This window comes from Paenarthrobacter sp. NPDC057981, from assembly GCF_042886835.1.
GTDB lineage: Bacteria > Actinomycetota > Actinomycetes > Actinomycetales > Micrococcaceae > Arthrobacter.
This window is the reverse complement of the sequence record NZ_JBHVQI010000002.1, coordinates 112,143-226,427: the sequence shown is the minus strand read 5'-3', so window position 1 is coordinate 226,427 and position 114,285 is coordinate 112,143. Positions and strand designations below refer to the sequence as shown.

At 62.5% G+C, this 114,285-nt stretch carries 102 protein-coding genes, 4 tRNA genes and 1 pseudogene (2 of these 107 running past the window's edge); 41 read left to right on the top strand and 66 right to left on the bottom strand.

Going from position 1 to position 114,285, the window contains the following annotated elements; translation table 11 throughout:
• Window positions 1-423 carry the 5' portion of a single-stranded DNA-binding protein gene (locus ACFVSI_RS04140; RefSeq protein ID WP_387820031.1) on the bottom strand. 150 nt of this gene lie to the left of the window's left edge, so the window shows 423 of its 573 coding nt (coding positions 1-423); its start codon is at window positions 421-423; its stop codon lies beyond the left edge, outside the window.
• Between the two features lie 50 nt (window positions 424-473).
• On the bottom strand, window positions 474-779 hold the full coding sequence (gene rpsF / locus ACFVSI_RS04135; RefSeq protein ID WP_377546624.1) for a 30S ribosomal protein S6: 306 nt from the start codon (window positions 777-779) through the stop codon (window positions 474-476).
• Between the two features lie 239 nt (window positions 780-1,018).
• On the opposite strand from rpsF, the gene ACFVSI_RS04130 reads away from it, so the two are divergent.
• On the top strand, window positions 1,019-1,357 hold the full coding sequence (locus tag ACFVSI_RS04130; RefSeq protein WP_387820028.1) for a YnfA family protein: 339 nt from the start codon (window positions 1,019-1,021) through the stop codon (window positions 1,355-1,357).
• 98 nt (window positions 1,358-1,455) lie between these two features.
• On the opposite strand, the gene ACFVSI_RS04125 is transcribed toward ACFVSI_RS04130, so the two are convergent.
• Window positions 1,456-1,538, bottom strand: a tRNA-Leu gene (locus ACFVSI_RS04125).
• Between the two features lie 116 nt (window positions 1,539-1,654).
• Between ACFVSI_RS04125 and ACFVSI_RS04120 the strand changes: the two genes are divergently transcribed.
• Both ACFVSI_RS04120 and ACFVSI_RS04115 read left to right on the top strand, forming a co-directional pair.
• The gene (locus ACFVSI_RS04120; protein WP_387820027.1) at window positions 1,655-1,816 is read left to right on the top strand and encodes a hypothetical protein; all 162 of its coding nucleotides are present in this window, start codon (window positions 1,655-1,657) and stop codon (window positions 1,814-1,816) included.
• Window positions 1,809-2,480, top strand: coding sequence for a DUF1345 domain-containing protein (locus ACFVSI_RS04115; protein WP_387820025.1), 672 nt, complete (start codon window positions 1,809-1,811; stop codon window positions 2,478-2,480). Before ACFVSI_RS04120 ends, ACFVSI_RS04115 begins: the two co-directional genes overlap by 8 nt.
• A 92-nt stretch (window positions 2,481-2,572) precedes the next feature.
• Here ACFVSI_RS04115 and ACFVSI_RS04110 read toward each other — a convergent pair whose 3' ends face one another.
• The 3 genes from ACFVSI_RS04110 to ACFVSI_RS04100 all read right to left on the bottom strand — a co-directional run bounded on the left by ACFVSI_RS04110 (window position 2,573) and on the right by ACFVSI_RS04100 (window position 5,663).
• Window positions 2,573-3,988, bottom strand: coding sequence for an amino acid permease (locus tag ACFVSI_RS04110; protein WP_387820023.1), 1,416 nt, complete (start codon window positions 3,986-3,988; stop codon window positions 2,573-2,575).
• A 237-nt stretch (window positions 3,989-4,225) separates the two neighbouring features.
• The gene (locus ACFVSI_RS04105; RefSeq protein ID WP_387820022.1) at window positions 4,226-5,530 is read right to left on the bottom strand and encodes a M18 family aminopeptidase; all 1,305 of its coding nucleotides are present in this window, start codon (window positions 5,528-5,530) and stop codon (window positions 4,226-4,228) included.
• 10 nt (window positions 5,531-5,540) lie between these two features.
• Window positions 5,541-5,663 (bottom strand): hypothetical protein, encoded by a 123-nt coding sequence (locus ACFVSI_RS04100; protein WP_387820020.1) that lies wholly within the window; start codon window positions 5,661-5,663, stop codon window positions 5,541-5,543.
• Between the two features lie 51 nt (window positions 5,664-5,714).
• Between ACFVSI_RS04100 and ACFVSI_RS04095 the strand changes: the two genes are divergently transcribed.
• Together ACFVSI_RS04095 and ACFVSI_RS04090 are read left to right on the top strand one after the other, a co-directional pair.
• Window positions 5,715-6,437 (top strand): FadR/GntR family transcriptional regulator, encoded by a 723-nt coding sequence (locus tag ACFVSI_RS04095; protein ID WP_387820018.1) that lies wholly within the window; start codon window positions 5,715-5,717, stop codon window positions 6,435-6,437.
• Between the two features lie 3 nt (window positions 6,438-6,440).
• Window positions 6,441-6,944, top strand: coding sequence for a hypothetical protein (locus ACFVSI_RS04090; RefSeq protein WP_387820016.1), 504 nt, complete (start codon window positions 6,441-6,443; stop codon window positions 6,942-6,944).
• 16 nt (window positions 6,945-6,960) lie between these two features.
• On the opposite strand, the gene ACFVSI_RS04085 is transcribed toward ACFVSI_RS04090, so the two are convergent.
• The 6 genes from ACFVSI_RS04085 to ACFVSI_RS04060 form a co-directional block, all read right to left on the bottom strand.
• Window positions 6,961-7,848: an intradiol ring-cleavage dioxygenase gene (locus ACFVSI_RS04085; protein WP_387820014.1), complete on the bottom strand. Its 888-nt coding sequence runs from the start codon at window positions 7,846-7,848 to the stop codon at window positions 6,961-6,963.
• A 65-nt stretch (window positions 7,849-7,913) separates the two neighbouring features.
• A complete protein-coding gene (locus ACFVSI_RS04080) occupies window positions 7,914-8,603 on the bottom strand; it encodes a response regulator (RefSeq protein WP_387820012.1) in 690 nt (229 codons plus the stop codon).
• A complete protein-coding gene (locus ACFVSI_RS04075) occupies window positions 8,600-9,889 on the bottom strand; it encodes a sensor histidine kinase (protein ID WP_387820011.1) in 1,290 nt (429 codons plus the stop codon). Before ACFVSI_RS04075 ends, ACFVSI_RS04080 begins: the two co-directional genes overlap by 4 nt.
• 26 nt (window positions 9,890-9,915) lie before the next feature.
• The gene (locus tag ACFVSI_RS04070; RefSeq protein WP_387820010.1) at window positions 9,916-10,815 is read right to left on the bottom strand and encodes an ABC transporter permease; all 900 of its coding nucleotides are present in this window, start codon (window positions 10,813-10,815) and stop codon (window positions 9,916-9,918) included.
• 5 nt (window positions 10,816-10,820) lie between these two features.
• A complete protein-coding gene (locus ACFVSI_RS04065; protein WP_387820008.1) occupies window positions 10,821-11,762 on the bottom strand; it encodes an ABC transporter ATP-binding protein in 942 nt (313 codons plus the stop codon).
• 150 nt (window positions 11,763-11,912) lie between these two features.
• Entirely contained in the window at window positions 11,913-13,418 is a 1,506-nt protein-coding gene (locus ACFVSI_RS04060) for a bifunctional phosphatase PAP2/diacylglycerol kinase family protein (protein ID WP_387820006.1), read from the bottom strand.
• Between the two features lie 55 nt (window positions 13,419-13,473).
• On the opposite strand from ACFVSI_RS04060, the gene ACFVSI_RS04055 reads away from it, so the two are divergent.
• Window positions 13,474-14,178: a phosphatase PAP2 family protein gene (locus tag ACFVSI_RS04055; RefSeq protein ID WP_387820004.1), complete on the top strand. Its 705-nt coding sequence runs from the start codon at window positions 13,474-13,476 to the stop codon at window positions 14,176-14,178.
• Here ACFVSI_RS04055 and ACFVSI_RS04050 read toward each other — a convergent pair.
• From ACFVSI_RS04050 to ACFVSI_RS04020, 7 genes are all read right to left on the bottom strand, one after another.
• Window positions 14,123-15,304, bottom strand: a complete 1,182-nt coding sequence (locus ACFVSI_RS04050; RefSeq protein WP_387820003.1) for an MFS transporter — start codon at window positions 15,302-15,304, stop codon at window positions 14,123-14,125. The genes ACFVSI_RS04055 and ACFVSI_RS04050 overlap by 56 nt on opposite strands.
• Window positions 15,301-16,068 carry a DeoR/GlpR family DNA-binding transcription regulator gene (locus ACFVSI_RS04045; RefSeq protein ID WP_387820001.1) on the bottom strand — a complete coding sequence of 256 codons (768 nt, stop codon included), beginning with the start codon at window positions 16,066-16,068 and terminating at the stop codon, window positions 15,301-15,303. The genes ACFVSI_RS04050 and ACFVSI_RS04045 overlap by 4 nt, the downstream gene beginning before the upstream one ends.
• Window positions 16,069-16,244: 176 nt before the next feature.
• Window positions 16,245-17,927: an ABC-F family ATP-binding cassette domain-containing protein gene (locus ACFVSI_RS04040; RefSeq protein ID WP_274258723.1), complete on the bottom strand. Its 1,683-nt coding sequence runs from the start codon at window positions 17,925-17,927 to the stop codon at window positions 16,245-16,247.
• 95 nt (window positions 17,928-18,022) lie between these two features.
• On the bottom strand, window positions 18,023-20,017 hold the full coding sequence (locus tag ACFVSI_RS04035) for a penicillin-binding transpeptidase domain-containing protein (protein ID WP_387819999.1): 1,995 nt from the start codon (window positions 20,015-20,017) through the stop codon (window positions 18,023-18,025).
• A 114-nt stretch (window positions 20,018-20,131) separates the two neighbouring features.
• Window positions 20,132-23,980 (bottom strand): NPCBM/NEW2 domain-containing protein, encoded by a 3,849-nt coding sequence (locus ACFVSI_RS04030; protein WP_387819997.1) that lies wholly within the window; start codon window positions 23,978-23,980, stop codon window positions 20,132-20,134.
• 191 nt (window positions 23,981-24,171) lie between these two features.
• The gene (locus ACFVSI_RS04025; protein ID WP_387819995.1) at window positions 24,172-24,828 is read right to left on the bottom strand and encodes a response regulator; all 657 of its coding nucleotides are present in this window, start codon (window positions 24,826-24,828) and stop codon (window positions 24,172-24,174) included.
• Window positions 24,825-26,105: a sensor histidine kinase gene (locus tag ACFVSI_RS04020; RefSeq protein WP_387819994.1), complete on the bottom strand. Its 1,281-nt coding sequence runs from the start codon at window positions 26,103-26,105 to the stop codon at window positions 24,825-24,827. The genes ACFVSI_RS04025 and ACFVSI_RS04020 overlap by 4 nt, the downstream gene beginning before the upstream one ends.
• A gap of 194 nt (window positions 26,106-26,299) precedes the next feature.
• Between ACFVSI_RS04020 and ACFVSI_RS04015 the strand changes: the two genes are divergently transcribed.
• The gene (locus ACFVSI_RS04015; RefSeq protein ID WP_387819992.1) at window positions 26,300-27,379 is read left to right on the top strand and encodes an ABC transporter permease; all 1,080 of its coding nucleotides are present in this window, start codon (window positions 26,300-26,302) and stop codon (window positions 27,377-27,379) included.
• 24 nt (window positions 27,380-27,403) lie between these two features.
• A complete protein-coding gene (locus ACFVSI_RS04010; protein ID WP_387819990.1) occupies window positions 27,404-28,105 on the top strand; it encodes an ABC transporter ATP-binding protein in 702 nt (233 codons plus the stop codon).
• A 48-nt stretch (window positions 28,106-28,153) separates the two neighbouring features.
• Here the strand turns inward: ACFVSI_RS04010 and ACFVSI_RS04005 are convergent, their stop codons facing one another.
• Window positions 28,154-28,552, bottom strand: a complete 399-nt coding sequence (locus tag ACFVSI_RS04005; RefSeq protein ID WP_274258735.1) for a helix-turn-helix domain-containing protein — start codon at window positions 28,550-28,552, stop codon at window positions 28,154-28,156.
• An 83-nt stretch (window positions 28,553-28,635) separates the two neighbouring features.
• On the opposite strand from ACFVSI_RS04005, the gene ACFVSI_RS04000 reads away from it, so the two are divergent.
• Complete coding sequence (locus ACFVSI_RS04000) at window positions 28,636-29,241, top strand: NAD(P)-dependent oxidoreductase (protein WP_262276670.1); 606 nt, start codon at window positions 28,636-28,638, stop codon at window positions 29,239-29,241.
• Window positions 29,242-29,273: 32 nt separating this feature from the next.
• Here ACFVSI_RS04000 and ACFVSI_RS03995 read toward each other — a convergent pair whose 3' ends face one another.
• The 5 genes from ACFVSI_RS03995 to ACFVSI_RS03975 form a co-directional block, all read right to left on the bottom strand.
• On the bottom strand, window positions 29,274-30,719 hold the full coding sequence (locus ACFVSI_RS03995) for a phytoene desaturase family protein (protein WP_387819988.1): 1,446 nt from the start codon (window positions 30,717-30,719) through the stop codon (window positions 29,274-29,276).
• Window positions 30,712-32,229: a glycosyltransferase family 87 protein gene (locus tag ACFVSI_RS03990; RefSeq protein WP_387819987.1), complete on the bottom strand. Its 1,518-nt coding sequence runs from the start codon at window positions 32,227-32,229 to the stop codon at window positions 30,712-30,714. The genes ACFVSI_RS03995 and ACFVSI_RS03990 overlap by 8 nt, the downstream gene beginning before the upstream one ends.
• Window positions 32,230-32,358: 129 nt before the next feature.
• The gene (locus tag ACFVSI_RS03985) at window positions 32,359-32,499 is read right to left on the bottom strand and encodes a hypothetical protein (RefSeq protein WP_363932317.1); all 141 of its coding nucleotides are present in this window, start codon (window positions 32,497-32,499) and stop codon (window positions 32,359-32,361) included.
• 604 nt (window positions 32,500-33,103) lie between these two features.
• On the bottom strand, window positions 33,104-33,685 hold the full coding sequence (locus ACFVSI_RS03980) for a histidine phosphatase family protein (protein ID WP_387819985.1): 582 nt from the start codon (window positions 33,683-33,685) through the stop codon (window positions 33,104-33,106).
• Complete coding sequence (locus ACFVSI_RS03975) at window positions 33,682-35,151, bottom strand: CCA tRNA nucleotidyltransferase (protein ID WP_387819983.1); 1,470 nt, start codon at window positions 35,149-35,151, stop codon at window positions 33,682-33,684. The genes ACFVSI_RS03980 and ACFVSI_RS03975 overlap by 4 nt, the downstream gene beginning before the upstream one ends.
• A gap of 196 nt (window positions 35,152-35,347) precedes the next feature.
• On the opposite strand from ACFVSI_RS03975, the gene ACFVSI_RS03970 reads away from it, so the two are divergent.
• From ACFVSI_RS03970 to trxA, 5 genes are all read left to right on the top strand, one after another.
• Window positions 35,348-35,851 (top strand): NUDIX hydrolase, encoded by a 504-nt coding sequence (locus ACFVSI_RS03970; RefSeq protein ID WP_274258994.1) that lies wholly within the window; start codon window positions 35,348-35,350, stop codon window positions 35,849-35,851.
• A 26-nt stretch (window positions 35,852-35,877) separates the two neighbouring features.
• Window positions 35,878-37,890, top strand: coding sequence for a murein biosynthesis integral membrane protein MurJ (murJ, locus tag ACFVSI_RS03965; protein ID WP_387819981.1), 2,013 nt, complete (start codon window positions 35,878-35,880; stop codon window positions 37,888-37,890).
• 140 nt (window positions 37,891-38,030) lie between these two features.
• Window positions 38,031-39,695 carry an ABC transporter substrate-binding protein gene (locus tag ACFVSI_RS03960; RefSeq protein WP_387819979.1) on the top strand — a complete coding sequence of 555 codons (1,665 nt, stop codon included), beginning with the start codon at window positions 38,031-38,033 and terminating at the stop codon, window positions 39,693-39,695.
• A gap of 229 nt (window positions 39,696-39,924) precedes the next feature.
• A complete protein-coding gene (gene trxB, locus ACFVSI_RS03955) occupies window positions 39,925-40,881 on the top strand; it encodes a thioredoxin-disulfide reductase (RefSeq protein WP_274258750.1) in 957 nt (318 codons plus the stop codon).
• Between the two features lie 33 nt (window positions 40,882-40,914).
• Window positions 40,915-41,241, top strand: coding sequence for a thioredoxin (gene trxA / locus ACFVSI_RS03950; protein WP_144660274.1), 327 nt, complete (start codon window positions 40,915-40,917; stop codon window positions 41,239-41,241).
• 5,719 nt (window positions 41,242-46,960) lie between these two features.
• On the opposite strand, the gene ACFVSI_RS03945 is transcribed toward trxA, so the two are convergent.
• The 8 genes from ACFVSI_RS03945 to rpmH all read right to left on the bottom strand — a co-directional run bounded on the left by ACFVSI_RS03945 (window position 46,961) and on the right by rpmH (window position 52,605).
• Entirely contained in the window at window positions 46,961-48,196 is a 1,236-nt protein-coding gene (locus ACFVSI_RS03945; protein WP_387819976.1) for a ParB/RepB/Spo0J family partition protein, read from the bottom strand.
• Window positions 48,197-48,262: 66 nt separating this feature from the next.
• Entirely contained in the window at window positions 48,263-49,276 is a 1,014-nt protein-coding gene (locus ACFVSI_RS03940; protein WP_387819974.1) for an AAA family ATPase, read from the bottom strand.
• Between the two features lie 126 nt (window positions 49,277-49,402).
• Complete coding sequence (gene rsmG, locus ACFVSI_RS03935; RefSeq protein WP_144660268.1) at window positions 49,403-50,053, bottom strand: 16S rRNA (guanine(527)-N(7))-methyltransferase RsmG; 651 nt, start codon at window positions 50,051-50,053, stop codon at window positions 49,403-49,405.
• A gap of 5 nt (window positions 50,054-50,058) precedes the next feature.
• Window positions 50,059-50,610: a protein jag gene (locus ACFVSI_RS03930; RefSeq protein WP_387819972.1), complete on the bottom strand. Its 552-nt coding sequence runs from the start codon at window positions 50,608-50,610 to the stop codon at window positions 50,059-50,061.
• Window positions 50,610-51,584, bottom strand: coding sequence for a membrane protein insertase YidC (gene yidC, locus ACFVSI_RS03925; RefSeq protein ID WP_387819970.1), 975 nt, complete (start codon window positions 51,582-51,584; stop codon window positions 50,610-50,612). Before yidC ends, ACFVSI_RS03930 begins: the two co-directional genes overlap by 1 nt.
• A 16-nt stretch (window positions 51,585-51,600) precedes the next feature.
• The gene (yidD, locus tag ACFVSI_RS03920; RefSeq protein WP_387820219.1) at window positions 51,601-52,014 is read right to left on the bottom strand and encodes a membrane protein insertion efficiency factor YidD; all 414 of its coding nucleotides are present in this window, start codon (window positions 52,012-52,014) and stop codon (window positions 51,601-51,603) included.
• 1 nt (window position 52,015) lies between these two features.
• Window positions 52,016-52,426 carry a ribonuclease P protein component gene (gene rnpA, locus ACFVSI_RS03915; protein WP_387819968.1) on the bottom strand — a complete coding sequence of 137 codons (411 nt, stop codon included), beginning with the start codon at window positions 52,424-52,426 and terminating at the stop codon, window positions 52,016-52,018.
• A 41-nt stretch (window positions 52,427-52,467) separates the two neighbouring features.
• Entirely contained in the window at window positions 52,468-52,605 is a 138-nt protein-coding gene (gene rpmH, locus ACFVSI_RS03910; protein ID WP_011776797.1) for a 50S ribosomal protein L34, read from the bottom strand.
• Between the two features lie 465 nt (window positions 52,606-53,070).
• On the opposite strand from rpmH, the gene dnaA reads away from it, so the two are divergent.
• From dnaA to ACFVSI_RS03850, 12 genes and pseudogenes are all read left to right on the top strand, one after another.
• Window positions 53,071-54,492 carry a chromosomal replication initiator protein DnaA gene (dnaA, locus tag ACFVSI_RS03905; protein WP_387819966.1) on the top strand — a complete coding sequence of 474 codons (1,422 nt, stop codon included), beginning with the start codon at window positions 53,071-53,073 and terminating at the stop codon, window positions 54,490-54,492.
• A 566-nt stretch (window positions 54,493-55,058) separates the two neighbouring features.
• On the top strand, window positions 55,059-56,183 hold the full coding sequence (dnaN, locus tag ACFVSI_RS03900) for a DNA polymerase III subunit beta (RefSeq protein WP_262276683.1): 1,125 nt from the start codon (window positions 55,059-55,061) through the stop codon (window positions 56,181-56,183).
• 15 nt (window positions 56,184-56,198) lie between these two features.
• Window positions 56,199-57,110 (top strand): annotated as a pseudogene (gene gnd / locus ACFVSI_RS03895) (phosphogluconate dehydrogenase (NAD(+)-dependent, decarboxylating)); the annotation flags it as partial.
• Window positions 57,111-57,133: 23 nt separating this feature from the next.
• Entirely contained in the window at window positions 57,134-58,327 is a 1,194-nt protein-coding gene (gene recF, locus ACFVSI_RS03890) for a DNA replication/repair protein RecF (RefSeq protein WP_387819964.1), read from the top strand.
• A complete protein-coding gene (locus tag ACFVSI_RS03885) occupies window positions 58,314-58,868 on the top strand; it encodes a DUF721 domain-containing protein (protein ID WP_387819962.1) in 555 nt (184 codons plus the stop codon). Before recF ends, ACFVSI_RS03885 begins: the two co-directional genes overlap by 14 nt.
• 337 nt (window positions 58,869-59,205) lie before the next feature.
• Window positions 59,206-61,284 carry a DNA topoisomerase (ATP-hydrolyzing) subunit B gene (gyrB, locus tag ACFVSI_RS03880; protein ID WP_387819961.1) on the top strand — a complete coding sequence of 693 codons (2,079 nt, stop codon included), beginning with the start codon at window positions 59,206-59,208 and terminating at the stop codon, window positions 61,282-61,284.
• A gap of 62 nt (window positions 61,285-61,346) precedes the next feature.
• Window positions 61,347-64,007 (top strand): DNA gyrase subunit A, encoded by a 2,661-nt coding sequence (gene gyrA / locus ACFVSI_RS03875; RefSeq protein ID WP_387819960.1) that lies wholly within the window; start codon window positions 61,347-61,349, stop codon window positions 64,005-64,007.
• Window positions 64,004-64,729 carry a DUF3566 domain-containing protein gene (locus tag ACFVSI_RS03870; RefSeq protein WP_387819958.1) on the top strand — a complete coding sequence of 242 codons (726 nt, stop codon included), beginning with the start codon at window positions 64,004-64,006 and terminating at the stop codon, window positions 64,727-64,729. Before gyrA ends, ACFVSI_RS03870 begins: the two co-directional genes overlap by 4 nt.
• Before the next feature lie 113 nt (window positions 64,730-64,842).
• A tRNA-Ile gene (locus ACFVSI_RS03865) sits at window positions 64,843-64,916 on the top strand.
• 47 nt (window positions 64,917-64,963) lie between these two features.
• Window positions 64,964-65,083, top strand: a complete 120-nt coding sequence (locus ACFVSI_RS03860) for a DLW-39 family protein (protein WP_222120623.1) — start codon at window positions 64,964-64,966, stop codon at window positions 65,081-65,083.
• A 71-nt stretch (window positions 65,084-65,154) separates the two neighbouring features.
• A tRNA-Ala gene (locus tag ACFVSI_RS03855) sits at window positions 65,155-65,230 on the top strand.
• Between the two features lie 110 nt (window positions 65,231-65,340).
• Window positions 65,341-66,264: a DMT family transporter gene (locus ACFVSI_RS03850; protein WP_387819957.1), complete on the top strand. Its 924-nt coding sequence runs from the start codon at window positions 65,341-65,343 to the stop codon at window positions 66,262-66,264.
• Window positions 66,265-66,297: 33 nt separating this feature from the next.
• Here ACFVSI_RS03850 and ACFVSI_RS03845 read toward each other — a convergent pair whose 3' ends face one another.
• Window positions 66,298-67,173 (bottom strand): glycosyltransferase, encoded by an 876-nt coding sequence (locus ACFVSI_RS03845; RefSeq protein WP_387819956.1) that lies wholly within the window; start codon window positions 67,171-67,173, stop codon window positions 66,298-66,300.
• 128 nt (window positions 67,174-67,301) lie between these two features.
• Entirely contained in the window at window positions 67,302-68,291 is a 990-nt protein-coding gene (locus ACFVSI_RS03840; protein WP_387819954.1) for a hypothetical protein, read from the bottom strand.
• A gap of 153 nt (window positions 68,292-68,444) precedes the next feature.
• On the opposite strand from ACFVSI_RS03840, the gene ACFVSI_RS03835 reads away from it, so the two are divergent.
• Together ACFVSI_RS03835 and ACFVSI_RS03830 are read left to right on the top strand one after the other, a co-directional pair.
• Window positions 68,445-68,987, top strand: coding sequence for a peptidylprolyl isomerase (locus ACFVSI_RS03835; RefSeq protein WP_018778468.1), 543 nt, complete (start codon window positions 68,445-68,447; stop codon window positions 68,985-68,987).
• A 21-nt stretch (window positions 68,988-69,008) separates the two neighbouring features.
• Window positions 69,009-69,863: a rhomboid family intramembrane serine protease gene (locus ACFVSI_RS03830; RefSeq protein ID WP_387819952.1), complete on the top strand. Its 855-nt coding sequence runs from the start codon at window positions 69,009-69,011 to the stop codon at window positions 69,861-69,863.
• Window positions 69,864-69,891: 28 nt separating this feature from the next.
• Here the strand turns inward: ACFVSI_RS03830 and ACFVSI_RS03825 are convergent, their stop codons facing one another.
• The 7 genes from ACFVSI_RS03825 to ACFVSI_RS03795 form a co-directional block, all read right to left on the bottom strand.
• Window positions 69,892-70,512, bottom strand: a complete 621-nt coding sequence (locus ACFVSI_RS03825) for a GyrI-like domain-containing protein (RefSeq protein ID WP_387819951.1) — start codon at window positions 70,510-70,512, stop codon at window positions 69,892-69,894.
• 760 nt (window positions 70,513-71,272) lie between these two features.
• Window positions 71,273-71,872: a DNA-3-methyladenine glycosylase I gene (locus ACFVSI_RS03820; RefSeq protein ID WP_387819949.1), complete on the bottom strand. Its 600-nt coding sequence runs from the start codon at window positions 71,870-71,872 to the stop codon at window positions 71,273-71,275.
• 102 nt (window positions 71,873-71,974) lie between these two features.
• On the bottom strand, window positions 71,975-72,691 hold the full coding sequence (locus ACFVSI_RS03815; RefSeq protein ID WP_387819947.1) for an alpha-ketoglutarate-dependent dioxygenase AlkB family protein: 717 nt from the start codon (window positions 72,689-72,691) through the stop codon (window positions 71,975-71,977).
• A complete protein-coding gene (locus ACFVSI_RS03810; RefSeq protein ID WP_387819945.1) occupies window positions 72,688-73,317 on the bottom strand; it encodes a methylated-DNA--[protein]-cysteine S-methyltransferase in 630 nt (209 codons plus the stop codon). Before ACFVSI_RS03810 ends, ACFVSI_RS03815 begins: the two co-directional genes overlap by 4 nt.
• Entirely contained in the window at window positions 73,314-73,841 is a 528-nt protein-coding gene (locus ACFVSI_RS03805; RefSeq protein WP_387819944.1) for an RNA polymerase sigma factor, read from the bottom strand. Before ACFVSI_RS03805 ends, ACFVSI_RS03810 begins: the two co-directional genes overlap by 4 nt.
• Window positions 73,841-74,350 (bottom strand): methylated-DNA--[protein]-cysteine S-methyltransferase, encoded by a 510-nt coding sequence (locus tag ACFVSI_RS03800; RefSeq protein WP_387819942.1) that lies wholly within the window; start codon window positions 74,348-74,350, stop codon window positions 73,841-73,843. Before ACFVSI_RS03800 ends, ACFVSI_RS03805 begins: the two co-directional genes overlap by 1 nt.
• 45 nt (window positions 74,351-74,395) lie before the next feature.
• Window positions 74,396-74,650, bottom strand: coding sequence for a cell division protein CrgA (locus ACFVSI_RS03795; RefSeq protein WP_144660210.1), 255 nt, complete (start codon window positions 74,648-74,650; stop codon window positions 74,396-74,398).
• 157 nt (window positions 74,651-74,807) lie between these two features.
• Here ACFVSI_RS03795 and ACFVSI_RS03790 point away from each other — a divergent pair, with 157 nt between their 5' ends.
• From ACFVSI_RS03790 to ACFVSI_RS03780, 3 genes are read left to right on the top strand one after another with little or no spacing between them, the layout of a single operon-like run.
• On the top strand, window positions 74,808-75,635 hold the full coding sequence (locus ACFVSI_RS03790; protein WP_387820217.1) for a class E sortase: 828 nt from the start codon (window positions 74,808-74,810) through the stop codon (window positions 75,633-75,635).
• Between the two features lie 3 nt (window positions 75,636-75,638).
• A complete protein-coding gene (locus ACFVSI_RS03785) occupies window positions 75,639-75,809 on the top strand; it encodes a hypothetical protein (RefSeq protein WP_017199770.1) in 171 nt (56 codons plus the stop codon).
• Window positions 75,806-76,447: an aminodeoxychorismate/anthranilate synthase component II gene (locus ACFVSI_RS03780; RefSeq protein WP_144660206.1), complete on the top strand. Its 642-nt coding sequence runs from the start codon at window positions 75,806-75,808 to the stop codon at window positions 76,445-76,447. Before ACFVSI_RS03785 ends, ACFVSI_RS03780 begins: the two co-directional genes overlap by 4 nt.
• 17 nt (window positions 76,448-76,464) lie before the next feature.
• Here the strand turns inward: ACFVSI_RS03780 and pknB are convergent, their stop codons facing one another.
• Genes pknB through ACFVSI_RS03745 form a run of 7 tightly spaced genes read right to left on the bottom strand, consistent with a single transcriptional unit; the run spans window position 76,465 to window position 86,057 of the window.
• Window positions 76,465-78,363, bottom strand: coding sequence for a Stk1 family PASTA domain-containing Ser/Thr kinase (gene pknB / locus ACFVSI_RS03775; RefSeq protein ID WP_387819939.1), 1,899 nt, complete (start codon window positions 78,361-78,363; stop codon window positions 76,465-76,467).
• Between the two features lie 6 nt (window positions 78,364-78,369).
• Window positions 78,370-80,214: a protein kinase gene (locus ACFVSI_RS03770; RefSeq protein WP_144660200.1), complete on the bottom strand. Its 1,845-nt coding sequence runs from the start codon at window positions 80,212-80,214 to the stop codon at window positions 78,370-78,372.
• Entirely contained in the window at window positions 80,211-81,668 is a 1,458-nt protein-coding gene (locus ACFVSI_RS03765; protein ID WP_144660197.1) for a penicillin-binding protein 2, read from the bottom strand. The genes ACFVSI_RS03770 and ACFVSI_RS03765 overlap by 4 nt, the downstream gene beginning before the upstream one ends.
• Window positions 81,665-83,092: an FtsW/RodA/SpoVE family cell cycle protein gene (locus tag ACFVSI_RS03760; protein WP_387819937.1), complete on the bottom strand. Its 1,428-nt coding sequence runs from the start codon at window positions 83,090-83,092 to the stop codon at window positions 81,665-81,667. The genes ACFVSI_RS03765 and ACFVSI_RS03760 overlap by 4 nt, the downstream gene beginning before the upstream one ends.
• The gene (locus ACFVSI_RS03755; protein WP_387819936.1) at window positions 83,089-84,819 is read right to left on the bottom strand and encodes a PP2C family protein-serine/threonine phosphatase; all 1,731 of its coding nucleotides are present in this window, start codon (window positions 84,817-84,819) and stop codon (window positions 83,089-83,091) included. The genes ACFVSI_RS03760 and ACFVSI_RS03755 overlap by 4 nt, the downstream gene beginning before the upstream one ends.
• A 3-nt stretch (window positions 84,820-84,822) precedes the next feature.
• Window positions 84,823-85,311 carry an FHA domain-containing protein gene (locus tag ACFVSI_RS03750; protein WP_363932387.1) on the bottom strand — a complete coding sequence of 163 codons (489 nt, stop codon included), beginning with the start codon at window positions 85,309-85,311 and terminating at the stop codon, window positions 84,823-84,825.
• Window positions 85,308-86,057 (bottom strand): FhaA domain-containing protein, encoded by a 750-nt coding sequence (locus ACFVSI_RS03745; protein ID WP_387819934.1) that lies wholly within the window; start codon window positions 86,055-86,057, stop codon window positions 85,308-85,310. Before ACFVSI_RS03745 ends, ACFVSI_RS03750 begins: the two co-directional genes overlap by 4 nt.
• Window positions 86,058-86,431: 374 nt before the next feature.
• On the opposite strand from ACFVSI_RS03745, the gene ACFVSI_RS03740 reads away from it, so the two are divergent.
• Window positions 86,432-86,514 (top strand) — tRNA-Leu (locus ACFVSI_RS03740).
• 125 nt (window positions 86,515-86,639) lie between these two features.
• On the opposite strand, the gene ACFVSI_RS03735 is transcribed toward ACFVSI_RS03740, so the two are convergent.
• From ACFVSI_RS03735 to ACFVSI_RS03675, 13 genes are all read right to left on the bottom strand, one after another.
• Window positions 86,640-87,839 carry a PLP-dependent aminotransferase family protein gene (locus ACFVSI_RS03735; RefSeq protein WP_387819932.1) on the bottom strand — a complete coding sequence of 400 codons (1,200 nt, stop codon included), beginning with the start codon at window positions 87,837-87,839 and terminating at the stop codon, window positions 86,640-86,642.
• Window positions 87,836-89,500, bottom strand: a complete 1,665-nt coding sequence (locus ACFVSI_RS03730) for an ABC transporter ATP-binding protein (RefSeq protein ID WP_387819930.1) — start codon at window positions 89,498-89,500, stop codon at window positions 87,836-87,838. Before ACFVSI_RS03730 ends, ACFVSI_RS03735 begins: the two co-directional genes overlap by 4 nt.
• Before the next feature lies 1 nt (window position 89,501).
• Window positions 89,502-90,356: an ABC transporter permease gene (locus tag ACFVSI_RS03725; RefSeq protein ID WP_274258811.1), complete on the bottom strand. Its 855-nt coding sequence runs from the start codon at window positions 90,354-90,356 to the stop codon at window positions 89,502-89,504.
• The gene (locus ACFVSI_RS03720) at window positions 90,353-91,306 is read right to left on the bottom strand and encodes an ABC transporter permease (protein ID WP_387819928.1); all 954 of its coding nucleotides are present in this window, start codon (window positions 91,304-91,306) and stop codon (window positions 90,353-90,355) included. The genes ACFVSI_RS03725 and ACFVSI_RS03720 overlap by 4 nt, the downstream gene beginning before the upstream one ends.
• A complete protein-coding gene (locus tag ACFVSI_RS03715; protein ID WP_387819927.1) occupies window positions 91,303-92,955 on the bottom strand; it encodes an ABC transporter substrate-binding protein in 1,653 nt (550 codons plus the stop codon). Before ACFVSI_RS03715 ends, ACFVSI_RS03720 begins: the two co-directional genes overlap by 4 nt.
• A gap of 58 nt (window positions 92,956-93,013) precedes the next feature.
• A complete protein-coding gene (locus tag ACFVSI_RS03710) occupies window positions 93,014-94,411 on the bottom strand; it encodes an FAD-binding oxidoreductase (RefSeq protein ID WP_387819925.1) in 1,398 nt (465 codons plus the stop codon).
• Window positions 94,412-94,689: 278 nt separating this feature from the next.
• Entirely contained in the window at window positions 94,690-95,388 is a 699-nt protein-coding gene (locus tag ACFVSI_RS03705; RefSeq protein WP_387819923.1) for a FadR/GntR family transcriptional regulator, read from the bottom strand.
• A 10-nt stretch (window positions 95,389-95,398) separates the two neighbouring features.
• Entirely contained in the window at window positions 95,399-96,526 is a 1,128-nt protein-coding gene (locus tag ACFVSI_RS03700) for a mandelate racemase/muconate lactonizing enzyme family protein (RefSeq protein WP_387819921.1), read from the bottom strand.
• A 114-nt stretch (window positions 96,527-96,640) separates the two neighbouring features.
• Window positions 96,641-97,507, bottom strand: coding sequence for a GyrI-like domain-containing protein (locus ACFVSI_RS03695; RefSeq protein WP_387819919.1), 867 nt, complete (start codon window positions 97,505-97,507; stop codon window positions 96,641-96,643).
• Between the two features lie 102 nt (window positions 97,508-97,609).
• Window positions 97,610-98,545 (bottom strand): DMT family transporter, encoded by a 936-nt coding sequence (locus ACFVSI_RS03690; protein ID WP_387819917.1) that lies wholly within the window; start codon window positions 98,543-98,545, stop codon window positions 97,610-97,612.
• Complete coding sequence (locus ACFVSI_RS03685) at window positions 98,538-99,146, bottom strand: helix-turn-helix domain-containing protein (protein WP_387819916.1); 609 nt, start codon at window positions 99,144-99,146, stop codon at window positions 98,538-98,540. The genes ACFVSI_RS03690 and ACFVSI_RS03685 overlap by 8 nt, the downstream gene beginning before the upstream one ends.
• A gap of 48 nt (window positions 99,147-99,194) precedes the next feature.
• On the bottom strand, window positions 99,195-99,617 hold the full coding sequence (arr, locus tag ACFVSI_RS03680; protein ID WP_387819915.1) for an NAD(+)--rifampin ADP-ribosyltransferase: 423 nt from the start codon (window positions 99,615-99,617) through the stop codon (window positions 99,195-99,197).
• An 18-nt stretch (window positions 99,618-99,635) separates the two neighbouring features.
• Entirely contained in the window at window positions 99,636-100,340 is a 705-nt protein-coding gene (locus tag ACFVSI_RS03675) for a TetR/AcrR family transcriptional regulator (protein ID WP_387819913.1), read from the bottom strand.
• Between the two features lie 107 nt (window positions 100,341-100,447).
• Here ACFVSI_RS03675 and ACFVSI_RS03670 point away from each other — a divergent pair, with 107 nt between their 5' ends.
• The 3 genes from ACFVSI_RS03670 to ACFVSI_RS03660 all read left to right on the top strand — a co-directional run bounded on the left by ACFVSI_RS03670 (window position 100,448) and on the right by ACFVSI_RS03660 (window position 104,301).
• Entirely contained in the window at window positions 100,448-101,821 is a 1,374-nt protein-coding gene (locus ACFVSI_RS03670; protein ID WP_387819912.1) for a flavin monoamine oxidase family protein, read from the top strand.
• A 75-nt stretch (window positions 101,822-101,896) separates the two neighbouring features.
• The gene (locus ACFVSI_RS03665) at window positions 101,897-102,763 is read left to right on the top strand and encodes a universal stress protein (RefSeq protein ID WP_387819911.1); all 867 of its coding nucleotides are present in this window, start codon (window positions 101,897-101,899) and stop codon (window positions 102,761-102,763) included.
• Between the two features lie 23 nt (window positions 102,764-102,786).
• The gene (locus ACFVSI_RS03660; RefSeq protein ID WP_387819909.1) at window positions 102,787-104,301 is read left to right on the top strand and encodes an APC family permease; all 1,515 of its coding nucleotides are present in this window, start codon (window positions 102,787-102,789) and stop codon (window positions 104,299-104,301) included.
• A 34-nt stretch (window positions 104,302-104,335) separates the two neighbouring features.
• Here the strand turns inward: ACFVSI_RS03660 and ACFVSI_RS03655 are convergent, their stop codons facing one another.
• Window positions 104,336-104,890, bottom strand: a complete 555-nt coding sequence (locus ACFVSI_RS03655; RefSeq protein ID WP_387819907.1) for a hypothetical protein — start codon at window positions 104,888-104,890, stop codon at window positions 104,336-104,338.
• A 322-nt stretch (window positions 104,891-105,212) separates the two neighbouring features.
• On the opposite strand from ACFVSI_RS03655, the gene ACFVSI_RS03650 reads away from it, so the two are divergent.
• Entirely contained in the window at window positions 105,213-105,593 is a 381-nt protein-coding gene (locus tag ACFVSI_RS03650) for a VOC family protein (RefSeq protein ID WP_387819906.1), read from the top strand.
• Between the two features lie 50 nt (window positions 105,594-105,643).
• On the opposite strand, the gene ACFVSI_RS03645 is transcribed toward ACFVSI_RS03650, so the two are convergent.
• On the bottom strand, window positions 105,644-106,093 hold the full coding sequence (locus ACFVSI_RS03645; RefSeq protein ID WP_387819905.1) for a DUF5997 family protein: 450 nt from the start codon (window positions 106,091-106,093) through the stop codon (window positions 105,644-105,646).
• A gap of 33 nt (window positions 106,094-106,126) precedes the next feature.
• On the opposite strand from ACFVSI_RS03645, the gene ACFVSI_RS03640 reads away from it, so the two are divergent.
• Entirely contained in the window at window positions 106,127-106,852 is a 726-nt protein-coding gene (locus ACFVSI_RS03640) for a LysR family transcriptional regulator substrate-binding protein (protein ID WP_387819903.1), read from the top strand.
• Here ACFVSI_RS03640 and ACFVSI_RS03635 read toward each other — a convergent pair whose 3' ends face one another.
• Window positions 106,853-107,551, bottom strand: coding sequence for a GntR family transcriptional regulator (locus ACFVSI_RS03635; RefSeq protein ID WP_144660141.1), 699 nt, complete (start codon window positions 107,549-107,551; stop codon window positions 106,853-106,855).
• Window positions 107,552-107,660: 109 nt separating this feature from the next.
• Here ACFVSI_RS03635 and ACFVSI_RS03630 point away from each other — a divergent pair, with 109 nt between their 5' ends.
• Genes ACFVSI_RS03630 through ACFVSI_RS03615 form a run of 4 tightly spaced genes read left to right on the top strand, consistent with a single transcriptional unit; the run spans window position 107,661 to window position 113,237 of the window.
• Window positions 107,661-108,419 (top strand): LamB/YcsF family protein, encoded by a 759-nt coding sequence (locus ACFVSI_RS03630; protein ID WP_387819902.1) that lies wholly within the window; start codon window positions 107,661-107,663, stop codon window positions 108,417-108,419.
• Between the two features lie 50 nt (window positions 108,420-108,469).
• Window positions 108,470-109,819, top strand: coding sequence for an MFS transporter (locus ACFVSI_RS03625; protein ID WP_387819901.1), 1,350 nt, complete (start codon window positions 108,470-108,472; stop codon window positions 109,817-109,819).
• Between the two features lie 6 nt (window positions 109,820-109,825).
• Entirely contained in the window at window positions 109,826-111,472 is a 1,647-nt protein-coding gene (locus tag ACFVSI_RS03620) for a 5-oxoprolinase/urea amidolyase family protein (protein ID WP_387819899.1), read from the top strand.
• Between the two features lie 7 nt (window positions 111,473-111,479).
• Window positions 111,480-113,237 carry an acetyl/propionyl/methylcrotonyl-CoA carboxylase subunit alpha gene (locus tag ACFVSI_RS03615; RefSeq protein ID WP_387819897.1) on the top strand — a complete coding sequence of 586 codons (1,758 nt, stop codon included), beginning with the start codon at window positions 111,480-111,482 and terminating at the stop codon, window positions 113,235-113,237.
• 68 nt (window positions 113,238-113,305) lie between these two features.
• Here the strand turns inward: ACFVSI_RS03615 and ACFVSI_RS03610 are convergent, their stop codons facing one another.
• Window positions 113,306-114,285, bottom strand: the 3' portion of a protein-coding gene (locus ACFVSI_RS03610) for an ROK family protein (RefSeq protein WP_387819896.1). 205 nt of this gene lie beyond the right edge of the window; only the last 980 of its 1,185 coding nucleotides appear in the window; its start codon lies beyond the right edge, outside the window — the gene reads right to left on this strand; its stop codon occupies window positions 113,306-113,308.

Sequence of the window (114,285 nt, the reverse complement as noted above, 5' to 3'; positions counted from 1 at the left end):
GCCGCCTCCAAAGCCACCGGAGTTGCCTCCGCCAAAGCCACCCTGTCCACCGCCGGAGCGCTGGGTACGGTTGACCTTGGCGTTTGCGTAACGCAAGCTGGGGCCGATTTCGTCGACCTCAAGCTCGATAACGGTGCGCTTTTCGCCTTCTTTGGTTTCGTAGGAACGGCTCTTCAAACGGCCGGAAACGATGACGCGCATACCCTTTGTGAGGGACTCGGCCACGTTCTCGGCTGCTTCGCGCCATACCGATGCGCGAAGGAACAGGGTTTCCCCGTCCTTCCATTCATTGGACTGGCGGTCAAAGGTCCGGGGAGTAGAAGCGATGGTGAAGTTCGCTACTGCCGAGCCAGACGGGGTGAACCGCAGCTCCGGGTCGTTGGTGAGGTTACCAATGACCGTAATAGTGGTTTCGCCTGCCATCTACTGCCTCCTTGTTCGTTCCTGCGGGGTAAAGATCTGAAAGGGGCTGATTACTCAGCAACAACCTTCTGGTCTTCGGGGCGGATGATCTTGGTGCGCATGATCGTCTCGTTCAGAGACAGCTGGCGGTCAAGTTCCTTGGCGGTAGCCGGCTCAGCGGTGAAGTTCACCACGGCGTAGATACCTTCGGACTTCTTCTTGATGTCGTATGCCAGGCGACGACGGCCCCAGATGTCAACCTTCTCGATGGTTCCACCATCGGTGGTGATGACATTAAGGAACTTCTGAAGCGACGACTCTACGGTACGCTCTTCGACCTCGGGGTCGATGATTACCATCAATTCGTAAGGACGCATATGTGAACCCACCTCCTTTGGGCTAAGCGGTTACGGTATTTCCGTAACAGGAGGTTCATTTGCGATGCTGTGCACCGCTCCCCGCCGAAGATTCGGAAGGAGGGCGTAACACAGACTTCAACATCTTAGTGCATCTCCTGCACTCAAAGCTATTCGAGCGGATCCACGGCGGAAACGGGCTACTTGCCCTATGTGGATAACCCCCGCAGGCAGGCGTCGCGGCAGGGAATACTGGAGCCATGACCATCGTGAAGTCCATCGTCCTCTTCGTCCTGGCCGCAACCGCCGAGATCGGCGGGGCCTGGCTGATCTGGCAGGCCGTCCGCGAAGGCAAGGCGTGGTGGTGGGCCGGACTTGGCGTGGTGGCCTTGGGAATCTACGGCTTCTTCGCCGCCTTCCAGCCGGAGGCACACTTCGGACGGGTCCTGGCTGCGTACGGCGGGGTCTTCATCGCCGGATCGCTGGCCTGGGGAATGCTGATGGACGGCTTCCGGCCGGACCGCTGGGATGTCATTGGAGCAGCGATCTGCATTTTGGGCGTCGGCGTCATCATGTTCGCGCCGCGGCCAGGTGCGTGAGGCCGGAGGTCGGTTCGGGCGGGCGTCCCACGCCGACGGGCGTCACACAAAACGACGAAAGCCCTGGAAGATCAACGACCTTCCAGGGCTTTCCTGTGTGCGCGGAGGGGGACTTGAACCCCCACCCCCTTTCGAGGACTAGCACCTCAAGCTAGCGCGTCTGCCATTCCGCCACCCGCGCAAGGTGATCAGGAGAAGCGCTTTCGTTTTCTCCTTGACAGCGACAAAGACAGTAACACGAACAGGGCCGATTCGCAGATTCCTGTCCAAAGGAAGGCACCCCGTTAGAGTGGCTGGATGGACGCCACCCCGTTGAACAACCTGGTCCTGACCATTGTTTTCGCCGCGATTGCCCTCTACACCCTGTACTTCGTGGTTCGTGCCGGGGTGCGGGATGGCATCCTGCAGGCATCGAAACTGACCGACAAGGCAGCCTCGCCCCGGACCCCCAATGACTAAGGCTGTGGAGAACACCAGGGTCCGGCGCAGCAGGCTGCGCTTTGTCGCCATGCTGGTGGCCGGCACCGCGACATTCCTCTACACCGGTATGACGGGGAGCTGGGTGGATGCCCCCGCGGTGGGCTGGGCGACTGCGGCGTTGATTTACGTGGCGTGGGTCTGGCTGGTGATCGCCCGAATGGATCCCGCCGAAACAGAGCAGCATGCCACCTCCGAGGACCCCTCGCGCGGGGTCACCGACCTCCTGATTCTCATCGCGAACCTGGCCAGTATTGCCGCTGCGGCGGCGGTGATCGTCAACTCCCACACTGAAGACAACGGGTCCCGGCTGTCTTCGGGAGCGCTGGCGCTGGTGTGCGTGGCACTGTCCTGGATGCTGGTGCAAACGCTTTTCACGCTGCGCTACGCCGAGCTCTACTACAGCCCTGCAAAAGACGCAGGAGGAGAAGTAGGCGGCATCAGCTTCAACCAGGAAAGACGTCCCCAGTACACGGACTTCGCCTACTTGGCCACCAGTCTGGGAATGACCTACCAGGTATCCGACACCAACCTGGAAAATCACCGGATCCGCGCCGAAGCACTGAAGCACAGTCTGCTCTCATACCTGTTTGGCACAGTCGTTCTGGCAGTCACGATCAACCTGGTGATTGGGCTGGCCCAGTAACCAGGAAGCCCCAATTCCCAGGCGGCCCGGAATGCACAACGGGACAGCCGCCGCCGGACGTTGACGGCAGCTGCCCCGCAGTAGAAGGACTCTTACGACGCCGGTCCGGAACCGATCTCCTCGCGCTCGGCTTCCGCGCTGGTCGCCACAGCGGGGCTGCCGCCATTTCTGCGGTACCGGAACACTCCGATGGCTACCACAACAGCGGCCAGGGCAAGCGACAGGAAAAGCGACTCGCGCGTGGATTCAATGATGACCATGCCGATAATGAGAGCCACGATCGCGCCAATGGCAATCCAGGTGAGGTACGGGAAGAACCACATTTTGAGCTCCATGTCCTTGGCGGCTGCACCCATGCTCTTGCGAAGGATGAGCTGGGAAGTCGCGATGACAAGCCACACGAACAGGGCTATGGCACCGGAGGTGTTCACGAGGAACAGGAAGACAGTGTCCGGGGCAATGTAGTTCAAACCGACCGTAATGAACCCCACCACGGTGGAAGCAAGCACTGCTGCGGCCGGAACTCCACGCTTGGAAATTTTCATCCAGGATCTGGGAGCATCACCGCGCTGGGAGAGGGAGAAAAGCATGCGGCTTGCGGTGTAGAGCCCTGAGTTGAGGCACGAAAGCACCGAGGTAAGCACCACGATGTCCATGATGGTTCCGGCACCCGGAATTCCGTAAAGCTCGATGACCGCGACGTACGGGCTCTTGGCAACCGATGCGTCGTTCCACGGCAGGAGGGTCACCACGATGGCGATGGATCCGATGTAGAAGATCAGGATGCGCCACACAGTGGACTTCACAGCCTTCTTGACGGCATCTACCGGATTCTCGGATTCGCCCGCGGCGATGGTGGCGATTTCAGCCCCGAAGAAGGAGAAGACCACCACCAGAATGCCCGCGAGCACGGCACCGGGGCCGTTGGGCATGAAGCCGCCCTGGTCCAGGAGGTTCGCGACGCCAGGTGCCGACACACCCGGCATCAGCCCCAGAATGGCTGCAATACCCGCGAGCAGGAAGATGACGATCGCGGCGACCTTGATGGAGGCAAACCAGAATTCGAACTCGCCGTAGGACTTCACGGATCCGAGGTTGGTCAGAGTCAGGAGCACCATGAGAACCAGCGCCCAGATCCACTGATCGACGCCGGGAACCCAGCGGTGCATGATGGCGGCTCCCGCCGTTGCCTCAATACCGAGGACGATGATCCAAAACCAGGCATAAAGCCAGCCAATACTGAACCCCGCCCAGCGGCCAAGGGCCTTATCGGCGTATGTGGAAAAGGATCCCGTTTCCGGGTTGGCAGCAGCCATCTCCCCCAGCATGCGCATGACAAGGATGACAACCAGTCCTGCGGCCAGGTAGGCGAGCAGGATACCGGGGCCTGCCTGCTGGATGGCCGCGCCGGAGCCAACGAACAACCCGGCTCCAATGACGCCGGCAATCGCGATCATGGAGAGGTGGCGCGGCTTCAGGGATTTTGAAAGCTGTTGGTCAGCGTGCATCGAACGTCGCCGTCCTTAGTGTTCTTGGAAAGGCCCCCAATGGATGTGCGGTGGGCCAGTTGGCTTTCCCACACTAGCCAGCACCCATCGTCAGCATCCTGTGCAAACTTACATTTTGAGCCACAGCAAAACGGCGCAATGCACAAAAAGTATGATTTTAAGCATCAGATGTTTACCAGGGAGCACAATCGAAACGAGCCTGAAACGACCCCTTGAGGCTTATGGCCGTGTCTCAGCTCACAGAGCGGTAGCGAAGAACCGCTCCACCACCCGCGCCAAGGAGTACGGGTCCTGCACGCCGCACAGCTCCCGCGCTGAGTGCATGGACAGCAGCGGGATGCCCACGTCAACGGTCCGAATGCCCAGCCGCGTCGCGGTCAGCGGCCCGATGGTTGAACCGCACGGGATGTCATTGTTGGACACGAACTCTTGGTAAGCGACTCCCGAGTCATCACACAGGCGAGCCCAGAATGCGGCCCCCGTGGCGTCCGTGGCGTAGCGCTGGTTTGCATTGATCTTCAACAAGGGTCCGCCGTTGAGCAGCGGACGGTTGGCGGGATCGTGCCGCTCCGCGTAATTCGGGTGGACCGCGTGGCCGGCGTCCGCGGAAACACAGAACGACGCCGAGAGGGCCTGCCGCCGTTGGCTCACCGAAGCGCCGTGGCCGTCGGAAATCCGGGTCAGGATGTCCTCCAGGATCGGCCCGCAGGCGCCGGAACGCGAGTTCGAGCCGATCTCCTCGTGATCAAAGGCGGCAAGAACGGCAATGGGACCGTCGGCAGGGGCGGAGGCGGCATGCCCCAGCAATGCCGCCAACCCAGCGTGCGTCGACGAAAGGTTGTCCAAGCGACCCGAAGCGAAGAACTCACTGTTGGCCCCGAAAACCGCCGGTGCCTGCGTATCTGCCACCACGACGTCGTACCCGCCTATTTCTGAAGCATCCACGGAGGCGCCCTGGACGCGCGAGGCGAGGAGGCCGAGCAGGTCTTCCCCGGCCGGGTCGCCCAAGCCAAAAATCGGGTTCATATGCTGCTGCTTGGAAAGGGTGAGGCCGTCGTTGACCGCACGATCCAAGTGAATAGCCAACTGGGGAAAGCGCAGGAGGGGCCCGGTGGATGTGAGGTACTGGGTTCCGTCCCGCATCACCAAACGGCCGGCGAGCTGCAGTTCACGGTCCAGCCATGAATTCAGGAGAGGCCCACCGTAAACCTCCACCCCTGCCTGGAGCCAGCCGAATTTGCCTGTGGTGGGCTTCGGCTTCAATTTGAACGACGGCGAGTCTGTGTGCGCGCCAAGGATGTTGAAAGCCGTGGTCGGACCGGCGTTTTCCGGCGTCACCCAGGCAATGAGGGCGCCGTCGCGGATCACGTAGTAGCTGCCGGAACCGCCTTTCCAAGCTTGCGCTTCATCGAGGCCCACAAAGCCGGCAGCTTCGAGGCGACGCGCGGCCTCGTGTACTGCGTGAAAACTCGACGGCGAGGCCGACACATACGCGGCGAGATCCTGGACATGGTCAACTGCTGCGGAAGCGTTTGAAGGCATGTTCCCGAGTCTAGCCGGAGGGGTTCGCTGTCAGGCCCCGACCGAGGTATCCGCCGTGGCAGGAGCGGGCTTCGGCCCAACCCATGACCACCCCCGGGGAGCCGGTGGTCTTAAGGAAACCTCCCCGTGACATGTTTCCGGATCACTCTTGACCGTTGGACGGGCGTCGTGTCATGGTCAGGTCATGAACAACCTGTTGGACAGCTGGACAGCTGGTCAGGGTCCCTTGGTGCGAGTTGGTGCGGCTGAAGGCGTTCTGGCCGCGTTGCGGGAGGCAATCCAAAACGGACAAATTCCAGTCGGAACCAAACTGGAGTCGGAATCGATGCTGGCCCAGCGCTTCGGAGTGTCCCGGACGATGGTCCGTGAAGCCCTGCGGTCGCTGGCTTCGCTTGGACTCACGTCAACAAAAACCGGCAAGGGCACCTTTGTGGTGTCAGACCAAGTGATCAATGACTTGCGGCTCGGTAAATACTCGGCCCGGCAGCTGCTGGAAGCGCGGCCCCATATTGAAATCCCGGCTGCGGGCCTGGCCGCACAGCGGCGCACCGAAGAGGATCTTCAAGGCCTGCGGGAGATTCTGGACGCTATGGCCGTTGAGGACGAACTCCCGCAGTGGGTGGCCTTGAATTCCGAATTCCACGCCAGGATCGCCAGAGCCAGCGGCAACGGAGTGTTTGCGACCATGCAGGCGGACATCGATGACGCGATGGCGAAGCAGTCCCAGACCCTGAACCAGGTGATAGACCGCCGCGAGGAATCCGGCGTCGAGCACGCGGCGATCCTTGCAGCCATTGAGCGCGGCTCAGCAGATGAAGCAACTTTGGCCATGATGCTGCACCTCCAGGGCGTGGAACACACCCTGGAATCAGTCACCGCCCCACAAAGCGCCCCAATCAGGGCCTGAGACATGAAAGCCAGCACCATGCCACAAAGCGGCCCGCCAGCGGAACCCGAACCTCAATCGACGGGCCCGTCTGCAGCTGTCCGCGACCGACGCACACGCCTTCACGCCCAGATCATCAGCTATCTGGCCCGCAACGGAGCCAGCAAGTTGAAGGACATCCTGGCTGAGGTCGACGTCTGCAGGGATACCCTCATCGTTAACCTCGGGATCCTCGAAGAGTCCAGCATTATCCAGTGCGACCTTCCCAAAGGGGCCCGCTACAGGGCCACGCCCTTCTACTCACTCTGCAGGCCCACGACCCTGCGTCAACGGGAAAAGAACCAGGTGCAGCTGACGGCACGGATCCAGGAAGCCGCCGACGGGAAAATCGTGGTGTCCATCGACGAGGTTCCAGGCTCGGTGGTTCAGGTCCCCGCCTTTGACCAGATTCCCCGTGCAGCTGCCGCAGCCGCCGCGTTAAGCCTTCAGGAAGACGAAGACGCTTTCGCCGTCCAGGTGGTCTACTAGTTCCGGCCGCCGCCCATTAAACGGTGACGTTCAGGGCCGCCGTGTATCCGCCCTGCACTGAGCCTGAAATAGTCGCCAGCTGGTATATGCCTCCGTCGTCACCGAAGACGTTGTCAGAGGTCAGTGTGGTTTTCGGGAAACTGCGGGCGCTGTTCTCATAGCCGGCAGTCGCATACACGGCTTTGCAGGCGCTCTCCGTCAGTGCGATCTGCGAGACAGCAAGTACCTGGCCTGCGGCGCTGGCGTTGCTCATGGATTCAAATACCTCGAAGTGAATATGCGGCCAGCGGCCCATATACGCGCCCGGGAAGATGGTGCTGAACGTCAGCTGTCCGTTGGCATCCGCCTCCTGCACACCCCGGAGGTAGTTCTCGTTTTCCAGTCCGGAATCATAGAGCGAATATTTGCCGTTCTGGTCGCAGTGCCAGACGTACACTGCGGCGCCCGCCAGCGGAGAGCACCCGTTCGCATTGTCCAGCAGCGTCAAAGTGACAGTCAGGGGTACACCCGCCGCCTTGGTACTGGACGTTCCGAAGCTGGACCTGATGTCGCGCCGGACAACCCCCGAAGCCTCCAGCACGTTGGGCCCGTTCGATCCGTCGCCCGGATAGGGGCCCAGCGTTTCCTCCGGGATCTCCACCCCGCATTCGGCAAACGCACGCGTAACGGTACTGCTCGCCTGCGACGACGGTGAGGCGGCCGCCGTCGTACTTTCCGATGGGGTGACGGTAGCGCTGGAGGTGCCCGACGGCGTTGCGCTGCCACCTTCCGTGCCCGGCGTGCAGGCCGCAAGTGCGGCAGCGGCCCCGCTGCCGAGAAGGACGCCAAGGGTGCGGCGCCGGCTAAGCAACGTGGAGAGGTCGAACTCCAATCCTTTGTCGTGGTGGGGATGGGGCTTGGTCATGCTTCCATCAAACCCGCAGCCCCTGTGCCTTGTACATGGTCAGACTGTGGCCGGGCTGTGAAAGGTCAGTAGTCCGGGTTGCTCGGAACAACCAGCCCGGTCTCGTAGGCATACACCACCACTTGCACGCGGTCCCGAAGCTGCAGCTTGCTCAGGATCCGGCGGACATGCGTCTTCACTGTGGCCTCGGAAAGGAAGAACTTGTGTGCGATCTCCGCGTTCGACAGGCCCTCGGCGATGGTCGTCAGGATTTCGGTTTCCCGGGGGGTGAGTTCGTCCAGCAACGGATCCCGGTGCGGGGAGGGTGCGTTCCCAGGCACGGCACCGCCGCGGACATACGTTTCCAGGAGTCGTTGGGTCACCCGCGGAGCAACGACGGCGTCACCGCTGGCAACCAGGCGCACGGCGTGCACGAGCTCCGCCGGGGCAACGTCCTTAAGCAGGAAAGCAGAAGCCCCGGCCTGCAAACCGGTAAACGCGTACTCATCCAGATCGAACGTCGTGAGGATGATGACCCGCGCGTCGGAACCGGAATCGGAGATACGCCGGGTCGCTTCGATCCCGTCCATGGAGGGCATGCGCACGTCCATCAGCACCACATCCGGCTGCAGGTCTTCGACTTGGCGGACGGCTTCAGCACCGTCGGATGCCTCGCCCACAACGTGGAAGTCTTCTTCGCCTTCCAGGATGAGCCGGAAGCCCATCCTGAGCAGCGGCTGGTCATCTACGAGCAGCACTTTGATGTCATCGGTCATGATTCCCCCTTTTCGCCGTTCCAGTGGAGATCGGCGTGCACCGCCCAACCCCCTCTTTTTCCTGGACCGGCGGTAACAATTCCAGCATAGATTCCAGCGCGTTCGTTCATCCCCGCGATGCCCAGGCCCGCGCCCAGGCTGCCTATCGATTCGCTGCCGCCGTCCCGGGTTCCGCGGCCGTCGTCGAGCACGTCAATGGTGACCACATCGCCGTCGCGCGTCACCAGCACGTCCACCCGGCTCAGCGAGCGACCATAGCGCAAAACGTTCGTCAGCGACTCCTGCACGATTCTGTAGACAGTGAGCTCGAAGGCCGGATCGGTCGGCAAGGCCGGGCCGGTATGGGCATAGTGGAGCGGGAGGCCAGCCGTGCGGAACCCCTCAAGAAGCTTCGCGAGGTTGTAGCCGGACTCAAGCGGCGTAAGCGGGGCAGGCCGTCCGGAATCATCGCGCAAAACCCCGAGCACGCGGCGCATATCCGCCAAGGCAGTCCGCCCGGTACGCGAAAGTTCACCAAGGACCTCACCGGCACGTTCGGGATCCTTCTTGACCACCACGGCCGCACCGTCCGAGAGACTGATCATCACCGTCAAGGAGTGGGCCACGACGTCGTGCATTTCGCGGGCGATGCGGTTGCGCTCGGTCACTTTGCCGAGCCGTGTAGTCCTGGCAGCCCATTCCGCGATCTCCGCTTCATGTTCGCGACGCTGCCGAACGGAGATGCCGATGCCCGTGGCCAGGAGGTTCGACAACATAATGGTCACCGCTGTGGCGATGTTGTTGATGAGGTGGAAATTCTCAGGGAGCTCCTGCAGCGTGTCCGCCTGGGCCGGGCTTGTCCACATGAACAGGTACAGAAGGCTCAGGGGCAGGCTGGCTGCGACGAACACAAAGAAAGTGAGGCCGCGCTTGCGGAGGGACGCTACGGCGTAGAGCGCGAACCAGAGGCCCGCAGAAACGTTGGAACCCCACGGGTTAAGGATGGTGGCAGAGACTTCCAAAAACGCGACGGCGAGCACCACCTGGAGCGGGAACTGTCGCCGGAAGACCAACGCGAGGGCAATCAGAAGGAGTATGGCCACGACGAGCCACTTGCCCTCCCCGATCGAGGAAATGATGGTGGGCAACGCCAGGAGTACGTAGCAGAGCACCACCACCGCATCCATGGCACGGGGACGCCTGAAGAAAAAGCGCCGGATCCTGCCTCTGCGGCGCTGGGCAATTTCGGCAAAGGACGCGTCGGCCACGATGGCCGGCGCGTCCTTCACCTGTGGAGCTTCAGTCATGGATTGAGCCTAGACGGCTGGGCGTCTTAGACGTCCCGTTTCTTGATGGCGAACATCGCGGGAATCAGGAAGAGCAGCACGTAGCCCAGGAAGATCAAGCCGCCCTGCCACGGATCGATGACGCCGTCTGTGTGTCCGATGGCGAGGAACCTGCCTCCTGCCTCACTGGGGATGTACTGGGGTACGTACTTCCAGAAGTCGCCCGGCACCAGTGAAAGGAATCCGGAAGCAATGGACAGGACGAAGAACAGGGCCACCAGGACGGTGACGCCACCGGCGGAGTTACGGAGAAGGGTTCCCAACGACAGGCCGATCAGCGCGACGCCGGCGACATACAGGCCACCGGTGAAGATGCTGTACATGACGCCGTCAGTGGACCAGGTGAGATCGATGTCCAAGCCTTGAAAAACGGGCATGGCGATCAGGAAGGTGAGCACCGCAGCGACGGTGGTGATGACGTAGGAGATGACCACAAGAAGCAGGGCCTTGGCCGCGAACGCGGGGATGCGCTTGGGTACGGCGTTCATGGTTGAACGGATCATGCCCGTGGCGTACTCGGAAGAGATGAACAACACGGCCAGAGAGCCAAGGACCAAGGTGCCGATCTGGATGCCGGCGTTCGGCAGGTTGTAGAGGTCAAAGCCGGAACCCGGAGGGAAAGATTTGGTAAGCATCTCCCCGGTGACAGGCTGGCCGGCGTCCTTGGCCTGCTTGATCATCTGGTCCAGAAACGTAAAGCGGATCAAAACGGCAAGAGCGCCAACCCCTACCGTGGCAATCAGCGTGACAGCAAGCAGGATCACGGTGGACGTCAACGAACGGAGCTTGATCCACTCCGACCTGACTACTCCCCCAAAAGTAACGCCGCGGACGCCAGCCGAAGCGTGGGCTGGTGCATTGGTGCGGTTTTCAGTCATGGTGCTCATTGTCCTTACTTTCCTTCCTGCGCAGCAGTGACAGGCTGACCGGACATATGGGATTGGTATTCCACTTCGTCCTTGGTGAGATTGAAGTAGGCATCTTCCAGCGAGGAAACCTGCGGAGTCAGTTCATAGACCAGAACATTGTTGTCCAGGGCCACTTGCGCGATCTCGCGAGGCTGCAGGCCCACCACCTCAAGGGTTTCCGTCTGGCTCTGGTCCACCCGCACGCCATCACCGACGAGAAGGGCCGACAACTGGCTTGCAGCCGAGGTACGAACCAGGGTCTTGGCTTGTTGGGCGCCCGCGATGATGTCCTGCACAGGAGCATCCGCGATGATCCGGCCCCGGCCAATCACGATCAGGTGGTCTGCAGTCTGCGCCATTTCACTCATCAGGTGCGAGGAAAGGAAAACCGTCTTCCCCTGGCTGGCGAGGTACTTCACCAGGTTGCGCACCCACAGAACGCCTTCAGGGTCGAGGCCGTTGACGGGCTCGTCCAGGATCAGGGTCTGCGGGTCCCCCAAAAGCGCAGCGGCGATGCCCAGCCGCTGGCCCATGCCAAGGGAGAACCCTCCGGCTTTCTTCTTCGCCACAGCACCGAGCCCGGTCATTTCAATGACCTCGTGGACGCGGGCGGTGGGGATGCTGTGGGTGGCGGCCATGGCCAACAGGTGGTTGTACGCGCTGCGGCTCGTATGCACAGCCTTGGCGTCCAAGAGCGCCCCAACCTGGTGCAGCGGAGCTTTGTGCTGCGCGTAGTGCAGGCCGTTGACAGTCACGTCGCCGGACGTGGGCGAGTCCAGTCCCATGATCATGCGCATCGTGGTGGACTTGCCAGCGCCGTTCGGGCCCAGGAAGCCCGTCACACGTCCAGCCTGAACAGTGAAACTGACACCGCCGACGGCAGTCTTGTCACCGTAGACCTTGGTCAGGCCTTTTGCTTCGATCATGGAAGCGTTCCCCTCCTCGGAGCACATGAGCGTGCAGATGAGTTTTGAATGTACTCACAACGCTACTCAGAGAGGGCTGGTAAATCGCCTGTCTCAGGGATGATTCAGGGTTCAGTCAGGGTAGTCCTCCCGGATGACCCCGGGATGGTCCTACTCAACTACGGGCAGTGGCGAATAGACACGGAGGACCCGAGGCTTCACGGAGAAGGTCGCTTTTCGGACACCGGGCTTGGGTTCGCCGTCCACGGCAAGCACCAACGGTTGGCCGATTGCCTCCACGGTAATCTCCGTGGCCTCGGTCAGGTGGGTCACCTTGGATGCTGATACGGTGCCCGTGATGACTGCCCACAGCAAGCGGGCCCGTGCGAAGGGCTCATCCGCTGTGATCATGCGGAGGTCGAACACGCCATCGTCCAGAACTGGGCGGCGCAGCGGGGCGTGATCCCTGGGATAGAACCTTCCTCGGCCCATGTAGAGGATCCACAGCTTGTGCCGCTGCCCGTTCACCAAAAGGGTGGTGGGTGAATTCACGCCAAAGGTCCGCAGTGATGCGACCACCCCTGCCAGCGGCTTGCCCATGGCGGGCTGGAGCCGCTCGCGGCGTCGAACAAGGTTGGGGTACACGCCCACGCTGGCGGTATTCAGCATGGCCAGTTCGGAGATCTCCGGCATGTCAGGCAGACCACGCTCCACCACCACATGCCCCAGGTCAACGGATGCAGCTTGGCCATTGCCCAAGGCATCCAGGACATCTTCGATGGAGCCGGCACCAAGATCGCGGGCGAAGTGGTTCAGGGTCCCGCCCGGCAGGACTGCCAGTGGCAGTGAATGTTCGACGGCGGCAGCAGCCGCCGCTCCCACCGTTCCGTCACCGCCCCACACACCCAGCGCCACGGTTCCCGGCCGGGTTGCTGCGGCCTTGATTTCCTCAGCGACGTCCTCACCTTCTGAAATCTCGCGTATATAAGATTTGGGGAATATACGCCGCAGGAGTTCCCCGGTTTCGGGGGAGTAGGACCCACCCAGGACGTTGACCGCGATACTGAGCCCTTCGCCGTCGTGAATTGCCGGCACGTCAGCCGGGGTTCGGCGGGGAGTAGGCTCCGCCGGCCGGGCAGGCCACCACTTGCGGGTGAGGAGGGCTGCACCGGCACCCAGAGCGGAACCGAAGACGACGTCCGAAGGCCAGTGTGCGCCGGTATGCACGCGGGAGTAAGCCACCCCGGCCGCAATGGGCGCCAAGGCCACACCAATCGCAGGTGAGACTATTCCTGCCCCCGTCGCAAATGCCACTGCCGATGCTGAGTGGCCGGACGGCATGGAGGAACTGGTGGGCTGCGGGTTCACGAAGCGGAACAACGGCAGGTGCTCCGGCAGCGGACGCCGCCGGGGCAGGGCACGCTTGAAAATCACATTGGTGACGCCTGACGCGACGCCCAACGCAAGAAGTCCATGAAGGGCGGCGCGGCGGGGTCGGCCGGGCATAGTCGCCATGATGCCCGCAATTCCGAACCAGAGCTTTCCCTTGGTTGCCGCGGCGGAGAGCCGACGGAAGAAGACGTCATGGTCGCCCTGCGGCTGCCTGGAAACAGCCCGCACCAGGAACTGGTCGAGCCGCTCAACACGTTTGGGGCCCTTGGCCACGAAGCCTCGCATCCCCTCACAGTATCGCCTGCCACTCCCCGGGGACCGTCATGGCTACGATGAATTGATGATTCGCGTCCTGACCCCACGGCCGCAGACGGACTGGCAGCTCCTCGTCCCAGGGGTACTGCTCTTGTGCGGCTTCCTGGTCCCGGCTGCCATGCTGCTGCTCGGGCAAGGAGAGCCCGCCTTCAACAGCGCTGACACGTGGTGGCAGGCTTTCGCGTTTACCTTGCACACGCCTTTTTGGGATGGTGTGAACGCAGTCCTGAACCTGGTGGGCTACGTGGGAATGCTCGTGTGCCACGGGCTGCTGGCCATCGCACTGCTGATCTCGAAGCGGCCCGTAACGGCAACATTCGTGGGAGCAACCGGTGTCACCGCCTTGGCCCTTACGCAGCTGGCCAAAGCAGTGGTAGGCAGGGCACGTCCAGAAGGCGCGAAAGTCCTCACGGACACCGGTTCATACCCGTCTGGGCATGTATCCGCCACTACCGCGTTGTTGGTGGTGTTGGCCCTGCTGGTGGGGCGCTGGTGGATGACTGCGTTGGCGGCTTTCGGAGTCCTGGCGATGATGATCAGCCGGACTTACCTGTCTGCCCACTGGTTGAGCGATGTGCTGGGCGGGGCATGTCTCTCGGCGGGTATTGCGCTCTTGATGTGGTGGCGCTTTCGGAATATATGCGTTCACGAGAATGCATCCGCCCGCAGCAGGACTACTTGGCGGGCAGGGGCTTCGCGACGCCGGCAAGCAGGAGAGCGATCAAGATAGGTGCCCCAATGGCCAGCAGTGCCAGGTGGATCCCGGTTTGATCACCGAGGTAGCCCAACAACGGCGGGCCCGCAAGGAACGCGACGTATCCGATTGTGGAGACTACCGAAACCCGTGCTGCGGCATGCTGGGGATCATCGGCGGCTGCTGACATGCCCATGGGGAAGGCCAGCGCCGCGCCAACGCCCCACAGCGCTGCCCCAACTCCGGCGAGGATCACGTTGCCGGCGAAGACGAACAGTGCCAGGCCTACCGCCGCTGCTGCCATGCTGGCGCGAAGAACTGCCACCCGGCCGAACTTGTCGATCGCCTTGCCGCCCAGGAAGCGCATGACGGTCATCGCGAGGACAAAGAGGGCGAAAAGCAACGCACCAGTGGATTCCGAGGAACCCAATCCATCCACGGCCGCCTTGGCAATCCAGTCATTGCCCGCACCTTCGGTGAGGGTCGCACCCAAGACGACGACGCCGATGAGCAGCGTCCTGCCGTCCCGCCACGCCGTCGTGCCCTTGGGAGCCGGGGCGCCGTCGTGAATTTCCACTGCCTCGTGCGGGAGGAAGAACCTGGGGACAGTCAGCGCGAGGGTGACGGCGATCGCGGCGATAACCAGCAAGTGCTCAGGCAGACCCACCCCCAGTTGGGAGAGCCCGGCACCAATGAGTGCACCCAGGAAGGCACCACCGCTGAAAGCGGCGTGGAATTGCGGCATGATGGTCCGCTCAAGCCGGTGTTCGACGTCGGCGCCTTCGATGTTCTGGGCGACGTCCCAGAGACCGATGCCGATGCCGAAGAAGAACAGTGCAATCGCCGTCGCAGGTACCGACGCGGCGATGAGGGAAAAGGCAATGGCCGCACCGGCCGCACCCGCCACGATGCCGGCAACGCGGACAGTGTTCGCAGTGCCGATCCTGCCCACCACCCAGCCTGCCGACGGCAGCGCCAACAACGATCCAACTGCCGTGCAGAGCAGAAGCGTGCCCATCTGCCCCGATGTCAGGCTGAGTGCCTCGGTGACCGCGGGGATTCGGGCCGCCCAGCTGGCGAAGACCAAGCCGTTCATGCCGAAGATCAGGAACGTCGCCACGGCTGCGGCGTTGACGTTGGTGCTTCTGGTATTGGTGGTCATGCAATCACAACTTCCACAGAGAGTTTGTTGAGTCGGGCAAAGTCTTCGGGGGATGGTACGCGGTCTGTCACGATGACGTCCACGAACTCCATGGCGGCAACCAGGGCCCTCGCATTGCCACCCCATTTGCTGCCGGAGGCCGCCACGATCACCCGCGCGGCGGACTCGAGACCGGCGCGCTTAATAGCGGCGTCGTCGAGGTCGTGGGCAAGGATTCCGTCCTTCAGGTTGAGCGCACAGGGGGTCACGACGGCGGTGTCGAACCTCAGGGAGCGAACGTTGGCTTCCGCCATGGGTCCCCTGAATGACTGCTCACCTGCGGTGAGCGTGCCGCCGGGGAGGATGAGTTCCGGGGCGCGGCCGTCCTTGTTTTGTGTCAGCGCCTCGACGCTGTGGAGGGACATGGGCATCAGGGTCAGCTCGCGGTTGCTGAGCCGGCGTGCGATCTCCGTTGCTGTTGACCCGCTGTCCAGCCAGACGTGTTCGCGGTCCTGGATCAGTCTGTCGATGGCCGCGGCGATGCGCTTCTTGGCCTCATGGTCTTCGAGTTCTCGTTGCCCATACCCCGGATTCTCGCCGCGGGCCAGGAGACTGCGCGCACCTCCGTGCACGCGCTTGAGCACTCCATTGGACGCGAGGATCTCAAGGTCCCGGCGGATAGTGGCGCCTGAAGCCCCGGTCGCGGAGACCAATTGGTCAACAGTTACTTCTTCTTGCCCGCGCAGCAACTCGCCGATAAGCCGGTGGCGGTCAGTAGTTCCCATGGTTCTACCGTAGCAGGATTGTGATCATTTAATCATCGTGTGTGATCAAATGCGCACCCACCCTGTCTCGCATCCCCCTGCCTTCCCGCGAACGCTCCTGCATTGCGCGACGGTTTCCACTCTGGCGGTGAGCGAGCGTCCGGCCCAAACGTGGGGGATGTGAACGAGCGTCCGGGTTACCGGGCTCGCTCCACGCGCTTCTCGTCCCACACCGGCTCTTCGGATTCGTAGACCTTGCCGTCGGAACCAAAGATCAGGAAGCGGTCGAAGGACTTGGCGAACCAGCGGTCGTGCGTGACGGCCAAGACCGTGCCCTCGAAAGCATCGATGGCCCGCTCCAAGGCCTCGCCCGAATGGAGATCCAGGTTGTCGGTAGGCTCATCGAGCAGCAGAAGCGTGGCACCTGAAAGCTGGAGCAGCAGGATCTGGAACCGGGCTTGCTGGCCACCGGACAAGGACTCGTATTTCTGCTCCGATTGCCCCGCCAGACCATAGGAATCCAGGGCTCCGGCAGCGGCCTCCCGCGGAAGACCTGAGCGGTGTTCGTCGCCGCGGTGGAGGATCTCCAACAGCGTGCGGCCCAGGAGGTCGGGACGGACGTGGGTCTGCGCGAAGAACCCGGGCCTGATGCGGGCACCCAGCTTCACCGTCCCCTCGTGCGGAACTTCAGCGATAACGACGTCGGACACCGGCAGGTGCTCGCGCTCCGGGTCGGTGCCGCCGGTGGCGAGCAGACGCAGGAAGTGGCTCTTGCCGGAACCGTTGGAACCCAGCACGCCCACGCGGTCCCCGAACCAGATCTCGGTGGAGAAAGGCTTCATGAGACCCGTAAGCTCCAGCTTTTCGGCCACCACGGCACGCTTGGCGGTCCTGCCACCCTTAAGGCGCATCTTCACGTTCTGCTCGATGGGCAGCGCCTCGGGCGGCCCGGCCTCCAGGAATTTGGCCAGACGGGTCTGGGCTGCCTGGTAGCGGTTGGCCATGTCGGAACGGAAGGCGGCCTTGTTCTTGTACATGTTGACGAGTTCTTTGAGCTTGATGTGCTCCTCGTCCCAACGTTTGCGAAGCTCTTCGAACCGCGCGTTCCGGTCGGCCCGGGCTTCCACATAGGAGCCAAAACCGCCACCGTGGATCCACGCGCCGGCACCGTTGATTCCCGGCTCAAGAGTCACGATGCGGCCGGCCGCGTTGTTGAGGAGCTCCCGGTCGTGGCTGATGAACAGAACGGTCTTCTTGGACTCGTTGAGCTTGGATTCGAGCCAGCGCTTGCCCGGGACATCGAGGTAGTTATCCGGTTCATCCAGCAGCAGCAGCTCATCCGGACCAGCGAAGAGCGCTTCCAGCACCAGGCGCTTCTGCTCGCCACCGGACAGGGTGGAAGCACGGCGGAACTGCGCCTTGTCGAAGGAGATGCCGAGCGCTGCCATGCAGACCTCGTCCCACACGGTCTCGACGTCGTACCCACCGGCATCGCCCCAGTCCACGATGGCCTGCGCATACTTCATCTGCGTGGGCTCGTCGTCGTGCTCCATCATGGCCAGTTCGGCTTCTTCCACGGCCTTGGCAGCTGCCGCGAGTCCGGCCTGCGCCGTGGAGACAAGGAGGTCGCGGACGGTCGATTCGTCGCGGACCTGCCCGACGAACTGCCTCATGATGCCCATGTTCCCCGAGCGGCCGACGGCGCCTTCATCAGGGGTGAGATCTCCGGCAATGATCTTGAAGAGGGTGGTCTTGCCGGTTCCGTTGGGTCCGATCAGCGCCGTCTTTGTGCCGTCGGGGACCTTGAAGGTCACGCCGTTGAGCAGCTGGGTGCCGTCGGAGAGGAAGTAGTCGATGCCGGAAACGTCAATATGGGCCACGTTTCAATCCTCCCACGCCAAGCAATTAACGCCCGACGGCGGCAGTCGGCTTGAGCAGCGACGCCCGGTCAGGGCTGGAGCCGGGCAGAGCCGGGTCAGCCTGCTGCAGTAAGGAACGATTTCAACAGCGGGCCACTGGTGGTGGCGCCCAATCCGCCGTCTTCAACGAACACTGCGACCGCCAAATCGCCGTGAGTGGCCACAATCCACGCATGGGTCTTGGGCGGGTTGTCGTTGCCGAATTCAGCCGTTCCAGTCTTCGCACCGACTGGGGCGCCCGGCACCGAGGCCAGGAATCCGGCATGTCCGGACGTCACTACCGCCCGCATCATGTCGGCCAGCGAGGCGGCCTCTGCCTTGGTGATCGGTTTGGTTGAGGCCGGCGAAGCGGGGAGTGCACTGGCCGTGGAAGAGTCCGACGACGGCGTGGCGGAGCCACTGTTGGTGGGCGTTGCACTTGGGGTTGCGCCGCCGGATGCCGTAGCCGGCACTGCGTCCGCGTTGAGGACAAGCTGGGGCGAAACAGGGGCACCGTTGGCAACGGACGCTGCCATGACGGCGGCCGAGAGCGGGGAGAAGAGCACTTTGCCCTGGCCAATCATGGAGGCGGCGTGTTCTGTGCCCTCGGCAGCACCGGGGACGGAGCCAAGGAAGGCATCTGCACCCAGTTTGGGAGCCTCGACGGCTACACCGAGGGCTTGGGCCGCCGACTCCAACTGGTCCTGGCTGACGGTGTCGCGGGCATTAATGAATGCCGTGTTGCAGGAGTGCGCAAAGGCATCCCGCAGGGCCACGGATCCCAGCGAACTCTCGGGGTAGCCCTCGGCGTTCTTGAAGGTACGTCCGTCAACGGTCACCGTGGGTGGGCACTCGACCTTCGTGTCGGGAGTGGCCCCGTTCCGGAACATTGCCAGGGAATCGACCATTTTGAAGGTGGAACCCGGAGCGTATTGTCCCAGCATTGCCGTGTTGTAGCCGTTGCTGCCGGGCCCGGACGCGGCGGCAAGAACAGCACCCGTGGAGGGCCTCAGTGCGACGATGGCCGATGCCGGTCCCACTCCGGCCAGTGTCTCCTCGGCCAGCTGCTGCAGTTTCAGGTCGAGAGTGGTTTTGAGGGTGGTGCCGGCTGCTGGGAGGGATGAGAAGAACACCTTGGTCCCTGGCGTCTCGCCTTCGGTCTTGGCCTTGGCGCTGGCAATGACCTCTACACCGTCTTTGCCGCGCAGGAGGTTGTCGTACTTCTGCTGCAAGCCGCCCGTTCCAGTGGTGTCACCGGCGCGGAGTGCGCCGTTGGACTTCTCGATCTGCTCGGCACTGGCCTGCCCGACGCTTCCGAGGAGCGCCCGCGCAAAGGTCCGTGTTGGTGCGAGGGCCATGGAGTCCAGGATGCTCGAACCGCCGGGTATGGCCTCAATCTTTGCCTCGGTAATCTCCGGCGTATAGGCGCGGAGAACCAGGCCTTCCACAAACGCCTGCGCGCCGGAAGCGGCCACCTGCTTGGCGTATTCTTCGACGTCCAGTCCAAGCAGGGTGGCCATGGCACGCGCGGAGGCGTCGGCCTGTTCTGCAGGAACCTTGGTCTTGTCGATGCCCACCCGGAACACCGGACGGTCCTCGACTATCGGGGCATCGCCGGCGCCGAGGATCTGGCCGCGCTGGGCGGGAACGGTTTTGACGGAGAGCGTCTCGCCGTCGGAAAGTTCAGGGGCGAGCAAGGCCGGGCTCCACTGCACGGCCCACTTATCGCCGGACTTCTTCAAGGTGGCCTGCGAGCTGTACTCCCACTTGGCCGCCCCGATGTTCCAGCTGTACTTAAGGGGGAAAGTGGCGGTGCCGCCGTCGAGCTTCACCTCACCGGATTCAACCGAGGGCTTCGCATCGAGGCCTTCAAACACGGCTTTCAGTTCATCGTTGGCCGCGGCAGCGTCCTTGCCGTCAACGGCGAGCTGACCGACGTCGAGCGCTGCCAGGGAGGATGCAAGCTGCTTGGCCGCACCTTCCGCGCCGGAACGGCCGTCGTCGCAAGCGGCCAGTGAGCCTGCCATGACGATAGCGGCCAGGCCAATAACAAAAGTACGTGTTTTCCCCATTTGCCACATTATGCCCGGTTCCCCTGACAGTTTCTTGTTGCGCCCGGAAAGCGGACGGCCGCCGCCTGCCACCCCGGAAGGAGGCGGCAAGCGGCGGCCGTCGTCACAATCGCTTTAGGGCGCGCAGGTGAACTTCGCATCACCCCAGACACCGTGTGCGCCATTGATGGAACCGGACGGATCCACCACCAACTCCACATATGCCGCACCGGTCAAGTCAACGGACACGGACTCCGGAGCGAATCCCGGCGTGTACGTCCGCGACTGGTACTTGTTCACGCCGTCGGCGTTGACCTTGAAGATGATGTTGCCGCCAAAGCCGCTCTCCAGGCCAACTTGTGAGGTGAACGAGGTGCACTTGCCGCCCAGGTAGTACGTGATTTTGGAGGCAGCGTGGACACCGAGTCCCTTGGCGAAAACTGGCTGCTGGCCGGTCGCAGGATCGGTGTAGTTGATGGCCAACGGCTTGTCCGGGGAGGATGCCGAGTCCTTGTTGGCCACGTTCTTGCCAATCACGCCGTAGCCGTTCAATGCCTGGACCCACGGTGTTTCCGAGGCATAAACGGTCCCGTGCGGAACATCCGGCAACGGCTGCGAAGTGACTTTCCAGTCGAAGAACTTCACCCGGGTGTCAGTGGGCAGCGTGACCGAAGCCAATTCCTTGGTGGGGTTCAGCCGGACCGTGTTCGAAAACGCCTGGTACTTGTATTGCGTGTATTCCGGGGACGGTCCGTTGGCGTTGTTTCGGCCTTGCCCGGACACCGCGAGCGTGGCGCCGTTCAGGACCGAGGGCTGCAACCAGTTGGGAAAGAAGATGGACTGCTTCTCTATGCTTCCATCGGAATATGTCAGCGTCAGCACTGGGCTTGTGCCGTTGCCAACAGCAGCCGAACCCAACACGGCCAGGTGCGTGCCCTTACCCTTCACTGCGATGGTCTGCGCGGACAGTGCCACGGAATTGGGGACATCCGGTCCCACCGCCGGCCACGTGTAATCGACCTGCGTTGGCTTCCCGGCGTCGACGGTCACTGTGCTGCCCGGCCTGACGCCGCCCGCCGGTACCGTAGCGGCAGCCAACTGCTCGGCAGCGAAGGTAGCCCCTCCGCCGTCGAAGTTTCCAAGCGGCTTGCCCGCCACCGTGGTGACGGAAACGGTGTTGTACGCCGCGGCAAGTGAACCGTAGGCAACGTAGATCTGGTTGCCGCCGGTCACCGACTGGTTCGAGCCGGACGCACTGTACGACGCCGACACCCGCACAGTCTGCTGGCCCGCCTTCGCGCTGGAGCCGGGTTTGATGACGAAAGTGGCACTGGTTGTGGCTCCGCCTTCCACCTTGGCCGCCGTTGCGCCGGAGGACGAGACGACCGTCCAGCCCTCGGGAAGAACCGGTGTGAGGACCACATTGCTCTTGGCTTTGGTTCCGGTGTTCACGAATGCCGCGGTGACCGTTGTTTCCTGATCCTGGAAGACTTGCTGGCCGGTGGTTACGCGTACCTCGGCCGCGGTGTCTTCCTGGCTCTTGCCGCCCAGCGGACCGGCCTGCTGGAGTTGGACTGTGGCGGACTGGTTGGACGCGATCGATCCGGTCTTCACCCAAATGGTGCCGTTGTTGGCCTCATCGAAGAACCAGCCGGTGGTTGCAGCCGCGTAGTCAGCCCGGGTGGCGTACTGGGCGAGTTTGGTACCGCCAATCTTCACGTCCTTGGGTGCGGCGCCGGCGTGGACCTTCAGCTCGTAGGGGCGGGCTGCGGCCTTGCCCGTGTACTCGCCCTTCCTTTCACCGATGGACACTTTGACGCTGCTGTTGCCGGTGCCGGGAGCGTCAACGGAGAAGAGCTGGCTTGAGGATTTGCCGTCCTTGAACTCGCGGGTGACCTTGTCATCCTCATAGAGGGTGAAGGTGTCTTGGCCCTTGGCGTAGACGTCCAGGGTGATCATGGAGTCTTCCGGGACCAAGGACGCATTCCGTGCCACGATGCCTTGCGGAATCACCGCACCCGCGCGAACGAACACCGGCAGCTTGTCCAGGGGTGCGTTGTAGCCGTTGAGGATCTGGCCGCCCTGGTAGAGCTTGCCGGTCCAGTAATCCACCCACTCCTGACCGGCGGGGAGGAAAATGCCGTTGCGGACGTCGGTCTGGGTAAAGACGGGAGCCACCAGGAAGTCCGAGCCGAGCATGAACTGGTTGTTGGCTTCGGCGCCGTAGGACCATTCCTGATCGGGGAACTCAAGGGCCATGGAGCGCATCATCGAGACGCCCGACGTGGAGGCTTCCTGCGCCAGCGTATAGATGAAAGGCATAAGCTGCTGGCGCAGTTGCAGGTAGTGGCGGTTGATGGCCGTAGCTTCGTCACCGTAGAGCCATGGACGCTTGTCCGTAGCAGCCCAGCCGGACATGGAGTACAGGGCCGGAGCGAAGGCCTTCCACTGGAGATCGCGGACGTAGGATTCCGGGGACCCTCCAAAGATCCCGTCGACATCACCCGTGGTGAACGCCAGACCCGAGTTGCCGGCTCCGGTGAGGGCCGAAACCTGCCAGCGAACGGCGTCGAGATTTCCTGAATGGTCGCCCGTCCACTGCATGCCGCACCGCTGGGAGCCAGCCCAGCCTTCCACCATCAGCGAGGTGCCGCGGGCATTCGAGTACTGCTCGATGCCGCCGTGCGCCGCCTCGCAACCTGTGAGCGCCTGGCGGTAACCTTGGCCGACCCATGCGACGTCCAGCTTGCGAAGCCGGACACCGGCCTCGCCCACTTCGTATTCCTGGTTGGTCAGGGAACGCTGCGTCCAGAGGCCAACTTTGAGATCGGTTTCGTCCTCAATGTTGCTCACGGTTTCCGGGAGCTGTTGGTACTCACAGCCGTAGCCGTCGTTGACCAGCATCCAACCGGCGGGCATGTCGTTCTCCACGAACTTCCGCGCGGTCTTGATCGCGTCCGGGGTGCGCTGCTTGGCCCCATCCGGATCTCCGAAGCCGGAGGATGAGTAGCCCGGGTTTGAGCGGTTGTAGCAGTCCGCATCACCGTATTCCAGGGCGTACACCGGGGGCATCATCGGTTTGCCGGTCAGCGTGGTGTACGCCCCCAGGGACTGCTTGTAGTCACCCACGAAGTAGTAGGCGTCAAAGCGCTTTTCTTCATGCGTAGTAGTCGGCTGGTCCTTGAAGTCGTAGGAACCGCGGGCGAAGGTGTTGCGCAGGACGCCATAGCCCAGGGAGGACATGTAGTACGGCACGGCATTGGGGTACCCGTCGTCGTCCCAATCGAAGTTCCTGGCGATGTTGATCAGGGCGCCGGTGTGGACGGAGCGGCCGTTCTGCATGCCGCCGCCGATGAATTGCTCGCCGTCGTGCTGCTTGAGGTGTTGCGTGGCCGAGTTCGCGCCAAAGGTGATGGGGGTTGACTCCTCCAGGACCACGGAGCCGTCAGTCCGGGCGACGCGGAACTGGGTGGTGGCCTTGTTGATCTGCAGGCTGATCTTCGCGGTTTTCAGCGTAAGGGTTTCGCCGTCTGTGACTGTGGGCGCGGTGCCGGGGAACCTGTCCTTGCCCACCACGATGTTGGCCGTCCTGGCCGGGTCGCCTTGATCCCTATTGGCCGGGTCCGTGAATTTTCCGCTGGGATCGGCTTCCACCCGGAAGTTGGCATCGTCCAGGAACGTCACGCGGATGGCGCCTTTTTCGGTAGCGAGGTCGACGGCGCTGCCGGACTGGGTAAAGCCGGTCACCGCCCCGAGGGGTACTCCAGCAGCGTCGACGGGTACTTCCGGGGTGACGGCCTTGATGACCGCGGGGTCGCCGGGAGCGGCATTGGCAGCGGCGGCGAAGGTGAGGGCCGGGATGGTTCCTGCGAGGAGCAGCGAGGCGAGGCCGAGTGAGGCTGCCTTCCTGGTGAGCGAGCCTATTCTGGCGCGCCTGGAGCTGTTGGGGGCAGCTCCGGGCAGACCCAAGGAGGGTGCGGACATGTGAGCCAACTTTCGAAGAGTGACAGTTTGTGATCTAACTCATAGCGAAACGTGCACTAATCGTCACTGCTTGGAAGTCAAAGGTCAACCGTTTCACCAAAATTGGCGCCCAACTAGGGGACAGCAAACGCTCTAAAAGGGGCTCATTGGGACGTTTACTGTCCCCTACTTGGGTGAGCAGGGTGCGGGCGCTAGTGCCCGCGGATGATCCGGCGCTGGGTTGCGGCAGCGATGGCCGCAGTACGGTTGTCCACCCCGAGCTTGGAGTAAATGTGGACCAGATGTGTCTTCACGGTGGCTTCGGAAATGAAGAGCTGCTTGGCCATGGCCCGGTTGCTCATCCCCGTGGCTAGCAGCTCCAACAGCTGGACTTCCCTGGCGCTGAGAACCGGCGAAGGGTTCCTGATCCGCCCCATCAATCTAGCCGCTACTTCGGGCGCCAAAGCCGTCTGGCCCGCAGCGGCGGACAGGACAGCCTGCCGGATCTGTTCCGGGGGCGCATCCTTGAGCATGTACCCACTGGCGCCAGCTTCCACGGCGGCGAGGATGTCGGCGTCGGTATCGTACGTGGTCAGAATCAGGACCGGCGGCGGGGGAGTTCCAGCCTCCCCGGCTTTGATTTTTTCAGTTGCTGTCACTCCGTCCATGCCACCGCCCATCTGCAGATCCATCAGCACCAGATCCACGGGCTCCCCAAGCGTATGGAGCCTGCTCAACTCGTCCAGCGCGGCGTCACCGTCTGCAGCCTCAGCCACCACGAGCACACCTGGAAAATCGCCCAACATGGCACGCAGCCCAGCCCTGACCACCGGATGATCATCAACCAGCAGAACCCGAATGTCGCTCATTCCGCCCCCTCCCCGCTCGGCAGCGGCACGCGGATGGCCACCACCGTCCCCTCACCTGGCGCCGACTCGAGGTCCAGCGTGCCATCCAGTGCCGCCAGTCGTTCGCGCAGGCTCAGAAGCCCGACGCCGGTGCCGTCGCCGCGTGCTGGACCGTCCGCCGTCGTCGGTTCAAACCCGACGCCGTCATCGAAAACGTCCAACGTCACCTCAGTGCCAAGGAAAGACAGGGTCACGACGGCGGCACGCGCCTTGGCGTGCGCCCACACGTTCGCGAGGGAGGCCTGGGCAGCCCGAAGCAGGGTGGTCTGGTAAGTGTTCGGAAGTTCCACAGGGGTGCCCACTACCTCAAACCGGCATCGCAACGCCGTTCCACGGGCGGCCGCCTCGGTTTCGGTCTTCTCACAAAGCCGCCGCAACGTATCCACAAGCCCGGACTGTTCAAGATCGGGCGACCGCAGCCCCCGTACGAAACTGCGGGCCTCCGACAGGTTGGCAGATGCCGTCTCCTGGACAATCCGGAGCCGCTCCTTCGCCGTCTCCACATCGCCGCTGTCCAGTGCTTTCTCCGCTGACCGGCCCATGAGGACGATGCTGGAAAACCCTTGCGCCAAGGTGTCGTGGATTTCGCGGGCGAGGCGTTCGCGCTCGGCGAGCATGCCGGCGTCGTGCTGTGTTTTGGCGAGTTCGTCGCGCGTACGGCGCAGTTCCTCTGCAACCAGGCGCTGGTTCTCGGCTTCCAGGAACAGGGCGCGGTAAGCGAGCCCGGTGACCACCGCGAATGCCGCCCCGAACACGGGTCCCAGCACCATCGCGAGCTGCAATCCGCCGTCGGCAGTTCCCCTGCTGTGGAACCACAGGGCACCCACCAACAAGGCGGTGCTCACCGAGATGGCCGGCAGTGCAAGGCGCCGCGGAAGCAGATGCAGCTGCAGGAAGAACAGAGGAAAGGCCACCCAGGCGAAGTCACCACTGACCAAGAGCAGCAGCAGCCAGAGCGCCATGACGGCAGCCAGCCACCAAAGCGCGTAGGGCGCAGGGTTGAACCTGGAGGGATCGCTGGCGTGCCGCTTCTCCAGCACGGTTCCTGCGAGGTACACCAAGGCCAGCAATGCGGAAAGGCCCAAACCGGCGGTCACGGCCACCGGGGAAGGCGCACCTGTGGGGCCGGCGCCCGCCAGCAGCCGCACGATCGCCACCAGCAACAGCACCGCGAAACCGACGTGCAGGCTCACGCGCAGGACGCGGAGGATCGTGGCGGAACCGGTGGGGGACTGCATGCCTTCCAGCGTATCCCCGGCCCTCCGCCCAAAGGCCCGAAATCCCTGTCGCAGGGCCCGAATCAACCATTCGGTTGATTCCCCTTTCAACCACTCGACTCCAGTGAATCCATCCGCCTCCCGATGTCCGGGAGGCGCTTCGCCGGAAGAGTTGGAAGCACGGGACCAAGCCCGAATTCAACAGAAGGAATCCGATGTTTCTCGCCATCCGCGACATCCGCTTCGCCAAGGGCCGATTCGCCCTCATGGGCAGCGTGGTCGCACTCATCACGTTGCTGCTCGTCATGCTGTCCGGGCTGACTGCCGGATTGGGCAACCAGTCCACCTCAGCCATTGCTGCCCTCCCCGTACAGCAGATCGCCTTCGGAGCGCCCGCGGGCGGTGAAGCGAAAGCGTCGTACACGGAATCGGAAGTCTCGGCCACCCAGCTTCAGACATGGTTTGAGCAGTCAGGCGTGAGCTCGGTGGAGGCCCTCGGCATCAGCCAATCCCGTGTCCAGTCTCTGGGCGACGGCGGCACCCCGAAAGGCACCGCCAACGTCGCGGTCTTCGGTGGAGCTAACGCTCCAGTGGCTGTGGAGGACGGAACCGTGGTCGTAGGCGCAACAGTGGCCAAGGACCTCGGCCTGACGAAGGGCAGCCGGCTCCGCCTGGGCGGTACTGACCTGACGGTCGCAGATGTTGTGGAGGACCAGTGGTACTCGCACACCGGCGTCGTGTGGACCACCCTGGACACGTGGCGTTCAGTCGCCCACGCCGCGCCGGGTACGGCCACCGTCCTCGCAATTACTTACGACGCCGGGACTTCCGTCGACGTCGACGCCGCCAACGCTGCGGCCGGCACAGTCAGCACGGACCGCACCGGTTCCTTCCAGGCGTTGGCGTCCTACAAGAGCGAGAACGGTTCCCTGCTCCTGATGCAGGCGTTCCTCTATGGAATCTCGGCCTTGGTGATCCTGGCCTTCCTTACGGTGTGGACGGTTCAGCGAACCCGCGACATCGCCGTTCTCAAAGCCTTGGGCGCGTCCTCCGGTTACGTCCTGCGGGATGCCTTGGCCCAGGCGGCACTCGTGTTGCTCGCGGGCGCGGCGCTGGGGGGACTAGTGGGGCTGGCCGGGGGAGTCCTTGCGGCCAAAGCGGCACCGTTCCTGGTCACGCCGCTTACCACTCTGCTGCCCGTGGCCGGGATCGTCATCCTTGGCCTGGGCGGAGCAGTACTGGCGGTCCGCAAGGTTGCCACGGTTGATCCACTGCTGGCTCTCGGCGGCAACTAAAACATTCCTCGAAAGGCATATCCCATGAACACTGCACTTGGTCTTATCAACGTTTCCCTCGAATACCCCGATGGCGGCTCCACGCTCAAGGCGCTGGACTCCGTGGACCTGGGCGTTGCCCGCGGAGAATTCCTCTCACTGGTTGGCCCCTCCGGCTCCGGCAAATCCTCGCTGCTTGCCGTCGCTGCCACGCTCATCAAGCCCACGGCCGGGCTGGTCATCATCGATGGACAGGATGTCGCTGCCCTAAAGGAGGCCGAACGCACAGCCCTGCGCCGGGACAAGGTGGGCATCATCTTCCAGCAACCCAACCTGCTGCCGTCACTGACCGCCGTCGAACAGTTGATGGTCCGCGAGCATCTGCGCGGCAACCGCGCGAAGGAGGCCCGGCGCGAGGCGGAGCAGCTGCTCGACGTCGTGGGGCTGTCCGCGGCCCTGCATAAGCGGCCGCACCAATTGTCCGGTGGGCAGCGGCAACGCGTGAACATCGCCCGGGCCCTCATGGGCAAGCCGACGGTATTGCTGGTGGATGAACCCACGGCCGCCCTGGATCACGAACGGAGCGAGTCCATTGTCCGGCTCCTTCGCCAGGTGACAGACGAGTTTCAGACAGCGACGGTCATGGTCACCCACGACACGGAGTTCCTGCCCCTCACGGACGCAGTCGCGACCATGCGGGACGGACGGATCAGCCGCGCATCAGTCCCGTCGGCCCTGCCCAACTAGGGGACAGCAAACGTCGCTACGGAGCCTCATTGGAGCAAGAGCTGTCCCCTAGTTGGGTGTGGCGAGGAGGGCTTGGTCCTGCGCATCGTCGTAGGCATCCCGGGCCTCCATGATGGTGGGGACGTGGCTCTCGGCCCATTCACGCAGCAGGGAAAGAGGTTGCAGCAGCGACTCACCCATGGGCGTGAGCTGGTAGTCCACGCGGGGCGGCACCTGTGCGAAGACAGTCCTTGTGATGAGGCCATCGCGCTCCAAAGTACGCAGCGTTTGGGTGAGGACTTTGGGAGTCACCACATTGACCATTTTGCGCAGCTCGGAGAAACGGACCGGCCCGTCGCCAAGCACCTGAATCACCAGCGAGGCCCACTTGTCGCCGATGCGCTGGAAGATCACGCGCGACGGGCAGTTGGGGTCCAGGATGTTGGCGGGGAGGTCTTTAGTATCCATGAGGTAACTGAGTTCCTTTGAAGCTATCGGTATCCAATGGATACCTTTGTTGCATTGCAAGGATAGCAACCCCAAGGAGAGCAATGAAAATCGCAGTCTACGGCGCAACGGGCATGGTCGGTAGCCAGATCGTCAACGAGTCCATCAACCGGGGCCACGAGGTCACCGCCATCTCCCGCAAGGGCGCCGATGTTCCCGGCGCCGCAGCCCAGGCTGCGGACCAGGCCGACGCTCAGACCTTCGCTTCCGTCGCAAAGGACCACGACGTCGTCGTGCTGGCTACGGGTCCCAGCCGCACCGGCGGGGACCATGCAGAATGGCTCGATGCCATGGCTACCGCTTTCAGCAACGCCGAAGGCACGCGCCTGATGATCGTGGGCGGTGCCGGAACCCTGGAAATCGACGGCGTCCGACTCCTCGACTCCCCGGACTTCCCCGAGGCCTACAAAGCCGAGGCCACCACTGCAGCCAAGGCACTGGAAGCCGTGAAGCAGACTCCCGAATCCCTCGACTGGACCGTTCTGGCGCCTGCGCCCGTCATCCAGCCCGGCGAACGTACCGGTGCATACAACGTTGCCAAGGATTCACCGGCAGGCAGCACCATCTCCACGCAGGACTACGCGGTAGCCATGCTGGACGAGATCGAAAGCCCGGCCCACCGCCGCGCCCGCTTCACTGCGGCAAACTGACGGCGGCCAACGCAAAGTCAGACTGGCCAACGCTAAAGCCCCAGGCCAAGCCCGGGTACCTTTGCCTTGAATATGTCCTTGAGGGCATGTTTCGCGGCATGGTACCCGGGCATGCCTGTAACTCCGGGTCCGGGCGGCGTTGACGACGAACACAGGTAGACGCCGGGCAGGGGAGTCCTCCAGGGGACATTGGACACCACGGGACGCTGTACCAAGCCGCGCAGATCCAACATCCCAGCGCTGAAGTCTCCGCCCACGTAGTTTTCGTTGTACGCGGACAGTTCCGCCGCCGTCGTGGTTTTTGAAGCCACCACAACGTCGCGGAAGCCCGGGGCGTACCGTTCAATCCGGGCAGTGACGGCCTCGGACATGTCTACCGTGGAATTCTTCGGAACGTGGCAGTAGGTCCACAGGACGTGCCGCCCTTGAGGCGCGCGGGAATGGTCCAGCATTGTCGGCTGGGAAACCAGGACATAGGGCTCAGAGGGGTATTTGCCCATGTCCACGAGGTTTTCCGACTCGGCCATGGCCCTCCGCGAACCGCCCACGTGCACCGTCCCGGCCTTGGCCAAGCCAGCGTCCCGCCAGGGCACTGGACCGGAAAGGATGAAATCGACCTTGCAGGCTGCATTCCCGAAGCGGAATGTTTCAAGGGATCGCCTGTACTTGTCAGGGATTTCGGCCCCACCGAGGCGGGCCAAGGTGGGCGGAGCCACATCCAGCAGGACGGCCTTCGCTGGACGGACCTGGTCCAGCGAATCAACCCGTTCACCCACTTGGATGGTCCCACCGTGCGCGCTCAGATCATCCGCCATGGCCCTCGCAATTGAGATCGACCCGCCAACGGGCACGGGCCAACCGCCCGCGTGGGCAAGGACACTTAGCAACAACCCGGCGCCGGTGGAACTGAGCGATGGTTGCGAGCCGAGCGCATGCGACATCACGCCCGTGAGGAGAGCTGGAGCTGCATCCTCGCGGAATCGGCGGCCCCAAAAAGGAGTGCCCTGGTCGAGTGTGGCCAACCCGAACAAGACTGCCGCAATGGGGTCTCTCGGCAGGCGCAACAGTTGGTTCGACGTGAACTCCACAACGCCGTCCACTCGGGCCAGCAGGGGACCCAGCAACCGGCCATAAGCGGGACCGTCCACTCCCAATTCCTCAACGGTCCGCTCCAGGGACTGGTAGGCCAACGCAGCTCCGCCGCTGTCCAGGGGAGTGCCGTGCTGGACTTCGGGGACGCGAAGCTCCACGCGGCGGGACAGTTCGAACGCACGGAAGAACGGTGAGGCCAAGGCCATCGGATGCACCGCAGAGCATACGTCGTACAGGTACCCGGGCTCCAGCAATTCGCTGGTCCTCGATCCGCCGCCAATGTCCGAAGCGGCCTCGTAGACCTTCACCTCCAGTCCGGCACGGGCCATGACCACTGCCGCGGCGAGCCCATTCGGGCCGGCTCCGACGACGGCGACATCAACCATCGCTCTTTACCTCCGAACGCCGGGCTTCTGCAGTTCCGGCGGCTGCTGTGGCCCGCTCGGCTACCCAAGGGAATACGGAACGCGAAGGACGGAAAAGGTCGATACGGAACCAGTCCCGTGCGCCGTCAAAGGGTCCGCCGTGGGGGTCGTCCTGACCTGCCGCCCGGAGGGGATCTTGGGCGGGGTCCCATATATCCAGGACCACGCGTGCCATCAAATAGGCAGTGGCAACCATGTGAAGACCCACGGCCAGAACGTAGTAGGACATGTCGATGTTGTGCTGGACGGATCCGCCGCTGGTGGCCTGTCCGAGGTACATCCAGATGGCAGCCCAGTGCAGCCCTTCGGCGGCTTGCCAGATGAGGAAGTCGCGCCATCGCGGGCGCGCCAAGGCCAGGAGCGGGATCAGCCAGATGACGAACTGCGGGGAGTAGACCTTGTTGGTGAGAATGAAGGCGGCCACGATGAGGAAGGCAAGCTGGGCGAGACGCGGCCGTCGCGGGGCGCAAACAGCCAGGACTCCGATGAGCGCGCAGGCAGCAATGAACAGGTAGAGCGCCAGCGTGTTGATGGTTGCCGCGTTCATCTGTGTCCAGTGGAGCCGGTCTGCCACCAGGTTGTAAGCGAACCAGGGCGAGCTGTAACCGGCGGGACGTGATTGCGTAAATTCGAAGAAGTAGCGCCACCCCGAAGGATTCAACGCCGCGAGGGGCAGGTTCACAGCCAACCACGAAGCCGCGGCCGCTCCGGCCGTGACGAAGAAGACCCGCAGCTTTCCACTTCGCAGGGCAAGCACCAGGACCGCGCCGAGGATCAAGATGGGGTAGAGCTTGGTGGCTGTACCAAGTCCGATGCACACACCGGCAAGGATCAACTTGTCGCGCGAGAAGAAGTACAGGCCCAGGGCCAGCAAGCCTACTGCCCACATGTCCCAGTTGATGAAGCCGGCCAGAATGATGCCTGGGGCCACGGCCACCATGGCGGCGTCCCAAGGCCGACGTTTGTTGATCCGGGCTGTCAGCAGGACCGTGACGATCCAGACAGCTACTATCAGGGTGGCGTTGACGTCGAAGTAGCCCAGAATCCGCTCATTTCCCACGCCGGTGCCGGGAACCATGAGCGCAGTCAGCCCGGCGATAATCCCCATGAGGACCGGGTACTCAAACAGGCTGCCCGGGGTGAAGAACGGAAACACACCATCGCCCAGGCCGCGGTTCTTAAACAGCTCGGGGAAGTCGGAATAGCAGGTGGCGTAGAACTGGCCGGGGGTTTCCCAACCGTTGACGCGGCAGTAGTCCTTTGCCAGCACTGCCAAGAGCGCAGCTATGACGGTAAGGATGATGAGCACCCGCTCAACCGTGAACGGGTGGGGGGAGACTTCCCCGGGAGACGAGTGCTTGCCCAAGGGGCCACCCACGAGCTCCGTGAAGTTACGAAGCAAAGAGTCATTGCGGCTGGGAACAACAAAGCGGCCACGTTTCAGTTGCCGGTGCGGCATTGTCTCCTGCATGAACCGAGCTTACAGTCAGGCGCATACACCACCCAGTTAAAAGGGGGAGCCCACGCGTAGCCGCGTGGGCTCCATGAGGTTCAGCATGAATGTGTGGCATCTGAACTCCTTCGTGGCCGGCTCAGGGAATCAACGGATGAGTCCCATCTGGTGCAGGACAACGTAAACATCTTCACGGCGCTGGTCGAGCAGCTGTCCGTTGAACAGTGTGCGGTCCTTGGGAGCATTGCTGCTCTTGTAGAAGCGCATCTCTTCGGGGCGTTTTCGCATGGTTCACCTCCTTTCACAGGTTTTCAGGCGAATTTGGGCACAACAATTAAGGCCTTTGAGTTCATGAAAAGACCCGTAGCCAAAAGAAGGTACAAATTGCCAATGGTAAATAAGGAAATTAAGCGGACCGAACCTGGAAAACCCTGGATCGCGTGCACTGTAGCGCGTGCTTCCGGCAGTTCACCCAACAAGAAGCTGGTTCCGAACTATGGGGAAACTGCGCACCCGCGGCATGCTGCGTGGGTCCGCGCCTGCAACTGACTACTCAGCCATCCAACAGAAGGAAGGCCGTCAAGAACACCGCCGGCAATAGGCCGGGCCGGTGAATCAGGAGTGGGTCAGAGAGTTAAAATGGCGTCGATCATCAGCAGAGGCCGGGGTAGCAGTGACGGTCAACTTCCGTCCGCTAGTCAAAGTAATCATTTTTCCCAACCTCCTTCCGGCCTTTACAGCCTGCTGTGGCATTCTCCCGACTGACAAACCGGTGAATGCGCGCCTTGTTCCCGGCGGGTCGCTCTGGGAACAAGATATAAGCTACCCCATCACGCAGGGATTTGACCAGCACATTTGGCTAATTCGCGAGAAGTTTTTATAAATTAGTGATTTACAAGCCCCAACGGACAATTGCAGGTGTCCGTTTGTCCCAGCCCAGTGTGCACACCTTCGCGGTCCCCAGGATGAAGTGCCGGCCTTCGCGTGCATCCATTTCCAACCAGCGTGCCGTGAGAATCCGCGAGAAATGTCCGTGCGCCACTACAAGCACATTGTCCATGCCGGATTCCAGCACGCGGCCGATGATCTTGTCCGCACGGGCAGCTACCTCATCCAGTGTTTCCCCGTTGGGCACGCCGTCGGTCCAGATGAGGTAGTCCGGGTTGTCCTTGCGGATGAGGTCGGAGCTGATGCCTTCGTAGTCGCCGTAGTTCCATTCCACGGCCAGCGGCTCATGGACAGCCTCCGGGTAGCCAGCCAGTTCCGCGGTCCTGCGTGCACGCCTCAGAGGCGAGGTCAACACCAGATCGAAGTCGATACCTTCGAGGACCTTGCGGGCCTCCACAGCCTGCTGCTCGCCTTCAACCGTGAGGGGAAGGTCCGTGAGGCCCGTGTATTGGCCGCTCTTGGACCACTCCGTCTCCCCATGGCGCAGGATCCAAAGTTGCGGACGCGGGGAAGTCACAGCGTTCATGAGGGCTCCTCAGTTTCGGTCGAAGGCTCGACGACGGCGGACTCGGGTTGCGTTTCCCACCACGCCATCAGCTTCTGCTCAGCTTCCTCCGGTGACAGCGGACCATGTTCCATCCGCTCCTCAAGGAGGAACTTGTAGGCACGTCCGACCACGGGTCCGGGCTTCAATCCCAGCAGGGCCATGATCTGCGCTCCGTCGAGGTCGGGCCGGACAGCTGCCAGCGATTCCTGTTCCAGCAGCGCCGCAATGCGGTGCTCAAGGTCATCGTAGGCGAAGGAGAGGCGGTCGGCCTTGCGCTGGTTGCGCGTTGTGACGTCCGAACGCGTGAGCCGGTGCAGGCGTTCCAGCAGGGGACCGGCGTCGGTCACGTAACGGCGCACGGCCGAATCGGTCCAGCCGGCATCGCCGTAGCCGTAGAACCTCATGTGCAGCTCGACCAGCCGGGACACAGCCTTGATGGAGTCGTTGTCGAACCGCAAGGACCTCATCCGCTTGGCTGTCAGCTTGGCACCGACGACGTCGTGGTGGCGGAAGCTGACCGCGCCGCCCGGTTCAAAACGACGCGTAGCCGGCTTGCCGACGTCGTGCATCAACGCCGCGAACCTCAGCACGAAGTCGGGGCCGGGAACCGGACCATCGGGGCCCGTTTCCAGCGCGGCGGCCTGCTCGAGGACCTGCAAGGAGTGCTGGTATACGTCCTTGTGCCGGTGGTGTTCATCGGATTCAAGCCGAAGGGCGGACACCTCAGGAAGCACGAACTCTGCGAGCCCCGTGTCCACCAGCAGGTCGATGCCGACGCGCGGGTGGGTTCCGTTAATAAGCTTGACGAGTTCGTCGCGGACACGCTCGGCGGAGATGATCTTGATGCGGTCGGCCATTTGGGACATGGCGAGCCGGACGTCGTCGTGGACCGACACGCCCAACTGGGACGCGAAACGCGCTGCGCGCATCATCCGCAGAGGATCGTCCGAGAAGGAAGCCTCCGGGGCCCCGGGAGTCGCTAGTTCGGACGCGTGGAGATCCCGCACGCCGCCGAAGGGGTCCACGAGTTCCAGGCTGGGCAGGCGCAACGCCATGGCGTTGATGGTGAAGTCCCGCCGTAGGAGGTCGTCCGTCAGGGAGTTGCCGAAAGCCACCACGGGTTTGCGGGAGTCGGGATCGTAGGCTTCGGCGCGGTACGTGGTGATCTCGATCTGGAAGCCGTCCTTGCGCATCCCGATGGTGCCGAACGCACGGCCGATTTCCCAGAAGTTGTCCGCCCATTTCTTGATGACGGAGATGGTCTGGTCCGGCGTGGCATCGGTAGTGAAATCGAGGTCCGGGGAGGTCCGCCCCAGAAAAAGGTCGCGCACAGGTCCACCCACCAGGGACAGCTCGAATCCGGCATCGACAAAGCGCTGCCCGAGGTCGAGCACCACCGGATCGATGGTGAAGTTAACAGAAGAGCTGTCCAATACGTGCGCCATAGTTCCTTAAGCTTGGCAGATTTTTGCGCTGCATTGGGCCACTGTTCCATGCGAAATCAGGCATGCGTCCGCCGGGCATCTCCTGCAGTCCACCTTGTGGCCATGTCCCGGTCATCACTCCGGGGCAAGAGTCGTTAGAGTGGACCACATGGCCAACCCAGTACCGAGCGCTCCAGGCAGGAGGACAAACGCACCATTGCCGTCGGCAATCGGTGCGCACGTCGCGCCTGCCCCGCAGCACCCGGCGCAGGCCTCGCTTCCCACGGTGGAGGAAGTGTCAGCGGGCGGCGTTGTGGTTGACACGTCCGACGGCGAACTCCGGGTTGCGATCATCGCCCGCCTTAACAGGGGTGGCCGGCTTGAGTGGTGCCTGCCGAAGGGCCATCCGGAGGGCCGGGAGAACAATGAGGAAGCTGCTGTACGTGAGATCGCCGAGGAGACCGGCATTGAGGGCAGCATCCTGGCACCCCTGGGCAGCATCGACTACTGGTTTACCGTGAGCGGCCACCGGGTCCACAAAACAGTGCATCACTTCCTGCTCAGGGCAACGGGTGGCGAGCTGACCATCGAGAATGATCCGGACCAGGAAGCCGTGGACGCTGCGTGGGTCCCCATCCAGGAATTGGCCCGAAAGTTGTCCTTCCCGAATGAACGCCGCATCGCCGATCTGGCGCGGGAAGTGCTGCCGGAACATCTCTGACCCGGGTACATGGGACGATAAAGGCGATGTCTGAAGCCAAAACAACCCAGTCCGTTCAATCCGGTGAAGCCCGTTCCAGCGCCATCATGGCTGCCGGAACGCTGGTTTCCCGGTTCCTTGGCTTCGCCAAAACCTGGATGCTCGGTGCCGCGCTCGGCCTGGGCTCCACGGTGAATGACACATTCATCAACGCGAACAACCTGCCGAACCTGATCTTCCTGCTCGTGGCCGGCGGCGTGTTCAACGCCGTCCTGGTTCCGCAGATCATCAAGGCCAGCAAGGCTCCCGACCGCGGCGCCGACTATCTCAGCAGGCTGCTGACGTTGGCTGTGCTGGTACTCCTGGCGCTTACGGCCCTGGTGACCCTTGCCGCACCTCTGGTCATCGACCTCACCACCCAGGGCTACTCCGAGCAACAAAAGGCGCTGGCAGTCACCTTTGCGCTGTGGTGCCTCCCGCAAATCTTCTTCTACGGGCTCTATGCCCTGCTCACCCAAGTACTGAATGCCCACGGCGCGTTCGGCCCTGCCATGTGGGCACCCATCCTCAACAACCTTGTGGCCATCGCCGGTCTGGGGCTGTTCATCTGGATCCTCGGCGCCAACATCACCAACCCGCACACCCTGGACAACTGGGGACCGACCCAAACCTTCCTGCTTGCCGGGTTCTCCACGTTCGGTGTGGTGGCACAAACGGCCATCCTGCTCATTCCCGTGTTCCGGCTGCGCCTGGGCCTGCGTCCGCGCTTCGGCTGGCGCGGCGTTGGACTGGGCCAGGCCGCCAAGCTGAGCGTTTGGACGCTGGCGACTGCCGCCGTCGGGCAGTTGGCGTTCCTGTACATCATGAGGATCGCGACGATCCCGGGCGCCGAGCGCCTCCGCCTGGACAATGCCGGAGACAGGGCAGCTGCGGCTGTGCTGCCCGGCAACGCTGTGCTGGAGGTTGCCAGCCAGCTGTACCTGCTGCCGCACTCCATCATCGCCCTGTCCTTGGCCACCGTCCTCTTTAACCGCATGACGCGCGCATCGCAGGACGGCAATAAAGCCGAACTTCGCGACGCCCTCTCGCACGGCCTCCGGACCATGGCCGTCGCTACCGTTTTCGGGGCCTTGGCGCTGTTCGCCCTGGCCGGACCACTTGGCATGTTCTTCTCCGGTGGCGAGCCGCAGGACGGTGTCATGTTGGCCCAAACGCTCACCATTCTGGCTCTCAGCACGCCGTTCCTGAGTGCCAACTTCATGATGTCCCGCGTGTTCTACGCCAACGAGGACGCCCGCACACCTCTGTATGTGCAGTTGTGGCTCGCAGTGATTTATGTCGTGGGCGCCTTCTTCATCCAGTTCCTGCCCGTGGGCCAGATCATCTACGCCATCGCCATTCTCTACACGCTGGGCAACATCCTCTCCGTGGTGATCAGCGTGGTATTCCTGCGGCGTCTGCTGGGTCACCTCGACGGTCCACGCATCGCCAATTCGTACATCCGCATGGGTTACGCAGGCCTCGGATCCGCCGTAGCCGGTGCCATCGCGTTGTGGCTGCTCGGCAGCTACCGAGCCGACGGTTTCGCGTGGAGCAGCCGCCCGGCTGCCCTGGTGACCGTGATCGTCGTCGGGCCTGTAATGCTGCTCGCCTACCTTGTCCTGCTTCGCGTTTTCCACGTCACGGAACTTCGCGACCTCCTGCGCCCGCTGATGAGCCGTCTGGGCCGCGGCGGCCCCGCTCCGGTTTCCGGCGAGGTGGAACCCACGACGGCGGCACGCGCCACGGTTTCGGACGATACCGGTTTGATTCCACGCATCTCAGGCGAGTTCGATGCCGCGTCGTACCGTGCGGGACCCGCGGTGGCCCCACAACGTTCCACGCAGCCTTCAACAAACGAACCGGACGCGCCCAAGACTTATCTGCCGGAGGAAGACGAACCCAGCACAGCACAGGGCAGCAGGTTCCGTCCAGCGGTCCCGCTGCCGGGCAGGCGGACCTATCAGGGCGACGCTGGACGCAATCCATACTTCCCTGCTCCGCGGAACCGCCGGAAGTGAGCCGGTGCCGCCAACGTGGGCGGCGGGCCTCAATCCGCTAGGCTAGAAACGAATATAGGTAGTTGCAGAAGCGGTTGAACCGGCCCGTCCGGCCATCCGTGTGCAGGACCCGCAGCTCCCGGACAGCCTAGGAGGAACACGTGTCCCACCCGATCGACGTCGGATCAGTACTTGGCGGCCGCTACAAGGTCACGGCCAATGTGTTGACCTCGCATGACCAAGATCAGGTGCTCGACGGCGTGGACCAGGTCCTCAACCGTCCCGTGAGCATCCTCGTTGCCGGTCCCGGAAACGCCGAGCAAGTCGCACAGAGCGCCCGCGAGGTGGCCACAGGGGAGCGCCCCGGGCACGTCCAGATCCTGGACCTTGGCATCAGCGACAACACCACGTACCTGATCACCAACCACAGCACCGCTCCGGACCTGCTGGACCTCGTGGTGGCCACCAACCCGCCGTACATCGAGCCGTTCTTCACGGAGACCCTCGGCAGCGAGATCTTCGGCCAGGCACGCACCTATGAGCCCGAAACCTACGACGGACTCTACGAGGATGACGAGCACGAGGCCGAATACATCCAGTACGACGAAAACGGCTACGCCATCGCTCCCGAACCGGAGGACGAGCCGGAGCCTGCTGCGCCTACCCGCAGCGCACCGCATGTACCGCCCATGCCGGCGGCAAATCCTTCGTCCGCCAAGAGCGGCATCGCAGGCAAGCTGGCCGCTGCGGCGGCCGGTGCAGGCGCCGCCGGTGCTGCCGCCGCTTCCGCGCTGAGGAACGCCGGTTCAAAGAACAACGACGCCGGTGCTGCCGCTTCACCCGCTTCGGACGCTGAGCCGCCGACACAGGCCGTGTCTTCGCAGTCCGTTCAGCCCTCCGAGCCGCGCACGCAAGCCGTGTCTTCGCAGGTAGCTCCTTCGCAGGATGCGCCCGCGCGTGAGCAGGGTTCCGAGCCCAAGGTCTCCCTCTGGTCCGAAGAGGACTACGGGTACTCGGAGCGTGGTGCCGCAGCTGGTGGCGCCTCCGCAGCGGGTGCCGCGGCCTCCAACCGTGGAAGAACATCCGGTGACGAGCGCGCGGCAAGCAGCTTCCCGGCGTCGTCGGCTGTCACGGAGGACTACACCGACGGAGACGACGTCTACGAAGAGGAAGCTCCCGAAAAGGAACCCCGCTCGCTGCGTTGGCTCGTGGGAGGCCTCTTGGCAGCAGTCCTGATTGTGGGGCTCGTCCTCGCCGTCACCAACCTGGGAAGTCTCCTGCCCAGCAGCAAGCCTGCCGCGACCCAGACCACGCCGGCGCCCCAGCCTTCTGAAACTGCCAGCGAGCAGCCGCAGCCCACGGAGACTGCTCCGCCCGCGGCTCCGCCGGCCATCCAGGAAATCACCCGCTTGGGCAACTTCCCGTTCGCGGCCACGTTCGATAAGGACCTCGGGAAAGCCTTCGATGGCAACGCTGCGAGCTACTGGTCGGACATGGAATTCGCAACGGCCAACTGGGGCGGACTGTCCGAGGAAGTCCCGCTGATGATCAAGCTGAAGGAACCGGCGGACGTGAAGTCCGTTGTCCTTAACCAGCTCGGTGGTTCCGGTGGAAATATCAGCGTCTTCACCAACGACCGTCCCGCCATGGACGGTGCCAAGCTCGTGGGCACCAACAGCTTCACGTCACCCGAACTGACCATTCCGCTGGCGACGCCCACGAAGGCCCAGTACGTCATTGTCGTCATCAAGGCGCTGCCCAAGCTGGCCGCGCCCAAGACGCAGTACGGTTTCGGCCTCCGCCTCGCTGAGGTCGCCGTCCAGTAATTGCGTCCACGTCGTCACGGCAGGGGCCGTTCTGATTCGTCGGAGCGGCCCCTGCTGCTGTCTGCGCCGGCGTCACCGCTTCGATATCACCGGGGGCCAGACGGTACCCTGAATGCTGGTGGCTTTTTACGGTCCCCAACTCCAACGGAATATTTGGAACGCATCAGGGGTTGAGTCAGGTGGCTGCCCCGAGAGCCGCAGCATCGACTAAGGAAGAGGTTCACGCCACGTGAGCATTGCAGAAAACAGCGCATCGCAGGTGCGTGACGTCATCATCGTAGGTTCAGGCCCTGCCGGCTACACAGCCGCTGTATACACCGCCCGTGCCAACATGAAGCCTCTGCTCATTGCTGGTTCCGTCACCGCCGGCGGCGAACTGATGAACACAACGGACGTTGAGAACTACCCTGGATTCCCGGATGGCATCATGGGTCCGGATCTCATGGAGAACTTCGAGAAACAGGCCGCACGTTTCGGTACCGAGATCCTCTTCGAGGATGTCACGGAACTCGACCTCGACGGCGACATCAAGACCGTGACGATCGGTACGGGGGAGACCTTCCAGGCGAAGGCCATCATCCTGTCCACCGGCTCGGCATATCGTGAGCTGGGTCTGACGAATGAGAAGAGGCTCTCGGGCCACGGCGTTAGCTGGTGTGCAACCTGTGACGGTTTCTTCTTCAAGGACCAGGACATCGCAGTAATTGGTGGTGGCGACTCCGCGATGGAGGAAGCACTCTTCCTCACCAAGTTCGCCAAGTCCGTCACCGTGGTACACCGCCGCGACACCCTCAAGGCTTCCAAGATCATGGGTGACCGCGCCCAGGCCCACGAGAAGATCAACTTCGTCTGGAACACGGCTGTTGAAGATGTTCTCGGTGGGGACAAGGTCACCGGGCTGAAGCTGAAGAACCTCGTGGATGGAACCGAGTCCGAGCTCGCTGTCTCCGGAGTCTTCGTTGCCATCGGAAACGATCCGCGCACGGACCTGGTGAAGGGCAAAGTCGAGCTGACTCCCGAAGGCACCATCGCCGTCGAGGGTCGCAGCTCCCGTACCAACATCAAGGGTGTGTTCGCCGCGGGCGACGTCATCGACCCCACCTACCGCCAGGCCATTACGGCTTCCGGTTCCGGTTGTGTCGCGGCCCTCGACGTCGAGCACTACCTCGCAGACCTGCACTCCTAAGCTGCATCCAGCAACCATACGAAGGGAAAAGTTATGAGCAACGCAAAAGACGTAACTGACGCAAGCTTCAGCACGGATGTCCTGGCTTCCGACAAGCCGGTCATCGTGGACTTCTGGGCAGAGTGGTGCGGCCCCTGCCGCAAGCTCGGACCCATCCTCGACGAGATCTCCGTTGAATACAGCGAAAAGGTCGACGTCGTAAAGCTGAACGTCGACGACAACCCGGCAATCGCTGCCGAGTACGGCATCACCTCCATTCCTGCTGTTTACCTGTTCAGCGGCGGAGAAGTGAAGAGCACCGTGATCGGCGCCAAGCCGAAGCAGTTCTTTGAGAAGGAATTCGCGGACGTTCTGTCCTAGGGTTGTTCTCGGATTTTTGAGAAAGCCGGTCGTTCTGCTCCCGAGGGAGCTGGGCGGCCGGCTTTTTCTGTTCTCGGCGGGAAATAAACGTCGGTGGGTAGCGTTTTGATGTCTAGATTCACAGGGGGCGCTCAGATCCCCGGAACTGTTGCTCCACGGTTTGCCTTAGCTGGGTATGGCTGAGTTTGGCTTTCGAAGGGTGCCGGAGCGGCTTCGATGGTGTGCGGACGGCCTTTTGTGGTGGTCGGCTGACCAGGGCCTCCGGCGTGACGCAGTACCGGAAGTTGGCTTTGCCCTCTCTTAGCTTGCCAGCATCGCGGAGGCCAGCAGACCGCGTGCGACCTTCCAGCGGGTCCCGGTTCCGTTGCGGAACGACATCCACTTTTTCGTATGGGACGCGGGACTTCCAACGCGATTCCAACCATTGAGGGATACGCGCGGGTTCACGGAATTGAAGGCTCCGTGCGGACGTCCTGCCTCCCGTCATCGATTCTCGCCAGCTGCACTGAAGGAGCTCGTTCGGCTCCCTGCCGTAGCAGCACCAAAGGTGGGGCTGCCGTAGTAGCTTCTCCTAGACCCCTCGTGGTCCTTGCAATCCTGAGACGATTCCCCTGTGTCGTCCACTCATCAGAGGGAAGAGGGAACGAGGGGCACCAGGAGGCTCGTGCGCGTTTCACGTGAAACACGCCAGCACAGCTCGAGAATGGCGGCGTGTTCAGGGGATCCTCCGTTGGTTTCACGTGAAACAGCCTATGGCGCAGCAGACGGCGCTGGTCACGCACACTGGAGCAGCTGCGGATAGCACCCAGCTTGAGTTGGCCGTAAGGGGAGTAGCTATCCGCCAAGGTATCCGGAGTGCTGATGCTGGGTGCCCGGGCTCATCGACGCCAGCGGACACACTCCTCCCGTGCTGAAACTTCTAGGGCCAGCTACAGAAGCACAGCCAGGTGGGCCGGCTGCATTCCATCCACAGGAGCCCACCAGCGGACAATCTTCCCGCCTCGGAGCCTTCCTAGGACCGGCCGCAGGCAGCGCAGGGCACAGCGTCTGCATTCCACCTTCACAGGAGCGGTAGCAGCGACACCGACAGGCACTCCAGAGGCCCTCTGACCCCTCATTGGGCCCGCAGGAGCAATTGACCCTCTTGCTGCATATCAGCCCTTATATGCCCCTCAGTAGCCACTTCTGGGCCGTAAGAGGCCCGCGTCCGGAACAGCGGAGGAAGCGGCGCTTACTGGCGCATTGGGCCGAATAGGACGATCTACCTCGACGGATAGACCCAAGAGACCGTAAGCCCGGCCACAGAGGGAGCCAATCCAACTTCCATTCCAGCGCCACTGCAGGCACAGATCGCAGTTGCTACCAGCCATCCCCCCGGAATCGAAAAACACAGCTAGTCAGCAGTGCCAGACCGCCGCTGCCAACCTTCATGCCCTTATTGCCAGCTGCGGATACCCTTTCGGCTGACCGTCTTGCACGTTCGACGTGCAACTGGATTCGTCTTCCGACAGGGTGAGGGCAACGGGCCATGGCCTCAGGATTCGTGCAGTCGTCTGCGTTAGGCACCCGCTTCGAGGGACCACCTTGGATTTGATAGGCATACCGGCAACTCCGAGGGAGACTACCCAAGTCGGACCAATCCTCGCGAAATCCAGGTGCAGCGAATCTACTCTGCAACAGACACTCAGGTGCTTGCGACGGGGGATCGGCCGCGAAAACCCATCACCTGTAACGGTCGCCGGCGTCGAAAAGTGCTCAGCGATGGACCACTGCTCCTATGGCTTGGCTGGGAGGGATCACTTGGGCATCCGTTTCACGTGAAACATGGCGTCTCATGGCAGGGCGCGCCTATGTCGAGATAGACAAATCCGCCCAATCGGCACCCACATGAAAGTCCTCGAGCAACAAACCACCCACGTCAGCTCGATTTCTGTGTACTGCCGCTCGAACACTATCCGGACATCGGACATTCGCTCAAGCCACACTCCACCCATGTGGTCTTGAAGTAGCAGTACGTACACAGGCACGTCCCGCGCCATCCCAACCTTCACACGATTCCCACTGCATGCAAGCAGCTGACTAACGGCGGTCGGCCGGGTCAACCGCCCTCGTTGCCCGGGGGCATGTTTCTATCTCCTCGTCCAGGCCGCTTCTCGTGTCGTTGCCATGGACTGTGCACAGATGCCTGCCCTGCGGCTACTGTGTCACCATGGCAGGCAGGCATCGCCTTTCCCTGGAATCGGCAGCAACATCACCCTGGTCTAACTCGGTATGGACAGTCCCGCTACTGAGACCCTGCCCAGTCTTGTTGCTCACCAGTCCCTCGCGCGATCGGTTCGCAAACCTACGAAGGGACAGTCCACTGCTAAGGTACTGATCACACTCTGCAGAATGGAGTATCGGGCCTTCGCCTTGGTTCGATCTCGCGACTGCTGCGAACTCCGGCCAGGCCACCCCTCGCCGGGAACTGCCGAGAGGTTTCACGTGAAACAGCATCTCATCAGCGCGCCCCAACAAAGGCTCGCCAACGGCGAATGCATTCATCGTTTGAAGCCACGTCTCTACAGAACTCACGCGCACTTGTTCGCCTTCGGACTGGGACCCGCGCCGGCCTCTCCTCAGCGTTGGTCAGGAGGGCAGCACGCCCCCCATCGGGAGGAGCACTAATTAGTGTCCGTCCTGAAGCCGACATGACGCAAAGCTATTCACCGCGGGGGGACCAAATCAGAAGTCCCTCGGCTGACCGCCTGCCAGTCTGTTCCACTCTGCGGATGTCACCGGTAGGGAACCGATGGACTACCCAGCCTCAACGCCACCCCTCTCGGCGTAATGGAGAGAGTCGATATCAGGGGCCCATACGTCAGATGAATAGAGACGGTAGGAGTTAGACAGCAACGGAAGGCACGCAGATAAGCAAGTACTACAGACGAACCCCATCTTGCTGAGCCGGACCGCTGCATGACGTTCACAGTCAGGGCTTAGTACGTCCCCCGTCTGACCTCAAATGAGCGATAGCCCTAGTAGCTCGATCCGGCGGTCGGCCGAGCTACCAGTCGCATCCAACATATGCACGCGGGAGCGATTTGGTCACAGGCCTCACTCTTCTTATCCACAAAGTTATCCACAGGGTTATACACCGGCAATGATGTTGCCCGCACACCACTATCTACGAACACTCTGCTTGCCCTGGAGCCTGCTTGCGGACCATGCTGCTGGTGTACCGGGATGGAGATGCGATTTCCCTACATTCGCGCCCCGTTCCTCATAGTCAATCAGCTCAAAACCGCTGTAAACCCGTGGAATTGCCAGTTCGACGCCGAAACTTATGTCAGCTTTAGGGGGAGCAGGGTCTGCGGTTCGACTGCTGCCCCTATCCGTGCAAGGATACGCGCTCCAGGAGCGTCGCGCTGAAAGGGTAAGTCTCACCGAAGCCGATGGTTATCCCCAAAGTTATCCACAGACTTATCCACCGGTGAATCCACAGTCCCATGCAGGCTCCAGAGAACTCACAGTTGCACACGGCTCGTTCCGTTTCACGTGAAACGGAGGCGTTGTCTGTAGAGGCCGCGCCTCATTGGGGTGGTCAGCGTCGCACAGTGGAGGCACTCCCACTGTCGGCGCCGGCAATGCGCACACCATCCACCACGCCATGCCACGTAGCCCTCGTCGCGACACCGAGTCTGAATGCCTGCAAGGTGAGAAGCGACATCGGACCTATAGCTCTGAGCCGGTAGGCGCGCGTGGATCAAGTAACTCCCTTACAGCCTGCCTTACCCGACACTGCGGGTGAGGAAAAGCTACCAAACCAAGCGGACCCATAGCAGCCAACAGATCCCTCAGAGGACCTGGAATTGCCGCGCGAGTGCTGACTGATGAGCTCGACCGTAAAGGACACAGGCGCGACATCTCGTTCAGCAGCCATGCTTGGGGGAGCGCACTTCAGAAAGGATGGTCTTCGTGGGTACCTCTGATCCAAGGCAATAGCCTCCTCCTGTCCAGAACGATCCCTATCTGAACCCCAATAGACCCCACCTTCCTCTAATTGCCCGCATCGGCCCAGTTACTAGATGTCACGTACCGCAGGAATATGCAGCGAGCAACACGAACCCTCTAGTGAACACACGGGACAGAAAGTTACATGAGCCTGCTCGGTTGGCGACCTATGGATGCTTCACCCGGCGGCAACTGTAGTTCGCAGAGTGCCATCGATAGCCACGGCAGTCCATGTCCTACGCTGTCGAACCAGGGCGCGGGCACCAGAAGGAATGGGCTGCAAAGGAACCAACTGGGACGGTTATACCTACGCCGCCGAGCAACTAGATGAGCGGACCAGCCCGCAGGCGACCAGTCACCCGTCAGAAGGCACACTCTTTTGCTCTGCTGGCCGCCCATGCGAGGCGGCGCTCGGGCCATCGGCCGGACCTTCCCCAGGGCGGGCTTCACCCAGGCGGCACTCCGAATCGCATCCGCCGCCTTACTGTCCTACCTGAGGCGCGCTAGGAGCCGTAACTGGTGTTTGTGCGCGGCCGGGCAGCCGTGCCTAGGAGTTAGACTGTCGAGAGTCTTACAGAGCTACTCTGGTCCTCCTATGGCTATGGGCGATGCGAGGGGAGTGGCGGGAACATTTCGCTTCTTGATTCGCTCCATCTATAGCAGCGGGTGTGCCACGGGGTGAGATCTCAACTTTCAGCCCCCCAGACCGCGCTGTGATACGGATATACATTGGATTCTCACCCCTGGAACCACGGGGTTTCACGTGAAACCACAGTGTATGAGACGTCCAAGTGCAGCGTCCTACCGCCCGTACATAAGGCGCCAGAGGCTCAGCTACTGCAGGGCAAGATCATTGCCCTGCAGGCTGACGCACAAGCTCCCTGCCAAAGAAGCCGTGGCCACCGTACCGCAGGAATCAAGTTGGTTCAGCTTGGGCAACGTTTCACGTGAAACGCTCAAGAAGCATAATGTATGGCCTATTGATCGCGCGCTTCCCATCGACACTAACCAAATGCCCGTGGCGAAGTGTCCACTTTCAGTTCTGAGTACATTCTGCAATCCGTATGGTCACATCGCTACTGTCCTCTCCACCGTTTGGGACACTAACTGCTCGTGGAGCCCGTGCAATCGCGAACGCGCCAAGGCCTGTCAGACCCGGAAGCAGATTGCCAGGACGGAGGGCACAGAGACCAACGACCTTTCCGTGTGCGGCTGCGGTTCGTGGCGGGATCCCAGCACTGTTTCACGTGAAACCTACGCCCCAACATTCTGGCGGATTGCAAAACGGAGGGACTGATCGCCTCGACTGCACACTTCCTGGAGTATCGACACCGGAGCAACTCAAATTCCACTTCCCTAGAGGTCATGAACGCGAAATACCATCACAATCTGCCGGCCACGCCCAATACGAGACAGAACCGGGGCAAACGCATGGTTGGAGTCGAAGGTACACCGTCACGCTATGTCACACCGATGTCGACACCAGATCCGAGCAGGGCAAGATCAATCACCAGCTCGCGGCTTGGCAGTATCGCTGCCATCCAATTTCAGCGCTTAGCCCTTAATCGATGGTGGTCCGGGAACTACCGCCCCCTATGCCCAGTTTCACGTGAAACCACGACATCAAAAATCTATGCGGCCGCAGAACTCGGTCACCGGGGCCCATAAGCGGACAGAAAAAGGGATCCGCCCCAACGGGCGGATCCCTCAATAGATCTAAACAGACTCAGTCCTCAGCACCAGGGCCAAGAACGTTCATTATACGGTTCAGGTCCTCGACACTGGCGAATTCGATACTTACCCGCCCCTTACGGGCGCCCAACGTGATCTTCACGTTGGTGTCCAAACGGTCGGAGAGCGACGAAGCAAGATAATCGAGCCGTTCGTGGCGGGCGTTCGGCTTAGGAATGCTGTTCTTCGCTGGGGCGGTGGGGTCCTGGTACAGCGTCACGGCTTCTTCCGTAGCGCGCACGGACATACCCTCGGCAACGATACGCTGAGCCAGACGTTCCATTGCCGCCGCATCAGGGAGCGCCAGGAGCGCCCGGGCATGGCCCGCAGAGAGAACGCCGGCGGCAACCCTACGCTGAACCAACGGGGGAAGCTTGAGCAAGCGCAGCGTATTGGAGACCTGGGGACGTGAACGGCCAATGCGGTCCGCCAACTGCTCGTGCGTTGTTCCGAAGTCTTCAAGGAGCTGTTGGTAGGCAGCAGCCTCTTCCAATGGGTTCAGCTGGCTGCGGTGCAGGTTTTCCAGCAACGCGTCACGAAGGAGGTCGTCGTCAGTGGTGTCGCGGACGATTGCAGGGATGGTTTCAAGCCCGGCGGCTTGTACGGCCCGCCAGCGACGCTCGCCCATGACGAGTTCGTACGGCTCTCCACCCTTTTCGGTTGAGGTTCGCACGACAATTGGTTGGAGAACGCCTATTTCGCGAACGCTGTGAACCAGCTCCGCCATATCGTCTTCATCGAATACCGAGCGCGGCTGCTTGCGGTTCGGATGGATATCGCCAACCGGAATTTCCGCAAAACGGGCCCCCGGTACCTCTACCAATTCAACGTTACTGGACTGGGCAGCGGCAGGAGTCTTGGCTACGGCCGACGCCTCCTGCGCATCAGCAACCTCGGCGGGCTTCGGCTGATCAGCTGCCGTCGCCTTGGTAGCAGCAGAACGGGGCTTGCTCGATTTGGCGGCCGGAGCCTTTGCAGCCGGAGCCTCGGCAGGTGCCTTCGCCGCAGGGGCCTTTTTGGTTGATGCAGTGGAGTTCCCGGACTCGGAGGCAGTATCAGGCGCCGTTGTGTCCTCGGGGGCAATATCAACCGTCGGTTCAGCAGTCTTCCGTGCTTCCGGGAAAAACAGATCCACGGGACGGGACGGAGCGGCGCCGTTTCCCTGGGCTGCGGCCGAGCTAGGAATGAGAGCCCCAAGACCCCTGCCGAGGCCCCTTCGCTTTTCGCTCATTGATTCATCCCTCCATGGAAGAGCCGAGCACGGACTGGCCCTGGCTGTTGCTGTGTTTCAAGAATTCTAACGTTCAGCGATTTCGGCTGCGGCTTCCATGTAGGACAGCGCGCCGCTCGATGAAGGATCGTAGGTCATGACCGTCTGCTGATAGCTTGGCGCCTCAGAGATACGCACGGAACGAGGAACCACGGCACTCAGCACCTGCTGGGGGAAGTGCTGGCGGACCTCCGAAGCGACCTGCGCGGCAAGGTTTGTCCTGCCGTCATACATGGTCAGGAGAATCGTTGAGACCACGAGGTCGGCATTGAGGTGCTTCTGGATCATCTCAATGTTCTTGAGGAGCTGGCTCAAACCCTCAAGGGCGTAGTACTCGCACTGGATGGGGATGAGAACTTCGCTGGCTGCACAGAACGCGTTGACCGTGAGCAGGCCGAGGCTGGGCGGGCAATCGATGAAGATGAAGTCCAGACGACCTTCACCGTTCTTTTCCCGTTCCTTGGCATATACATCGATGGCACGCCGGAGCCTCTGCTCGCGCGCCACAAGGGAAACAAGCTCGATCTCTGCACCGGCCAGGTGAATCGTTGCAGGTGCGCAGATCAGATTGGGAATGTCAGGGCAAGGTGCGACGACTTCCTTCAGGGGGAGATCGTTGATGAGGACGTCGTAGATGCTGTCTACATCAGCGTGGTGCTCGATGCCCAGCGCGGTGGACGCGTTGCCCTGTGGATCGATATCGATGACGAGGACATTCAGACCGGCGGACGCCAATGCAGCAGCGATATTCACCGTCGTGGTCGTCTTGCCAACGCCACCCTTTTGGTTTGAAACGGTGAAGATACGGGTTGCTTCAGGCTTGGGGAGTTCGCGGCCTATCAGGCGTTCACGACGGCGGGTCTCGTTGGCGAGCTGCCGTGCGATCGGACTGGAATCATCGATGGAATCCATCACGTTCTGCACTCCATCCAAGGCGGTTTCACGTGAAACTGCAGCATTTGCAACCGGATCAGTGCGCACAATAGCGGACTGCAGAGACGAAGAGGGGGTAGCCATGGCCCGCGCGGACCCCAAAGACATAAACGGGGGGATTCGTTGCGTGGAGGTTTCACTACCCACTGGTCACACTCTCACTCTCATTCGGCGCTTGCTGCCGTTCTCTAGCCTAACCGCTCAGTCGCCGACACGCTGGAAACCAAACGGGATCTACGCCGTCTTTCCGGCCTTGTTGACGATAATCCTCACCACAGTGGTGGGTTCCTCCAACAGTTCTTGTCCACACACAACAACGGAAGTTTCCACGCCCCCGAGCTTCCGGATGACCTTGGCGGCCTTCTCGATCTCTTCACCGGCGCTACGCCCCTTGATGGCCACCACTTCACCGTTGCCGTTGAGAAGGGGAATCGTCAACCCGGCAAGGTTGGTCAGGGCTGACACCGCCCTGGCAGTAACGACATCCGCATCAACCATTCCCACAGCCAGTTCGGCACGGGTCCGCATCACGGTCACGTTGTCCAGACCGAGGTCGTCCACTACTTCCTGTAGCCAGATGACCCGCCGTTCCAGGGGTTCGATCAATGTCAGTTCAAGATCCGGACGGGCAATGGCAAGGCAAAGGCCGGGAAGTCCGGCACCGGAACCGACGTCGGCAACATGGCTGTTCCTGGCGATCGCGGACTCGATGACCGCACAGTTGAGGACGTGCCTGCTCCACAGCCGCGGGATCTCGCGCGGGCCAATCAAACCACGTTCCGTGCCTGAGGTGGCCAGGTGTTCGACATAGCGCTTGGCAAGATCCAGGCGCTCCCCAAAAATCTTCTCTGCCGCTGTCAATTCAGCCGCGGTGATTTCGACCATGGGCTCTAGTCAGCCGAAACGACGATGTGGCGGCCGGCGCCTTCGCCTTCAGACTCGGAGACGAAGCCGAGGTCAGCAACGGCGTCGTGGACAATCTTGCGTTCGTAGGCGCTCATCGGCTCCAAAGCCACAGTCCCACCGTCAGCCTTAACCTTTGCCACGGCGTCTTCGGCGATCTGCTGCAGGACGCCGGCGCGCTCCTTGCGGTAGCCGTTGATGTCCAGAACCAGGCGTGAACGGGTCTCGGTCGCCGAGAGAACAGACAGTCGGGCCAGTTCCTGCAGGGCTTCGAGAACTTCACCGTCGCGGCCAACCAGGCTGTCCAGGGCCGCCGACTCTTCATCGGTACCAATGGAGATGTAGGTACGGCCGTTGCGCACCTCGATGTCAATGTCGCCGTCGATGTCGGCAATATCAAGAAGCTCTTCGAGGTAGTCGGCAGCGATGTCGCCTTCCTCTTCCAGACGGCTTGCCGTCTTGGATTGCGTCTCTTCCTGGGAGTCTTCCTGCTCTTCAGTTTCGGCGGCAATAACTTCTTCAGTGCTCTCGGCAGACATTACTTCTTCTTCCTGTTCTTACGTTGTGGCTGGACGCGCTGTGCCCGGATTTCTGCGGCCGCAGCAGCAGCGGCTTCGGCTTCAGCGGCGGCCTCCGCGGCCTTCTTGCCACCCAGCAGCGGCGGCAGCCCCTTGGCTGCACGGCGCTCTTCGAGGGCTTTCGCTGCCGGTGAGCCCGGAGTTGGCATGCGGCGGATGACGAAGAACTGCTGGCCCATGGTCCAAAGGTTGGTGGTGGTCCAGTAGATAAGGACACCGATCGGGAAGTTGATGCCACCAATACCGAAGACGAGCGGCAGGATGTAGAGCATCATCTTCTGCTGGCGCATGAACGGGCTGGCCATGGCCTCTTCGGACATGTTCTTGGCCATGATCTGCTTCTGGGTGATGAACTGCGAAGCCGTCATCGCGACAATCATGAGGATCGACAGGACGACAACTGACATGTTGCCGGCACCGCCGTGCAGGAGCGCAGAGGAGAGGGGCGCGCCGAAGATGCTGGAGGAATCGAACTCGACAACCTGCTGGGCACTCATCGCGCCGATTCCGTTGCCGGCGTTCTTTGCGCTGGAAATACCCGACAACACCTGGAAAAGCGCGAAGAAGAACGGCATCTGGATCAGCATCGGCAAACAGGCCGAGAACGGGTTGGTTCCGTGCTTCTTGTAGAGCGCCATCTGTTCCTGCGCCATCGCCTGGCGGGAAAGCTGGTCGGTCTTGCCCTTGTACTTGGTCTGCAGCTTCTTCAGATCCGGCTGCAGCAGCTGCATTCCGCGCTGCGCCTTGATCTGCTTGACGAACACGGGAATCAGGGCGGCACGGATCACCAGCACCAGGCCGATGATGGACAGAGTCCACGTCCAACCGTTCGCGGCAGGCAGGCCAATGAAACTCAGTCCCTCATGGAAGCCAACCATGATGATTGACACCAGCCACTTGAACGGGAACATGATTGTTCCAAAAAAGTCATCCATACGATATCCCTATTCGTCAGGCCGCCGAGCGGCCTTCTTCATCAGCCTGAGCAGCCAGGAACTGGTCCGGATTGTTCAGTACAACAATTGTGGGCGTCCGGCCTTCAGGCCAATGACGATGACCGGCGGGGACATGGTCCACTCCACCGGCGTTCCAAGGGTGGCATTTGGCGAGCCTCTTGGCTGCAAGCCAGCTGCCCTTCACGGCGCCATGCACGGTCACTGCTTCCAGGGCGTATGCCGAGCAGGAGGGAAAGAAACGGCAAACCTGGCCGTACAGGGGCGAAATTACCTTGCGGTAGCTCTTCAGCAAGATGATGAGGATGTTTTGGGGCAGCTCCCAAAGGAAGGTGCCTACCGCTGCCGAAATGCTCCGCGAGGGAACTTTCCCGGAAGGGTCACTCAAGGAAGGAACGACGGCGGTGCTCATGTCATGCACGCGGTGTCCCTTCCGTTGTGGTGCCGTTGTGTTCGGTCGAAGCCTTGGGCGGAACCGAGCCACCCAATCGCTTCGTCGTCACTGCCAGTGCGGCGTTGTAGTCCGAGAGCAACTGCTCCCAGCTCGCATGTGCAGCTGCGGGCAGAGCCCGGACCACGACCGCCAAGCCTGTTCCATGCGTATGCAGGGAAAGTGCGCCTGCTTCTCTCAGTCTCCTCTTAACGAGGTTCCTGGTCACGGCGTTCCCGACGGCTTTGGAGACAATGAAACCGATTCGACTCGGCTCCCCGGCTCCGATAGGAGCCGTATATAACACTAAGTTCCGGCGTCCATTGCGGACGCCGGAACGTACAGTTGTTGAAAAGTCGGTAGACGTCCGCAGACGGTTAGGGGTGGCTAGCACCGTCGAACCTGCAAAGAGACACTGACCGACAAGTCAGTTATTTAGGCCGACAGTTCGACGCGGCCCTTGCCGCGACGGGCAGCCAGGATGGCGCGGCCGGCACGGGTGCGCATACGAAGGCGGAAGCCGTGCTTCTTGGCCCGACGGCGGTTATTCGGCTGAAAAGTCCGCTTGCTCACGTTAGTTACTCCAGTGGATCAAAGGTGCGCCCACCCGATCAAAAAGGGGAAGAACTGGCCGACGCTAAGTTTTGTATGTGCCTGCCGCCGTTGCCTTCCGGACGATGAACGTACGGAGTTACAACTGATCTCAAAAGCGGACACAAAGGACTTCACAACGTTAGGGCAAAAAAGGGGCCACAGTCAAACCGGGAGACCGCGGCGCAACTATCCACAGATGTGTTCAGGGACGGTTGCAAGGCTGTGGATGAAGTGGCTCACAGGCCGGTTTCGAGAACCACAACCGTGTAATTATCCACAGGCAACTTCCCAGCTATCTTCTGGCGTTTCCATCCCCTAGAGTGGCTCAGTAGCCCATTTTCCACCCGCTGTGCATAACTCTGTGGATTAACGACCAGACCTGCGCCCGCCGGAGACACCTCGGCTGCAAGCAACGCCGGCAAGCAAGTATTTAGGAACTGATTGATGACAGTAGACGAAGCCAACCACGCCAACACTGTCGGAAGTTCCTGGCGCAGGGTGCTGAGCCTCCTGGAACAGGACGACCGTGTGACTCCTCGTCAGCGCGGTTTCGTCATTCTCGCCCAGGCGCAGGGCCTCATCGGCTCCACCCTCCTGGTGGCCGTCCCCAACGAGCTCACCCGCGAGGTCCTCCAGACCCAGGTCAAGGACGCTTTGGATGATGCGCTCCGCAACGTCTTCTCGGATGACATCCGGTGCGCCATCGACGTCGATACCGAACTGGTGCCCGTCCATGCCGAGCCGGAACCCGCCGTCGAGCTTGCCACGGCGCCGGACCTGGCGGTCGAGCCAAAGCCGCAGCCCACGCCGCCGAGCACTTCTCATGAGTTCGGCCGCCTGAACCCGAAGTACATCTTCGACACTTTCGTGATCGGTTCCTCGAACCGGTTCGCCCATGCTGCGGCGGTCGCTGTGGCAGAAGCGCCGGCCAAGGCCTACAACCCCCTGTTCATCTATGGCGATTCGGGTCTCGGGAAGACCCACCTGCTGCACGCCATTGGCCACTATGCCCGCAGGCTCTACAGCGGCATCCGGGTCCGCTACGTGAACTCGGAAGAATTCACCAACGACTTCATCAACTCGATCCGTGATGATGAAGGCACCAGCTTCAAGACCACGTACCGGAATGTTGATGTCCTCCTGATCGACGACATCCAGTTCCTGGCGGGCAAGGACCGGACGCAGGAAGAGTTCTTCCACACGTTCAACGCCCTGCACAACGCCAACAAGCAGGTTGTCATCACCTCGGATCAGCCGCCCAAGATGCTTGCCGGCTTTGAGGACCGCATGACCTCCCGCTTCGAGTGGGGACTTTTGACGGACATCCAGCCGCCGGAACTTGAGACGCGCATCGCCATCCTCCGCAAGAAGGGCCTCAGCGAAGGCCTGTCAGCTCCTGATGACGCTCTGGAGTACATCGCTTCAAAAATCTCCAGCAACATCCGTGAACTCGAAGGCGCACTGATCCGTGTCACCGCTTTTGCAAGCCTGAACCGCCAACCGGTGGACGTTGCCCTCGCAGAGATGGTCCTCAAGGATCTGATTACCGACGACGGTGCACAGGAAATCACGGCGAAGCAGATCCTTGACCAGACGGCTGACTACTTCAAGCTCAGCATGGAAGAACTCTGCAGCAAGTCCAGGACGCGCACTTTGGTGACGGCCCGCCAGATCGCCATGTACCTCTGCCGTGAGCTCACGGACATGTCTTTGCCGAAGATCGGCCAGGAGCTTGGTGGGCGTGACCACACGACCGTGATCCACGCAGACCGGAAGATCCGCGAGCTGATGGCAGAGCGTCGTGTGATTTACAACCAGGTCACCGAACTCACCAACCGGATCAAGCAGCAGCAGCGCGACTCCTGAAATCCACATCGCTCCCGCCACTACATACCTTATTAACAGGTGCATGTGGATAAGCCTGTGGATACTTAAGGGGACAAGCGCGGTTAATGGGCTTAAAACCCTTAAGGCGTCTGTGGATCGTTAAAAACCGGCTTCGGAGTTGTCCCCATCCACACCCTGTTTAAAACCCAGTTAACGCACAGTCCATGAACAGGGCTTAACCGCGGATCCAAGCCTCAGGATGGGGTTATCCACAGTTTCCACAGCAGTTATTAACACTACGAATCCCAAAAAATTGAAATCCCTCAAATAACAATCTCGATCCACCACCCACCGGACCAGGCCATTGGCCCGGCCAAGGCCAGCCTTGCGGCTGTCCACATAGGACGGGTCCAGGCAAACGGGGATGGGTTAATCGCGGATCTTCCGGCTAAGCTGTCAGCAGCGCTCCCATCCTTGGGTCTTGTTTGTAGTTCGCTCAGTGCGGACCATGCAGGTTCCGATGCCGGACTGCGAAGATTCAGCGGGTTCCAAGCAGGGATCCGCGGCTACTACATGGCAGCAGCAATGAAAGGCGGCACCCCTCCGTGAAGTTCAGAGTCGACCGCGACGTCCTGGCAGAAGCCGTTACGTGGACCGCGCGGTCGTTGTCTCCGCGGCCGCCCGTACCCGTGCTTTCGGGCCTTCTCCTCAAAGCCGAGGCAGGAACCGTAAGCCTCTCAAGCTTCGATTACGAGACCTCAGCCCGTCTGGAAATCCCCGCCGACATCGCCGTCGAGGGCACCATCCTGGTCTCCGGACGCCTTTTGGCAGACATCTGCCGCAGCCTGCCTTCCGCACCGGTCGAAGTTGAAACCGATGGCAGCAAAGTCACTCTCACTTGCCGTCGAAGCAGCTTCCACCTGGCCACCATGCCGGAGTCCGAGTACCCGGCGTTGCCTGCACTTCCGGCCATCAGCGGCACCTTGCCCGGCGACGCCTTTGCCCAAGCCGTTTCCCAGGTCATCATCGCGGCGAGCAAGGACGACACTCTGCCGATCCTGACCGGCGTCCGCATGGAGATTGAGGATGACCTCATCACCCTCCTCGCCACCGACCGATACCGCCTGGCCATGCGCGAAGTCCCTTGGAAACCCGTAACTCCCGGCATCTCTACCAGTGCGCTGGTGAAATCCAAGACCCTGAACGAGGTTGCCAAGACCTTGGGCGGCAGCGGTGACATCAACCTGGCCCTTGCGGACGATGACAGCCGCCTCATCGGTTTCGAGAGTGGTGGACGCACCACAACGTCCCTTCTTGTCGATGGCGATTACCCGAAGATCCGCTCTCTGTTTCCGGACTCCACCCCGATCCACGCAACAGTCCAGACCCAGGAACTCGTCGAGGCCGTACGCCGTGTTTCGCTGGTTGCAGAGCGGAACACCCCTGTTCGACTTGCCTTCACGCAGGGCCTGCTGAACCTCGACGCCGGTACCGGTGAAGATGCGCAGGCTTCCGAAGAACTTGAAGCACAGCTCTCCGGCGATGACATCACCGTCGCCTTCAACCCGCACTACCTCGTTGAAGGCTTGAGCGTCATCGAGACCAAGTACGTTCGCTTCTCGTTCACCACGGCTCCGAAGCCGGCCATGATCACGGCCCAGGCTGAACCCGACGGAGAAGACCAGGACGACTACCGCTACCTCGTGATGCCGGTCCGCCTTCCCAACTAATCGGCAAGTACCCGCCCGCTTTCGCAGAAAAGAGTCAACGCTGTGCACATCGGTTTGATCGGCCTTGGAAAAATGGGTTTCAACATGCGCGAACGCATGCGGAAGGGCGGCATCGAGGTCACAGGCTTCGACCGCAACCCGGATGTCACGGATGTGGCTTCGGTGGACGAGCTCATCGCCGCACTGCCTGCTCCGCGAGTCGTGTGGGTCATGGTTCCCTCAGGCGAGATCACTGATGCCGTGGTGACCGAACTCGGGGAGAAACTCAGCCCCGGCGATATGGTGATCGACGGCGGGAACTCACGGTTCACCGAGGACCAGAAGCATGCTGCCGCTCTGGCGGACAAGGGCATTCGCTTCGCTGACTGCGGCGTTTCCGGCGGTGTATGGGGTCTCCAAAACGGCTACGGTCTCATGGCAGGCGGATCCGAAGAAGATATCGAACTTGCGATGCCCATTTTCGACGCCCTCCGTCCCGAAGGCGATCGGGCGGACAGTTTCGTTCACGTCGGCGGTGTCGGCGCAGGCCACTACGCCAAGATGGTCCACAACGGCATCGAATACGGCCTCATGCAGGCCTACGCCGAAGGATACGAACTCCTGGCGGCCAAGGACATCGTCAAAGATCTTCCGGGAACCTTCCGCGCATGGCAAAAAGGAACTGTGGTCCGGTCATGGCTCCTCGACCTTATGGTCAAGGCCCTCGATGAAGATCCCGGCCTGGCGTCAATTGACGACTATGTGGAAGACTCCGGCGAGGGACGCTGGACCGTTGAAGAGGCAATCGCCAACGCAGTTCCGGCACCAGCCATTACAGCCGCGCTCTTCGCCCGCTTTGCTTCGCGCGAAGACAACTCGCCGGCCATGAAGATGGTCTCCGCCCTGCGTCACCAGTTCGGCGGACACGCCACCCGTCCGGCCAACTAGGCCGCAGGAGTCCTGCAAACGGCGTGTACCTCGAACATCTCTCGCTGACGGATTTCCGCAGCTACGCACAGGTGGACTTGAAGCTTGGTCCAGGTGTAACGGTCCTGGTGGGTTCCAACGGGATCGGCAAGACCAACCTGATGGAAGCCATTGGATATTTGGCGACGCTCAGTTCCCACCGTGTGAGCACGGACGCTCCGCTGCTTCGTTTTGGTGCGGAACGCGCAATGATCCGGGCCAGGTTGGTCCGTGGTGAACAAGCCACGGTCATCGAGTTGGAAATCAACTCTGGTCGTGCCAACCGCGGACGGATCAACCGCGGTAATCCGGTCCGGGCGCGGGACATCCTGGGAATTTGCCACACGGTGCTGTTCGCCCCTGAGGATCTTGCTTTGGTCAAGGGCGACCCCTCGAACCGCCGACGTTTCCTGGATGAGCTCCTGGTCAGCCTCGTACCCCGGCATGCTGCCACCCGCAGCGATTACGACCGCGTACTGAAGCAGCGGAACGCCCTCCTGAAATCGGCCCGCGCTGGCAAGTTCACGGCGGGCCATGAAGCAACCTTGGACGTCTGGGACCAGCACATGGCCAGGGCCGGGGCCGAATTGCTGCACGCACGGCTCGAATTGGTGGAACGGCTGCGTCCCCACTTGAACAGCGCATACGCGCAGCTCACGGACGGGTCCAAGGATGCCGGCGCGGTTTACCGCTCCACCATCCAGGACATTCTTGACGACGACGGCGGTCCGGCCAACAGCGGAACGGAACCTCCGGCGTCGTTCGAGGACCTCCGGCTGCTGTCCGTTGATGAACTCACCGAACGCTATGTCCAGGCCTTTGCGGCGTCGAGGAAAAAGGAACTCGAACGGGGTATTTCATTGGTGGGCCCGCACCGCGACGAACTGGAGCTCACTTTGGGACAAGCTCCGGCCAAGGGCTATGCGTCCCACGGCGAAACGTGGTCCATGTGCCTGTCGTTGCGCCTGGCTTCCTACTACGTGATGCTGGACGACGCCCGGACCGGCGGCACTGCTCCGATCCTTATCCTGGACGACGTTTTCGCTGAATTGGACGTCCAGCGGCGGCGTAAACTGGCTGCAATAGTCGCCGGTGCCGAGCAGGTTCTGGTGACTGCCGCCGTCGACGCCGACATCCCTGAGGAGCTGGCCGGACGGCGCGTAACCGTTGTTCCGGGAGGCATCGATGGCGAAGGATAGTCCCGACGGACTCCAACCGGGCCGCGACCCGGACGAAATCGATGCTGCTCAAGCGGCGCTGAACCGCATGCGGGAGGCAGCTGCTGCACGCGGCGAAGTGAGGCAACGTGCTCCCCGGCCGGGTTCGGCCCCCAAGCGCAAAGGATTGCGGGATACGCGCGGCTTTTCCCAGTTTCACGGCGGCGGCCGCGACCCGTTGGGGCTCGGCAAAGTTGTAGGGCGCCTGGTAGCCGAACGCGGCTGGACTTCACCTGTTGCCGTTGGTTCTGTCATGGCGGAATGGGACACCTTGGTGGGTCCGGACATCTCCGCGCACTGCACCCCGGAGAGCTTCACCGACACAACACTTCATGTACGCTGCGATTCGACGGCCTGGGCCACGCAGCTGCGGTTGCTGAGTACCAGCCTCCTGGAACTGTTCCGGAATGAGCTTGGTGAAGGAGTTGTCACCAGCATCCAGGTCCTGGGCCCGTCCGCACCAAGTTGGCGGAAAGGTGGCCGCAGTGTCAACGGTCGGGGACCCAGGGATACGTACGGCTGAGCGGCGTGCAGGGCGTTTCAACGCCCCTGGGCCGTATAGGCACCCATCGGGACGTGTGCAGGGCCATTGCAGATAGGGCCAGCGGCCTCCCAGCGGCATATTCAGCTCTGGGCTGCCCCTGTATTTGCAAGGATTCGCGTGTTTCCACGATAGAATTGGCGTAGATCACTGAGCGCCGGTGAAACGTCGCCGGATCCTGAATCCACCCTCGTGGCCTTCGGGAACCCCGTCGTGTTACTCATCGGCGCAATCAGTCACGTGCCCGTTGGCGGCCGCGGTCCGCCGCGCGCAGCTCCGGGAACGGCCGACATCGAGTACAGAGGAGTCGAAAGCGCCTGTGGCTAACGACAATGCAGAGACCTTGGCAGTAGAGCCCGAAGAGGAGACTGTTCCCACTCCTGACACGCCCACAGAGGCGCCCAGGGAGTACGGTGCCAGCGATATCACCGTGCTGGAAGGCCTCGAAGCCGTGCGCAAACGCCCCGGCATGTACATCGGTTCAACCGGACCCCGCGGCCTGCACCACTTGGTCTATGAAGTGGTGGACAACTCTGTTGATGAGGCCCTGGCCGGTTATTGCAGCCATATCGAAGTAACCCTTCGCGCTGACGGCGGCGTAAAGGTGGTCGATGACGGACGCGGAATCCCCGTGGATATCCACCCCACCGAGGGTAAGCCCACGGTTGAGGTGGTCATGACCATCCTGCACGCCGGCGGTAAGTTCGGCGGCGGTGGATACGCTGTTTCAGGTGGCCTGCACGGTGTGGGCATCTCCGTCGTGAACGCCCTTTCCCGGCGCGTGGATACCGAAGTCCGCCGCCAGGGCCACGTTTGGCGTATGTCCTTCGCCGACGGCGGCAAGCCGCAGGGTGAACTCGTCAAGGGTGAAGCGACGGAGGCGACCGGTACCTCGCAGACCTTCTACCCGGACGGCTCCATCTTCGAGTCCACCGAATTCGATTTCGAGACTCTTCGTGCCCGCTTCCAGCAGATGGCCTTCCTCAACAAGGGCCTGAAGATCACCCTCACCGATGAGCGACCCGCCGCCCGCGACGGCGACGACGACCTGGATCTGGACGCTGTCGCAACCGAGGGCGAAGTAGCGGCCGAGCACCGCACGGTAGTTTACGAATACCCGGACGGCCTGCTCGATTACGTCAAGCACCTCAACTCGAACAAGAAGGTCGAGATCGTCCACGAGGATGTCATCGCCTTCGAAACCGAAGACACCGAGCGGCACATCGCCGTCGAGGTTGCCATGCAGTGGACCACTGCCTACTCGGAAAGCGTCCACACGTACGCGAACACCATCAACACCCATGAGGGTGGAACGCACGAAGAAGGCTTCCGGGCCGCCATGACTTCGCTGATTAACCGCTACGCGCGGGAGAAGAGCATCATCAAGGAAAAGGAAGACAACCTCACGGGTGATGACATCCGTGAAGGCCTGACCGCGGTGATTTCGGTGAAGCTTTCCGAACCGCAGTTCGAGGGCCAGACCAAGACCAAGCTGGGCAACTCCGAGGTCAAGGGCTTTGTCCAACGCGTTGTCACCGACCAGCTCGGTGACTGGCTTGAGCGCAACCCTGGCCCTGCACGCGACGTGATCCGCAAAGCCATTTCAGCTGCCCAGGCCCGCATGGCGGCCCGAAAGGCGCGTGACAACGCACGCCGGAAGAGCCCGCTGGAGTCGTTCGGCATGCCCGGAAAGTTGTCTGACTGCTCGTCGAAGGATCCCTCGCGCTGCGAGGTCTACCTGGTGGAGGGTGACTCGGCCGGCGGTTCGGCCAAGCGTGGCCGCAACCCCGAAACCCAGGCGATTCTGCCGCTGCGAGGCAAGATCCTCAACGTGGAACGCGCCCGTCTGGACAAGGCTCTGGGTAACGCCGAAGTCCAGTCCATGATCACCGCATTCGGTACGGGCATTGGCGAGGACTTTGATATCGCCAAGTTGCGGTACCACAAGATCGTGCTGATGGCAGATGCCGACGTTGACGGCCAGCACATCACTACCTTGCTGATGACACTTCTGTTCCGCTACATGCGTCCGCTTATTGAAAACGGCTACGTCTACCTGGCCCAGCCGCCGCTCTACAGAATCAAGTGGTCCAACGCAGCACACGACTACGTTTACAGCGACCGCGAGCGTGATGAGACCATCCGCAAGGGTGCCGCGTTGAACAAGCGCCTCCCCAAGGACAACGGAATCCAGCGCTACAAGGGCCTCGGCGAGATGGATTACACCGAACTGTGGGACACCACCATGGATCCGGAACGCCGTACGCTCCTGCAGGTCACCATGGACGATGCCTTGGCTGCCGACCAGACCTTCTCCGTGCTGATGGGCGAGGACGTGGAGTCACGCCGTAACTTCATCCAGCAGAACGCCAAGGACGTCAGGTTCCTCGATATCTAGGGTCCGTCAAGGACACGAAGTATTCCAGAACCGACATATACCTGAAACGGAAACCTTAGATTATGAGTGACGAAACTCCCGAAGTCCCGGCGGATTCAAATGCCGAAGATGTCGTCCTTGAGGGCGATGTACTGACCGACCGCGTTGAGCAGGTGGACCTGCAGACCGAAATGCAGCGGTCCTACCTGGACTACGCCATGGCCGTCATCGTGGGACGCGCCCTCCCGGACGTACGTGACGGACTCAAGCCGGTTCACCGTCGCGTTCTGTACGCAATGTTCGACGGCGGATACCGCCCCGACCGTTCGTTCAACAAGTGCGCCCGCGTGGTTGGCGACGTCATGGGTACCTACCACCCGCACGGTGACATGGCGATCTACGACGCATTGGTCCGCCTCATCCAGGACTGGACCATGCGCTACCCGCTGGCCCTCGGCCAGGGAAACTTCGGTTCGCCCGGCAACGACGGCGCGGCCGCCCCGCGTTACACCGAAACCAAGATGGCCCAGCTGGCCATGGAAATGGTCCGGGACATCGACGAGGAAACCGTCGATTTCCAGGACAACTACGACGGCAAGAACCAGGAACCCACTATCCTGCCGGCGCGGTTCCCCAACCTGCTGGTCAATGGCTCCTCCGGCATCGCCGTCGGCATGGCGACCAACATCCCGCCGCACAACCTCCGCGAGGTTGCCGACGGCGTCCAGTGGGCTCTCGAAAACCCCACGGCAACGCGCGAAGAACTCCTCGAGGCCCTTCTGCAGCGCATCAAGGGACCCGACTTCCCCACAGGCGCCACCATCCTGGGGCACAAGGGCATTGAGGACGCGTACCGTACGGGCCGTGGCTCCATCACCATGCGCGCCGTGGTCAACGTGGAAGAACTGCAGGGCCGGACATGCCTTGTGGTCACTGAACTGCCGTACCAGGCCAACCCGGACAACCTTGCCATCAAGATCGCTGAACTGGTCAAGGACGGCAAGATCCAGGGCATCGCCGACCTCCGTGACGAAACGTCAGGCCGTACCGGCCAGCGCCTTGTCATTGTCCTCAAGCGTGACGCCGTGGCCAAGGTTGTCCTGAACAACCTCTACAAGCACACGCAGCTGCAGGACAACTTCTCCGCGAACATGCTGGCGATTGTCGACGGCGTTCCGCGGACCTTGAGCCTGGACGCCTTCATCCGGCACTGGGTGGCCCACCAGATGGACGTCATTGCACGCCGGACCCGGTACCGCCTCCGCAAGGCCGAGGAAGAAGCACACATCCTGCGTGCCCTCCTCAAGGCATTGGACATGCTGGACGAAGTCATCGCGCTGATCCGTGCTTCCAACACCACGGAAGCTGCCCGCGAAGGCCTGATGGAGCTCCTGGAGATTGACGAGCTCCAGGCCCGCGCGATTCTGGACATGCAGCTCCGCAGGCTCGCAGCCCTCGAGCGCCAGAAGATCCAAGACCGTCACGCCGAGCTCGAGGCACTCATCAGCGAGTACAACGCCATCCTTGGCTCGGAAGAGCGCCAGCGCCAGATCATCAGCGAAGAGCTTGCCGAAATCGTGGCGAAGCACGGTGACGACCGCCGGACACACATCCTGATGGGCTTCGACGGCGACATGTCCATGGAAGACTTGATTCCCGAAGAGGAAATGGTCGTCACCATTACCCGCGGTGGTTACGTCAAGCGGACCCGTAGCGACAACTACCGCTCACAGCAGCGGGGCGGCAAGGGCATCAAGGGCGCCCAGCTGCGCGGTGACGACGTCGTGGAGCACTTCTTTGTTACCACCACGCACCACTGGCTGCTGTTCTTCACCAACCTGGGCCGTGTCTACCGGGCCAAGGCATATGAACTTGCAGAAGCCGGACGTGACGCCAAGGGCCAGCACGTTGCCAACCTCCTGGCCTTCCAGCCCGATGAGCACATCGCCCAGGTCCTGGATCTCAGGGATTACCAGCAAGCTCCATACCTGGTCCTGGCCACCAAGAACGGCCTGGTCAAGAAGACGCGGCTGGAAGACTACGACACCAACCGCACGGCCGGCGTCATCGCCATCAACCTGCGCGACGGTGACGAACTGGTCTCAGCCCAGCTGGTCAGCGAAACGGACGACCTCCTCTTGGTCTCACGCAAGGGCCAATCGATCCGCTTTACGGCAACGGACGACGCCCTGCGACCCATGGGCCGCGCCACCTCAGGTGTCACGGGCATGAAGTTCCGTGAAGACGACGAACTGCTGGCAGCGGACGTGGTCCAGGAGGGCTCCTTCGTGTTCGTTGTGACCGAGGGCGGGTACGCCAAACGAACCGCTGTGGACGAATACCGACTCCAGGGCCGCGGCGGCCTGGGTATCAAGGTAGCCAAGCTCGCCGAGGACCGTGGAGACCTTGTGGGTGCCCTGATCGTCCAGGAAGAAGACGAAGTCCTGGTGGTCATGGAAGGCGGCAAGGTGGTCCGTTCCGCCGTGGCCGGCGTTCCTGCGAAGGGCCGTGACACCATGGGTGTCATCTTTGCCAAGCCGGACAAGAATGACCGCATTATCGAAGTCGCCCGCAACAGCGAACGCGGTTTGGAGGGCGAGGAATCAGAGGACGCCGCCGACGATGACGTAACGTTGGCTGCAAACGACGGCGCCGCTGCGGTGACCGCAACGGAAAACGACGCTGACCCGGAAAATGAATCGGGCGCGGAGCTGAACGAAGACAATACCGGAGGTAACGAGTGAGTAATTCCGACTCATATCCCAAGCCGAGCACAGGTGTCCCCGGCGGACTCCGGCAGCCCTCAGGCAATGCGCAGGCCGGCACGCCTGCACGTCCCCAGCAACGCCCGGGGGCAGGATCCCCTGGCTCGGGCGTGGCAGGTGCACGTCCGGGAACGGATGCCAACTCTGCTCCCCGTCCGGCCGGCGCCCCAGGGCAACGCCCCGCACAGCCGGGCCAGCGCCCTGCGACGGCAGGTCAGCGTCCGACAGGCGCACCGGGCCAACGCCCCGCACAGCCCGGCCAGCGTCCGGCAGGAGCGGCAGGGCAACGCCCCGCCCAGGGTGGTCCCGGCTTGGTCAAGCCTGCCCCCAAGGCCAAGGTGCGTCGTGCACGCCTACTTGTCAGCAAAGTTGACCCTTGGTCAGTGCTCAAGATGGCTTTCCTGTTGTCCGTAGCCCTGGGAATCGTCACCGTGGTGGCGGCAATTGTCTTGTGGACTGTGCTGGATCTCACAGGCATCTTCAACCAAGTGGACAGCCTTCTCGGCACCCTTGCAGGTTCTGAAGGCAGCGGTTTCGAGCTGAAGAAGATTGCTTCGCTGGGCCAGGTGGCGTCCTTCGCGACGATCATCGCCGTCGTGAATGTTGTTTTGCTGACGGCACTGTCCATGCTGTCTGCTGTGCTCTATAACATTTCTGCAACGTTGGTGGGCGGCGTAGGCGTCACCTTGACGGACGACTAGGAAAAATCCGCGGAATTCCGCCGTTTTCGGCGGAATTCACCGGAGAAAGTGCCTCGATTTGAGATCGGGCCGGGAAGTGCTGTACAGTCATATCTCGGCCCGATGAGGCATCGGGGCGTATAGCTCAGGCGGTTAGAGCGCTTCGCTGATAACGAAGAGGTCCCAGGTTCAAGTCCTGGTACGCCCACGGAACCTAAACAGGTTCAGGTAAAACTGAACCGGAATGAGGTACTTGTGAAGAAGTTGCTGGTAGTTGTGGCAGCCGCAATCGCAGGTGTCCTGGTTTATAAGAAGAACCAGGAATCCGAAGCCCGGAAAGATGTCTGGAGCAAGTCAACCGATACAGTTGACTAGCCGAGGAACCCGGTTCTGAACTGGTAAAACCCAGTCCGGATATGGGGTATGATAGACGGGTTGCTTCTTATGGGGGCATGGCGCAATTGGTAGCGCACCTGCTTTGCAAGCAGGGGGTTCGGGGTTCGAGTCCCCGTGCCTCCACCATAAGAAAAGTCCCGGTCAGAAATGACCGGGACTTTTGCGTTTAACGCCTGCCCTGTAAATTGGCCCGACTCGGGAACGGACGGGGAACCACGGCCCAATAGTGTTGGTCTGTGAACCTTCTCATTGCCGCCCTGGGAGTACTGGGTGTGGCCTCCTCCGGACCACTCATTGCCGGCACACTGGGCGCCACCTCGGTGACCGCGCTGGCCATCGCGTTCTGGCGCAACGCGATCGGTGCCGCCGCGATGGCGCTGCCGGTGGTCATCAAGGAACCAAAAGCCTTCGGCAGGATCAACCGGCGCGAATTCGGCTGGTCGGCGATGGCCGCCGTCGCACTGGCTTTTCACTTCGCTTGCTTCATCACGGCCCTCCAGCTGACGTCTGTTGCGGCGGCCACGGCACTCGTTTGTCTTCAGTCCGCATGGATCGCTGTCTTCCAGATGTTCCGCGGCACGCGCCACCGCTGGCCCGTCCTGATCGGCCTTGGCATAGCCTTTGTGGGCGTCGCAGCCATCACGGGATTCGATATGGGTTCGTCCCCCGAGGCGCTGCTGGGCGACCTCCTGGCCGTCGCCGGTGGCGCCCTGGCTGGCCTGTACACCTTGGCTGGTGGCAAAGCCCGGCAATCCATGGCAACGGGAACCTACACCACTCTGTGCTACGGGATGTGCGCGGCGTTGGTGGCGCTGATGGCATTGGTCAGCGGGCAGCCGTTGTCAGGGTTCGACGCCGGTGGCTGGCTTGGGATCATCGCCATCACCGTCTGCGCGCAGTTGGTGGGGCACACAGCCTTCAACCACTTGCTGGCAACGATGAGCCCGCTGTTGGTGTCCATGATCATCCTGCTCGAAATCCCCGGCGCGGCCATTCTTGCCGCCATCTTCCTCAATGAGACTTTGCCGGCGGGGACCTATGCCGGCTTGACGTTGATCCTGGCCGGCTTGGCCGTCGTCGTGGCCGGTCAGAGGCGCGGCCGTGCAGGGAGCGGGAAAGACGAAGCTGACCGCAGGGAAGCCGAGCTGGGCACCGACTGACGTGCCGTCGTCGAGCGTTGATCCGCCCGGGAGTCAGAGACCGCCGCGACGGGCGCCCTGTGCGGCATTGGCCGTGTGGATGGCGCGGAGCAGCTTGGCAGGGAAATAAACGGAGAAGAACACCACCATGGGCGCCTTCAGGGCCATCTTCTTCACGTTGTGCGCCTTGTACGTACGGTCGAAGCGCTGAACATAGTAGCGGTAGTCCCGGGGTGAATCCTCAAGCCTGCGCGCGGACATGCCCGAGACCATCTGCGGGACGTACTGGACCTTCAGGTCATGCTCAAAGAGGTGGAGCGAGAGATCGATGTCCTCGTGCATCTCATCCTTCTCGTCCAGGCACGCCTCATCGCGGATGGTTTCCCACGCAGACCGACGGAGGGCCATGTTGGAGCCGAACAGGAAGTGGTACTGGTGCTTCGCCAGGCGGATCATGAGTTGTCGCATCTTGTCATCGGCCTTGAGCCCGAACCGACGCATGGGCATGTCGTAGTAGACCACCGGTCCAGTGGCTGCGGCAACAGATTGGTCCATGAACGCCTTTTGCACCTGCTCGACCCAATCCGGTTCCAGGACGGAGTCGGCGTCGATGCGGCCCACTACCTCTCCCGTGGCACTGTTCAGGCCGTGGTTGCGGGTGGGAATGAGGCCCTGGGCGGTGTCCTGCCGAAGAAGAATAATGGGGCTCTCAGGGTATTCCTGCTGCATTTGCCGCACGATCCTGGCGGTACGGTCCGTGGACAGGTTGTCCACCACGATGATCTCGTCGGCCGGAACGGATTGGTAGATGGCAGCGATGAGGCACTGGCGTATAACGCTTTCTTCGTTATACGCCGGGATGACGATGGAGACGCCCGGAGGTTCCGGGGCATCCTGGAGGGCACCCGCCAAGGGTCTATCGGCTGACATCTCCTCAAATCTAACACCCGCATCTTTGCCCCTGGCGGAGGCTTTGGTTACAAGCCGGCAAACACTGAAGGGACTCCGGCTGCTGCCGGAGTCCCTTCAGGAGTGGACTGCTTTCCAGGTGAAAGCGCTTAGCTGTTGGTACCCTTGGCGTCCGAATCAGAGCCTTCGCTGTCCTTGTTCAGGCTCGCTGCGATGTTCTTGACGGCCGTCTTGGCATCCGTGGCGACCTTTGCGCTTGAATCCTCAACGTTCTTGAAGGCGTCCTTGGTTGCCTGCTCGGCCTCGGCTTTGGCTTCTTCCGGAGTAATGTCCGACGTGCCGGGCTTGGCAGCTTCAGCCGCAGTAGCGGAGGCGGCTGCGTCGGCCGGAGCCGGTGCCGCAGTTGCTGCCGCTGCAGGAGCGGCCGGAACCGGAGCCGGGGTCGGTGTGACCGGGGAAGGGGTCTTCCACGGATCCTCGACCGGCTTGGAAGCCTTCCAAGCGGCAACACCGGCAGCCGCAGCTGCGGCGATGACCGTGAAGACCAGCCATCCGCGCTTCTTGGGCTTGGGTTCCTTGCCCAGCTTGGTGGCGACAGCCTTGGAGGCCTCATCTGCCACAGCCTTCAGCTGCTTGCCTGTGGCCTGGGCCTGCTCCTGGACGCTGTGCACAACACCGGAGTCAACAAGTTTCTGGGCAACCGCATCGACCTGGGCCGGCGCATTCTCCAGAACGTGGTGAACGGCTACGGAAGCCTGGCCCAGCTGTTCGGAAAGCTTGGGCAGGTACTCATCCACCACTTTGTCCCGTGCAATCCCCAGTGCCGGAGTTGCTTTGTTGAGGGTCTCCTGGATTTTTGGCGTTGCGTCCTCTACGACGTCGTGGATCTTTGGCGCGAGGTGCGCCAGTCCATCCTGGATGCGCGGCGTAACGACTGCCACGCCGTCGGCGAGGTTGTGCGCGGCGGACTTCAGCCCCTCTTGGATCTTGGGGGAAGCGGTGTCAATGCCGTGCTGGATACGCGGAACAGCCCAGTTCACGGCTGCTTCCACACGGGGCGCAGCCCAGTCGCGTGCGTTATCCACACCAACCGCAACGGATTGTTCGAGTTCGCGGGCAATACGGTCTGTTTTCTTCACAACTACCTCCCGATACACGTGCTCGTTTGTTGCTAGCCTACGTCGCTTGGGGAACACCGGCTATTCATCTGCCCGATTCGACCCGGATTTCACCGAGCGCGGAACCGGCTTTACAACTGCCACGGCGTTGACCCTGCATGGAAGAATGGGCCTATGACCATTGCAACCGCAAAAGCAACGATCCACACTACCCTCGGCGATATCAAGGTTGACCTCTTCGGTAACCACGCGCCCAAGACCGTGGCAAACTTCATCGGCCTGGCCACCGGCGAGAAGTCCTGGAACCACCCGGAGACGGGCGAGGACAAGACCGGTACTCCCCTGTACAACGGCACCATCTTCCACCGGATCATCAAGGACTTCATGATCCAGGGCGGCGATCCCCTGGGCCGCGGCGTTGGTGGCCCCGGTTACCAGTTCGACGACGAAATCCACCCGGAACTGACGTTCAACGCTCCTTACAAGCTGGCCATGGCGAACGCCGGAATCCAGATGGGCAAGGGCACCAACGGGTCACAGTTCTTCATCACCACGGTCAACACCGACTGGCTGTTCGGCAAGCACAGCATTTTCGGCGAGGTCACGGATGAGGAATCCCGCAAGGTCGTTGACGCCATCGAGGCCGTCCGCACCGGCATGGGCGACCGCCCCGTCGAAGACGTCGTTATCAACAGCATCGACATCGAACAGCTTTAGTCGCTCTCTGACGCTGAATCAATGAGCTACGGAATCCCGTCGGCAGAGCCGTCCGCTGATATTCCGGTGTGCCCCCGGCACCCGGACAGGCCCTCCTATGTGCGGTGCCAGCGTTGCGGGCGCCCCGCGTGCCCCGAGTGCCAGCGGACGGCCGCCGTCGGGTTCCAATGCGTTGACTGCGTCAACGAACAAAAACGTACGACGCCGGCCTACCGGTCCCCGTACGGCGGCGCCCTGGCCGTGGGCCGCCCTCTGGTGACGTTCACGATCATCGGGCTCTGCGTGCTGGTGTACATCCTTCAGTGGATTGTGCCCGGCGACGTCATCTTCCAGAACTTTGCGTTTGCCAACGTCTTTGCCGCCACTGAACCGTGGCGCATGGTGACGGCGGCGTTCCTGCACTCCCAGGGCTTCCTGCTTCACATCGTCTTGAACATGTACACGTTGTGGATCTTCGGCCAAGCCCTTGAGCCCCTGCTCGGGCGGATACGTTTCCTGGCTGTGTATCTGATCTCCGCTATCGGCGGTTCCGTCGGCTATCTCCTGCTGACTCCCGACTACCCAATCTCCGGCGTCGTGGGCGCATCCGGTGCGATCTTCGGACTCTTTGGGGCCATGCTCGTGGTGCAGCGGCACAGGGGCGGCGAGACCAAGCAACTGTGGGTTTTGATCGCCATCAATGGCGCCATTGGCTTCTTTATCCCCAGCATCGCCTGGCAGGCCCACTTAGGTGGGTTGATTACCGGTGGCCTGGCTGCTGCCGCCATCGCGTACGCCCCCCGCGGCAAGAACCAGGCCCTCCTCCAAGCCGGCGGGTTGGTGCTGGTTGTGGGCTTGTTGGCAGTACTCACCTGGTTCCGCGTTACCGCCGGCTAACCCTGTCTGGGGTCCCTTTTCCTATGTATCACTCCGCTGTGGGCGCGACGGGTTGCCGCAGGATGGTCCGAAGTTTCTCCGGCGCGCTCCGCCTGGGATCCCCTAGATAGATCTCGTGGTGCTTCCCTGTCATGGTCAGTGACTGCTCCGGTATGAACCGGTGATGCAGCTCATCCAGCACGGGCCCTTCATCATCGTACGGACCAATGTGCAGCGTCTGTACGATCAGCCCCTCCTCCAGCGGTTCCAACCGGAGCCGCTCCAAGGCCGGGGCGGCTCCTTTTCGGTCCACAGCCTCGCACGCCGCCTCAAAGTGCTCTTGCGTGACCCAGTCCGGCACCATGTTCATCAGGGTCCAATCCCAGAGCGACTTGTCCCTGGCGCTGGTGAAGGCGTCCATGTCATCGGCCCACCAGAGTGCCTCCAGCGGCATCACGCCATAGTCCTGGCCCAACTCCGCCTTGCTGAAGAACTTCAGTTTGTACGCCACGGGGTACAACGTGGACAAGGCGGCCTGGTACGACGCCGCAGTATTGGGGTCCCCTGAGCCGTCGATCTTCAAGTACTGAAGGGGCGGAACGGTCAGCACGGAGAAAGTACCCCTCGTTGCACTGTAGCTGGGGATCAGTTTCTTGAAGTCGCTCTTCATGGGACAACCGTAAACCTGCCGGTTGATGGGCTGCATGAGCTGAACGCCCGTGTTATCCACAGGTGTTATCCACACTGTGAGTAACTTACATGCATGTAGTTAAGGGCTTAACCCGACAATTGAGCCGTTGTAGCGGCAGATATCCCCCGAAAGGCATGAATTTCTCCACACCTGTGGATAACTATGTCCCCATCTGTCTCCGTTTTGTGGACAAAGAGGCAAGTTCTTCCGCCCCTGTGGACAAGGCTGTTAATTCCCCCGCAGTGAAGGCTCTATCAACAGGGTTATCAACATTGTTAATAACTTACATCCGTGTAGTTCAGAGGTCCGGTGAGTCAGTAAACCCCGGCAGGACAGGGTTCCACAGGCGCCAACTCACATGTTTTCCCCATCTGTGGATAACTTGTGGGAAGGCGGATGTTGTTATGTGGGTAACCGGGAGCAGGCCCCACCGCAGCGATTACTAAACCCAGGGGCAAGTGAACGAACGCACAGCACCGGAATCTCCGTTGAGTCGAAGCGGGCAATCCTGCCGCGTTGAACTTTCGGTGAAACTTCGGCCACTATCCACAGCGCCGTGCACAGTGGGTATAACTGTCCCACGGGCGGCCTGACGGCCTGCATGGGCGGTAAACCGGGGGTTTTGGGGGTAAGTATGTGGATGTCCACAGAAGTTATCCCCGCTTGTGGATAAAGTTACGCACTTCTGTGGACAAGAATTTGGGTCAAGGGGTGTTTGAACTCCCCGAGCGGCTTCCGCCTAAATCCACACCCCTGAGGTCCCGCGTCGGTGGCTGTCCACCAGATGGGTGTCGATGATGCCGACCGCTTCCATCAGGGCATACATGGTGGTGGGCCCGACGAAAGCGAAGCCCTTCTTCCTCAGGGCCTTGGAAAGGGCGATGGATTCCGGAGACGTTGTGGGGATCTCCGACAGGCTCTGCGGAGCGGGTGTGCTGTCAGGTTGGAAGGACCACACGAAGTCCACCAGTCCGCCTTCCTCGCGCAGGGCAATGGTTGCTTTGGCGTTGGTAATCGCGGCGTGGATCTTCAATCGGTTGCGGACGATACCGGCGTCGAGCATGAGCCGTTCCACGTCAGACTCGGAGAAGGCGGCGACACTCTCCGGATGGAAGTCCAGAAACGCCTTCCTGAACGCCTCGCGCTTGCGCAGGATGGTGGCCCACGAAAGGCCTGCCTGGAAAGCCTCCAGGCTGATGCGTTCGTACATCCCCTGCTCGTCCCGCACGGGCATGCCCCACTCGTGGTCGTAGTAGGCCTGCATCAGTGGATCAGACGCGGCCCACACTGGACGCGCCAGGCCGTCGGGTCCGATGATGCTGCCGCTATCCGGGGTCATGCAATCTCCTCTCAAAGCAACGCGGGTCACTTATGGCCCCTGGTGAGGGCATTTAGGGGCCATAAGTGACCCCGCGTTGCAGGTAGGGGGAAGTTTATCTACCTAGGACAATCCCGTGACACGCATGGTGATGTTGATCCGGCCGTGGTCCAATCCGCAGCCATCGGGAGCAGTGCCCGGGAGCACCTTGGGGATGCCGTGATAGGCGAACCGGGAAGGGCCGCCGAAGACGAAAAGATCCCCTGAGCGCAGTTCCACGTCCTCGTACGGTTTTGTGCGGGTCTGCGTGTTGCCGAACCGGAAAACGCAGGACTCACCAATGCTGATGGAGACCACAGGAGCGTCGGAATGCTCGTCTTTGTCCTGGTGCATGCCCATCGCAGCCCCATCGGCGTAGTAGTTCACCAGAGCCGCGTCCGGTGCGTAATCCATCGAGAGGCCCAGCAGGGACTCGTCAATGCCCACCTCCCTGGAATAGGCAGCGGAGACGGCCATTTTCCCCAGGCGCACCATCCAGTCCGGAAAATCGAGGACAGCTTGCCCGTTGACGTCCGTCGCTGTCCGCGAGTAACGGTACGGCTGCCAGTGCCAGCCGAGGCAAACGGTGCGTACTGACATTTTGTGCCCGCCGGGAAGCGTGGCGGCCCGCAAGGGGACGGGTCCCTGGGTCCATTCACCGAAACGCGCCACGATCCAGCGCTGCTGCTCCAACGTCAGCCAACCGGGGACGTGTACCGCGCCGGGCCGCACCAGGCGCGGACCGGCGTCGTGCTTTTCCGGCTGAACCAGCTCACGCGGAAACAGGGCATCGCTACTCACGCCGCTGCCTCCAGCGTGAGCAATGCCCGCTTGGCTTCGGGTCCGCCGAGGTAGCCACCGAAGCTGCCATCGGACTTGACCACGCGGTGGCACGGCACAATCACAGGCAGCGGATTGGTGGCGCAGGCTGTCCCCACCGCGCGGACGGCGTTGGGGCTGCCCGCAGCCTGTGCCACCTGTGCGTAACTCGCAGTGTTTCCATAGGGAATGCGGGGCAGGTGTCGGAGGACATTGAGGCGGAAACCGCGGGACAGCCGGAAGTCGAGGAGGAGATCGAAATCCCGGCGCGTGCCTGCGAAGTACTCGTCGAGTTCCCGTGCGGCGTCATCCAATCGGGTGGGGGCTTCCAGGATGCGCGGGCTGACCGTGTCCGCCAGCAACTGCAATACGGAGTCGTGGTCTTCCAGTTCAAAGGCGACCCGGATGAGTCCCCGGTCCGTGGCCGCGAGCAGCAGCTTCCCCACTGGAGAATCGATCGTACGGTAGGCGATATCCATGGCGTGGGTCAGTTGGGCATCTCGGGCCAGCCGGGCGTGGAGGCCAGCCAGGGCGGGCTGCAACCCAATATCCAGAGGTTCCAGGAGGGAAACCACCTCGTCATGCCCAAGGCTGGGTTCGAGGGTCATTGGACTTCACCTTTCGACGATGAATGGACCAGCGAAGCAGGAGATTGGATAACTGCCCGGAGTGCTTTCACGCCATCGGCGCCTGCACGGCGGGCCGCCTCCGGCGAACTGCCCAGGAGAACGCCGATCTCCTTGTAAGGGAGCCCGGCAAGGTAGTGGTAGGCCACTGCTTGGCGCTGCTTCGCAGGCAGCTTGGCGACGGCGTCGAGAAGCTCGGTGTTCGTCTCACCCGGCAGGCCCAGGCGGGTCGGCTGTTCGGGCGGATGGTCCACAGGCAGGGCGCGCCTGGCTCCGGCACGGAGGTGGTCTATGCACTTCCGGTGGGCAATGGTGACCAGCCAGGCTTCCACGTTGGCGTCCACGGGGAGATCCGGATACGCCTGGAGCGCTGCAAGGAAGGTATCGGACCAAGCGTCGTCAGCGTCGTGGACACCCAGGATCGCGCGGCACACCCGAAGTACGGTTGCACCGCGTTCCTGCACGACTGCCTCGAACGGTTTCTTGTTGGCCTGTCCGTTCTCCATCAGAAGAGCTTGCCCTCCCTGACAGAGTCCGGTTCTTCGAGTTCCAGGAGGAAGCGCTTGTTCCGAAGCCCGCCCGCATATCCCGTGAGCTGGCCCTTCCGGCCCACCACGCGGTGGCAGGGGATGATGATGCTGATGGGATTGCGTCCGACGGCGGAGCCAACTGCCTGCGCAAGGTGGGGATCCCCGAGCTCGGCGGCGAGTTCCCCATAGCTGACGGTTTCCCCAAAGGGAATGTGTTGAAGCCGGGCCCAGACCTTCTCTTGGAAGGGGTTGCCTTGAGCCTCAAAGGGCACGCTGAATTCGGTGCGTTGACCGTTCAGGTACTCGGACAACTCACTCCGGGTATGGGCAAAGACCGGGTCCTCACGGGAGACCGGTTCCCCGAAATAGTCGGGCGCGGGCATATGCCAGTGCCCTTCGTAGAAAATGCCCGTCAAAAACTCCCCGCGGGCAGTCAGCGTCAACTGCCCCAGCGGGGAATCCAACGTGGTGTGCCGGTTGCTCATATCCTGTAGACGCCAGCGGGCACCGGAATGTGAGGTCCGGAATTCCTAGGAGCGCCAGCGGGTGGTCATGAGGAACCCGACAATGGCGATGCCGAAGCCGGCAACGATGTTCCAGGAGGCCCAGTCACGGACCGGGAATTGGCCCTCAGTGATGTAGAACGTGATGATCCAAAGGAGGCCGAGGATCATGAGGCCGAACATGACGGCCTTGTACCAAACCGGGTTGGGCTTGTATTGCTGTGTGGCCGAGGTCTGTTGGGTCTGGCGGGCAGGCCGCTTGCGGGGCTTGGACTCGGGCACGGATCCTCCTGGACTGCTCGGTTGATACCCGTCGCGCTGGCCTTGATATCCTGCAGGAAGGAAATTTCCAGCGGTTAACGGCCACACGGCGTTCCGGGTTGGTTCTAGCTGTCAAGTCTAGCCGCAACTCGGGATACGCCAGTGACGCCCGCGCCCTATAAGAGGAGACCCTGTGGCGCACCAGCAGACGACGGCGGCATCTGCCGTGCCGTCCGCGAGCCAAGGGGAGGAATTGCGCCCCCGCAAGAAGCGTGGCGCCTCGAATGTCATCCGAAAGATCAGCCAGATCCTGGGTGAGCTGCTCATCACGGCGGGCATTGTCCTGCTCCTCTTCGTGGCCTGGGAATTGTGGTGGACCAACGTGGAAGCCGACGCCAAGCAGACCGAGGCCGTCAAGAGCTTCGCCCAGGAATTCACTGGACCGGTAGCCCCCGCAGCACCCACGGGCCCTGTGGACTACGGAACACCCGTCGTCGGCAAGGCCCCTGGCCACGGCGGAACCATCGGCATCATGTATATCCCGCGTTTTGGCCAGGATTACACGCGCCCCATCATCGAAGGCACGAGCTCGGACGTCTTGGACACCCTGGGCCTGGGACACTACGGAAGCACCAGCATGCCGGGCGCCCCGGGCAACTTTGCGGTGGCCGGCCATAGGCAAACCCACGGCGCCGTCCTGGACAACATCCACACCTTGGTTCCCGGGGACAAGATCTACGTCCAAACCGCCGACGGCTACTACACCTACGTTTTCCGCAACAACCAGATCGTTCTGCCCGACCGGACCGACGTCCTGCTGCCTGTGCCCACCCAACAAGGGGCCACTCCTACGGATAGCTTCCTGACGATGACCAGTTGCAACCCCAGGTTCGGTGCGCAGGAACGCATAATTGCCTACTCCTTGCTGGAGAGTTGGCAACCTGCCTCAGCTGGACCGCCGTCGGAAATTGCCGCCCAAGTAGCCCGTGCCCACGGAAAGGGGTAGCAGATGTACGCATGGATCTTCCGGAACTTGCCCGGCCCGCTGTGGGTGCGGATCCTCACTTCGCTGGTACTGGTGGGAGTAGCCCTGGTACTGATGGTCGAGTTCCTGTTCCCCTGGTTTTCCCAATTCACCACCCTGACTGACTCAACGATTGGTTTAGTGCAGCAACCATGAGCACAACAAAGATTTTGGTAGTAGATAACTACGACAGCTTCGTCTACACACTGGTGGGCTACCTCCAGGAACTGGGCGCCGAAACAACTGTCGTCCGGAACGACGACGTCACTCTGGCAGAGGCCACGGAACTGGCGGCAACCCGCGACGGCGTCCTTGTGTCGCCCGGGCCGGGCACCCCTGCCGAAGCCGGCGTCTGCATCGAGCTCATCAAATGGTGTGGTGAAGCCTCCAAGCCCATGTTCGGCGTCTGCCTTGGGCACCAGGCCCTCGCCGAAGCCTACGGCGGAGTGGTGACCCACGCCCCTGAGCTCATGCACGGCAAGACCTCCCCTGTGCGGCACGAAGGAAAGAGCGTCTTTGCTGGCCTCCCCTCTCCCGTCACAGCAACCAGGTACCACTCCCTCGCAGCCGTTCGCGACTCCATTCCTGATGTCCTGGAGGTCACGGCGGAGACCACGAACGGCGTCGTAATGGGCCTCCAGCACAAGACCGCTCCGCTCTGCGGCGTCCAGTTCCACCCGGAGTCAGTGCTCACCGAGGGCGGTTACCAGATGCTGGGTAACTGGCTCGAATCCCTTGGCATGACCGGCGCAGCCGAGCGTGCAGCGCAGCTGAGCCCGCTGATCAAGCAGTAGCCGCCCGCCCCCACAGGCTATTTCTTGGTGGGCGTGGGCTTCGGCGTCGGGGTGTCCTCAGTCGGCGTAGGAGTGGGCGTTGGCGGCGGGGCAGGAGCCTTGGCAACCGTAACCGTGACCATCTTGCCCTGATCGACTTCGGTGTTGAAGACCTCGCTCTGCGCGGTGACCTTGCCCGGTTCGACTTGCGAGTTTTCCTGCTCCACCACCACCATGGTCAAGCCGTTGGCCTTCAATGCCGCCTCGGCCTCGGCTTGGGGCAGCCCGATGAGCTGAGGCATCAGGACCTTGCCGGAGGAGATCTGCAGCTCCACCGTGGAATTGGTGGCAATCGGGGCCCCCGGTGCCGGGGCTGTGCCTATGACCAGGCCCATGGGCACGGTGGCGCTGTGCGTACGGGCACTCTTGATGGTTCCCGTGATGCCCAGTTCCCGGAGCGCATCTGTGGCATTCGCTTCTGTACGCCCCACGATGTCCGCAGGTATGGTCACAGAACTGGGACCGCTGGAGACCTTGAGGACCACTTCGCCATCCTGGGCGACCATGGAACCGGCAGCCGGGGCAGTGCCGATGGCCATGTCCTTGGCCACGGTATTGCTGGGCTCACGTACCGACTTCGGCACGAGCTTGAGGGAATACAGCTTCTGGATCGCCTGGGACTCTGTCATGTTGGCCACCACCGGCACCTCGATCTTGGCAGGCTCGGCGGGCTTGGTGTTCATGAGGTTGTAGAGCCAGAAACCGCCGCCGGCCAGCACCAGGAGCGTGAAGATCACCAATGTCGCGATCCATGCACGACGGCGGGACCTCTGCTGTGCGGGCCGCTCACGTTCCGGTGGGAGGCCCAGGGGAAGGGGTTCCTCATGCGCTCGGTCAAGGGGTTCTTCCTTGAACTGGTCCACATCCAGCAACCCCACGGCCGTGGCACTAAGGAGCTGCGTGGAGGGGTTATCGTCTTCCACAAGGTCGTTTGGATCGGTGGGGGCTTCGCTGGCCGCGACGGCGGGCACCGGGATCCCATTGCTGGCGGCACGAAGGGCCCGACGGAAGGCGGCGGCATCCTGGAAGCGATCCGTCCGGCTCTTTTGCAGGGCCTTGACCAGTACCGAATCCAGTGCCTCGGTGACATCCGGGTTGTGTGCACTCGCAAGGTCCGGGGTTTCGCGGACGTGCTGGTAGGCCACGGACACCGGGCTGTCGCCCACGAAGGGCGGCCGGCTGGTCAGGAGCTCATACAGGAGGCAGCCGGCTGAGTAGAGGTCGCTGCGGGCGTCCACGGTTTCGCCCCTGGCCTGCTCCGGCGAGAGGTACTGTGCGGTACCCACAACCGCCTGGGTCTGGGTCATCGTGGCCGCGGAGTCGGCCATGGCACGCGCGATGCCGAAGTCCATGACTTTGACTTCACCGGTGTCCGCGCAGACCATGACGTTGGCCGGCTTGATGTCCCGGTGGACAATCCCGGCACGGTGGCTGTACTCCAAGGCAGCGAGTACACCCAGCGTGTAGCCGATGGAATCCTCTACGCCCAGTTCCTTCGCCTTGATCATGTCCCTCAGCGTCCGGCCCGAGACGAACTCCATGACGATGTACGGAACGCGCACATCCTCTCCGGGGCCACCCGGAACGGAATACTCTCCCGTATCAAAGATGGCGACGATGGAGGGATGGTTGAGCGCCGCGACGGCCTGGGCTTCACGCTTGAAACGGGCCTGGAACTGCGGATCGCGGGCAAGGTCCGCGCGCAGGACCTTCACCGCGATGGTTCGTCCCAGCAGGGTGTCTGTTCCCTTGTAGACGTCAGCCATGCCGCCACGACCGATCAACTCACCGAGTTCATAGCGTTCATTGAGGATGCGCTGTGAAGACACAGGTGTGCTCTCCTCTCGATGCGCGGGGCCGGGACGGGGCGTAGACATGGTGGTTTAGCGGCCTGTTGGGGAAGCAGAGCTTGACGGGTTGGCTTTTGTGGAGCCTGGGTTGGTGGGGATGAGCTCCTTGGACAGATAGTAGGTCACAGTGGAACCGGCCGGTACCTCGGTGCCTGCGGCCGGCGACGAACGAACGAACGTTCCGGGCTGCTGGCTGATGGAACCGTTGACGTCCTCACCCTTGACATACTTCAGGCCCGCGCCCTGCAGGGCTGCCTGCACTTGGCTCTCGGGAACACCCTCGCCAATGGTGGGCACCGCAACCATCTCAGGACCCGCTGAGTAGGTCACTGTAATGGTGGTTCCGGGGTCCACCGGACCGGTGGGATTGAGGCTAAGCACCGTTCCAGGTGCTGACTGATCGAATTTCTCTTGTCCGTCGACGCCGAGACCGAGTGCACGGAGCTTGGCACTGACCGTTTCGAATGGTTGTCCCTGGAATTCCTCCGGGATGATGTTGATCTTCTGCGGGGTCGACTGGGTGGGCGACGGCGCTTCAGAGGTCTGCGTGGGCGTGGGCGACGGAGTGGCCGACGACGACGTGGGGCTGGGCGAGCGGCTGGTGCTGGCCGATGTCGACTGGCTGGGCGAAGGGCTCGGCGAGAAGAATCCGGACTGCGAAATCAGGAAACCAATCAGCGCGAACAACACCAGAAGGATCAGCGCGACAAGCGGCCACGTCCACGGGCTGCGCTTTTTGCGTTCCGGTTCCGGATCGTCGTAGCGCTCGTCATCGCTGTAGATGACTTCTTCATCGTCGTTCAGCTGCCGCTCTGCCTCCAGGGCGTTGGCACGCGTCAGGGGGTTGTCGGCGGAAGCCGCGGCGGCTCCCACAGCAGCTCCGGCTGCGCCGGCGCCCAGCACCGGAAGCGCGGAGGTCGCCGTCGACGATTGCTCCTTGCCGTACGGCGAAGCGACGACGCCGGTGGGTGCCGTTGCGGTGTTGACCGGCGCCGTGATGGGGCCGGTAGCGCCTTCGAACAACAGCATTCCGGGGACGGCGGCGTGTGCCGTGGCGATGTCGCCGTTGCGGATGGCTTCGGCTGCTTCGGCCAGCTTGATGGCGTTGGCCGGCCGGTTCTTGGGGTCCTTGGCCAGCATGGACATCAACAGCGCACGTACGGGAACCGGAAGGGTGTCAGGAAGGGGCGGCGGAGCGTCGTTGACCTGCGCCAGGGCGATGGCAATCTGGGATTCGCCGGAGAACGGACGGTGGCCGGTGAGGCACTCGTAGCCGATCACGCCGAGGGAGTAGATGTCCGAAGATCCCGTGGCCGTCTGGCCCGTGGCCTGCTCCGGCGCCAAGTACTGCGCGGTGCCCATGACCTGGCCGGTCTGGGTCAGCGGTACCTGATCCGCCAGGCGGGCGATGCCAAAGTCAGTAACCTTGACCCGGTTGTCCGGTGTGATCAGCAGGTTGCCGGGCTTGATGTCGCGGTGCACCAGGCCTTGCGCGTGGGCCACGGCAAGGGCGCGGGCGGTCTGGGCGATGATGGAGAGCGTCATGTCCGGGGACAGCACCTGCTCGCGCTCCAGGATCCCGCTGAGAGGGTGCCCGGGCACGAGCTCCATCACGAGGTAGGCGGAGCCGGCTTCCTCGCCGTAATCGAAGACATTGGCAATGCCCACGTGGTTTAGGAGGGCTGTGTGGCGTGCCTCGGCACGGAAGCGCTGCAGGAAGCCGGGGTCGCCCGTGTATTCCTCCTTGAGCACCTTGATGGCCACTATCCGGCCAAGGATCTGGTCCTTGGCCTTCCAGACCTCGCCCATGCCACCAATCGCAATGCGACTGGTCAACTGGAACCTGCCGCCGAGTGTGATTCCCGAAGTAGGCCTCACTTATTCAACACCGCCTCAAAAATCTTCTTCGCGTTCGGACTGGTTAGCTGGGCACCGCTGAGCACGTCCACACCTTCCATGACGATGGTGACGGCTACTTGCGGGTCGTTTGCCGGGGCGAACCCGGTAAACCAAGAGTTGTTCACACCGGAATCGCCGAGTTCGGCCGTGCCGGTCTTGCCGGCCACCTTGATGCCGGGAACGGCCGCGCCCTTGGCGATGCCGTTGTCCACGGCACTGGTCATCCACTCGGTGATCTGGCTGGCAATCGGCTGGGTGGTGCTGGTGCGCAGCGGTTCGGGCTTGGTTTCGCTGATGACACGGAGGTCGGGAGCGCGCACCGTCTGAACCAGGTTCGGTTTCATCTGCACACCGCCGTTGGCGATGGCCGCCGTCATCATGTTGATCTGCAGCGGTGTGGCCTTCACGTCGCGCTGACCCACCGACGACTGGGCGAGCTGGGCCTGGTCCAGGTCCTTGGGGAACACACTCTTGGCTTGCTGCAGCTTGAGCTGGTCGCCGAAGGTCTCGCCGAAGCCGAACTTTTCAGCCTGTTGGCGGATCGCGTCCTGGCCGAGGTCCAGTGCGATGCTGGCGAACGGCGTGTTGCAGGACTGCTCCAAGGCAAAAGCGAACGACGCCGTCTCCCGGACGTTGCAGTTACCGCCGGCATAGTTGGGGAGGCTGGCGTTCGACCCCGGAAGCGGGAGGCTGCTGGGGTTCGGCAGCTCGCTGTCCTTGTTGTACTTGCCAGAGTTCAAGGCAGCCGCAGTGTCAATGAGCTTGAAGACGGAGCCTGGCGAGAGCAGGTTTCCCGTGGGACCGCTGACGTTCTGGTTCAGGTTGATTCCCGGGACCTGGTTCAGCTTTGCCATGTTCGCCTCCGCAGCGGCGGTGTCGTGCGTGGCTATCAGGTTGGGGTCGTACGACGGCTTGGAGACCATGGCCAGGATGGCCCCGGTCTTCGGGTTGGTGACGACGATTGAGCCACGCTGCCCGTCAGGAATGAGGTCATAAGCCAGTTTCTGGATGGCAGGATCCAAGGTCAGCTCAACTGAAGCGCCCTTGGGTTCCTTGCCCAGGAACATCTGGCTGATGCGGTCCAGGAACAGCTGGTCCGAATTCCCCGCCAGCGTCTCGCCCATGGACTGCTCCAGGCCTGTGGATCCAAAGCCCCTGGAGAAGAATCCGGTGACGCCTGCGTAAAGCTCAGGCTGGGGGTACGAGCGCTGGAACGCGCAGGATTCTGTTCCCGGCACGGACTCCGCTACCGGCTTCCCGCCCACGATGATCGCACCGCGCTCGTTGCAGAAGGTTGCCAGGATGGCGCGCTGGTTCCAGGGGTTGGCATTGAGGTCGTCCGCGCCAATGACCTGGACGTAGCTGATGGCGCCGAAAATCAACGCGAACATGGCGACGGCGGCCATCCAGGAGCTGCGAATAGCCTGGTTCATTGATGCTTCACCGCCTCTGTTGGTGCGCTTGGGGTCTGTCCTGTTGCAGCTTTGACTGTTCCCTGGGAACTGGTGGTCGGGGACTTGTTAACCATGGGAGTGGTGTCCACAGGGCCGCGGGCCGTATTGGAAATCATGAGCAGCAGCCCGACGATGATCCAGTTGGCCAACAGGGATGAACCTCCGGCCGCCAGGAACGGCGTGGTCAGGCCGGTCAAGGGAATGAGGCGGGTGACGCCACCGATGACCACGAAGCATTGGAGGGCAATGGCGAACGACAAGCCGCAAGCCAAGAGCTTTCCGAAGGCATCGCGTGTTCCCAGGGCTGCACGGAAACCACGGGTGAAGAGCAGCATGTAGAGCATGACCACAGCGAAGAGGCCGATCAGGCCCAGCTCCTCGCCGATAAGGGCCACGATCATGTCGCTGTTTGCGAACGGCACCAAGTCCGGCCGGCCCTGGCCGAGCCCGGTTCCCACCAGGCCGCCATCTGCCATTCCGAACAGGCCTTGGACAATCTGTCCGCTGCCGCCCGGTGACCTGCCGAAGACCTCGGGTGTGAAGGCGTTGATCCAGCTGTCAATCCTGAAAGCGACGTGGGAGAAGATTTTCGACGCGATGAAACCACCGCCGAGGATCAACGCCAGGCCGATGACCACCCAGGAGATACGGCTGGTGGCCACGTAGATCATCACGATGAAAAGGCCGAAGAACAGGACCGAGGATCCAAGGTCGCGCTGGAAGACCAAAACCCCGATGCTCACCAGCCAAGCGGTGATCATCGGACCGAGATCCTTGAAACGCGGGAACTGCATGGGCCCGATCTTCCGGCCCGCCAGGAGGATGAGGTCCCTGTTGGAGGAAAGATAACCCGCGAAGAATATGGCCAAGGTGATCTTGGCGATTTCGCCCGGCTGGAACGTCATGGGCCCGATGCGGATCCACACGCTTGCGCCCAGCACTTCACCGGCGGAGATGCCCGGTACCAGAGGCAGGACCAGCAGCAAGGCACTGGCTGCCAGCGAAATGTAGGTGAAGCGGCGAAGAACACGGTGGTCCTTGAGGAACCAGATCACGGCAATGGAAACTGCCATGGCAATGAGGGTCCACCGGAGCTGATTGTTGCCGGTATCGTCGCCCGGGCCGTCCATCCGGTGGATCAAGGCGAGGCCCAGGCCGTTGAGGGCAACGACAATCGGAAGTATTACCGGATCGGCATACTTCGCCCGCAGGCGGAGGACCACGTGGAACGCGAAAGCTGCAACAGCGAGCAGGCTCGACTGGAACCAGAAGTCACTGTCGAGTCCCTTCCCGGAATTGAGGCTGACCAGGGCACTGGCGCCGATTCCCACGGCGAGGGCCAGCACGATAAGCAGCAGCTCGACGTTCCGGCGGGGCTTGGGGGCGGTTTCATTCTGGATCATTTTGCCCCCTCACAGGGAGTCGGTACGGGCGAGGGCGTGGAGCTGGCAACGGCGGCGGTGCTTGGAATCGGCACCGTGGCTGTTGGGGTCGGCGTCGTTGATGGCTTGGGAGTAGCCGTGCTGGATGGCGAGGTGCTGGGGCAATTCACCGAAGCACTGCCGTATTGCTTCAGGTTTTCCACAATCAGCTGGGCATCGTGGAGGTCACCGGCCGGGACGGTCTGACGAACGCTTTGCTGGCCGTACTCGGGCAAGGAATCGACCCTGACATCGGTGACTGCTTCAAGCCGGGACAGCTGAATGGGGCCAAGCCTCTGGGAAATACCGTTGAAGATGGCAACGCGCTGGTCGTATTCACCCACGTAATAGCGCGTCTGCGTCCAGGCATAGCCAAGCCACAAGCCAACCACGACGCCAAGGACCACAAACGCGGCGACGGCAGGCATCAGCCAGCGGTTGCGGCGCCGCGGAGGCTCCTCGATCTCGGCGCGGTCCTGCTCGGCCTTGTGCGTCAGGACAGTGGCGGCTCGACGTGCCACCGTGCGTCCGGCAACCGTGGGGATGGACCCGGTTTCCGCTGCCGTGGCCGCGGCGCCCACCAACTCGTGCGGGCGGCTGGCCAGTTCTTCGCGCAGAACTTCCGCTGACAGGTGTTCGCCAAGGTGGGGATCGGTGGTCGCGGGAGGTTCGTCGGATGATTCGGAATCTTCGGACGACCCGTCCGCCTTTTCCGTGCCCTTTGTCTGCTCACCGTCAGTGGGCCGCTCGTCGTCAGCGGAAGACGCTCCTGAGTCCGTCTTCTCGCCGGCTTTCGTCTTTGATGCGGAGGCAGCCCCGGAGGCCTTGTCTGCCGGCGGTTCGTCGGCGGACTTGGTGGCCGTGACAGCGTCCGGTTCATCGACGGCGGCAAGTGCCGCGGCCGGTACGACGTCGACGGCGGCCGTGTTGACGTCGTCGACCGTTTCCTCGGCGATTTCCAGCATGACAACGGTGACGTTGTCCGGGGCGCCGGCCTCGAGCGTCAGGTCGACCAGGATCTCCGCACATTCGCGCAGGTCCTGGGTCTCGCGGACCACGCGCTCCACAACGTGTCCCGCTACGTAATTCAAGCCATCGGAGCACAGCAGCCAGCGTTCACCGGCTTCGACGTCCAAGACGTCAAGATCCAACTCAGGGCTGGCGTCAACGTCTCCGAGAACGCGCATCAGGACGTTCTTGTGCGGATGGGTCTCTGCTTCTTCGGGACGGAGCCGGCCCTCGTCAATGAGTCGCTGAACGAAGGTGTGGTCAATGCTGATCTGCTCGAACTTCTTATTGCGCAGGCGGTACGCGCGCGAATCACCGATGTGGGCGAAGTGTAGTTTGCGGTCCTCAAGGAGCAAAGCCGTGACCGTTGTACCCATGCCGGACAGCTTGGGATTCTGGTGGACCAGCTCGGAGAGGAGGGAGTTGGCGGTTTGGATCTCGTCAGCCAGGACGGTGTCGGCGCCGTCGGGGTAGTCGTCATGATCCAGGTGGATCATGTCCAGGACCGTCGAAGCGGAGGCGACATCGCCGCCGGCATGTCCACCCATGCCGTCGGCAACCACTGCCAGGTGGCGGCCCACATAAGCGGAGTCGTCATTCTTGGAGCGGATCCGGCCGACGTCGGAACGCGCCGCGTAGCGCATGATCAACGGGCGCTCCGCGGGCTGTTCCTTGTCCTTGGGGGTCTCGGGAGAGGCCATGGACTATGGCCTCAATTCAATAACCGTCTTGCCGATTCTCACGGGGACACCGAGCTCTACCGGCAAAGCACGCGTGAGCTGCTGATCGGCGAGGTAGGTGCCGTTGGTTGATCCGAGGTCCTCGATGAACCACCGGCTGCCCTGCGGAAACAAACGGGCATGGCGTCCGGAGGCGTAGTCGTCCTCCAGGACCAACGTGGCCTCCTGTGCGCGGCCGAGCAGGATCGGGCTGGCGGCGAGAGGAACCGTGGTGCCCTTGAGGGGACCCTCGGTGACAACAAGATTGCGGGCGTGCTGGATGGCCGGCGGCGGCGAGGCAGCCAATTCCGGATGTTTGCGGACTTCGCGTGCGGTTGGAACTCCGGTCACTGCCTTGCGTCCGATCTGGAAGTCCCGGCGCATGGTGGACACAATGCTGAAGATCAGAATCCACAGCAGCAGAAGGAACCCAAAGCGAAGCGCTGTAATGGTCAGTTCGCTGACATCGTTCACGCGTGGCCACCCGGGGTCTGGGGGAGGAGGCGGAAAATAATCTTGGTACGTCCCATCGTGATGGTTGAGCCGTCTGTAAGCTCCACGCTGCCGTTTACCTTATGTCCGTTGACGTAGCTGCCATTCGTGGAGCCGAGGTCCACAGCCCATGTACTGCCGTGTTCGGTGCGCACTTCAAGGTGCTTCCGTGAAACACCGGTGTCATCCACCAAAATGTCAGCTTCCGAAGAGCGGCCCAGGACGACGCTGGGGGCGTTGAGCGAATACCGCTGGCCGCTGATGTCCAGGACGGGCTGGAGGCGCGTGGGCTGCCGGACGGGGGCTGCGGGAACGTTGGCCCGCGGGGGCTGCGGGGCAGGAGCCGCATCGCCGGAAGACTTCTCGGTCCGGGAAGCAATTTCGAAATGGCCCGCCCGTTCTTCGTCGCTTCGGCGGAACGAGATCCTGACAGCCCCCTGGAGTGTGTAACCCTGGCTGCGTACGTGCTGGATGACGACGTCGCACAGTTCCTCAGCGAGCGGCGTTCCCCACTCCTGGGCCCGGGCGAAATCCTCATCGCTGAGCAGGACATCGAAAACGTTGGGAGCGAGCGTGCGCCCGGCGGAAATAGTGATGGACTGGTTGTCCAGTTCCCGCCTCAGTTTGCTCGCGATCTCCACCGGCTCAACCCGTGCCCGCGACCCTGTGGAGAAGACGTTGCGGACGGCTTTTTCAATACCGCGCTCGACTTTGTCCAGCAAACCCATGTTCCTTCTCCTTTCCTTGCCGCGGCACGTGCTGTGCCTGGTCCGATACTCCTGCTGTTGGTCCGTCTGTGCACACACCAAAGTGAGTGCCGAACGGCCCTTCCACTTCCCGATACTACTGGGACTGACTGGGAATGACCTTAATCCACAACGCCTTGTGCCCCGGAAAAGTTCGGCCTCGGCCCGCGTTGGCGGGGCTCCCGGGGGGTGAAAAAACCTTGAATTTCCGCGGATTCATAGGTATTTATCCCCTTTGCAAGGCGTGGCACGCGGCTCGATTGGTGTTTTGCTCCGCATGTCCGTTATGCTTGATCTCGCTGCTTTTGAAGGAAGCGAAGCTGGGAAACCAGCCAAGATCCGGAAAAAGAAGTTGCGCGCGAGTGGCGGAACGGCAGACGCGCTGGCTTCAGGTGCCAGTATCCGAAAGGGTGTGGGGGTTCAAATCCCCCCTCGCGCACGCAAACGAAAGCCCCCGATCTACGGATCGGGGGCTTTTTTGTTGCCCGCCCACCCAACTAGGGGACAGCACGCGTCCTAATCAGCCCTCATTAGGGCATGTGCTGTCCCCTAGTTGGGTACGGGCTATGGGAGTTGGCGCTTCAGGGCACGTCCCAGGCGTGCTGCGGCTTCTTCGAGCTTTTCCGCGGATACGTCGCCGTAGGCCAGGCGCAGGTGGCGGTCGGCATCCGTTCCCGGTCCCGAGGGGAAGAATGAGCCGCGCTGGTACTCCACGCCCTCGGCACTCGCGTCCGCTGCCAGTTGGTCCGGATCCACTGAATCGTCGGCCAGTCGCGGCCACAGGAACAGCCCGCCTTCGGGAAGCACGGACTCAAACGCACCTGGTGCTTCCCGGTCCAGCGCTGCCACCAGGGTCTCGGCACGGCTCCGGTACAGGGCACGTGCCTTGTTCAGCGTGGCGTCGAAGATTCCGGGGTCGGAGGTGACGAGCTCGCCGATGATCGCCTGGACCAGCGTCGAGCTGTGGGAGTCCTGGCGGCTGCGGAGCGCCACAAGGTCGCGGGACAGGTGCTCGGGGGTCACGGTCCACCCCAGCCGCAGCCCGGGACCCAGCGTTTTGGTGAACGTATTGATGTGCAGCACGTGGTCGGAGTTGTTGAATTCCTCCACGCTCTCCTGTTCTCCCGAGAAACGCAGCTCACGGTACGGGTTGTCCGCCAGGATCACGAAGCCATAGTGCTCCGCGAGCCGGACCAGCTCTTTACGTGACTCACTGGGCAGGGTGCCCTGCGAGGGATTGTGGAAGTCCGGCACTGTATATAGGGCGGATGGTCGGGCCCCGCCACGCAACAGGTCGCTGAGATGGTCCACGTCAAGCCCGCGCGGGCCGACGAACACCGGCAGGGTCCTGGCGTCGGAGAGCTGCAGCCCACGGAGGAACAACGGGAAGATCGGGTTGTCCACGGCAACCAGGTCCCCGCGCTCCACCACGGCCTGGATGGCGAGTGAAAGTCCATGGAAGCCGCCATTGGTGATCAGGATGCGGTCCACAGGCACCCCTTCACGCTCGGCGATCCATTCGCGCAAGGGCGAGATGCCCTCCGTCCGCGAATACTGCAGGGCGGGAACCCCCGGCCGCGCCAATACACGGGCCGTCGCCTCCGCGATCTCCGTGGTGGGAAGGACGCCAGGGTCCGGGATCCCGCCCAGGAGTTCGATTGCGTCCGCGCGCTTGTCGCGCAGCGTCGCATCACCGAAACCCTTGGGCGCCTTGAAGGCCTCGATCAGGGCAGGCCTGCGGGTGGTGGTCAGGTTCACGGTCATGCTGATGCCTTCGCTAGTTGTTTGTTGTCGGATACTGGCGCGGCCAAGGGGATCGCCTCCAGGAGTGACTGTGTATAGGGGTGCTGCGGCCGCAGGAAGATGTCCTCCACAGGCCCGTCCTCGACGACTCGCCCGCGCCGCAGCACGGAAACTGTGTCCGCCACCTGCCGCACCAGCGCGAGGTCGTGGGAAACGAAGAGATACGTCAGACCCAGTTCGCGCTGCAGCTTGGACAGCAGCTCCAGGATTCCTGCCTGGACGCTTACGTCGAGTGCGGACGTCGGTTCGTCCAGAACGACGACGTCGGGACGCACCACGAGTGCGCGGGCGATAGCTACGCGTTGCCGTTGGCCGCCGGACAGATTCGCGGGCCTGCGTGACGCCACCGATTCGGGGAGACCCACAGCTTCCAGAGCCTCCCGGACACGTTGGGTCCGTTCTGCCTTGGTCCCCACCCCGAACTGGTCCAGGGGTTCCCGGATGATCCTGCTGATCTTCCACGTGGGGTCCAGCGATGTGAACGGGTTTTGGTACACCAGCTGGAGATGGCGCCGGATTTCCCTGACTTCAGCCCGCGACCGTCCCGACGTCGATTCCCCGCCTACCGCGATCTCCCCTCCGTCCGCCTGTTCAAGACCGAGCAGCAGCCGGACTGCCGTTGTCTTGCCCGATCCGGATTCCCCGACCAAGGCGTGGGTGCGTCCGCGTTCCACGGAGAAGGAGACCCCATCAACGGCCAGCACTTCCTTGCCACCGGCGGTGAAGCGCTTTGTCACGGCACGCACGTCGATCTGGGCGGGCCCAACAGATGGTGAGGCGGCCGCGTCCGTCCGGGAGCCGCCGTCGTGCGCCGCATCAGTGGCGAGCCGCTGGTTCCGGTACCTGTCCGGGTGCAAAGCCGGGACGTCCGCTTGGAGATTCCTGGCGTACTCGGTCCTGGGTGCCGCGAAGAGCTCCCGTGAAGCACCGCTTTCCTGGACCGCTCCATCCTTCAAGACCACCAGGGAATCGGCGCGCTCGGCGGCAATCGCGAGATCGTGCGTGATGAGGAGGAGGCTGATGTCCAGCTCGCTCCGGAGCTCGGTCAGCATGTCCAGGATCAGCTTTTGAACGGTGACGTCCAAGGCCGAGGTGGGTTCATCGGCCACGATCAGCGACGGCCGCGGCAGCACGGTCAGGGCAATGAGAACGCGCTGCAGCATGCCGCCGGAGAGCTGGTGTGGAAAGGAATCATAGACCCGCGCGGGATCGGGGAGGCCTACCTGCTCCAGGACCTCGAGGATTCTTCGGCGTCGCACCTCGGGATCGGTCTCGCCGAGCAGAGCGGCTGCCTCATGCGCTTGGGCGCCTATGGTCCGCACCGGATTGAGCGCCGATGCGGGGTCCTGCGGGATGAACCCAAGTTCCCGGCCCCTGTACGGCCGGAACTGCTTCTCCGGCAGGGACAGGAGATCCTTGCCGTTCAACTCCACTGTCCCGGTGGCGGACGAACCGTGGGGAAGCAGGCGGAGGACGGCTTTGGCGATGGTCGACTTGCCCGAACCGGACTCGCCGATCAGCGCGAGACTCTCGCCTTTGGCGAGTGAAAACGACACATCATGGACGATGGCGGCATGGTCGTAAGCGACCGACAAACCTTGCACAGTTAATAGGGAGCTCATGTCACTTCGCCTTTCGCAGCCAGCGGCTGATGCGGTTGACGGACAGGACAGTAATGACGATGACCAACGCCGGCGCGTACACGAGCCAGGGTGCCGTGACGTAGGTCTTGCCGGAGGCCACCAGCAGACCCCAGTCCGAGGCAGGGGGCGGATCGCCGTAGCCGAGGAAAGCCAGGGACGCGATGATCAGGATGGACGTGCCGAACTGGAGCACGGCCAGGACCAGCACAGAGCGGTAGGCGTTGGGCAGGATGTGTCCCAGCAGGGCGTGGAGGCGGTTGCCGCCTTCCAGATACGACGCTTCGACGAACGTGGCGCCGCGCACACGCATCACTTCGGCGCGCATCAGCCTGGCGAAAACCGCGACGGCGGACACACCGGTTGCGATGGCCGCGTTGATGGTCTGGAAACCCAGGGAACTGACGATGACCACAGCCAGGAGGAAGCCCGGAATGGCCAGAAGCACATCGACCAAGCGGCCAAGGATGGAGTCGGTCCAGCCGCCGCGGAATCCTGCTGCGAGGCCGATGATGCTGCCCACCACCAAGCCGATCAGGACGGCCACCAGGGCACTCGTGACCGAGGATGCAGTGCCGTAAACCACGCGTGCGTACTGGTCCCGGCCAAGGTAGTCGGTCCCGAACCAGTGCGCGGCGCTGGGTGCGGCAAGTTTGCTCGCGGTGTCGCCGGTAACCGGACTGTAGTGCGTGAAGATACCCGGTACCAGGGACCACAGGATGACGAGGAGAACCACGGCGAAGGACAGGATCACCGTGACCGGGGGAAGTCCGTCCGTCAGCTTCCTCTGGGTGGGCTCTTGTTCGTTGAGCTGGGGACTGCTGAGCAGGGCGGTCATGCGCTTACCTTCTCCCGGAGTTTGACGCGCGGATCGAGCAGCGGCGATGCGAGGTCCGCCAGGAGGTTGACCGCCACAAACACCACGGCCGAAAGGGACACGACTGCCTGAAGGACCGGCTGGTCCTCGCCCGTCACGGCCTTCTGCACCACGGTGCCGATGCCGTCCCTGCCGAAGATGGTTTCCGTGATGACCGAACCGCCCAGGAGTTCACCCACGATCAAGGCCACCATGGCTACGGACGGCAGGGCTGACGGCTTGACCAAGTGCTTGGCGAAAAGCCTGGCTTCCGTCAGTCCACGGGAACGGGCCACCACCGCGTACTCCTGCCGGGATTCGTGGTCCAGGCTTGCAATCAACACCTCGGCCAGGGGAGCCGAGACGGGAATTGCCAAGGTGATGGCCGCAAAGAATGTAGCCACGGGACTGTTCGGGTCGGTGGTGGTGAACGAATGGAGCCGGAATGCGAAAAACTCGATCAGGATGAGGCCGATCACGAAGTTCGGCACGGACAGGAAGAACGACGGGATGGAGCGGACAATCGCGGCCCAATTCCCGGGAAGGTACTGGGCACCGTAGGCGATGGCCACGGCGAAGACGATCGCGATCACCAGGGCACTCGAGGCCAGTGTGAGGGTGGAAGGCAGGGCATCCCCGACAATCTGGGTCACCGGCAGGTTGGACTGCAGCGAAAACCCGAGCTCACCGGTCAGGAAGCGGCCCAATGACAGGAGGAGCTGGACGATCACCGGTTGATCGAGCCCATAGAAGGCCACGATCCGCTGGATGTCCTCCTCGCTGAGGCCGTGCTGCGGGTCGCGGAGCGTGTTGGTGATCGCATCACCGGGAAGCACGCTGATGACCAGGAACGTCAGGACATAGGCAAGGAGGACAACGATGACCGCCTGACCCACACGCGTGAGGGCAAAACGCTTGTAATCGCCGGTCACTGTGAAATCCAGGCGGTGTAGAAGTTCGCGTAGGCCAGGCCGTTGTACTGGACATCCTTGATCTTCGGGCTGATCAGGTACAGTCGCTGGACCAACTGGTTAAGGGGAACAAAGTAGCCCTGGTCCAGGACGTACTTCTGCAGTTCGTCGGCAACCTTCTCACGGGAGGCCCTGTCCGAAGCGGTGGCGATCGCCGTCGAGAGGTCGTTCAGCTTTTGGTCGCTGGTTCCGACGCTGAACCAGTCCTCGCCCTTGTTCTGGCTGGTCAGGACACCGGCGACCGTTCCGACGTCGACGAAGCTGCGGGAGGTCTGGAACAGCGGCGGCTTGCTGGCCTGGATGGCTGCGTAGCCCGCAACGTCCACCACCTTGAGGTTGACCTTGATGCCTACCTTCTTCAGCTGCTGGGCGATGAGTTCGTCCTCGGCCTTGGTGGAGGGGACGTAGGGGTTGGGCGTGAGCGTGAATTCGAGGGTCTTGCCGTCCTTGGTCCGGTAGCCATCGGAGCCCTTGGCCCAGCCGGCGTCGTCGAGCACCTTGTTGGCCTTCTCGGGATCGAACTTAAAGGAGTCGCTGAAGTCGCCGGCTTCGGGGACGTTTCCCTGGATGAAGGTGGTGGCGGCGTTCCAGTCGTCGGTGTAGACGGTCTTGCGGATCTCTTCGCGGTCGATGCCGTGTTGGATTGCCTGGCGGACGGCGAGCTCGTTGGTGGGGAAGGCCGTGGTGTTCACCTGGAAGCCGTCCACGAATCCGAGGTAGCGGGGTGTGCCAACGGTAAAACCCTGGGCCTTGAGCGATTCGATCTCCTGCGGCTCAACGTTGAAGGCAACGTCTGCCTGGCCGGAAACCACCGTGGAGGTACGGACCGAGGTGTCCTTGATGACCTTGTAGGTGATGGTGTCCAGGCGGGCCGGCCCGGTGTGGCCGAGTGCCGCGGGGCCCCAGTTGTAGTCCTTTCGCTTCTCCAGTACGTAGCTGTCGCCCTGCTTCCAGGACTTGACCACAAACGGACCGCTGCCAATTTCCTGGCTGAGGTCTGCCTGTGCTTCAACCGGCAATGCCAGGGTCTTCGGCGAGAGCAGGATGCAGCCGTGGTAGGCCAGCGTGGCAATAAAACCGAGGGCCGGAGAGGAGAAGCTGACCTTGACCGTTTTGGGATCGGTGGCTTCGGCGGAGGCGAAGTTGGTGGAAGGGAACAGACCGACCTTGCTGATGCCGCGGGCAGAGTCGCCCTTGGCCCAGGCGTTCAGGTTGGCGACGACGGCTGCCGCGTCGAGCGGGGTGCCGTCGGAGAAGGTCACACCTTCCTTCAGGTGCAGGACAAAGTCCTTGGCCCCGTTGAGCTCCTCCCACTTCTCGGCAACCCAGGGGCTGAGCTCGCCCTTCTCATTGACATAGACCAACTTGTCCGTGATCTGGCCCCAGAGGTTTCCCTCGTAGCTGGAGATGGCGGTCTTGCTGGGGACCCAGCCGGTGTCGTAGCCCTGGATCAGGAAGGTGATGTTCCCGCCGTCCACCGGGGTGCCACCGTTCGCGCCGGTGCTGGCAGTTGGCCCGCCGCACGCTGTGATCAAGGCCGACGTAGACAGGGCGCCGAGGCCTGCAAGGAAGGCGCGCCTGCGGAATTCAGGGGTTGCGAAGGTGTTCATGGATTCTCCTGGGATGCGTTGGGTGTGGCCGTTGGGGTGGCCGGGTTTTACTGCTTGGCTAGATGGCCTTGCCGGGATTCAGCAGCTGCTGGGGGTCGATCGCTGCTTTGATGGCGTGCTGGAGTTCGCGGCTGCGCTGGGAAAGTTCCAGGGCGGCCCACTCCTTCTTGATGGAGCCCACGCCGTGTTCACCGGTGACGGTTCCGCCGAGGGAGAGCGCAACTTTCACGAGTTCAGTGGCTGCTTCCTGCAGGGCCGCAGGTGGGTTGGGGCCGTCGTCGGGCGTCTTGTCCAAGGTGATGAGCGGATGAAGGTTCCCGTCGCCGGCGTGCGACACAGCGGAAATATCGACGCCGAAGCGCGCTTCCAGCGCGGGGAAAGCGGCGTAGACCTTGCCGAGTTGGGATTTCGGTACGGCGATGTCCTCGCCGATGTACCACTTGTCCTGCGGGAGGCCTCGGCCGCTGCGCCGCAGTTCCCAAAGCCGCACGCCGTCGTCGTCGGCTTCCACGGTGACCCGACCGCCGGCAGCAGTGAGCGCCGTCGCCAGTGCGGCAGCTTGGTCGCCGATGCCGAAGCCGTCGAGTTCGATCAGGATCAGCGCGCCGCCGCGCTCACGGAGCGCAGTACCGGAGTGGGCGTCGATATTGTGCAGGCTCGGGGTGTCGAAAAACTCGATGGCGGCCGGGCGTACGGGCGAGAGCGTGATGGCTGCGAGGCCTTCCGTTCCCTGGGCCGTGGTGTCGAAGAAGGCGCTGACGGTTTTGCGTGCGACGGGGATGGGGCGGAGCCTCACGGTCGCGCTCACGACGATGCCGAGGATGCCCTCGGAACCGACAAACAGCGAGGTGAGGTCCAGGCCGGTGACGCCCTTGATGGAACGGTGCCCTACGGTGATGAGGCTGCCGTCGGCGAGTACGACGTCGAGGGACAGGATCGATTCACGGGTCACCCCGTACTTGGCGCACCGCAGCCCGCCGGCGTTGGTGGCGATATTTCCGCCGATTGAGGAAATGTCGAAACTTGCGGGATCCGGTGCGTAAAAGAGGCCGTAGGGCTCGAGGTATTTGTTGAGTTCGGCATTGATGATGCCTGGTTCAACAACGGCGACTTCGTCCAGCGGTGAAACTTCGATAATTCGATTGAGCTTTTCCGTGGAGATGACCACCTGATTTACCCTGGCAGTTGCCCCACCCGACAGGCCGCTGCCCGCACCGCGGGGGACTACCGTAACGCCGAGTTCCGCGGCGAGCCTTACTGCCTCCTGGACATCGGCCGCTGACGCAGGAAGAACGACGGCGGGCCCTTCTGTTTGGGCTGCGGGCACAGTTTTGGCGGTGGCGGCGTCGTGGCTGTAACGGATGGTCTGCGTGCCGGGTTCGATGACCTCGATGCTGTTTGGCAGCTGCCCAAGGTAGGCGTGGATGGTTGATGCTTCGGTCTGCTGAGTTGTCATGCCGGGGTGCTTTCTGTCCGGGTGCATGACAAGACAGGAGTCCCTGCAACGAAGCACCCAAAGGCTTTGATGGATATCCCGGTCCATAAAATGACTGGGTCATCAAAAATTACCGGTCCTCGGAATTCGGATGCCAGTTTCGTGAAACTTCAATCAATAGTTCTCAATGGGACGACGTGGGGATTCCCATTCCGTTAAATGGCGTCGCTAAAGGACGAAATGTTTCCTGGCGGGAACACGTAAAACGTCATGTGACAGTTGGGCCTGCCGCCGGGAGGTCAATGGCGCGCGGAACCCGTGAGTCGGCGTCGAGAGTTGCTGAGGTGGAGGCGCATGGCGGCCGCGGCAGCCACGGGATCGCGCTCCGCGATTGCCGCGTAGATGGAGGAGTGCTCGTGGATCACGTGGTCGAAGCGATCGCGGCTTTCCTGGTTCTCCTCAGCGACGAGACGCGGGCGTGGCATGGCAATCATGGTTTGGCCGAGGGCGGTAATGCAGTCCGTATAAAAGGGATTGCCGGAGGCGGCGGCGACGGCGCGGTGGAATTCGAAATCCGCCTTCATGGCATGCGCAGGATGGGCGACGTTTGCGGTGAACTGCTCCAAGGCGCCGTGGACTGCTTTCAGTTGCAGCTCGCTGTGGTTCTTGGCCGCAAGGGCCGCCGCCTCGGTTTCGACGCCGATTCGGAAGTCCAGCATCTGAAGCCGTTCTTCCATGCTGGACACCGGCCGTGTTCCCGGCGCTTGTGTCGGGCCTTCGGCGGGGGGAGTCAACGCGAAGCTGCCCCGTCCGCGTTCGGTTTCCACAAGGCCCTCGGCCTGCAACCTGGTCAGGGCGGAGCGGACGACGGTCCTGCTCACCCCGAACTCGCTGATGAGGGTGTTTTCGCTGGGGAGCTTTTCACCTGGCTGGATGACGCCGTCGACGATGCGGTTGCGGAGGTCGGCGGCGAGATCCGCGGTCAGGTTTCGGCTCATGGGTTCCAGATTACGCGCCGAACTCCACGGATTCGGTGGTCCACGCACGGGCCTGATCGCTCAAGGTGACGCCAAGTCCGGGACGGTCCGGGACGATCATGCGGCCATTCTTGGTTTCCAAACGTTCCTCAAAGAGCGGGTCCAACCAGTCGAAGTGCTCCACCCAAGGTTCACGTGGATAGGCAGCCGCCAGGTGCAGGTGGATTTCCATGGCGAAGTGGGGCGCAAGGCCAAGGCCTCTCTCATCTGCCAGGGCAGCGAGGCGCAGGAACTGGGTGATGCCGCCGACGCGCGGGGCATCAGGCTGGATGATGTCGCAGCTGTTGGCGTTGATGAGGCCCTTGTGTTCGGCGACGGAGGCCAGCATCTCGCCCGTGGCGATGGGGGTGTCCAGGATCTGCGCGAGGTGTGCGTGGCCTTCGAAGTCGTACGCATCCAGTGGTTCTTCGATCCAGATGAGGTTGAACTCTTCCAACTGGCGGCCCATGCGCAGGGCGGTGGCACGGTCCCACTGCTGGTTGGCGTCCACCATAAGCGGCACGTCCCAGCCGATGTGCTCCCGGATCCCGGCCACGCGGCGAAGGTCTTCCTTGGAATCGGGCAGGCCAACCTTGATTTTGATCCCGCCGATGCCCTCCTCGATGGACTGCGTGGCACGTGCTTTGACCTGCTCCAAGGTGGCGTTGAGGAAGCCGCCGGAGGTGTTGTAGGTCTGGACGGAGTCGCGGTAGGAGCCCAGGAGTTTGGCCAAGGGGAGGCCTGCGCGTTTGGCTTTGAGGTCATAGAGGGCGATGTCGACGGCGGCCAGCGCCTGTGTTGCCACGCCTGACCTTCCGACGGAGGCGCCGGCCCACAGGAGCTTGGTGTAGATCTTGCCGATGTCGTTGGGGTCCTCGCCGATGATGCCCTCCGCGACCTCCTTGGCGTGGGCATACTGGGCGGGTCCGCCGGCGCGTTTGGAGTAGCTGAAACCCACGCCGCTGTGGCCCTGTTCGGTGGTGATCTCGGCGAACAGGAAAACGACCTCGGTCATCGGCTTCTGGCGTCCGGTAAAAACTTTGGCGTCGCTGATGGGTACGGCGAGGGGCAATCTCGCGGTGGACAGTTTGACGTGCCGGATGAGGTCGACGGTGCTCACGGGGTCTCCTAAGTTGTTTTACTTAGGATACAAGTTGATTACTTGTCCTACAAGAGGTGATGTTTCCGGAGGAGCCCGCCGGTATGGCCATTGGCCTGTCGGCGGGCTGATCCTTTAGCCGCGTTCCACAGGGAGCCACAGTTCGCAGCTCGCTGTGCTGAAGTCCTCCGCACGGTCGAGGACTGCCACAATCGCTGGGCCTGGACGGAGCCGCCACGGATTGGAGGGGAACCAATCGGTGGCAGTGGAGGCCCATGTGGACTGAAGAACCTCCGGGTAAGCCCCTTCGGCGTGGAACACCGCCCAGGTGCCGGCGGGAACCTCGATCGCGTCGAGCTCCCGGGGCACGGGTGTCGTTTCGGTGACGGCGACCCCATGAAGATAGGTCAGCTCGCTGCCCTCCGTATAGTCCGGGTCTACGTCGGCGCTCACCTGGAGCAGGCCCCCGGGGTCGGTGTTGCTGAATTCTTTGAGTCGGGCGTGCTCTGTTGTTGGCAGTGAGGCGATGTGTGCCTGGATGTGCGGGTTTGGGCCGTTGTGTATAAGCGGGACACGTGCCGAACGACCGATGAGTTTGAATGCCGGCCGGTCTGCGATGCGAGTGTCCATTGTGGTGTTCCCTTCTACGGTCAGGCGGAACCTGAGCTGCGGTTGTGCGCGAAGGGGGCCGCCGTTCCGGCGCACGTCGCTCGGACCGACGCCGTGTACTGACCGGAATGCCCGGCTAAAAGCCTCCGTGGAGCCGTAGCCATACCGCACCGCGATAGCCAGCAGGTCGCCCGTCCCGAGAACGTCCGTTGCAGCCACCGTCATTCGGCGCCTGCGGACGTACTCGGAAAGCGGCATGCCGGCCAGCGATGAGAACATTCGGCGGAGGTGATACTCCGTCATGCCGAGCCTGACCGCCAAGTCATCAATCTTGATCTCCTCGGTGAGGTGACCATCGATGAAATCGACGAGTTGGTTTAGCGCTGAGATCACGGCTCTCCCTTCAACTACAAGCCTGCTCGTCCGGTTCGCCCCGAACCCTACTATCGCGGTCCGATTAGATCGCCGCTCGTCTTGCAGAGCACCCGTCCTCAACTAGCCTCCAACGCGTCCCTCTCCGTTCCTCAAGCCAGCAGGCGCCGCCGGCACATCCGTCGTCACCACCGGCTTGGGCGCACGCTTCCCGTCCTGCTGCGCCGCCGTCCCGGCCACCACTACCAGCGCAACCCCAACAAGCTGCATCAGTGTGGGCGACTGCGCCAGCACCAGCAGGCCGATCAGCACGCCAAAAGCAGGCTCAATGGACAGCAGTGTTCCAAAAGCGGTGTGGGTCATGCGCCGCAAGGCCAGCATTTCCAAACCAAAAGCGATCACCGGAGTAATCAGCGCGATCCCTGCGGCCATCGGCAGAACCCACCACTCAAGCGATCCACCCAGTACCTGCGGCAATCCAAAGGGCAGGGTGGCCAACGCGGCAACCGGAATGGTGAGCGACAAGCCGCTGATGCCCGAGAAGCGATCGCCCACATGCTGCGTCAGCACGTTATACAGACCCCAGCAAACGCCGGCGGCCAGGGCGAATCCCACTCCGACCAGGTCGATGGCGCCATGCCAGGGTTCAGTCAGCAGAACCACGCCGATGAAGGCCAACAGCGGCCATACCAGCGCCTTTCGGCGGTGACTCATGATGCCGGCTACCGTGAGGGGTCCCAGGAATTCGATCGCGACGGCGGTTCCCAGCGGGATACGCTCGACGGCGGCAAGGAAGAACGTGGTCATGAAACCCGTGACCACTCCTAGGGCTATCAACGCCGGAAGATCGCGTCGGCGCAGGGAGCGGATGGCCGGCCGACTGACCATCCACAGAAACACGACTCCAAAGCACATGCGCATCCACGCTGTACCTGCCGGTCCGATCTGGCCGATCACGCTAACCGACAGGGCGTTGGAAAGTTGAACCGCCATCATGGCGGCAACAGCCATGGACCAAGGCGGAAGTCCACCAATTGCTCCGGGCAGGCGGTTACGCATTGGGAGCCTCCGTCCGGTGTCCCGCTCCGACCCCGGGTTCAAAGACCGCCGCCAGAGTGAAGCGGGATGGAGATATGCCGGGGTTGGCATATGAATGGGGGACATCGCTCCGGAAAGTGAGGGCGTCGCCGACGCTGAGCTCGTAGCTCTCTGTCTCGATCTCTATGGTGAGGGCACCTTCCTGCACCTGCAGCAGTTCGCGGGTGCCGGCTGAGTGCGCCTCACTCTCGTGAAGCTCGCCGGGCGCCAGCGTCCAGTCCCACAGCTCGACGACGTCGGGAGACTCAGTGCCCGCGACCAGCACGCCGCGGCCACCTGAGGGGCCGGTCCAGAGCAGCGCGCCTTCACCTGAACGGGTGATCCGCGCTGCCCGGGGTGCCGGCGGCTCGACAAGCGCAGGCAAGCCCACTCCCAGGGCGTCACTGATCCGAAGGAGGGTTCCGATGCTCGGATTCACGGCGCCTTGCTCTACGTTGACCAACATCCTGCGGCTCACGCCAGCGAGTTCGGCCAACTTGTCGAGTGTCCAGTCACGGCCCTTGCGTTCTTGCTTGACGCGCTCTCCAATGGCGCGCGCCAGGCTCTCTGCACTGTCTCCCATGTAGTGCAGCATACTGCACTTTCTTGGCAATGAAGTGCCGAGGCGGCTTTAGTTGATGATTTCTGCCCGCTCATCAGCCCGGATAGCGGCAAGCCGCTCCCGCCACATCTCCAGTGCTTCGGGGGTAAGTCGCGTCCAGTCGGTAACTTCCTCAACGACCCTGAGCGGAAAAGTACTGCGGTAGGAGCGCGTGGGATTTCCGGGGAACTTCTTGTCCGTCACGTTGGGGTCGTTCTCGTAGGGACCAGTGGGTTCCACGAGATAGACGTGCGGCTCACCGACGCCGGACGCCAGTTCGACGGCGAGCTCCGCCGCCAGTCCGGCCCCGTCGCGCAGGGCAGTGAAATAGATATGGTTCATGACGACGTCGGGCTTGTAGTTCGAGCGATAGCCCGGGGAGAGAATGTCGCCCGCCCGGACTTTAGCTTTCGTGCCGTGATAAAAGGGTCCCTTATCCAGCGGTTCAGTCATGGACCCAGCCTAGGCAACTTACGCCCGCATCGCTCCAAAACCTGCGATCAACGCTTCCAGGCCAAGGCTGAAGGCCGCGTCCGTCGGGCGCTCGTGGCCAGCCAAAGACAGTCGGTCCACGGCGGAGGTGAAGTTCGGGACATCCTCGGCGAGGTCGCCGGCGTCGAAAATGTCCTCAGGAGCGGTGACGTCGTAAGCGGCGCCGAACACGAAGGCTTCCAGTGCCACAATCGCTGAAATGATGCGGTCCTCGGGGAATCCGGCGTCGCGGAAGCCGGCGGTCACGGCCTCGTACATGGCGAGGGTCTTGGGGGCATTGGCTACCGGCAGCACGGCGATGATGGGGATCAGGGGAGTGTGCTCGGAGAAGACATCGCGGTAGGACCATGCCCAGCGCCGTACGGCCACGTCCCACGGCTCCACCCCAAATGCCGACACGTCCACCATCGCGGCCAGGTGGTCTTCAAGCAGCACCAGCACGTCGTCCTTGGAGGAGACGTGGTTGTACAGGGCGGACGGGGCAACCCCCAGGGAGCGGGCCAGCGCTGCCATGGTGAGTCCGTCGTAACCCTTGCTGCTGATCAAGGTGAGAGCCGCCGTCGTAATGCCGTCCTGGTCCAGGACCGCCGCTGTTGGTCGGCCGGCGCGCCGCCGGGACGTCGCGGAGGGGGCTGGGGTTGGTGCGGGCATCGGGAGCCTTTCTGCTGCCTGTGTCCCCAGCATTATTCCACCGGGTCTTCCCTGTCGCTCACTCAGCGGCTACTATGGATATAAATGAATGCCATTCATTTATTGGTCAGCCACCAACGGACGGCCACGGAGAGGACATCATGCAGAATCTTGATCGCGACGTTGTGATCGTCGGTGCCGGACCGTCAGGGTTGACGGCGGCACGCGAATTGAAGAAGGCCGGACTCAGCGTCGCAGTGCTCGAAGCACGCGACCGCGTGGGCGGCCGCACCTGGACCGACACCATCGACGGCGCCATGCTGGAGATCGGCGGCCAGTGGGTTTCCCCCGACCAGACGGCCCTCATGGACCTGCTTGACGAGCTCGGTCTCAAAATGTACTCGCGCTACCGCGATGGCGAATCCGTCTACATCGGCGCAGACGGCAAGGCCACCCGCTACACCGGCGACACGTTCCCGGTCAACGAGACCACCAAGGCCGAAATGGACAAGCTCGTCGCCATCCTGGATGAGCTCGCCGCGGAGATCGGTCCCACCGAACCCTGGGCACACCCCAAGGCCCGCGAGCTGGATACCATCTCCTTCCACCACTGGCTCCGCCAGAACTCGAACGACGAGGAAGCCTGCAACAACATCGGCCTGTTCATCGCCGGTGGCATGCTCACCAAGCCCGCCCACGCCTTCTCGGCCCTGCAGGCCATCCTCATGGCCGCTTCTGCCGGCTCCTTCACGCACCTGACGGATGAGGACTTCATCCTGGACAAGCGCGTGATCGGCGGCATGCAGCAGGTTTCGCTGCTGCAGGCAGCAGAACTGGGTTCCGACGTCGTCCTCAACAGCCCGGTACGCAGCATCAACTGGGAAGACAACAACGTCACTGTCGTCTCCGACGGCGCGACGGTCAACGCCCGCTACGTGATCATGGCCGTCCCGCCGAACCTGTACTCCCGCGTCTCCTTCAACCCGCCGCTGCCGCGCCGCCAGCACCAGATGCACCAGCACCAGTCCTTGGGCCTGGTCATCAAGGTTCACGCGGTTTATGAGACGCCGTTCTGGCGCGAAGACGGATTGTCCGGCACGGGTTTCGGCGCCGGTGCGCTGGTCCAGGAGGTCTACGACAACACCAACCACGGCGACACCCGCGGCACCCTGGTGGGCTTCGTATCCGACGAAAAGGCCGACGCCGTGTTCGAGCTCAGCGCCGAGGATCGCAAGCAGGCAATCCTCGAATCCATCGCCGGCTTCCTCGGCGAGAAGGCCCTGACTCCCGAGGTCTACTACGAGTCCGACTGGGGCTCCGAGGAATGGACCCGTGGCGCCTACGCCTCCAGCTATGACCTCGGCGGTCTGCACCGCTACGGCAAGGACCAGCACGCCAACGTCGGCCCGATCTACTGGTCCTCATCAGACCTCGCCGCTGAGGGCTACCAGCACGTCGATGGCGCCGTCCGCATGGGCCAGGCGACCGCCGCACGCATCGTGGAAGCCAACAAGCTGGCTTCGGTAGCGGTCTAAGCCACAAAACCAGTCACCGGCAGTCCGGGGGAAGTGCCGTCCCCGGACTGCCGGCAGCACTGTTTAAGGAGAATCATGCGATACGTCGTCGGCTACACCGCCAACGCCAGGGGTCGCGACGCCGTCCACCTCGCCATTGCTATGGCCCGCGGCCAGGACGCCAGCCTGGACTTGGTCCTGGTGGTCCCGGAGGACTCGCCGTACAACGCCGTGTACCCACCCGAGCCCGGCTACGACTCGATCCTCAACGAGCAAGCCCGGAAATGGCTCGGCGACGGCCTCGCCCTGGTTCCGGCAGACGTCACCGCCCGTGCTCACATCCGCCGCGGGGACTCCGAAGCGCAGGCACTCATTGACGCCGCGGTTGAGTTCGACGCGGCCGCGCTGGTCATTGGTGCCACCAACAACGGCCTGTTCAAGCGGTTCACCATCGGTTCAGTGGCCAGTTCCCTGCTGCACTCCTCTCCGGTTCCGGTCGCCTTGGCACCCCACGGATACCACCGGACGGAAGGCATCACCCGGCTCAGCTGCGGGTTCGGCGCCCGGCCCGGTGCGGATGAACTGCTCGACGTCGCCGTTGAGTCAGCGCGCGACCGCCACCTTCCGCTGCGGCTCGTCTCCCTGTTGGCGCTCGACGGCGGTAACTCGCCCGGGCTCGCCGACGCCGCCTGGGTGCATGCCGCCGACCGTCTTGCCGCCGTCGGGGGTTCCGGCTTGGGTGACGCAGGCACCGAACCCGAAATCGTCGTCGCGCAAGGCCGCACCATCGAGGAGGCCGTGGACCGACTCGACTGGGAAGACGGCGAAATCCTCCTCATCGGCTCCAGCCGCTTGGCGCAGCACCGCGCCACCTTCCTGGGCACCACCGCGAACCGGATCCTGCGTGCCCTGCCAGTTCCCATGATCGTGGTTCCCCGCGACTACACGCGACAGCGCTCCTAGCCGTCGCCTGAGAGGCAATACCCATGTCAACTGCACCAAAGACGGTCCAGTCGAAAGATTCGGCCCTGAGTGAGAAGGGCCTGAAAGCCGGATCGGTGGGCCTCATCGGCGCCGTCGTGATCGGCGTTTCCTGCATCGCGCCGGCCTACACGCTGACCGCCGCCCTTGGCCCCACCGTTTCCGAGGTGGGTGTCCACCTTCCCGCGATCTTCCTGGTGGGCTTCATCCCGATGCTGCTGGTGGCGCTCGGCTACCGCGAACTGAACAACGCCATGCCCGACGCCGGAACCTCCTTTACGTGGGCAACGCGCGCCTTTGGTCCGTGGATCGGTTGGATGGGTGGGTGGGGGCTCATCGCGGCGACGATCATTGTGTTGTCCAACCTGGCCGCGGTTGCCGTGGACTTCTTCTATCTGATGCTCGGGCAGGTGTTCAGCGATCCGTCGCTTGCCGAGCTGAGCAAGATCCTGCCCCTGAACATCGCCACAACACTGGTGTTCATTGCGGTGGCTTGCTGGATTTCGTACCGCGGCATGGAGACCACCAAGGGCGTGCAGTACGTGCTGGTGGCATTCCAGTTGCTGGTGCTTGGGTGGTTCGCTGTTTCCGCGTTTTCGCACGTAGCCAACGGCACGGCCTTCGACGCCACCGCCATCTCACCCGACTGGTTCAACCCCTTTGCGGTGGACTCCTTCACGACCTTCACCGCCGGCGTGTCCCTCTCGATCTTCATTTACTGGGGCTGGGACGTGACGCTGACCATGAACGAGGAAACCCGCAATCCCGAGAAGACGCCCGGCCGTGCAGCAACCGTGACCGTGCTGGTGATCGTGATCATTTACATGACCGTTGCGCTGGCAACCTTGTCCTTCGCCGGCGTAGGGGACACGGGCCTGGGTACGGGAAACCCGGAGAACCAGTCGAGCATCTTCGCCGTGCTGGCGGGTCCTGTGATGGGTCCGTTCGCGATTCTCATGTCCCTGGCGATTCTGAGCAGTTCTGCGGCGTCCCTGCAGTCGACGTTCGTTTCGCCTGCCCGGACCTTGCTGGCGATGGGTCACTACCGCGCTATCTCACCGAAGTTCGGTCGCATCAGCCCCACGTTTAAGTCACCCAGCACCGCCACAATCGCCGCCGCCATTGCCGCCGCGGGCTTCTATGTGATCACCCGGACGGTTTCCGAGAACGCCCTCTGGGACACCATCACCGCCCTGGGCATGATGATCTGCTTCTACTACGGCATCACCGCGTTGGCCTGTGTTTGGTACTTCCGGGCTTCGGCGTTCAGCGGTCTCCGCTCCTTCTTCTTCAAGTTCCTGGCCCCCCTGCTGGGCGGCGTGATCCTGCTGGTCATGTTCGTCAAGACGGCTGTTGATTCCCTGGATCCGGCCTATGGTTCGGGGTCATCGGTGGGCGGCATCGGCTTGGTTTTCATCCTGGGAATGGGCGTGATCGTGCTCGGCGTGGTCGTGATGCTGGTGATGTACCGGGTGCGGCCCGAGTTCTTCAGGAACTTCTCCCGCCGAGTTGGCAATTAATGACAATGTCGCGGGGCGGGATTGTCATTAAGTGTCATGTCGCGGCAGCTGTGGGGACGCCCGCTGCACGCTCCGCTTCGGTTAACGCTTGGGCGAGGCGTTCGACGGCGGCCCTGTAGTCGGTCCCGGCGGTCACCTTGCAGTACTCGGCCTCCCGCATGGCCCGCGTCAGTGCGGCCGTTTCCTGTGTCCGCACGTCCGTCATGGCCGGAAAATCGATGGTCTGCGCGGGGTCCAGTTCGTAGCGCTGCCATTGGGCCAGGATGCTTTGGTGACGCGCGGCGTCGTCGGCAAAACCAGTGCGACGCCGGGGCTCGGCAGCGTGCACGCGCTCGACTTTCCGGGCGGCCGCCAAGGTTCCTGCCGCCGTCGTTCCTGCCAGGGCGACCATCAGCAATCCGGCGGGTGGCCACTGCACACTGGGAAGCAGGATGGCGGGTGCAATCACCGTTAATCCTGCGAACAGATCCCAGAAGACCGTGTCCGGCTCAGGCCCGCGACCGTAGGTGAGTTTTCTGTGCAGGACAAACGTTGTTGCCGCGGTTGCGAGAACCAAGGCAACGCCCCACAGGAGCATCATGGCGGGCATCGGACCACCTCCAGGCGAATTCGCTGCTTTGAATTCAGTATGCGCCGGGGGATGCGTGGACGCGAGGGTGGTTTGTGTCCCCGGCAAATCAGGTAGTGAACTCTCGGTTGACTCGATGTCAGCAGGCAAGAGACTGCTGCATCGTTAAAAACAAAAGACCCGACGGCAATCGGATCCTTGTTCAGCGCGATGCGCTCTTTGGTGCGATTTCAAGGACATACCCTTGACACTCACACTTCAAGAGTATGCCCCTCCGCGGACGGCGACAACGTCGTGGACGCGAGGGGTCTTCCTGTCGTACCCGGGGCGTAGCCTTGGCACCATGAGACTGAAAATGTGCAGCATCCACGTCAAGGACCCGGCGGCAGCCCACGCGTTCTACACGGAAACGTTGGGCTTCGAGACCCTGATGGCAATGCCTGAGTACAACCTCTTCATCATCAAGGATCCCGGCGCCGGTGAGAATGCCACCGGGCTGCTCCTGGAGCCCAGCGACAACCCCATCGGCGCGAATTACATGAACGCCGTCTATGAGGCTGGGATGCCCGCAGTGGTCCTCGGCGTGCCCGACGTCCAGGCCGAATACGAGCGGTTGCTCGCTGCGGGCGTGAGGTTCAAGGGCGAGCCGGCAGAGGATCCGTCGGGCATCAGCGCAGTTTTCGACGACGGTTGCGGCAACTACGTCCAACTGCACCAGGACTAGTTAAACAGCTATGGCCGGGACGCGGGTCCCGGCCATAGCTGGATCAAGCCTTATGCGCGGTCGCGCTTGGTTCCCTTGGGAGCATCACGTTTTGCTGCGGCGTTCTCCCGGGCTTCCTTCGTTGCGGCCTTTTTATGGGCCTCGTCCTTCACACGCTGCGCTTCCGAGCGGACAGCGGCGTGGGTGGCACGTTCGGTGACCAGCCACTGCGGGGGAGTCTGCAGCAGTTCGGTGATTTCCGCCGTCGTTAGTGCTTCCTCGACGCCGCCGCGGGCCAAGCCGCTGATGGAGATGTTGAGTTTCTGCGCCACGACCGGGCGCGGGTGCGGGCCGTTGCGGCGCAGCTCGGCCAGCCATTCCGGCGGGTTGGCCTGGAGTTCGTTGAATTCCTCGCGGGAGATGGACGAATCCTGGAACTCCTGGGGTGTCGCGGGCAGATAGATGCCGAGTTTCTTGGCGACCGTTGCCGGCTTCATGGACTGGGAGTTCGAGGACGTCATGCTTCAAGGGTATCTGGCCGGTACTGTGAGTGTGTGCCAGATGCTGAAGAATCCACGGAAACTCCCGAGTCCCACCCCGCGCTTCGCTTTGCGTACGTCGCCGGCGTGACTCCCGGAAAGTGGATCCGCCGCTGGGAAGAGCGGATGCCGGATGTTCCGCTGAACTCCTTCATGTCCGACGACGACTCGCAGCTTTCGGTGCTGCGCGACGGTTCCGCGGACCTCAGCTTTGTTCGGTTGCCCGTGGACCGGGACGGCCTTAATGTCATCCCTTTGTATGAAGAGCAACCCGTAGTGGTGGCGCCCAAAGGCCACGAGATTTCCGTGTTCGAGGAAGTGGCGCTGGAGGACCTGGCCGAGGAGAACTTCCTTGACGTAGAGGAAATGGGTGGCCCGGCCATGGCCCTCCAAGTGGTTGCTTCCGGCGCCGGACTGGTGATCATGCCCATGTCGGTCGCCAGGCATCTGAACGCAAAAGACACTGTCATGCGCCGTTTGACGGGTGCCCCCGGTACGCAGATTGGCTTGGCTTGGCTTATCGGAACGGACAGCCCGGTGGTCGAGGAGTTCATTGGGATTGTGCGTGGGAGGACAGCGCAGAGTTCACGCCAGCCTTCCGCCCAACAGGAAAAGCCCAAGAAGACGCCGAAGCCTGATCGCAGGGGTTCGGGTGCGAAAAAGCCCGCAGTTGCCCAGCGCTACGCTCCGAATCCGGACAAAGGACGCGGCCGCGGTTCGCGGAAAAAGGGCAAGCGCTGACTACTCGCCGTGGATTGCGGCCTGCTGCTGCTCTGATCGGTTGAGATAGGCCAGGAGCAGATCGCCGGCGCGTTCCAGTTCGCCGGCCTCCAGCGCTGCGCAGATCTGCTCATTTTCCGCGAGCCAGTCGCTGTAAAAGTGCGCGTTGACGGTGGCTTTGTGGAAGTAAAGCCTCATCTCAGCCAGGATCTGGGCCATGATCGTGTTCAGGCGGTTGCTCTCTGCCAAAGCCACGATTGCCCCGTGGAAATGCTGGTTCGCGCTGCCCAGTCCTTCGTTGTCGTCAGCCGCTGCGGCGCGTTTTCCTTCGTCGACGGCGGCCCTGACGGCGGCTATGCGCTCCGGCGAACCTCCCGCGCGGATGGAACTGACCTCGATGGCGCGACGGACTGTGTAGACATCGTGGATGTCGCCTGCCTCGAGGGTTGCTACGAACACACCCTTGTTTGGCTGGCGGAGCAGCAGGCGTTCGGCGGCGAGCTCGGCAAAGGCTTCCCGGACGGTATTACGGGAGACGCCAAGATCCTCGGCGATGGTGGCCTCGGTGAGTTTGGCGCCGGGAACAAGGAAGCCCTCTGCCAGTTGGTAACGGAGTTCCTCGGCTACGCGTTCGGCCACGGAAGGAACCCTGAGCCGCATCCGTGCGCGGGCGCCGTCCAGGCCGGGATGTTCGCTTGATTCCTGATCTGCTCCGGCCATAACCACAAAATTACACGATCGCCGAAAATAAGGATCGCCGGATTGTTGAACAATCCAGCGATTTGGTGCATGCTGGATGTAACGCGCATCACGAGGCAGGGATCACACCATGGCAACCATCGACCTGAACAGCGACGTCGGAGAGTCATTCGGACGCTGGACACTTGGCGACGATGCTGCCATGTTCCAATCCGTCTCCAGTGCCAACGTTGCTTGTGGATTCCACGCCGGCGACCCCAGCGTTATCCGCAGCACCTGCGCGAAGGCGGTCCAGGCCGGCGTCGTTATTGGTGCCCACGTCGGGTACCGCGATCTTGCGGGATTCGGCCGCCGCTTCATGGATATCGACCCCGTGGAGTTGGCTGATGACGTGGTGTACCAGATCGGCGCGCTGCAGGCTCTGGCAGCTCTCTCCGGTGGCCGGGTACAGTACGTGAAACCCCACGGCGGCCTGTACAACGCGATCGTCAAGCACACGGCTCAGGCGCGTGCCGTGGTCGAGGCTGTGAAATCGGTTGACCCCAACCTTCCGATCCTCGGCCTGCCCGGCTCTGAAGTCCTGCGTCTGGCTGAGGAAGCGGGCCTCCGCGGCATTTCCGAAGCATTCGCAGATCGCGCTTATACGCCGGAAGGAACGCTCGTCCCGCGCTCCCAGCCCGGGGCCGTCCTTCACGATCCCGTCGAAGTGGCGGAACATGTCCTGCGGATGGCCACCGAACAATCCGTCAAAGCAATCGACGGTTCCATCCTCAAAATCAACGCAGAGAGCATCTGCGTCCACGGTGACTCACCCGGCGCAGTTGCAATGGCTGCCGCAGTGAAGTCCGCATTGGGCGATGCCGGTGTAACCATCGGCTCGTTCCTCTAACCCACTCCCACTTGGACTCCGCACCACACCTCATCCCCCCGGAGGGCATCATGACCAGCACTAACAACGCAGCAAAGGCAGTGACGAGGAAGCCACCGCCCGGCGCACTCAAGGCCTACATCGCCAGCCTCACCGGTACGTCGCTGGAGTACTACGACTTTGCAATCTATTCGGTAGCTTCGGCACTGGTATTCCCCAAGATCTTCTTCCCCGGCAACGACGAATTCGTCGCGCTGCTGCTTTCCTTCTCGGCGTTCGCTGTCGGCTACCTGGCCCGTCCCATCGGTGGCGTGATCTTTGGCCGCCTGGGCGACAAGATCGGCCGCAAATACGTCCTTGTTTTCACCCTGGTGCTGATCGGCGTGGCCACGGTCCTTATTGGTGCACTGCCGGATTACTCGGTGATTGGCGTCGCGGCTCCCACCATCCTGGTGCTCTTGAGGCTTGCCCAGGGCATCGGCGTCGGTGGCGAATGGGGCGGCGCCGTTCTGCTGTCCAGCGAATTCGGCGACCCCAACAAGCGCGGCTTCTGGTCATCTGCCGCCCAGATCGGTCCGCCCGCGGGTAACCTCATGGCCAACGGTGTGCTTGCCGTGCTGGCCGCATCGCTCAGCAACGAAGCCTTCCTCTCCTGGGGTTGGCGGGTGGCGTTCCTTGCCTCGGCACTCCTTGTGGTCTTCGGCCTGGTGATTCGTCTCAAGCTCGAAGAGACGCCAGTCTTCAAGGCCATCCAGGCCCAAGGAGACCGTCCCAAGGCGCCCATCAAGGAAGTCTTCACCCAGCAGCCCAAGGCTCTGGTGGCTGCAGCCCTCTCCCGTGTTTGCCCCGACATCCTCTACGCGCTGTTCACGGTGTTCGTGGCCGTTTATGCCACCAAGGAACTGGGGATGACCACCGGAAACGTCTTGTCCGCGATCCTGATCGGTTCAGCGTTCCAACTGGTACTCATTCCAGCCGCGGGCGCCCTGACCGACCGGTTCAACCGCCGCTGGGTCTACGGCATCGCCGCAGCAGCCACAGCTGCCTACATCCCGTTGTTCTTCCTGATGATCCAGGGCAAGTCAGTCCTCATGCTCACCATCGGCACCGTGATTGGCCTGGCATTGCATGCCTTCATGTACGGGCCCCAGGCTGCCTTCATTACCGAGCAGTTCCCGGCGAGGCTCCGTTATGCTGGCAGCTCGCTCGCCTACACCCTGGCAGGTGTGATTGGTGGAGCAGTAGCCCCCATCATCTTCACCGCGCTCTACGGTGCAGCGAACCACGGTTGGTACCTGATTGCCCTCTACATTTTGGTTGCAGCCGTCATCACCATCGTTGGCATGCTGCTGGGACGCGACCCCCAGCCTGAAGAAGAAGAGCGCTTGCTGCAGACCGCCAACACCCAGCCCGCGGCATAGTCAAAGATGGAAACCGCAATGCACACAGCCACCGCAAAAATGGTTCGCTCCGTCAGGCCTGTCGGCACCCGTGCCGTCCTGGCCGAATTGGATAGCCTGCAGGACGTGCTTGCCTTGCAAGACATGCTGTACAAGTCCCCGTTGCCGGGACAAGTGGACGTTTTGGCTGCGGCGGAAACGGTCATGGTTGTGGGAGAGTCGGCCTCCGCGACACGTGCCATCGGCGCCCGGCTGCTGGAACTGGAACTCACCGTTCCGGAGGTTACCGACTCCGGGCTCGTGGTCATCGATACCGTCTACGACGGCGAGGACCTCGCCGATGTCGCGGAGCTGACCGGACTGAGCATCGACGGCGTCATTGCGGCGCACACAGGCCAGATCTGGACTGTTGCCTTCGCTGGCTTCGCGCCAGGATTCGGGTACATGGTGGGCGAAAACGAGGCCCTCACGGTTCCCCGCCGCTCATCCCCCCGGACGGCGGTTCCCGCGGGTTCCGTGGCCCTCGGCGGTCAATACTCCGCCGTCTACCCGCGACGCTCACCCGGTGGATGGCAGTTGATCGGCAGGACTGGGGCCCGCATGTGGGACCTGGATCGTCCCCAGCCGGCACTTGTTCGGCCCGGAGACCGCGTGCAGTACCGGGCCGTCCGCGAGGTCGTGAGTACCGCGGCCCACGAATCCAAGACCGACTCGGACCACCACACGGGTCCTGGTCTTCGGATTCTCAACCCTGGCGCTCAGAGCCTCATCCAGGACCTGGGCCGGCGTGGCTACGGTCCCCTCGGTGTTTCCGCCGCGGGCGCCTTGGACAGGGCTTCGCTGCGCAGGGCCAACCGCCTGGTGGGCAACGCCTCATCAGCCGCGGCCATTGAGTCCGTCAACGGCGGGCTGACGGTGGAAGCTGTCGGAGACCAAGTACTTGCCGTGACCGGTGCGCCGACAACGCTGACCGTTCAGTCGCCGTCGTGGGTTGAATCCGACGACGACGGCGACGTCCAGCCGGGTGCTCTACGGACCGTCCCGGTGGCCGCACCTTTCGCGCTGCTCGACGGCGAAGTCCTTACTGTGGGCGCTCCCGAAGCGGGGTTCCGGAACTATCTGGCAATCCGGGGCGCTGTGGATGTGCCCGAGGTTCTTGGAAGCCGTTCGGCGGATACGATGTCCGGCATCGGTCCGGCGCCGTTGGTTGTTGGCCAGGAACTCCCGGCCGGCGACGCGACCGAATCAAGCGCCGTCGGCAGCCCTGAGCTCCAACCGGACTTTCCCGGTGACGGCGTTACCGTTCTCGACGTCGTTCCGGGCCCGCGCGCCGACTGGTTCGACCAAACTGCCCTCGAGTCTCTGACGGGCCAGGACTGGCTGGTCACCCCGCAGTCGAACCGCGTGGGGATGCGCTTGGACGGCACTCCGCTCGAGCGCACCCGCGAGGGCGAGTTGCCCAGCGAAGGAACCATGGCCGGCGCCCTCCAGATCCCGCCGGCAGGACTGCCCGTGCTCTTCCTGGCCGACCATCCCATCACAGGTGGTTATCCAGTGATCGGCGTCGTGCGCGACGAACACCTGGACCTGGCGGCGCAAGTGCCCATCGGCGGCCGGATCCGTTTCCGGCTCGTCTCCGAAACCCCAGACTTCAGCAAGAACCCAGAGAAGTGAGTATTTGATGCGCAAGGTCCTGATCGCGAACCGCGGCGAAATCGCTGTCCGCGTCGCCCGAGCCTGTGACGACGCCGGCATCTCCTCTGTCGCCGTCTACGCCGACATTGATGCCGATGCCATGCACGTCGGCGCAGCAGCTGAAGCGTACAGCTTGGGTGGAAACAGCCCCGCTGAGACGTACCTGAATATCGAAAAGCTGCTCGCCGTTGCTGCCCGTTCCGGCGCGGACGCCGTCCACCCCGGTTACGGATTCCTCTCCGAGAATGCAGACTTCGCCCAGGCAGTCCTCGACGCCGGACTTGAGTGGATCGGTCCCTCGCCGGAGTCAATCCGCCAGTTGGGCAACAAAATCACCGCCCGGGAAATCGCGGTGCGTGCCGGGGCGCCCCTGGTTGCCGGCAGCGACGGGACCGTGTCCTCTGCCGCAGAAGCACGCGCTTTCGCCGAGGAGCACGGACTCCCGATCGCCATCAAGGCCGCCTTCGGCGGAGGCGGCCGCGGGCTGAAAGTGGTCCGTGAACTGGCAGAAGTCGAAGAAGCCTTTGACTCCGCAGTACGTGAAGCCGTAGTTGCCTTCGGCCGAGGCGAGTGCTTCGTAGAGCAATATCTGGACCGGCCGCGGCATGTTGAGGCCCAGATCGTCGCTGACAAGCACGGCAACGTCATTGTGGTGGGAACCCGTGACTGCTCGCTTCAGCGCCGACACCAGAAGCTCGTTGAGGAAGCTCCGGCGCCGTTCCTCAGCGACGAGCAGCGCCAGCGGATTTACGACGGAGCCAAAGCAATCATCCGTGAGGCCGGCTACTACGGCGCGGGAACCGTCGAGTTCCTTGTTTCGGCTGACGGGGCTGTAGCTTTCCTCGAGGTCAACACGCGCCTTCAGGTGGAGCACCCGATCACCGAGGAGACCGCAGGGATCGACCTCGTGCAGGAACAGTTCCGCGTTGCTGCCGGGTTGCCACTGAGCATCACCGAGGACCCCGTTGCTCAGGGGCACTCCTTTGAGTTCCGGATCAATGCTGAGGATGTCGGCCGTGGGTTCCTGCCCTCGCCGGGTACCGTTTCCGGCTTCGAGGTGCCCACGGGTCCCGGGATCCGCGTGGACACCGGAGTGCGTTCGGGTTCGACAATTCCGCCGCAATTCGATTCCTTGTTGGCCAAACTGATCGTCTCAGGGGCTGACCGGCAGCAGGCGCTTCGCCGTGCACGCCGTGCCTTAAAGGAATTCAACATCTCCGGCCTGGCCACGGTTTTGCCGTTCCACCGCGCAGTTCTCGAGGCTGACGATTTCACCTCCGTGGTCGGGCTACGCGTGCACACCCGGTGGATCGAGACCGACTTCGCGGACCAGATCCCCGTCGACCCCGACTACAGCGCAGTGGCCCCCGGCGGCGAACGACGCACCATCACCGTGGATGTCGACGGCAAACGTCTTGCCGTGGGTCTTCCTGCGGATCTGCTGGACGGCTGGGCCCGCTCGGGGCAAGGTCTTCCGGCAGCGGCGGATGTCACGGGGCTGTCGGGTTCTGTCATCGGTGATGCACCTGCCGAATCCGCCCTTGTCTCCAGTATGTCCGGCACCGTGGTGAAGTGGCTCGTGGAACCTGGGGCCACCGTGGCCGCCGGGGATCCCCTGGTTGTCCTGGAGGCCATGAAGATGGAAACCCAGGTCCCGGCCCACCGCACAGGCACGCTCTCGGAGGTACTTTCCGCGCCCGGCGGAGTTGTCACGGCCGGCGCGGTGCTGGCGCACATCGAGTAGCCCGGCTGACTCAACCCCGACGGCGGTGCGGCCCCTCGCGGGAGGCCGGGCCGCCGTCGTCGTCAGTGCTACGAGGCCGAGCCGGCCGGATTCAGCACCACGGCGTTGTGCAAGGCCATCCCAGCCGCTCCAATGGCGCCCTCAGCTTCCGTCCACCCCCGCACGGTGATGTTCAAGGGGTGGTGGAAGCGCAGCACGGTCTCCTGGAGCCCCTGCTCAAAGCCGCCGATGAGATGCTCCCAAAGAGCCGTGGTCTCGCCGGTGATGATGATGGTGGATATGCCGAGCAGGTTGACCGTACCGCCGAGTGACCGGCCCAGCATGCGCCCTGTCCGGTTCAAGTAGGAGTTCACGGCCGAGCCTGGAGTGCCGGCGCGGGCGGAAAGATCTTCCAGCGTCGGCTCCGGGCCCAGCTCCGGCGCGGCGGCGAGCAGCTCCTTCAGCCCCGCGTAAACCTGAAGGCATCCGCGGTTTCCGCAGACGCAACGCGGTCCTTCGGGATCCACCGACATGTGGCCGAATTCGGTGGAGGCCCCGCCGGGTCCATAGAACACCGACCTGCGGTTGACGATACCCATACCCACGCCAGGTCCCAGGCCCAGAAGCAGGAAGTCATCGTGCCTGCGGCCCAGACCGAAGCTGATCTCCCGGGTTGCCAGGGCGAAGAGGTCGTTGGAGACGAAAACGGGCAGGTCCAGGGCCTTCTGCAGCTGCTGGCCGAGATTGAAGTTCTCCCAGTTGAGCGTGGCGGAGATGATCACCGTGGAGGAGTTCTGGTCCACGGCGCCCGAAACCGAGATGCCCACTGCCACGGTCCTGCCGGGGTGTGCCATGTCCTGCATCTGCCCGGCCACCATGGCCGCCAACTGACCCACGGGATCGGATTCGGGGCTGAATGGAAGGACGTTGGATGCGAGGATTTGCCCGTCCAGCAGCATGGTCGCCACAGCTACGCTGCGGGGGGTGATTCCCAGGCCGATGACGACGGCGGCGTCCGGGACAAGTTGGACAGGCACCTTGGGGCGCCCGGCTCCAGAGCTTTGCCCGG

Coding starts and splice junctions, on each gene's coding strand:
- ACFVSI_RS04115 (WP_387820025.1), top strand. CDS start 1,809: ATGACTAAGGCTGTGGAGAACACCAGGGTCCGGCGCAGCAGGCTGCGC.
- ACFVSI_RS03780 (WP_144660206.1), top strand. CDS start 75,806: ATGAGCACAACAAAGATTTTGGTAGTAGATAACTACGACAGCTTCGTC.
- ACFVSI_RS03705 (WP_387819923.1), bottom strand. CDS start 95,388: ATGAGCCGAAACCTGACCGCGGATCTCGCCGCCGACCTCCGCAACCGC.
- ACFVSI_RS03660 (WP_387819909.1), top strand. CDS start 102,787: ATGTCAACTGCACCAAAGACGGTCCAGTCGAAAGATTCGGCCCTGAGT.
- ACFVSI_RS04120 (WP_387820027.1), top strand. CDS start 1,655: ATGGACGCCACCCCGTTGAACAACCTGGTCCTGACCATTGTTTTCGCC.
- ACFVSI_RS04070 (WP_387820010.1), bottom strand. CDS start 10,815: ATGAGCACCATGACTGAAAACCGCACCAATGCACCAGCCCACGCTTCG.
- ACFVSI_RS03735 (WP_387819932.1), bottom strand. CDS start 87,839: ATGACCGTGAACCTGACCACCACCCGCAGGCCTGCCCTGATCGAGGCC.
- yidC (WP_387819970.1), bottom strand. CDS start 51,584: ATGGATGACTTTTTTGGAACAATCATGTTCCCGTTCAAGTGGCTGGTG.
- ACFVSI_RS03755 (WP_387819936.1), bottom strand. CDS start 84,819: ATGGCCTCTCCCGAGACCCCCAAGGACAAGGAACAGCCCGCGGAGCGC.
- rsmG (WP_144660268.1), bottom strand. CDS start 50,053: ATGGTCGAAATCACCGCGGCTGAATTGACAGCGGCAGAGAAGATTTTT.
- ACFVSI_RS04080 (WP_387820012.1), bottom strand. CDS start 8,603: ATGACCGATGACATCAAAGTGCTGCTCGTAGATGACCAGCCGCTGCTC.
- ACFVSI_RS03980 (WP_387819985.1), bottom strand. CDS start 33,685: ATGAACGCTGTGACTTCCCCGCGTCCGCAACTTTGGATCCTGCGCCAT.
- ACFVSI_RS03945 (WP_387819976.1), bottom strand. CDS start 48,196: ATGAGCGAAAAGCGAAGGGGCCTCGGCAGGGGTCTTGGGGCTCTCATT.
- ACFVSI_RS03655 (WP_387819907.1), bottom strand. CDS start 104,890: ATGCCCGCCATGATGCTCCTGTGGGGCGTTGCCTTGGTTCTCGCAACC.
- ACFVSI_RS03690 (WP_387819917.1), bottom strand. CDS start 98,545: ATGCGTAACCGCCTGCCCGGAGCAATTGGTGGACTTCCGCCTTGGTCC.
- murJ (WP_387819981.1), top strand. CDS start 35,878: ATGTCTGAAGCCAAAACAACCCAGTCCGTTCAATCCGGTGAAGCCCGT.
- ACFVSI_RS03665 (WP_387819911.1), top strand. CDS start 101,897: ATGCGATACGTCGTCGGCTACACCGCCAACGCCAGGGGTCGCGACGCC.
- ACFVSI_RS03745 (WP_387819934.1), bottom strand. CDS start 86,057: ATGGGTTTGCTGGACAAAGTCGAGCGCGGTATTGAAAAAGCCGTCCGC.
- gyrA (WP_387819960.1), top strand. CDS start 61,347: ATGAGTGACGAAACTCCCGAAGTCCCGGCGGATTCAAATGCCGAAGAT.
- ACFVSI_RS04045 (WP_387820001.1), bottom strand. CDS start 16,068: ATGGGAACTACTGACCGCCACCGGCTTATCGGCGAGTTGCTGCGCGGG.
- ACFVSI_RS04060 (WP_387820006.1), bottom strand. CDS start 13,418: ATGCGAGGCTTCGTGGCCAAGGGCCCCAAACGTGTTGAGCGGCTCGAC.
- ACFVSI_RS04050 (WP_387820003.1), bottom strand. CDS start 15,304: ATGACCACCAATACCAGAAGCACCAACGTCAACGCCGCAGCCGTGGCG.
- ACFVSI_RS04075 (WP_387820011.1), bottom strand. CDS start 9,889: ATGACTGAAGCTCCACAGGTGAAGGACGCGCCGGCCATCGTGGCCGAC.
- ACFVSI_RS03760 (WP_387819937.1), bottom strand. CDS start 83,092: ATGATCCAGAATGAAACCGCCCCCAAGCCCCGCCGGAACGTCGAGCTG.
- yidD (WP_387820219.1), bottom strand. CDS start 52,014: ATGAGCACCGCCGTCGTTCCTTCCTTGAGTGACCCTTCCGGGAAAGTT.
- ACFVSI_RS04085 (WP_387820014.1), bottom strand. CDS start 7,848: ATGACCAAGCCCCATCCCCACCACGACAAAGGATTGGAGTTCGACCTC.
- ACFVSI_RS03615 (WP_387819897.1), top strand. CDS start 111,480: ATGCGCAAGGTCCTGATCGCGAACCGCGGCGAAATCGCTGTCCGCGTC.
- ACFVSI_RS03990 (WP_387819987.1), bottom strand. CDS start 32,229: ATGCAGGAGACAATGCCGCACCGGCAACTGAAACGTGGCCGCTTTGTT.
- ACFVSI_RS03830 (WP_387819952.1), top strand. CDS start 69,009: ATGAGCTACGGAATCCCGTCGGCAGAGCCGTCCGCTGATATTCCGGTG.
- ACFVSI_RS03620 (WP_387819899.1), top strand. CDS start 109,826: ATGGAAACCGCAATGCACACAGCCACCGCAAAAATGGTTCGCTCCGTC.
- ACFVSI_RS03730 (WP_387819930.1), bottom strand. CDS start 89,500: ATGAGCTCCCTATTAACTGTGCAAGGTTTGTCGGTCGCTTACGACCAT.
- ACFVSI_RS03685 (WP_387819916.1), bottom strand. CDS start 99,146: ATGGGAGACAGTGCAGAGAGCCTGGCGCGCGCCATTGGAGAGCGCGTC.
- ACFVSI_RS03810 (WP_387819945.1), bottom strand. CDS start 73,317: ATGACCCTCGAACCCAGCCTTGGGCATGACGAGGTGGTTTCCCTCCTG.
- ACFVSI_RS03675 (WP_387819913.1), bottom strand. CDS start 100,340: ATGCTGGGGACACAGGCAGCAGAAAGGCTCCCGATGCCCGCACCAACC.
- pknB (WP_387819939.1), bottom strand. CDS start 78,363: ATGTCTACGCCCCGTCCCGGCCCCGCGCATCGAGAGGAGAGCACACCT.
- ACFVSI_RS04090 (WP_387820016.1), top strand. CDS start 6,441: ATGAAAGCCAGCACCATGCCACAAAGCGGCCCGCCAGCGGAACCCGAA.
- ACFVSI_RS03985 (WP_363932317.1), bottom strand. CDS start 32,499: ATGCGAAAACGCCCCGAAGAGATGCGCTTCTACAAGAGCAGCAATGCT.
- ACFVSI_RS04110 (WP_387820023.1), bottom strand. CDS start 3,988: ATGCACGCTGACCAACAGCTTTCAAAATCCCTGAAGCCGCGCCACCTC.
- ACFVSI_RS03930 (WP_387819972.1), bottom strand. CDS start 50,610: ATGTCTGCCGAGAGCACTGAAGAAGTTATTGCCGCCGAAACTGAAGAG.
- dnaA (WP_387819966.1), top strand. CDS start 53,071: ATGACAGTAGACGAAGCCAACCACGCCAACACTGTCGGAAGTTCCTGG.
- ACFVSI_RS03635 (WP_144660141.1), bottom strand. CDS start 107,551: ATGGCCGGAGCAGATCAGGAATCAAGCGAACATCCCGGCCTGGACGGC.
- ACFVSI_RS03630 (WP_387819902.1), top strand. CDS start 107,661: ATGGCAACCATCGACCTGAACAGCGACGTCGGAGAGTCATTCGGACGC.
- ACFVSI_RS03825 (WP_387819951.1), bottom strand. CDS start 70,512: ATGAAGAGCGACTTCAAGAAACTGATCCCCAGCTACAGTGCAACGAGG.
- ACFVSI_RS03820 (WP_387819949.1), bottom strand. CDS start 71,872: ATGACCCCGGATAGCGGCAGCATCATCGGACCCGACGGCCTGGCGCGT.
- ACFVSI_RS03975 (WP_387819983.1), bottom strand. CDS start 35,151: ATGGCGCACGTATTGGACAGCTCTTCTGTTAACTTCACCATCGATCCG.
- ACFVSI_RS04105 (WP_387820022.1), bottom strand. CDS start 5,530: ATGCCTTCAAACGCTTCCGCAGCAGTTGACCATGTCCAGGATCTCGCC.
- ACFVSI_RS03725 (WP_274258811.1), bottom strand. CDS start 90,356: ATGACCGCCCTGCTCAGCAGTCCCCAGCTCAACGAACAAGAGCCCACC.
- ACFVSI_RS04015 (WP_387819992.1), top strand. CDS start 26,300: ATGTTTCTCGCCATCCGCGACATCCGCTTCGCCAAGGGCCGATTCGCC.
- ACFVSI_RS04055 (WP_387820004.1), top strand. CDS start 13,474: ATGATTCGCGTCCTGACCCCACGGCCGCAGACGGACTGGCAGCTCCTC.
- arr (WP_387819915.1), bottom strand. CDS start 99,617: ATGACTGAACCGCTGGATAAGGGACCCTTTTATCACGGCACGAAAGCT.
- ACFVSI_RS04020 (WP_387819994.1), bottom strand. CDS start 26,105: ATGCAGTCCCCCACCGGTTCCGCCACGATCCTCCGCGTCCTGCGCGTG.
- ACFVSI_RS04065 (WP_387820008.1), bottom strand. CDS start 11,762: ATGATCGAAGCAAAAGGCCTGACCAAGGTCTACGGTGACAAGACTGCC.
- ACFVSI_RS04100 (WP_387820020.1), bottom strand. CDS start 5,663: ATGTCACGGGGAGGTTTCCTTAAGACCACCGGCTCCCCGGGGGTGGTC.
- ACFVSI_RS03650 (WP_387819906.1), top strand. CDS start 105,213: ATGAGACTGAAAATGTGCAGCATCCACGTCAAGGACCCGGCGGCAGCC.
- ACFVSI_RS04095 (WP_387820018.1), top strand. CDS start 5,715: ATGAACAACCTGTTGGACAGCTGGACAGCTGGTCAGGGTCCCTTGGTG.
- ACFVSI_RS04130 (WP_387820028.1), top strand. CDS start 1,019: ATGACCATCGTGAAGTCCATCGTCCTCTTCGTCCTGGCCGCAACCGCC.
- ACFVSI_RS04000 (WP_262276670.1), top strand. CDS start 28,636: ATGAAAATCGCAGTCTACGGCGCAACGGGCATGGTCGGTAGCCAGATC.
- ACFVSI_RS03845 (WP_387819956.1), bottom strand. CDS start 67,173: ATGTCAGCCGATAGACCCTTGGCGGGTGCCCTCCAGGATGCCCCGGAA.
- ACFVSI_RS04010 (WP_387819990.1), top strand. CDS start 27,404: ATGAACACTGCACTTGGTCTTATCAACGTTTCCCTCGAATACCCCGAT.
- ACFVSI_RS03800 (WP_387819942.1), bottom strand. CDS start 74,350: ATGAGCAACCGGCACACCACGTTGGATTCCCCGCTGGGGCAGTTGACG.
- ACFVSI_RS03885 (WP_387819962.1), top strand. CDS start 58,314: ATGGCGAAGGATAGTCCCGACGGACTCCAACCGGGCCGCGACCCGGAC.
- rpsF (WP_377546624.1), bottom strand. CDS start 779: ATGCGTCCTTACGAATTGATGGTAATCATCGACCCCGAGGTCGAAGAG.
- ACFVSI_RS03940 (WP_387819974.1), bottom strand. CDS start 49,276: ATGTCTTTGGGGTCCGCGCGGGCCATGGCTACCCCCTCTTCGTCTCTG.
- ACFVSI_RS03835 (WP_018778468.1), top strand. CDS start 68,445: ATGACCATTGCAACCGCAAAAGCAACGATCCACACTACCCTCGGCGAT.
- trxA (WP_144660274.1), top strand. CDS start 40,915: ATGAGCAACGCAAAAGACGTAACTGACGCAAGCTTCAGCACGGATGTC.
- ACFVSI_RS03765 (WP_144660197.1), bottom strand. CDS start 81,668: ATGAACCAGGCTATTCGCAGCTCCTGGATGGCCGCCGTCGCCATGTTC.
- ACFVSI_RS03710 (WP_387819925.1), bottom strand. CDS start 94,411: ATGACAACTCAGCAGACCGAAGCATCAACCATCCACGCCTACCTTGGG.
- ACFVSI_RS04030 (WP_387819997.1), bottom strand. CDS start 23,980: ATGTCCGCACCCTCCTTGGGTCTGCCCGGAGCTGCCCCCAACAGCTCC.
- ACFVSI_RS03995 (WP_387819988.1), bottom strand. CDS start 30,719: ATGGTTGATGTCGCCGTCGTCGGAGCCGGCCCGAATGGGCTCGCCGCG.
- ACFVSI_RS04005 (WP_274258735.1), bottom strand. CDS start 28,552: ATGGATACTAAAGACCTCCCCGCCAACATCCTGGACCCCAACTGCCCG.
- ACFVSI_RS04035 (WP_387819999.1), bottom strand. CDS start 20,017: ATGGGGAAAACACGTACTTTTGTTATTGGCCTGGCCGCTATCGTCATG.
- ACFVSI_RS03805 (WP_387819944.1), bottom strand. CDS start 73,841: ATGGAGAACGGACAGGCCAACAAGAAACCGTTCGAGGCAGTCGTGCAG.
- ACFVSI_RS03625 (WP_387819901.1), top strand. CDS start 108,470: ATGACCAGCACTAACAACGCAGCAAAGGCAGTGACGAGGAAGCCACCG.
- ACFVSI_RS03670 (WP_387819912.1), top strand. CDS start 100,448: ATGCAGAATCTTGATCGCGACGTTGTGATCGTCGGTGCCGGACCGTCA.
- ACFVSI_RS04025 (WP_387819995.1), bottom strand. CDS start 24,828: ATGAGCGACATTCGGGTTCTGCTGGTTGATGATCATCCGGTGGTCAGG.
- ACFVSI_RS03715 (WP_387819927.1), bottom strand. CDS start 92,955: ATGAACACCTTCGCAACCCCTGAATTCCGCAGGCGCGCCTTCCTTGCA.
- ACFVSI_RS03645 (WP_387819905.1), bottom strand. CDS start 106,093: ATGACGTCCTCGAACTCCCAGTCCATGAAGCCGGCAACGGTCGCCAAG.
- ACFVSI_RS03785 (WP_017199770.1), top strand. CDS start 75,639: ATGTACGCATGGATCTTCCGGAACTTGCCCGGCCCGCTGTGGGTGCGG.